69 protein-coding genes, 1 pseudogene and 1 riboswitch are annotated in these 99,484 nt (G+C 73.7%); of the genes and pseudogenes, 27 read left to right on the top strand and 43 right to left on the bottom strand.

Annotated features, from left to right (window positions below; all coding sequences use genetic code 11):
• The first annotated feature begins 412 nt into the window (after positions 1 to 412).
• The gene (locus tag ABZ172_RS13485; protein WP_356883441.1) at positions 413 to 970 is read left to right on the top strand and encodes an SMI1/KNR4 family protein; all 558 of its coding nucleotides are present in this window, start codon (positions 413 to 415) and stop codon (positions 968 to 970) included.
• A gap of 272 nt (positions 971 to 1,242) precedes the next feature.
• Positions 1,243 to 1,668: a BrxA/BrxB family bacilliredoxin gene (locus ABZ172_RS13480; protein WP_356883435.1), complete on the top strand. Its 426-nt coding sequence runs from the start codon at positions 1,243 to 1,245 to the stop codon at positions 1,666 to 1,668.
• A gap of 968 nt (positions 1,669 to 2,636) precedes the next feature.
• On the opposite strand, the gene ABZ172_RS13475 is transcribed toward ABZ172_RS13480, so the two are convergent.
• The 3 genes and pseudogenes from ABZ172_RS13475 to ABZ172_RS13465 all read right to left on the bottom strand — a co-directional run.
• Complete coding sequence (locus tag ABZ172_RS13475) at positions 2,637 to 3,011, bottom strand: hypothetical protein (protein ID WP_356883445.1); 375 nt, start codon at positions 3,009 to 3,011, stop codon at positions 2,637 to 2,639.
• Between the two features lie 8 nt (positions 3,012 to 3,019).
• Positions 3,020 to 3,265 carry a hypothetical protein gene (locus ABZ172_RS13470; protein ID WP_356883443.1) on the bottom strand — a complete coding sequence of 82 codons (246 nt, stop codon included), beginning with the start codon at positions 3,263 to 3,265 and terminating at the stop codon, positions 3,020 to 3,022.
• A 61-nt stretch (positions 3,266 to 3,326) separates the two neighbouring features.
• A pseudogene (locus ABZ172_RS13465) lies at positions 3,327 to 3,572 on the bottom strand (DUF2690 domain-containing protein); the annotation flags it as partial.
• 475 nt (positions 3,573 to 4,047) lie between these two features.
• On the opposite strand from ABZ172_RS13465, the gene ABZ172_RS13460 reads away from it, so the two are divergent.
• From ABZ172_RS13460 to ABZ172_RS13405, 12 genes are all read left to right on the top strand, one after another.
• Positions 4,048 to 5,250, top strand: a complete 1,203-nt coding sequence (locus ABZ172_RS13460; protein WP_356883439.1) for a LacI family DNA-binding transcriptional regulator — start codon at positions 4,048 to 4,050, stop codon at positions 5,248 to 5,250.
• Complete coding sequence (locus ABZ172_RS13455; RefSeq protein WP_356883433.1) at positions 5,247 to 6,857, top strand: FAD-dependent oxidoreductase; 1,611 nt, start codon at positions 5,247 to 5,249, stop codon at positions 6,855 to 6,857. The genes ABZ172_RS13460 and ABZ172_RS13455 overlap by 4 nt, the downstream gene beginning before the upstream one ends.
• Positions 6,858 to 6,996: 139 nt before the next feature.
• On the top strand, positions 6,997 to 9,126 hold the full coding sequence (locus tag ABZ172_RS13450; protein ID WP_356883431.1) for a hydantoinase/oxoprolinase family protein: 2,130 nt from the start codon (positions 6,997 to 6,999) through the stop codon (positions 9,124 to 9,126).
• Positions 9,123 to 9,797, top strand: a complete 675-nt coding sequence (locus tag ABZ172_RS13445; RefSeq protein WP_356883429.1) for a hypothetical protein — start codon at positions 9,123 to 9,125, stop codon at positions 9,795 to 9,797. Before ABZ172_RS13450 ends, ABZ172_RS13445 begins: the two co-directional genes overlap by 4 nt.
• A 4-nt stretch (positions 9,798 to 9,801) precedes the next feature.
• Positions 9,802 to 11,082: a TRAP transporter large permease subunit gene (locus tag ABZ172_RS13440; RefSeq protein WP_356883427.1), complete on the top strand. Its 1,281-nt coding sequence runs from the start codon at positions 9,802 to 9,804 to the stop codon at positions 11,080 to 11,082.
• A 28-nt stretch (positions 11,083 to 11,110) separates the two neighbouring features.
• Positions 11,111 to 12,142 carry a hypothetical protein gene (locus tag ABZ172_RS13435; RefSeq protein ID WP_356883425.1) on the top strand — a complete coding sequence of 344 codons (1,032 nt, stop codon included), beginning with the start codon at positions 11,111 to 11,113 and terminating at the stop codon, positions 12,140 to 12,142.
• A 713-nt stretch (positions 12,143 to 12,855) separates the two neighbouring features.
• On the top strand, positions 12,856 to 15,399 hold the full coding sequence (locus ABZ172_RS13430; protein WP_356883423.1) for a nitrate- and nitrite sensing domain-containing protein: 2,544 nt from the start codon (positions 12,856 to 12,858) through the stop codon (positions 15,397 to 15,399).
• Entirely contained in the window at positions 15,396 to 15,800 is a 405-nt protein-coding gene (locus tag ABZ172_RS13425; RefSeq protein ID WP_356883421.1) for a roadblock/LC7 domain-containing protein, read from the top strand. Before ABZ172_RS13430 ends, ABZ172_RS13425 begins: the two co-directional genes overlap by 4 nt.
• A 68-nt stretch (positions 15,801 to 15,868) precedes the next feature.
• The gene (locus ABZ172_RS13420) at positions 15,869 to 17,071 is read left to right on the top strand and encodes an ABC transporter substrate-binding protein (RefSeq protein WP_356883419.1); all 1,203 of its coding nucleotides are present in this window, start codon (positions 15,869 to 15,871) and stop codon (positions 17,069 to 17,071) included.
• A 1-nt stretch (position 17,072) separates the two neighbouring features.
• Positions 17,073 to 19,112: an ABC transporter permease gene (locus ABZ172_RS13415; protein WP_356883417.1), complete on the top strand. Its 2,040-nt coding sequence runs from the start codon at positions 17,073 to 17,075 to the stop codon at positions 19,110 to 19,112.
• Positions 19,109 to 19,912 (top strand): ABC transporter ATP-binding protein, encoded by an 804-nt coding sequence (locus tag ABZ172_RS13410; protein ID WP_356883415.1) that lies wholly within the window; start codon positions 19,109 to 19,111, stop codon positions 19,910 to 19,912. Before ABZ172_RS13415 ends, ABZ172_RS13410 begins: the two co-directional genes overlap by 4 nt.
• Before the next feature lie 10 nt (positions 19,913 to 19,922).
• Positions 19,923 to 20,651 carry an ABC transporter ATP-binding protein gene (locus ABZ172_RS13405; RefSeq protein WP_356883413.1) on the top strand — a complete coding sequence of 243 codons (729 nt, stop codon included), beginning with the start codon at positions 19,923 to 19,925 and terminating at the stop codon, positions 20,649 to 20,651.
• Positions 20,652 to 20,749: 98 nt separating this feature from the next.
• Here the strand turns inward: ABZ172_RS13405 and ABZ172_RS13400 are convergent, their stop codons facing one another.
• From ABZ172_RS13400 to ABZ172_RS13350, 11 genes are all read right to left on the bottom strand, one after another.
• A complete protein-coding gene (locus ABZ172_RS13400) occupies positions 20,750 to 21,967 on the bottom strand; it encodes an FAD-dependent monooxygenase (protein WP_356883411.1) in 1,218 nt (405 codons plus the stop codon).
• 244 nt (positions 21,968 to 22,211) lie between these two features.
• Positions 22,212 to 22,673 carry a GNAT family N-acetyltransferase gene (locus ABZ172_RS13395; protein WP_356883409.1) on the bottom strand — a complete coding sequence of 154 codons (462 nt, stop codon included), beginning with the start codon at positions 22,671 to 22,673 and terminating at the stop codon, positions 22,212 to 22,214.
• A 57-nt stretch (positions 22,674 to 22,730) separates the two neighbouring features.
• Positions 22,731 to 30,311 (bottom strand): amino acid adenylation domain-containing protein, encoded by a 7,581-nt coding sequence (locus ABZ172_RS13390; protein WP_356883407.1) that lies wholly within the window; start codon positions 30,309 to 30,311, stop codon positions 22,731 to 22,733.
• Complete coding sequence (locus ABZ172_RS13385) at positions 30,308 to 44,743, bottom strand: amino acid adenylation domain-containing protein (protein ID WP_356883405.1); 14,436 nt, start codon at positions 44,741 to 44,743, stop codon at positions 30,308 to 30,310. Before ABZ172_RS13385 ends, ABZ172_RS13390 begins: the two co-directional genes overlap by 4 nt.
• Positions 44,744 to 45,134: 391 nt before the next feature.
• On the bottom strand, positions 45,135 to 45,353 hold the full coding sequence (locus ABZ172_RS13380; protein WP_356883403.1) for an MbtH family protein: 219 nt from the start codon (positions 45,351 to 45,353) through the stop codon (positions 45,135 to 45,137).
• 958 nt (positions 45,354 to 46,311) lie between these two features.
• Positions 46,312 to 49,107, bottom strand: coding sequence for a hypothetical protein (locus tag ABZ172_RS13375; RefSeq protein ID WP_356883401.1), 2,796 nt, complete (start codon positions 49,105 to 49,107; stop codon positions 46,312 to 46,314).
• Positions 49,104 to 50,216 (bottom strand): AAA family ATPase, encoded by a 1,113-nt coding sequence (locus tag ABZ172_RS13370; RefSeq protein ID WP_356883399.1) that lies wholly within the window; start codon positions 50,214 to 50,216, stop codon positions 49,104 to 49,106. Before ABZ172_RS13370 ends, ABZ172_RS13375 begins: the two co-directional genes overlap by 4 nt.
• A 169-nt stretch (positions 50,217 to 50,385) precedes the next feature.
• A complete protein-coding gene (locus tag ABZ172_RS13365; RefSeq protein WP_356883397.1) occupies positions 50,386 to 51,828 on the bottom strand; it encodes a VWA domain-containing protein in 1,443 nt (480 codons plus the stop codon).
• Positions 51,825 to 53,213 carry a hypothetical protein gene (locus tag ABZ172_RS13360; RefSeq protein ID WP_356883395.1) on the bottom strand — a complete coding sequence of 463 codons (1,389 nt, stop codon included), beginning with the start codon at positions 53,211 to 53,213 and terminating at the stop codon, positions 51,825 to 51,827. Before ABZ172_RS13360 ends, ABZ172_RS13365 begins: the two co-directional genes overlap by 4 nt.
• Positions 53,213 to 53,731, bottom strand: a complete 519-nt coding sequence (locus tag ABZ172_RS13355; protein ID WP_356883393.1) for a hypothetical protein — start codon at positions 53,729 to 53,731, stop codon at positions 53,213 to 53,215. The genes ABZ172_RS13360 and ABZ172_RS13355 overlap by 1 nt, the downstream gene beginning before the upstream one ends.
• 300 nt (positions 53,732 to 54,031) lie before the next feature.
• Positions 54,032 to 54,541 carry a methylated-DNA--[protein]-cysteine S-methyltransferase gene (locus ABZ172_RS13350; protein ID WP_356883391.1) on the bottom strand — a complete coding sequence of 170 codons (510 nt, stop codon included), beginning with the start codon at positions 54,539 to 54,541 and terminating at the stop codon, positions 54,032 to 54,034.
• A gap of 166 nt (positions 54,542 to 54,707) precedes the next feature.
• Here ABZ172_RS13350 and ABZ172_RS13345 point away from each other — a divergent pair, with 166 nt between their 5' ends.
• Entirely contained in the window at positions 54,708 to 55,187 is a 480-nt protein-coding gene (locus ABZ172_RS13345) for a Fur family transcriptional regulator (protein ID WP_356883389.1), read from the top strand.
• 13 nt (positions 55,188 to 55,200) lie between these two features.
• The gene (locus tag ABZ172_RS13340; protein WP_356883387.1) at positions 55,201 to 56,646 is read left to right on the top strand and encodes a catalase; all 1,446 of its coding nucleotides are present in this window, start codon (positions 55,201 to 55,203) and stop codon (positions 56,644 to 56,646) included.
• Between the two features lie 154 nt (positions 56,647 to 56,800).
• On the opposite strand, the gene ABZ172_RS13335 is transcribed toward ABZ172_RS13340, so the two are convergent.
• On the bottom strand, positions 56,801 to 57,178 hold the full coding sequence (locus tag ABZ172_RS13335) for an ankyrin repeat domain-containing protein (RefSeq protein ID WP_356883385.1): 378 nt from the start codon (positions 57,176 to 57,178) through the stop codon (positions 56,801 to 56,803).
• Positions 57,179 to 57,426: 248 nt separating this feature from the next.
• Here ABZ172_RS13335 and ABZ172_RS13330 point away from each other — a divergent pair, with 248 nt between their 5' ends.
• Positions 57,427 to 58,962, top strand: coding sequence for a sugar transferase (locus ABZ172_RS13330; RefSeq protein ID WP_356883383.1), 1,536 nt, complete (start codon positions 57,427 to 57,429; stop codon positions 58,960 to 58,962).
• A 72-nt stretch (positions 58,963 to 59,034) separates the two neighbouring features.
• On the opposite strand, the gene ABZ172_RS13325 is transcribed toward ABZ172_RS13330, so the two are convergent.
• Positions 59,035 to 60,018 carry a GDP-L-fucose synthase gene (locus tag ABZ172_RS13325; protein WP_356883381.1) on the bottom strand — a complete coding sequence of 328 codons (984 nt, stop codon included), beginning with the start codon at positions 60,016 to 60,018 and terminating at the stop codon, positions 59,035 to 59,037.
• A gap of 114 nt (positions 60,019 to 60,132) precedes the next feature.
• On the opposite strand from ABZ172_RS13325, the gene gmd reads away from it, so the two are divergent.
• The 4 genes from gmd (at position 60,133) to ABZ172_RS13305 (ending at position 65,162) form a co-directional block, all read left to right on the top strand.
• Positions 60,133 to 61,146, top strand: coding sequence for a GDP-mannose 4,6-dehydratase (gene gmd / locus ABZ172_RS13320; RefSeq protein ID WP_356883379.1), 1,014 nt, complete (start codon positions 60,133 to 60,135; stop codon positions 61,144 to 61,146).
• Positions 61,147 to 61,390: 244 nt separating this feature from the next.
• Positions 61,391 to 63,646 (top strand): LamG domain-containing protein, encoded by a 2,256-nt coding sequence (locus tag ABZ172_RS13315; RefSeq protein ID WP_356883377.1) that lies wholly within the window; start codon positions 61,391 to 61,393, stop codon positions 63,644 to 63,646.
• Positions 63,643 to 64,338, top strand: coding sequence for a hypothetical protein (locus ABZ172_RS13310; RefSeq protein ID WP_356883375.1), 696 nt, complete (start codon positions 63,643 to 63,645; stop codon positions 64,336 to 64,338). Before ABZ172_RS13315 ends, ABZ172_RS13310 begins: the two co-directional genes overlap by 4 nt.
• Positions 64,335 to 65,162, top strand: coding sequence for a glycosyltransferase family 2 protein (locus tag ABZ172_RS13305; protein ID WP_356883373.1), 828 nt, complete (start codon positions 64,335 to 64,337; stop codon positions 65,160 to 65,162). The genes ABZ172_RS13310 and ABZ172_RS13305 overlap by 4 nt, the downstream gene beginning before the upstream one ends.
• A 12-nt stretch (positions 65,163 to 65,174) precedes the next feature.
• On the opposite strand, the gene ABZ172_RS13300 is transcribed toward ABZ172_RS13305, so the two are convergent.
• A complete protein-coding gene (locus ABZ172_RS13300) occupies positions 65,175 to 66,338 on the bottom strand; it encodes a glycosyltransferase (protein ID WP_356883371.1) in 1,164 nt (387 codons plus the stop codon).
• Between the two features lie 108 nt (positions 66,339 to 66,446).
• On the opposite strand from ABZ172_RS13300, the gene ABZ172_RS13295 reads away from it, so the two are divergent.
• Positions 66,447 to 67,982, top strand: a complete 1,536-nt coding sequence (locus tag ABZ172_RS13295) for a hypothetical protein (protein WP_356883369.1) — start codon at positions 66,447 to 66,449, stop codon at positions 67,980 to 67,982.
• Here ABZ172_RS13295 and ABZ172_RS13290 read toward each other — a convergent pair.
• Genes ABZ172_RS13290 through ABZ172_RS13280 form a run of 3 tightly spaced genes read right to left on the bottom strand, consistent with a single transcriptional unit; the run spans position 67,951 to position 72,241 of the window.
• Positions 67,951 to 69,192, bottom strand: a complete 1,242-nt coding sequence (locus tag ABZ172_RS13290; protein WP_356883367.1) for a hypothetical protein — start codon at positions 69,190 to 69,192, stop codon at positions 67,951 to 67,953. The two genes, ABZ172_RS13295 and ABZ172_RS13290, sit on opposite strands and share 32 nt — an antisense overlap.
• Positions 69,189 to 70,871, bottom strand: coding sequence for a lipopolysaccharide biosynthesis protein (locus ABZ172_RS13285; protein ID WP_356883365.1), 1,683 nt, complete (start codon positions 70,869 to 70,871; stop codon positions 69,189 to 69,191). The genes ABZ172_RS13290 and ABZ172_RS13285 overlap by 4 nt, the downstream gene beginning before the upstream one ends.
• Positions 70,868 to 72,241: a glycosyltransferase gene (locus tag ABZ172_RS13280; RefSeq protein ID WP_356883363.1), complete on the bottom strand. Its 1,374-nt coding sequence runs from the start codon at positions 72,239 to 72,241 to the stop codon at positions 70,868 to 70,870. The genes ABZ172_RS13285 and ABZ172_RS13280 overlap by 4 nt, the downstream gene beginning before the upstream one ends.
• A gap of 118 nt (positions 72,242 to 72,359) precedes the next feature.
• On the opposite strand from ABZ172_RS13280, the gene ABZ172_RS13275 reads away from it, so the two are divergent.
• The gene (locus tag ABZ172_RS13275) at positions 72,360 to 72,809 is read left to right on the top strand and encodes an adenylyltransferase/cytidyltransferase family protein (protein WP_356883361.1); all 450 of its coding nucleotides are present in this window, start codon (positions 72,360 to 72,362) and stop codon (positions 72,807 to 72,809) included.
• Here the strand turns inward: ABZ172_RS13275 and ABZ172_RS13270 are convergent.
• The 8 genes from ABZ172_RS13270 to ABZ172_RS13235 form a co-directional block, all read right to left on the bottom strand.
• Positions 72,778 to 73,509, bottom strand: a complete 732-nt coding sequence (locus ABZ172_RS13270) for a CDP-alcohol phosphatidyltransferase family protein (protein ID WP_356883359.1) — start codon at positions 73,507 to 73,509, stop codon at positions 72,778 to 72,780. The genes ABZ172_RS13275 and ABZ172_RS13270 overlap by 32 nt on opposite strands.
• A gap of 167 nt (positions 73,510 to 73,676) precedes the next feature.
• The gene (gene mnhG, locus ABZ172_RS13265; RefSeq protein ID WP_356883357.1) at positions 73,677 to 74,078 is read right to left on the bottom strand and encodes a monovalent cation/H(+) antiporter subunit G; all 402 of its coding nucleotides are present in this window, start codon (positions 74,076 to 74,078) and stop codon (positions 73,677 to 73,679) included.
• Positions 74,075 to 74,398 (bottom strand): monovalent cation/H+ antiporter complex subunit F, encoded by a 324-nt coding sequence (locus ABZ172_RS13260; protein ID WP_356883355.1) that lies wholly within the window; start codon positions 74,396 to 74,398, stop codon positions 74,075 to 74,077. The genes mnhG and ABZ172_RS13260 overlap by 4 nt, the downstream gene beginning before the upstream one ends.
• The gene (locus ABZ172_RS13255) at positions 74,395 to 75,027 is read right to left on the bottom strand and encodes a Na+/H+ antiporter subunit E (RefSeq protein WP_356883353.1); all 633 of its coding nucleotides are present in this window, start codon (positions 75,025 to 75,027) and stop codon (positions 74,395 to 74,397) included. The genes ABZ172_RS13260 and ABZ172_RS13255 overlap by 4 nt, the downstream gene beginning before the upstream one ends.
• Entirely contained in the window at positions 75,024 to 76,673 is a 1,650-nt protein-coding gene (locus ABZ172_RS13250) for a Na+/H+ antiporter subunit D (RefSeq protein ID WP_356883351.1), read from the bottom strand. The genes ABZ172_RS13255 and ABZ172_RS13250 overlap by 4 nt, the downstream gene beginning before the upstream one ends.
• Positions 76,670 to 77,263, bottom strand: a complete 594-nt coding sequence (locus ABZ172_RS13245) for a Na(+)/H(+) antiporter subunit C (RefSeq protein ID WP_356883349.1) — start codon at positions 77,261 to 77,263, stop codon at positions 76,670 to 76,672. Before ABZ172_RS13245 ends, ABZ172_RS13250 begins: the two co-directional genes overlap by 4 nt.
• Positions 77,260 to 80,163, bottom strand: a complete 2,904-nt coding sequence (locus tag ABZ172_RS13240; RefSeq protein WP_356883347.1) for a Na+/H+ antiporter subunit A — start codon at positions 80,161 to 80,163, stop codon at positions 77,260 to 77,262. Before ABZ172_RS13240 ends, ABZ172_RS13245 begins: the two co-directional genes overlap by 4 nt.
• Before the next feature lie 242 nt (positions 80,164 to 80,405).
• Complete coding sequence (locus ABZ172_RS13235) at positions 80,406 to 80,645, bottom strand: hypothetical protein (RefSeq protein WP_356883345.1); 240 nt, start codon at positions 80,643 to 80,645, stop codon at positions 80,406 to 80,408.
• 357 nt (positions 80,646 to 81,002) lie between these two features.
• Here ABZ172_RS13235 and ABZ172_RS13230 point away from each other — a divergent pair, with 357 nt between their 5' ends.
• Together ABZ172_RS13230 and ABZ172_RS13225 are read left to right on the top strand one after the other, a co-directional pair.
• Positions 81,003 to 81,824, top strand: coding sequence for a GNAT family N-acetyltransferase (locus ABZ172_RS13230; RefSeq protein WP_356883343.1), 822 nt, complete (start codon positions 81,003 to 81,005; stop codon positions 81,822 to 81,824).
• 243 nt (positions 81,825 to 82,067) lie between these two features.
• Complete coding sequence (locus tag ABZ172_RS13225; protein ID WP_356883341.1) at positions 82,068 to 82,517, top strand: ATP-binding protein; 450 nt, start codon at positions 82,068 to 82,070, stop codon at positions 82,515 to 82,517.
• Here the strand turns inward: ABZ172_RS13225 and ABZ172_RS13220 are convergent.
• The 9 genes from ABZ172_RS13220 to ABZ172_RS13180 all read right to left on the bottom strand — a co-directional run bounded on the left by ABZ172_RS13220 (position 82,468) and on the right by ABZ172_RS13180 (position 91,781).
• On the bottom strand, positions 82,468 to 83,943 hold the full coding sequence (locus ABZ172_RS13220; RefSeq protein WP_356883339.1) for an amino acid permease: 1,476 nt from the start codon (positions 83,941 to 83,943) through the stop codon (positions 82,468 to 82,470). The genes ABZ172_RS13225 and ABZ172_RS13220 overlap by 50 nt on opposite strands.
• Before the next feature lie 197 nt (positions 83,944 to 84,140).
• The gene (gene argF / locus ABZ172_RS13215) at positions 84,141 to 85,157 is read right to left on the bottom strand and encodes an ornithine carbamoyltransferase (protein ID WP_356883337.1); all 1,017 of its coding nucleotides are present in this window, start codon (positions 85,155 to 85,157) and stop codon (positions 84,141 to 84,143) included.
• Positions 85,158 to 85,326: 169 nt separating this feature from the next.
• Positions 85,327 to 86,559 (bottom strand): arginine deiminase, encoded by a 1,233-nt coding sequence (locus tag ABZ172_RS13210; RefSeq protein WP_356883335.1) that lies wholly within the window; start codon positions 86,557 to 86,559, stop codon positions 85,327 to 85,329.
• Between the two features lie 222 nt (positions 86,560 to 86,781).
• Positions 86,782 to 87,717, bottom strand: a complete 936-nt coding sequence (gene mmuM / locus ABZ172_RS13205) for a homocysteine S-methyltransferase (protein WP_356883333.1) — start codon at positions 87,715 to 87,717, stop codon at positions 86,782 to 86,784.
• A gap of 276 nt (positions 87,718 to 87,993) precedes the next feature.
• Positions 87,994 to 88,917 carry an LLM class F420-dependent oxidoreductase gene (locus tag ABZ172_RS13200; protein ID WP_356883331.1) on the bottom strand — a complete coding sequence of 308 codons (924 nt, stop codon included), beginning with the start codon at positions 88,915 to 88,917 and terminating at the stop codon, positions 87,994 to 87,996.
• Positions 88,918 to 89,122: 205 nt separating this feature from the next.
• Positions 89,123 to 89,653, bottom strand: a complete 531-nt coding sequence (locus ABZ172_RS13195; RefSeq protein WP_356883329.1) for a DUF6099 family protein — start codon at positions 89,651 to 89,653, stop codon at positions 89,123 to 89,125.
• 136 nt (positions 89,654 to 89,789) lie between these two features.
• A complete protein-coding gene (locus tag ABZ172_RS13190) occupies positions 89,790 to 90,149 on the bottom strand; it encodes a nucleotide pyrophosphohydrolase (RefSeq protein WP_356883327.1) in 360 nt (119 codons plus the stop codon).
• Entirely contained in the window at positions 90,146 to 91,318 is a 1,173-nt protein-coding gene (locus tag ABZ172_RS13185; RefSeq protein WP_356883325.1) for an ATP-binding protein, read from the bottom strand. Before ABZ172_RS13185 ends, ABZ172_RS13190 begins: the two co-directional genes overlap by 4 nt.
• A gap of 55 nt (positions 91,319 to 91,373) precedes the next feature.
• A complete protein-coding gene (locus ABZ172_RS13180) occupies positions 91,374 to 91,781 on the bottom strand; it encodes a cell division protein SepF (RefSeq protein ID WP_356883323.1) in 408 nt (135 codons plus the stop codon).
• Positions 91,782 to 92,191: 410 nt separating this feature from the next.
• On the opposite strand from ABZ172_RS13180, the gene ABZ172_RS13175 reads away from it, so the two are divergent.
• A complete protein-coding gene (locus ABZ172_RS13175; RefSeq protein WP_356883321.1) occupies positions 92,192 to 93,085 on the top strand; it encodes a sugar isomerase in 894 nt (297 codons plus the stop codon).
• A 65-nt stretch (positions 93,086 to 93,150) separates the two neighbouring features.
• Here ABZ172_RS13175 and ABZ172_RS13170 read toward each other — a convergent pair whose 3' ends face one another.
• Together ABZ172_RS13170 and ABZ172_RS13165 are read right to left on the bottom strand one after the other, a co-directional pair.
• A complete protein-coding gene (locus ABZ172_RS13170) occupies positions 93,151 to 93,729 on the bottom strand; it encodes a hypothetical protein (RefSeq protein ID WP_356883319.1) in 579 nt (192 codons plus the stop codon).
• Positions 93,730 to 93,976: 247 nt separating this feature from the next.
• Complete coding sequence (locus tag ABZ172_RS13165; protein WP_356883317.1) at positions 93,977 to 94,816, bottom strand: transglycosylase SLT domain-containing protein; 840 nt, start codon at positions 94,814 to 94,816, stop codon at positions 93,977 to 93,979.
• A 4-nt stretch (positions 94,817 to 94,820) separates the two neighbouring features.
• Positions 94,821 to 95,006, bottom strand: a riboswitch (cyclic di-AMP (ydaO/yuaA leader).
• Positions 95,007 to 95,362: 356 nt separating this feature from the next.
• Here ABZ172_RS13165 and ABZ172_RS13160 point away from each other — a divergent pair.
• Complete coding sequence (locus ABZ172_RS13160; RefSeq protein ID WP_356883315.1) at positions 95,363 to 95,593, top strand: hypothetical protein; 231 nt, start codon at positions 95,363 to 95,365, stop codon at positions 95,591 to 95,593.
• A 185-nt stretch (positions 95,594 to 95,778) separates the two neighbouring features.
• Here the strand turns inward: ABZ172_RS13160 and ABZ172_RS13155 are convergent, their stop codons facing one another.
• The 4 genes from ABZ172_RS13155 to ABZ172_RS13140 form a co-directional block, all read right to left on the bottom strand.
• Positions 95,779 to 95,970: a ferredoxin gene (locus tag ABZ172_RS13155; protein ID WP_356883313.1), complete on the bottom strand. Its 192-nt coding sequence runs from the start codon at positions 95,968 to 95,970 to the stop codon at positions 95,779 to 95,781.
• A 49-nt stretch (positions 95,971 to 96,019) separates the two neighbouring features.
• The gene (locus ABZ172_RS13150; RefSeq protein ID WP_356883311.1) at positions 96,020 to 97,243 is read right to left on the bottom strand and encodes a cytochrome P450; all 1,224 of its coding nucleotides are present in this window, start codon (positions 97,241 to 97,243) and stop codon (positions 96,020 to 96,022) included.
• Positions 97,244 to 97,292: 49 nt separating this feature from the next.
• On the bottom strand, positions 97,293 to 98,480 hold the full coding sequence (locus tag ABZ172_RS13145) for an FAD-dependent oxidoreductase (protein ID WP_356883309.1): 1,188 nt from the start codon (positions 98,478 to 98,480) through the stop codon (positions 97,293 to 97,295).
• Positions 98,481 to 98,575: 95 nt separating this feature from the next.
• Complete coding sequence (locus tag ABZ172_RS13140) at positions 98,576 to 99,223, bottom strand: helix-turn-helix domain-containing protein (RefSeq protein WP_356883307.1); 648 nt, start codon at positions 99,221 to 99,223, stop codon at positions 98,576 to 98,578.
• Positions 99,224 to 99,484: the final 261 nt, after the last annotated feature.

The raw sequence follows: 99,484 nt of genomic DNA, 5'->3' as shown, positions 1-99,484 counted from the left end.
GGCCGGACGGGCCACCCGCAGCAACATGGGCTTCGACTACGTCCACTCCGCCGTCGACGACCACTCACGCCTCGCCTGCAGCGAGATCCACCCCGGTCGATGGCGACCTGCCGGCCGGGCGCGGGCCCGTCGACGTGCGCGCGGCGCGCGTGGTGCTGCGCCGCGAGCCGGTGAGCCCGCCGAGCTTCGTCGTCCACACGACCGCCCCGTTCCACCTGCAGGGGCCACACGCACAGGTCCGTCAACTGCTTCGAACGCGAGCTGCGTACGGCGAGCCGGAGCAGATGATGCGCGCATACCTGGGGCAGTTGGTGGGAGGCCAGGCCCGCGCAGAGCCAGCGCAGCGCTTCGACTGTCAGTGGTGCGTGTGAGGCTGTTCGCCACGCACCGTACTCATCATCGGAGTTCCGGAATGACGACCCCCTCACCCCTGACGGTCACGGAATGGCACACGTTCCTCAGCGACTTCAACGCCCGGCACATCGACTCGGACGAGGTCCGTGAGGCCGTCGAGGACCGACGCCAGGTCATCAGCAAGGAGCGGCTGGAGGCCGGGTGGGCCGGCGCCGAACCGGCGAGTGAGGAGGCGATCGCGGTTGCCGAGGAGCGACTCGGGGTGACGCTCCCCCGCTCGTACCGAAACTTCCTCCAAGTCAGTGATGGCTGGGAGGACATCGGGTCCGTCGACCTGTTCCGGGTCGGGGAGATCGGCTGGTTCGCCGAGCTGGACCCCGAGCTCGTCGAGGCGTGGTCGGACGGCGACTTCTTCGTGGACCAGCTCGCCGTGCTCAAGCGGTGTCTGCTGATCGGCGACGACAACGGCGGCAGCGGGTGCTACTGGCTGCTGCACGTCGACGGCATCGCGGACAACGGCGAGTGGACCGCGTACGTGTGGTGGCCCGGCGACGGTGAAGACCCCGAGCCTCACCACGACTTCGCCGCCATGGTGCGGGACGCAGTCGACTCCTAGGCCCGGTTCGGCCGAGCACGGTCGGAGCCAGGAGCGGATCGTCGCAAGGCCGGCCCTCCCCCTGGAGGCCATGGAAAATGCCTCCGGGGTCGGGGGGCCGCCCGCTCGGGCCGGTGAGCGTGAATCACCGGCACCCGCACCGCCGTTGCCCTCGCACGCCGAAGCGCGAGGGGGGCGGGCTTGCCCGTCACCAAGATCGGACTTGCGGCTCCCGCACACCCCTCGTTCGCTACGATGGGCTACGAACTGGTCACCTTGCGTAAGGAGCTGGAATGCGGTACTCACCCCTGCTGGTCAGGCCGATGAAGGAAGAGCTGACCGAGATCGGGTTCACGGATCTGCTGACCACCGAAGAGGTGGACGGCGCGATGAAGGACATCGGGAAGGGCCTGACCCTGGTGGCCGTCAATTCCGTGAGCGGCGTCGCCGCCGCGACGGCACGGCCCGGTGTCCGCAGGGCGCTGGAGGACTGTTCCTCCCGTCCCGACCGGCTGCTGACCGTCCTCGCCGAGCAGGAAACGGACGCCACCGCGCGGATGCGCAGCTACTTCGCGGACATCCCCCCGTCCGAACCGTCGTTCGCCCTGTTCAAGGACGGTGAGCTCGTCCACTTCCTCCCGCGTCATCGCATCGAGGAGCGGAACGCCGACACGGTGGCCGCGGATCTCCGTTCCGCGTTCGAGGAGTTCAGCCGGTAGCACCTTCGGCCACGGGCGCTGCGAGGGCTCTCGGATGGCGACGAGCCCGCCCGCCGAACGGAGTGACGGTGCACCCCGGGGCGTTGCCCTCGCGGAGGCTTCTCCCCGGGCTCCACCCTCCCGGGGGCACCCCACCGAGGGGCGCCCTTCCCGGACAGACGGACATCCGGAGACCCGCCTTTCCATGATTGGCGCGTACATGCAGCAGCATGCGTCTCCGGAACCCGTCTGAAGAGAGCACCGTGAAGAAAGCGCGCATATGTCTCGCCGTGGCCTGCGTTCTCCTGGCCCGGATCCCGAGAGGCACTCGGAGAAGACCGAGTTGGCCACCAGGTGGCCGTGGCGGGAGATCCCGGCCACCCGGCCGTCGACCGCGAACGCGGAGAGTCCCGGTGCCTTGGCGGTGTCGATGTCCGCGACGTCTCCGACGACCGCGGCGCCCCCCGCGACGGGCAGCAGCTTGACGTCGCCCTTCGGGGCGCGGCCCAGCTCGGTGAAGCGTGTGCCGTCGAAGCGCGAGATGACGCTCTTCCCGCCGTCCACCGTGCCGACGTCCACCGCGCCGTTCCCGGAGGCGGTGAGCGCGAACATCGGGCCGGGCACGGCGGCCAGCTTGCGGGCGGACAGCTTCTTGCCGGCGCCCTTCAGGTCCACGAGGTCGCCGTCGAGCACGCCGACGGTGCCCTGTCCGGTGGGCGTGACGTGGGTGAGGTAGCCGCCGACCGTGCGGCGGGAGGTGACCGTTCCGGTGGCGGCGTCCACCTGGGTCACCGTCGTGGAGCCGGCCGACCTGTCGGTGGCCGAGCTGGAGGTGAAGGCCACCTCGTCGCCGGTGCCGCATCCCGGGGTGAAGTACGCGAGCTGGACCCGGTCGGGGATCTCGGTGACCTTGCCGTCGGAGAGGCGGACGACCGCGGCGAAGGCGCCGTTCTCGTACGCGCCGGGCTGGTTGGACCACGCGGAGGGGCTTACACCGCCGCCGCGTAGTCGCCGGACCCGGTGGTGCAGACGTAGCCCGTCCACGGGCCGGTGTCGGAGAGCTCCCGGCGGTTCAGCCGGGCGACCTCGTAGAAGGAGAAGCCGTCGCTCTCCTTCGCCGCGAGGATGTGCAGACCTTCGGCGTCGCCGGTGGCCTGCACGATCGCGTCCGCCGAGGAGGCGTAGCCCGATCCCAGGTCCTTGCTGGGCGTGGCGAACAGACGGGCCGTCGTGCCGTCGTCGGCGGTGGGGGCCACCGTGCTGTCCGTGTTCGCCAGCGGGATGAGGGCGGCGGACGCCGCGACCACGCTCATGGCGACGAGCGGGTTCATGGTCAGGTGTCTGATGAGTCGTCTCGTACGCATGCTCTTCCTCACAGCCAATCCGTGCAGAGGCCGTGTGTGGCCGGGAGGCTGGCGTCGACCGGTTTGTCCCCGGTGGAGTTGGGGTCGTCGATGACGTACCGCACCGGCTGGGGGTCGTACTGGGCGTGGACGTCGTTCCAGCAGGCCTTGGCCGTGCTGTCCTTCCAGTTCTGCATCACGGTGTAGGCGCCCGCCACCCCGTCGGCGAGGACACCCGGTGTTGTCGTAGTCCTCGATGCCGCCGTAGGGCTCACGGGTCGTCCACAGCGTCAGGTACACGTAGTCGGGCGAGGTGTCGAGATCGCGCGAGATCTTGGCCCACACCCCCTGGCACAGCGGGGACCACATCAGCCGTACGACGACCGACTCGTCGGGTTCGGTGACCTGCTGGAGGATCTGCGCGTCGTCGTCGCACCCCATGGCGACCGGGCTCTTGCCCGCGCAGCTCGCGCGGAAGCAGCCGACCGCCGCCTCCGCCGGGGGTGCCTGAACTCCTGTGAAAATTCCCGCCAGCAGCGTCAGGGCAGCCGCTGCAGGCCCCCATCTCCGTATGCCGTGCATCCACATCACCTCGGACATTCTTGTTCGTGTCATGTCAAAATTGACAGAGATCATCGCGTTCGTCCCCCGCCTCCCGCGCTCTGCCCGAGGGGCCGGAGGACCCGCGAATCCTACGTGAACACACGTGCGAGTCCAGTGAGTTGTTTCGCCCTTTACCTGCACGGATGCAGAAGACGGACGTGTGCTGGCAGCCCGCCCCATAGGGCGCGCGCGGCCATAGAACGGGCCGCGCCAGGCACGGTCGCACGGTCGGTAGAGCAGCCCGTGCGACCGCCCCCGCAGCCCCGGGTCCGCGCTCCCCCGGGCGGCGGTCCGCCGCGTCCCGGCACCCGCCGCGGCGGCCCGGCGGAGCGGGTCCGCGGAGCCGGAGGCGGCGAGGAAAGTTCGGTCCGGCCTCTTGACCGACGGTTCCGGCGCGCGCACAGTACTCGTCAATGCGCATCAGTAATACGCATTAACAGCTGGAGGGAACGTGGTGGAGGAACCCGCGAAGCGCGTCAGACGGGGCCGGGCGCCCGCACCGGCCGGGCGCACCGGCCGTCCGCGCCAGGCGGAGGTCGCCCGGCTCGCGGGCGTCTCGCAGGCCACGGTCTCCCTGGTGCTGGCGGGGAAGAAGCAGGGCCCGGCCATCTCGCAGGAGACCCGGCAGAACGTGCTCGACGCGGCCCGCACCCTGGGGTACGTGCCGGACCCCGCGGCGCGCCGGCTGGCCGCCGCGCGGAACGACCTCCTCGGGGTGTTCAGCTTCACGGCCACCTTCCCCACCGATGTGCAGCACTCGTACTACCCCTTCCTGGTCGGTGTGGAGCAGGAGGCCGCCGCGCGCGGCTACGACCTGGTGCTCTTCACCGGGTCCAGCTCCGGCGGCGCCGGGGCCGACGGTCCGCACGCCCTCAACCGGGCCCGGCTCGCGGACGGTTGCCTGCTGCTGGGGCGCCATGCGCCGGTGGACGACCTGCGCAGGCTCGTGGACGACGGGTTCCCCGTCGTCCACCTGGGCCGCCGCGACGAACCGGAGGGCCTGGCCTGGGTCGGCGCCGACTACGTCAGTGCCAGCCGCGAGGTCGTGCAGCGGCTCGCCGCGCTCGGGCACCGCCGGGTCGTCCTGATCCGCGAGGACGACGAGGCGCCCGCGTCGGGCGACCGCGAACAGGGCTTCCTGGAAGGGCTGCGGGCCTCGGGGCTGCCCGACGGGCCCGGAGCCGTGTTCCGCAGCGCCGATCCCGCCCACGCACTGACCCCGGAGCGTCTGCGGCAGTGGCTGGCCGAGGGCGTCACCGCGTTCGTGGCCGAGGAGACCGACAGCGGAGCGGCCTGGCGTGCGCTGACCGCGGCGGTCCGCGCGGCCGGCCTGGACTGCCCCGGCGACCTCTCGCTGGCGCTCCTCGGCAGTCCGCCGCCGGACCTCGCCGGCGCGCCCGAGCCCACCGGATTCGACATCCCCCGCGCCCGGCTGGGCGCGGAGGCCGTACTCCTGCTCGCCACGCTGGTCGCCGGGGAGGACGTCCCCGAACGGCTGGTGACCCTGGTGGCCTGCGCCTACCGGGCCGGCGCCACCACCGGACCGCCGCCCGGCGGACGGCCGGATCCGGACCGGCACCCACCGCGTCCGGCCGGCGCGGAGGACGCCCCCGCACCACCGCACAGCACGACCCGTACCGCACAAGGAGAAACGTGATCCCCGAACCGGACATCATCGTCGTCGGCGCCGGACTGGGCGGCGTGGCCGCCGCGCTGGCCGCCTGCCGGGCCGGCCGGACCGTCGTCCTCACCGAGGAGACCGACTGGATAGGCGGTCAGCTCACCTCCCAGGCCGTGCCGCCGGACGAGCACCCGTGGGTGGAGCAGTTCGGCACGACCGCCACCTACCGCGCCCTGCGCGAGGGCATCCGGGACTACTACCGCCGGTGGTACCCGATGCGTTCGGAGGCGCTCGCACTGACCGGCCTCAACCCGGGGGCCGGGCGGGTCAGCAAGCTCTGCCACGAGCCGCGCGTGGCCCTCGCCGTCCTGGAGGGCATGATCGCCCCGCACCGGGCCTCGGGCCGGCTGACGCTGCTGACCGAGCACCGGGCGGTGGCCGCCGAGGCCGACAACGATGTCATCAGTGCGGTCACCCTGGAGTCCCTGCGCGACGGGACCCGGACCACGATCCGCGCACGGTACGTCGTCGACGCCACGGAGACCGGGGAACTCCTCGAACTCGGCGGTGTCGAGCACGCCGTGGGCGCCGAGTCGCGTGCCGAGTTCGGCGAGCCGCACGCGCCCGAGGAGGCACAGCCGCTCAACCAGCAGGGCATCACCGTGTGCTTCGCGCTCTCCCACCACGAGGGCGAGAACCACGTAGTCGACCGGCCCGCCGACTACGACTTCTGGCGTTCCTACCGGCCGGACTTCTGGCCGGGTCCGCTCCTCGGCTTCCTCGCCCCCGACCCGCGTTCGCTGGAGGCCGTCCCCCGGACGTTCGTGCCGAACCCGGAGGTCGACCCGCTCGCCGTCAACGCCGACCAGAGCGCCGACGCGGGCGACAAGGAGCTGTGGGGATTCCGCCGCATCCTGGCGCGCGGGCTGCACCGGCCCGGCGCCTTCGACTCCGACATCACCCTGGTCAACTGGCCACTCAACGACTACTGGCTGAAGCCCCTGATCGGCGGCGGCCCGGAGACCACGGCCCAGGCGCTGCGGGAGGCACGGCAGTTGTCGCTGTCGGTCCTCCACTGGCTCCAGACCGAGGCACCGCGCCAGGACGGCGGCACCGGCTTCCCCGGCCTGCGGCTGCGCCCCGACGTCACCGGCACGGCCGACGGCCTGGCCAAGGCCCCCTACGTCCGGGAGTCGCGTCGCATCAAGGCGGTCACCACCGTCACGGAGCAGGACGTCGCCATCGACGTGGTCGGCCCCTACGGGCGCACCGCGTACCGGGACTCGGTGGGTGTCGGCAACTACCGCATCGACCTGCACCCCTCCACCGGCGGCGACAACTACATCGACATCGGTTCGGTGCCGTTCGAGATCCCGCTCGGCGCCCTCGTGCCGCGGCGGGTCCGCAACCTCCTCCCGGCGGGCAAGAACATCGGCACCACGCACATCACCAACGGCTGCTACCGGCTCCACCCGGTGGAGTGGAACATCGGCGAGGTCGCCGGCGCGCTGGCCGCGCACTGTGTCGCCGAGGGGGTCGGACCCCACCAGGTCCAGGCCGACGACAAGCGGTTCGAGGAGTTCGCCCGGCTGCTGGACGCGGAGGGCGTGCAGCGCCACTGGCCCGACGTACGCGGCTACTGAGCACGGTCCACCGCGGGGCGACGACGCCCGCACGACCCGGCACGACGCCCCACCGGGCGGAAACGCCGGGCGGGACAGCTCCACCTGTCCCGCCCGGCCCGCCCCCGCACTGCCGACCCGCACAAGGAGGTGCCCAACCATGACCACACACCGCATCCGCGTCGGCATCGACGTGGGCGGAACCTTCACCGACGCCGTGGCCGTCGACGCCACGACGCTGGAACTCCTGGGACAGGTGAAGGTCCCCACCAGCCACCATCACGAAGACGGCGTCGCCCACGGCATCGTGGAAGCGCTCGCGCGTCTGCTGGAAGAGACCGGCCGCGCACCCGAGGACGTCGCTTTCCTCGCGCACGGCACCACCCAGGCTACCAACGCGCTGCTGGAGGGCGATGTCGCCACCGTGGGCCTGATCGGGATCGGAACCGGCCCGTCCGCCGTCCTGACCCGCCGGCTCGCGGGGCTCGGCAAGCTCGAACTCGCCCCGGGCCGGACCCTCCCGCTCGCCTACGCCCATGTCGGCGACCCCGACGACGCGGAGTCCGTGCGGCGCGCCGCCGAGTCCCTGGCCGGGCAGGGCGCCCAGGTCCTGGTGGCCTCCGAGCCGTTCAGCGTGGACCGGCCGGAGGGCGAGCGGGCCGTCGTGGAGGCCGCCCGCGCCACCGGGCTGCCGCTGACCGCCGCGCACGAGATCACCTCGCTGTACGGGCTGCACAAGCGGACCCGCACCGCCGTCGTGAACGCGGCGATCCTGCCGCGCATGCTCGCCACCGCCGACCTCGTGGACGCGTCCATCACCAAGGCCGGGGTGGGTGCGCCGCTGATGGTGATGCGGTGCGACGGCGGGGTGATGTCGCTGGACGAGATGCGGCGCAGGCCGCTGCTGACGGTCCTGTCGGGCCCGGCGGCCGGTGTCGCGGGGGCGCTGATGCAGGAGCGGATCAGCGAGGGCGTGTTCCTGGAGACGGGCGGCACCTCGACCGACGTCAGTGTCGTGCGGCGCGGCAAGGTGGCGGTGCGGCACGCCACCGTCCTCGGCAAGAAGTCCTACCTGAACGCCCTGGACGTGCGGACGGTCGGTGTGGGCGGCGGCTCCATGGTCCGGATCGCGGGCGGGCGGGTCACCGGGGTCGGGCCGCGGAGCGCACACATCGCCGGTCTGCCCTACGCGTGTTACGCCTCGGCGGAGGACCTGCGGGACGCGACGCTCACCACCGTCCGGCCGATGGGCGGCGACCCGGACGACTACGCGGTCATCGACGCGGCGGGCGGGCGCTTCGCCCTCACCATGACCTGCGCGGCCAACGCCCTGGGCCGGGTGCCGGAGGGCGACTTCGCGCGCAGCGACCAGGAGGTCGCGCGGGCGGCGCTGGCACCGCTGGCCGCGGCGCTCGGCACGGACGTGGCGACCGCCGCGGGGAGACTCCTCGACGCGGGGACGGCCCGGGTCAGGTCGGTCGTGGACACGATGATCCGGGACTACCGGCTGGACAAGGACACCGCACTGCTGGTCGGTGGCGGCGGCGGGGCCGCCTCCGTGACGCCGCATCTGGCCGCGGTCTGCGGCCTGGAGGGGCGCATCGCGCGGCACAGTGAGGTGATCAGCCCGATCGGGGTGGCGCTGGCCCTGGTGCGGGAGCAGGTGGAGCGGATCGTCCCGGGGGCGGGGCAGGAGCAGATCCTCGCCGTGCGCGCCGAGGCGGAGGCCGCGGTCGTCGCGCAGGGCGCCGCGGCCGACGGGGTCGAGGTCGAGGTCACCGTCGACCCGCAGACGAGCACCGTACGGGCGGTCGCCACGGGCGCCACCGAGCTGCGCACCCAGGACCGGGCGCACCGCGCGGACGAGGCGGAGCGGCTGCGGACGGCGGCGGCCAGTCTCCGGACGGACCCCTCGCGGGTCAGCGTGCTGGCCGGGACCCCCTCCCACACGGTGTACGGGACCGAGGTCAGGCGCGCCCTGCGCACGACCCGGCATCCGGTGCGGATCGTCGACGCGGACGGGGTGATCCGTCTGCACGTCTCCGACGCACGGGTGGAGACCACCAGGGTCGCGGAGGCGCCCGAGGTCCTGGCCCGGCTGGTGCGGGAGAGCACCTCGTACGGCGACGGCGGGGTGCGTGCCCCGGCCGTGCGGCTGCTGCTGGGCTCCCGGATCGCGGACCTGTCGGGGGTGCTGGACCCGCAGCCGCTGCTCGCGCTGGCCCGCAGCGAGCTGGGCTCCCGCGGCGCCGACGAACCGGTGGTCGCCGTGCTGGAGGTGCGGATATGAGCCGCGCCGCGAGGGCGGGCACGGGCCGCGCGAGGGCCGCGGGTGCGGGCCGGCCGGGCGGCGCGGATGCGGTGGCGCGCGCGGAGGGTGCGGGCCCGGTCGCCTCCGCGGCGGATCCGTGGGAGGGCGACGAGGACCTCGACCTCGCGGTCCGGCTGCTGGCCGCGACCCCCACCCACGAGAGCCGCGACCCGGAGCTGCTGCGCCACTGGGCGCGTACGGCCGAGGCCTTCGGTGCGGGGCTGGCCCCCGTGCCGTGCCGGGCCGCGGTCGTCGAGCGTTCCGACGGGCTGGAGCGGGGGCTGCTGGCCCGGTACGTCTCGCGACCCGTGCCCTCCGTGGAGCTCTACACCGACACGCTCGCCGCGGCCGAGGCGCTGATCGACGCGCGGGGCTGGCGCCACTGGTACCCGCGCGGCTCGGTGCGGGAGGCGGCGCTCGCCCACGAGGCGGTGCACGAACACCTCCACCACGGTCCGGCGAAGGCCGCGCTGAAACACGCCCTGGGCCATGTCGTGCTGCGCGCCGGCCGGTTCCGGATACACGGGCACGTGGCGGGCGCGGAGGAGATCGCCGCCCACGCCCACGCCCGTACCGTCTGCGGGCTCGGCCGCAGTCCCCTGCACCTCACGGCCGCGCTCGCGGACGCCGTGACCCAGAGAGAGAAGTAGCGCCATGGGCGTTGTCATCCTGATCGTCATGGCGGCCGGTGTGGCCGCGATGCTCACCCGCAAGCTGCCCACCGCCTTCGCCCTGGTCCTGCTCGGCGTCGTCATCGCGCTGGTGGCCGGAGCGCCGCTGACCGGCGAGGAGAGCGTCCTGGACACGGTCGTCCAGGAGGGGGCTCCGATGCTCGCCTCCACGATGATCGCGGTTCTGCTGGGCTCGTGGCTGGGCCGGCTCCTCGACGAGACCGGCATCGCCGGGACCATCGTCCGCAAGATCGTGGAGTTCGGCGGCGACCGGCCGACGGTCGTGGCGCTCGGTGTCCTCGCGGTGTCGGCGCTGATCGGCACGGTGACGGGCTCCGCCCCCGCCGCGATGCTCGCCGGCATCATCGGGATCCCGGCGATGGTCGCCGTGGGCATCCCGAAGGTCACGGCGGCGGGCACCATCCTCATGGGCATCGCCGTGGGCGTGCCGTTCGAACTGCCCATCTGGCAGTTCTTCTCGACCGCCCTGGACCTGCCGGTGCCGACGGTGCGCGGCTTCATGGTGAAGCTGTTCCCGCTGGCGCTGGTCGCGGCCGTGGCGTACGTGCTGATCGAGTCGCGGCGCCGGGGCGTCGAGCACACCTGGTCGCTGAAGTCGCCTGCCGCGAGGCCGCGTTCGCGCCGTGAGCGGCTGGGCGACGCGCCCTGGTACGCGCTGCTCACCCCGGTCGTGCCGCTGGTCCTGGCCCTCGGTCTCGAACTGGCCATCATCCCCTCGCTGCTGGCGGGCGTGCTGTACGCCCTGGTCACCACGACCCGGCCGCGCGAGATGAACAAGCGGCTGCTGCGCACCCTGTACGGCGGCTTCGAGGTCGCCGCGCCGCCGATCGCGCTGTTCATCGCCATCGGCATCCTGCTGGCCGCGGTGAAGCTGCCCGGCGCGATCGAGGCGCTGGAACCGCTGGTGAAGGCCGTCAGCCCGCAGAACCCGGTGCTGTTCGTGCTGGTCTTCACCGCACTGGTGCCGCTGTGCCTCTACCGGGGCCCGCTCAACGTCTACGGCCTCGGCGCGGGCATCGCCGGGGTCCTGATCGCGGCGGGCATCTACCCCGCCGTCGCCGTGCTCGGCCTGGCCGCGTCCTACAACCAGGTCTTCGGCGTCGCCGACCCCACCAGCACCCAGACCGTCTGGAGTGCCCAGTACGCGGGGGTCGGCCCCCAGCAGGTCATGGTCCGCACCCTGCCCTATGTGTGGGCCGTCGCCCTCGGCGGCTTCTGCGTGACCGCCGCCGCCCATCTCTGACCACCTTCTCCCGGGACGGAGTACCGCCATGAACGAGCCGCACGAGAACCCGAGTCAGATCCACCCGTCAGGCCTCTCGCGCCGTGTCCTCCTGCGCGGGGCGGCGGCCACCGGCACCGCGCTCGCGGTCGGCGCGGGGACGGCGGGTGCCGCCGCGGCGGCACCCGGCGGCTTCCCCGACTACAGCTACGTCAGGACGCTGCTGAAGCCGTCCGACCTGGCGTACAACCCGACCGGGGAGATCATCTTCCCGTGCGTCCGGGGCACCGTAGGCCGGCTGACCGGCGCCCTCGGCCGCTTCTACCTCTACTACGCGCCGCACGACGCCCCCGGCGGCATCTGCCTGGCCTACGGCGACTCCCTGGAGGGGCCGTTCACCGAGTACCCGCACAATCCGATCGTCTCGAACAACTGGCAGCCGCACTACAAGGTCAGCCACGTCTCCTCGCCCCACGTGCTGTGGAACGAGGAGGCGAAGGAGATGTGGCTGTACTTCCACGGCGAGAACAACACCACCCGCCTGGCGAGCTCCAAGGACGGCGTCACCTTCACGTACGACAAGGTGGTGCTCACCACCGCGATGCTGCCGGCGGGTACGACGGAGACGTCCTACGCCCGCGTCTTCCGGCACGACCTGCCCGCGCGCGGGGCGAAGTACGTGATGATGTTCATGCGGAACGACAAGAGCGACCACCGGGACATCGGCTGGGGCTGGTCGGCCGACGGGCGCACCTGGACCTTCGACCAGACGCCTCTGATCAGGCACTCGGACGTGGGCGCGGTCAACATCGGCGGACCGCACCTGCTCACGCGGGGCGGCAGCGCGTACGTCGTCTACAACAAGGACAAGAGCAGCGGCGGCGACATCATGATCACCGAGGTCGGCAAGGACTTCTCCCGCCGCAACCACCTGGGTGTGTTCCACGACTCGATGAACGGCGCCCCGGACAACGGCCGCACCGCCTCGCCGAGTTTCGGCACCGAGAACGGGGTGCCGTACATGATCTACGAGGCCGGTGAGCGGCTCCAGGGTGCGATCGCCCTGGCGCGGGGGAAGTGACGGCACCCGCGGGAGTGACGGCGCCGCGGGAGTGTCGGCGTCACGGACGTGACGGTGCCACGGGCGTGACGGCGCCGCAGGTGTGACGGCCGGGTCCCGTCCTGCCCCGTGGTCAGAACCAACCGGACGGTCGGCTCTGACCGGGGGGCGGGCGGGGCCCGGCTCCGCTCACCGGGACGCGATCCACGGCCCGTACCGGGGTGGCGCGTTCCGCGAACGGTGGCCGGATCTAACTTTTCCGCAACGACCTCGGGGCGCGCTCCGGGCGGGCCGGAGGGCGTGCGGGAGCCCGCGTGAGCTGCCCCGCAGGGGGAGCCGCGGCGTCGGCGGAGGCATCGGACCGCTGGTCAAGCGGGGTTCAAAAGTGCCGCTCCGGACCGTGGCGAGGTCTCAGAAACGGTCACCGTTCGAGCACTTACGATCGGTTCGGACTGTTCCTGTGCAACTGTCGCGCATTCTTTTTGGAGATATACCGGTCTGGAGTTCCGTACAACGGCATAAGATCATGCCGCGCCACGGGGTAGCGCGTGCCCCGTGATTCCCCCTGTCCCCCCACATGACCTCTTCCTCACTCGTGTCACTCGCGCTGTGCGTCCGCCCTCGACGGCCCCGGACGACGTGTCGTCGTCCCGGGCCGACACCCCCCACAACCCGTTAACAGGTATCTGCGTGTCACCGATTCTCAGCACCGGTTCCGGCGACGGAGCCGCGCAGTGAAGATCAACAGCCGTCTCGTCCTCCTCGTCACCGCGCCCCTGACCGTGGCCCTCACCTTCTCGGTACTGGCCCTCGCGCCCGCGACCGACCAGGCGCTCCAGGCCGACCGGCTGACCTCCATGGTCGACGCCGCCACCGTCTCGGGAGAACTGACCCACCAACTGCAGCGCGAGCGGGCCGCAGCGACCGCTCTGGTCTCGAAACAGGCGAGTTCGGAAGCGTTCCGTCTCTCCTCGGACGCGACCGACAGAAGCATCGCCCGGTTCCGCGACCGGACCCGGAGTCTGACCGGGGTCCCCGGGAACGCGCAGGACGCCCTGGACCGCGTCGACCGGTTCATCGAGGAGATACCCGCCCTGCGCGCCCAGGTGCGTTCGGGCAGCAGCACCATCTCGGCCCTCGCCTTCGGGTACCGCATCGTGATCGCCGATCTCAACGGCTACCGCGACGGCATCGCGCAGGCGGACGGGGTCGACGCCGACATCGCGGACCGGATCCGCGCCGCGGCCGCCCTGTCCGAGGCGGCCGAGCACACCGCCCAGCAGCAGGTGACCGTGATGAGGGCGCAGGCCGCGGGCGGTTTCACGACCGCGTCGCAGCGGACCTTCGACGCCGGCCGGCTGGGCTACACCGAGTCGCTCGGTGTCCTGTACGACCTCGGTCCGGCCGAGTGGCGGACCTGGCTGGAGCGCACACTCTCCGGGACGAAGGCGCTGGAGGCCCGGCGGCTCGAGGACGAGATCGGGCGCACGGGTGCGGGGAAGGACCTCACGGTCACGCCGAAGGAGTGGCAGAAGGCCTCCGCCGACCGCCAGGCGCTGCTGCGCTCGGTGGAACTGCGCATCGACGAGTCCGTCTTCACCCTGGTCTCCGAGACCCGCACCCGCCTCATGTGGACGGCGGGCGGCGAGATCGCACTGGTGGTGCTGACCCTGGTCGGTGCCGTCGTCGTCGCGGTCCGCCTGGGACGGGCCATGGTCCGGCGGTTGCGCGATCTGCGCAACGCCGCGCACGAGGTCGCCCACACCGGGCTGCCGTCCGTGATGAAGGAGCTGTCCCAGCCGGGCGCGCTGAGCGGCGCGACGCCCGAGCAGGTCGCCCTGCGGACGGGTGACCCGGTCACCACCACGGGCGAGGACGAGATCGGTGAGGTCGGCGAGGCGTTCAACGCCGTCCACCACGAGGCCGTCCGCCTGGCGGCCCAGCAGGCGCACATCCACGAGCAGTTCGCGGAGACCCTGGTGGGCGTCGCCCGCAGGGGTGCGCAGCTGACCGCCGTCATGGTGTCCGAGCTGGACACGGTGCAGCGCGACGAGGCCGACCCCGAGCGCATGAAGACCCTCTTCGCTCTCGACCACCTCGCGATCCGCATGGAGCGCAACACCAACAACCTCCTGGTCCTGGGCGGTTACGGGAACGCGCGGGTGCGGGCGGCCGACGTCGACTGCTCCACCGTCGTCGTGGCCGCCGCCCAGCAGATCGAGCGGTTCGACCGGGTGTCCCTGGGGGTCGTCGAGTCGGGCATCGGCATCACCGCGCGCGCCGTGCACGACGTGGCGCACATCCTGGCCGAACTCCTCGACAACGCGACCCGGTTCTCCCCTCCCGAGGCACAGGTCGGGGTCGCCGTGTGGCGGCTGTGGGACCGGGCCGTGGTGCAGATCGTCGACGAGGGGGTCGGGATGGCCGCGGAGCGCCGCGCGGTCCACAACGCCGCGCTGCGCGAACCGCAGGCGGGCATCGGCGACGTGCGGTCCATGGGCCTGCACGTGGTCGCGCGGCTCGCGGCCCGCCACGGCATCGTCGTCGAACTGCGCGACTCGTCGGGTCCCGGCACCATCGCCGAGGTCACGCTGCCCGCGAAGGTGCTGGCCGCGGTCCCGCAGGAGGGCGCGCCGGCACCGCAGGACGCGTCCCGGCCGGACCACGTCCGGGCTCCCGGCCACGACGTCAGCTACGAGACGCCCCGCGCCGTGGCACCCCCGGGACCGAACGGCCGCAGGCAGCCGGCCTGGGCCGACGCCCGGCCCGGCCACAACGGCGCACCGGCCGGCGCGGGTACCGGTGGGAACACCGCGCGGGACACCGGCGTCCCGGCGCCCGGCGGTCCCTCCCGCACACCGGACGAGAGCCGCGCCCCCGGGCGCGAGACGCCGGCCGGACGGGGGAATCCGTTCGGGCGGGAGACGCCGGCCGAGCGGGAGACTCCCTTCGGGCGGGAGACCGCGGCCGGGCGGGAGACGCCGGCCGGACGGGAGACCGCGGCCGGGCCCGGGGAAGAGCCCGCCTCGCGCATCGCCGGGGTCAGCTCCTCGGGGCTGCCGGTGCGGCAGCGCAGAGCGACACAGCAGTGGCCCAACTCGGGCAAGCGGGAGGGCGCCGGGCAGCGGTCCGGGGCGGCCGCTCCGAAGCAGCCCCGCCGCCGGGACTCCCGGCAGGTTTCCGACGTCCTGGCGGCCTACGCCCAGGGAATCAACAGGAGTACGAACCACCGGGGGCGTTCCGCCGCCGACGACGACACCGAACGGACGAAGAAATGACCACTTCAAGCGGCCTGAACTGGATCCTGAGCGACTTCGCCGGACGCATTCCGGAGGTCACCCAGGCGATAGCCGTGTCCGTGGACGGACTCGCGCTCGCCTACACGGGCGTGGAGCGCGACGACGCCGAGCGGCTGGCCGCCATCGCCTCCGGCGTCGTCAACCTGCTGTCCGCGGCGGCCCAGTTGACGAACACCGATCCCGTGGAGCACAGCCTCACCGCGATGGAGGGCGGCTACATGTTCTCGATGGCCGTGTCCAGCGGCGCCTCGCTGCTGGTGACCACGACCAGGGACGCGGACATCGGCGAGGTCAGCTACATGATGTCCGAGCTGATCAACCAGCTCGGTGACGCGCTGTCCCCCGAGGTCAGGGAGACCAGTCTGCCTCCCGTGCGCTGACCCGCGGGCCGGCCCGTACAGCACCGCCCCCTGTCCGTTCGTTTGCGACGACTCTGATGAGAGCCTTCATGTTCTTCGACATATCCAGCCCCCGCCCGCGTAGATTCAGGCCGGCCTGCGCCGCCGCCCTCGCCCTCGGCCTGGCCGCCGTCACCGGTTGCAGCGGTGACAGCGGTGCGGGCGACGAGACCGTGAAGGTGGGCCTGGTGGCCTCCCTGTCCGGCACCTACGAGCCGGTGGGCACCGAGCTGCGCGCCGGGTTCGAGCTGTACCTGGAGACCCACGACAACAAGCTGGGCGGCCGCAAGGCCGAACTGATCGTGGCGGACGAGGGCGACGGCCCGCCGACCGCCGTCCCCGCGACCACCAAGCTGGTCAAGAAGGACAAGGTCGACGTGCTGACGGGCTTCGTCAGCGGCGGGTCGTTCAACGCGGTGCTGCCGCTGGTCGACCAGGCCAAGATCCCCTTCCTGGGGTCGAACGCCCGGCCGCCCGTGAAGGACCTCGAATACGTCTGGACGACCAGCTTCCTGTCCGACGAGCCGGGCAAGGCCATCGCCCCCTACGTCAAGGAGAAGGTCGACGGACCGGTCTACGCGATCGGCCCCGACTACCAGGGCGGGTACGACGAACTACGCGGCTTCACCGACGAGTTCAAGCGGGTCAAGGGCAAGCTCGCCAACCCGGACGGCAAGACCACCTGGACGCCGTTCCCGAAGACCACGAACTTCATGCCGTACTTCGCCGAGATCGCCAAGACCGACGCCAAGGCGGTGTACTGCTTCTACGCCGGCAAGGCGGCCATCGACTTCGCCAAGCAGTACGCCCAGTCGGACATCGCCGATCTCCCGCTGTACACGGCCTTCGTCACCGAGGGCAGTGTGCTCCAGGCCCAGGGCGCCGCGGCCAAGGACATCTACTCGGTCCTGAACTACGCGGCCGACCTCGACAACGAGGCCAACCGCACGTTCGCCGCGGACTGGACCGCCAAGCACGACACCCAGCCCACCACCTACGCGATGGCGTCGTACGACGCGGCCGCCGTGCTGGACAAGGCGGTCGCCGACGCGGCGAAGAAGGGTGACGTGACGCCGCAGACCATCAACGAGGCCATCGCGGACCTGGGCCAGATCGACAGCCCGCGCGGCGCCTGGGAGTTCGGCGACAAGGCCCACTCGCCGGTGCAGACCTGGTACCTGCGCCAGGTGCGTCCGGACGGTGCCCAGATGGCCAACGTCATGGTCCAGGACCTGGCGACGCTCGGCAGCTGACATGGATCTCCTCGATGCCCACCTCGTGCCGGCGGTGGACGGCGTGGCCTACGGGCTGCTGCTGTTCGTGGTCGCCGCCGGCCTGAGCCTGGCCTTCGGCACCGCGGGCGTGCTGAACCTCTCGCACGGCACGCTGTACGCGATCGGCGCCTACACCGGGGCCGAGCTCAGTGACGGGACCTGGGGCGGTCTGGCCCTCGGGCTGGCCGCCGGGACCGCCGCCGCGTGCGCCGCGGGAGCGGGCCTGTCCGCGGCGACGGCCCCGCTCACCGGGCGCGGGCATCTCGCGCAGGCGCTGCTGACGTTCGGGCTGGCCCTCGTCGGCGGCGACCTGCTGGTCCAGATCTTCGGGGCGGACGAGCTTCCGGTACGGGTCCCCGGGGCGCTCGACACCTCGGTGACCCTGCTGGGCCACCGGTATCCGGCGTACCGCCTGTGCTTCATCGTGATGGCCGTGCTGCTCGCGGCCTTCGGCACCTGGGTGCTGACCCGGACCCGGATGGGTGCGGCGGTGCGTGCCGCCGCCGACGATCCGCAGATGCTCGCGACCACCGGGCACAGCCCCCGGGCCGTGCACACCGGCGTGCTCGCCGCGGCCGGTGCGCTGGCCGGGGCGGCGGGGGTGCTCGGGGCGCCGATCATCGGCCCCGGACCGGGTACGTCCGAGACGGTGCTGATGCTCTCCCTCGTGGTGGTCGTGCTCGGCGGGCTGCGTTCGCTGTGGGCGACGCTCCTCGCGGCGATCGCGGTCGGCGAGGTCCAGACGCTCGGGGTGTCCCTGGCGCCGGACCTCGCTCCCTATCTGCTCTTCGCCGCGATGGCGGCGGTGCTGGTGCTGCGTGCGCGCTTCGCGGAGCCGGCGGCCCCGCACGGTTCCCACGAGCCGTCGCCGGACCCGGTCGACCGGCTCCGCCGCAGGCTCGCCGCCCGGATGTCCCGCGTCAGGACCCCGGATCCCGCGGGCACGGGCGGGGGGACTCCGGTGAAGGCTCCCGCGGCCGCGGGGCCGGCCCGCCGGTCCGGGCTGCTCCCGGGCGGGACCGGGTGGCGGGGGGCCGCCCCGCTGCTGGTCCTGCTCGCGGTCCTGACGGTGCTGCCGTGGGTGCTCGACCCGTACAGCGTCTCGCTGGCCGGTTCCGCGCTGGCCCTGGGGCTCCTCGCGGTCAGCGTCACCGTCCTCACCGGCTACGCAGGGCTGCCCACGCTCGGGCAGACCGCTCCGTTCGCCGTGGGTGCCTACGCCACCGCGAACCTCGCGGACGCCGGATGGACCTCGGGCCCCGTCCAGATCGTCCTGGCCGCGCTCGCGGCGGGGGTCTTCTCCGCGGTGGTCGGGCCGGCGGTGATCCGGGCCCGCGGGACCACCGTGCTGATGATCACGCTCGCCGTCGGCGAGCTGACCGGCGCGGTCGTCAACCAGCTCAAGTCCGTCACCGGGGGCGCCGACGGTCTCGTCGGCTTCCCGGCGACACAGGCGCTGTGGGGCGGTGAGGGGATGACCGGGGAGAGCGAGCTCTACACCTATGCCCTGGTCGTCTCGGTCGTCGTCGTCACCGTCACGCTGCTCGTCCTGCGCTCGCCCGCCGGGAAGCTGCTGACCGGCACCCGGGGGGCCGAGGCCCGGATGCGCGCCTCGGGGCACCCCGTGGGCCGCTACCTGCTGGTGGCCCACATCTGCGCCGGCGCGCTGGCCGGTGTCGGCGGTTCGCTGATGGTCACGGTCCAGCAGTACCTCTCCCCCGCCGACGTCGGTTTCGAGATCGCGGCCTTCGCCCTGCTCGCGGCCGTCATCGGCGGTGCCTCGTCGGTGATCGGCGCCCTGATGGGGGCGGGGCTCATCGTCATCACCCGCGACTGGGTGGCCGGTTCGTGGCCCGGTCACGGTCCGCTGCTGCTCGGCACGCTGTTCGTCGCCGCCGTGTACCTGCTGCCCCGCGGTCTGGCCGGCCTGCGCGGCGGCCGGGACCCGGGCGGCCCCCCGTCCGGCGAAGGGGCGCGGACGGCCCCCGCGCCGGCCGCCCCCGGAAAGGTCTCGCCATGACGCCCGCACCCCACGCCGACCCGGGACCCCCGGTCCTGGACCTGTCCGGTCTCACCCGCCGGTACGGCAGCCTCACCGCGGTGGACGACGTCAGCCTCCGGCTCCCGGCGGGGGCCCGGCACGCGGTCATCGGCCCCAACGGCGCCGGCAAGACCACCCTGCTCAACCTCATCGCGGGCACCGACCGGCCCGACCGCGGCACGATCGCCCTGGACGGCGCCGACATCACCCGCACCGCCACCGCGCGGCGCAGCCGTCTCGGCATCGCGCGCAGCTTCCAGCAGCCCACGGTCATCGGTGATCTGACGGTCCTGGACAACGTCGTGCTGGCGGGCTGGCCGCACCACCCGGAGCGGCGCGGCGCGTGGCGCAGCCCCTCGCGCTACCGGCGGCACACCGAGTCCGCGCGGCGCCACCTGGAGACCGTCGGTCTCGCGGACCTCGCCGGCCGTCCGGCCTCCACGCTGTCCCACGGGCAGCGCCGCATGCTCGACCTCGCCGCGGCGCTGGCGGGGGAACCGCGGCTGCTGCTGCTGGACGAGCCCGCGGCCGGGCTGACGGACGGCGACATCGGCCGGGTCCTGGGGATCCTGGGCGCCCTGCCCGCGCAGGTGGCGGTCATTCTGGTCGAGCACCATGTGGAGGTGGTCGCCCAGCTCGCCACGACCGTCACCGTGCTGGCGGCGGGCCGGGTGCTCGTCACCGGCCCGGCCCGGGAGGCGCTCGCCCACCCGGAGGTCCGCGACGCCTACCACGGCACCGGTGCGGCGTCCGCCGCCGTCGCCGAAGCGAAAGGATGACCGTCCCCCGATGCTCGAACTCACCGGCCTGACCGCGGGTTACCACGGCGGCACCGTCCTGCACGGCCTCGACCTGTCCGTACCGGCGGGCACGGTGCACGCGGTCGTCGGCCACAACGGCGCGGGCAAGACCACCCTCGTCCACACCGTCGCCGGGCTGATGCGGCCGAGTGCCGGTTCCGTGCTGCTGGACGGCCTCGACGTGACGGGTCTGCCCGCGCACCGGATCGCGCGCGCCGGGATCGGCCTCGTGCCGCAGGGCCGCCGGGTGTTCGGGGGGCTCACGGTCGCCGAGCACCTGCGGCTGTCCTCCCGTCCGCCGCGCCGCGACGCCGCCGCGCGTCCCGTCGTGTGGACCCCGGCGCGTGTCCTGGAGCTGCTGCCCCGGCTGGGCGAACGCCTCGGCAACCGGGGCACGGACCTGTCCGGCGGTGAGCAGCAGATGCTGGCCCTGGCCCGCGCGCTGCTCGGCTCGCCGCGTGTCCTGCTGCTCGACGAGCCGACGGAGGGCCTCGCACCGGGGCTGGTCCGGCAGGTCCACTCGCTGGTGACCCGGCTGGCGGACGAGGGCCTCGCCGTGCTGCTGGTGTCGCCCAGCCCGGCCCAGGCCGCCGAGTGCGCCCACACCCTGACGGTCCTCACGTCGGGGCGGACGGCGCTGCGCACGGGCGGCGAGGAGGCCCGGGCCGACGGCTCCGCCCTGCAGGCCGCTCTCGAACTCGCCCCGCTCACGGCCTGAGCGGCGTGTGCCGCGGACGGCGGGGGCGGTGGCGGGCCACCGCCCCCGCGGCGCGTCCGGCGCCTCCCCGGTGGGGCGCGGCGGCCACGGGACGGTCCTCAGCCGGCCTTGATGCTGTGCCCGCCGAAACCGCTGCGCCGGTCGGATCCGCTGTTCTGGTCCTGCCACCACGCGTCGAACTCGGGCTGCCCCATGGCCTGCCAGTCGGGGGTGTTCTCGACCTGTGTGCTGCCCATCCTGCGGGCGAGTGCGACCATCGCCGCCCCGACCGGGCCGCGGCCGGCGTCGTAGGCCGTGAGGACCTCCTTCCAGCTGCCGCCGGCCGTCCAGGCGGCTTCCAGGGCCGCCGCGTCCTGGAGGGCCTTCACACTGCCGCCGCCGATGTGCGGCCGGGCCACGCTGGCGGCGTCGCCGAGGAGCAGCATCCGCCCGGAGGCGTAGTGCGGGACCTCCAGGTCGTAGATGGGCTGGATGAAGGTGGTCTCGGCGGGGGTGCGGAGCACCCGGGACGCCCAGTACGGCGGGAAGGTGTCGGCGACCAGGGCCCGCAGGTGCTCCGTGAGCCGGGAGTTGAGCCGGCCCGGGGGCAGGGAGGTCGGGATCCGCAGGTCGGGGTGGAGGCCGTCGGTGCGCGGAGGGGCCGTGTAGAGCACCCAGTTGAGCAGGTGGCCGCCGGTGCCGTCCGGTATCCGGTAGAGCATGCAGTGGCCGCCGGGGAAGACGATGTTGTGCGCGTCCTGGCCGTCCGAGGGGAGGCCCTCGACGTCCGAGGACGTGCCGCGCCAGCCTATGTATCCGGCGTACGTCGCGTCGGTGCCGGGGAACATGGCCTCCCGGACGACGGAACGGTATCCGTCCGCGCCGATCACGACGTCGAAGTGCTCCTCGTACCCGTCCGCGAGGCGCAGCGTGACCCCGTCCGCGTCGGGCTCCACCTGGCTGACGGCGGCGCCGGAACGGTAGGAGACCTCCTCGGGGACCCGGCGGCGCAGCTCGCTCCAGAGCGAGCCCCAGCTGTAGGCGCGGAAGGGGAAGGGCTGCCGGCCTATGGGGCGGCCGTGGTCCGCGTCGCCGTCGCGGACGCTCCACACGCGGCGGGTCAGGGGGGCCCAGGGCATCTCGGGGGCCACGTATCCGGCGTCCCTGAGCTCGTCGTAGCGGTCGCTGTGGAGGGCTATCCCCACCCCCCGGTCGCGGAGCCGGGCGTCGGCCCGCTCGAAGACGGTGATCCGCTCGGCCCCGCCGCGCGACGCGGCCAGGGCCGCGGCGCACCCCGCTATGCTGCCGCCGACCACGGCGATACTGCCTCCACGCATGACTGGCACTCCACTCACTCGGTGTTGCGGTCGCCGTCCCGGTGGTTCCCGCGGCGACGGCGCGCACGGCCGGACATCGCCCTCGGGGGGCGGTCGTCGACCCGGCCCCCCGGGGACGGGGCCGCGGCAGGATCCTATCGAGCGGGTCCGCCGGACGGACGGGCGCGTCGGGGCGGTGCGCGCGCGGCCGGACGGCGCCGGTGCCGGGGGCGCGGTCAGACGGCGACCCGTCGCTGATGGGCGGTCAGGCGTCGCCGTCCAGCACCAGCATGAGGTGTTCGTGCCCGCCGTGCAGCACCGTCCCGGTGTTCCGGAAGCCGTGCCTCTCCAGCAGCCGCACCGAGCCGGTGTTCTTCGCGAACGGGTCGGCGTACAGGGGCCGTGCGGTCTCCTTCTCCAGGAAGAGTCCCAGGGCCCGGGTGCCGATGCCCCGGCCCCAGTACTCCCGGCCGAGCCAGTACCCGATGAAGCGCCGGTCCCCGTCCCACCAGGCCACCAGGTTGCCCGCCGTCACTCCGTCGACGGTGACGGTCTGCACGAGGACGGACGGGTCACCGAGGACCGTCGTCGCCCAGTGGGTCAGGAAGGCCTCGCGCTCGCGGGGCGGGAAGTTCGACCGGCGGGCGGCCTCCGGGTCGTGTTCCTGCGCGAGGAACACCTCCAGATCGGCCTGGACGACGTCTCTGAGACACACCTGTTCGCTCATGCCGACAAAGTCTGCCACCCGCCACCGACAGTCCCGGGCGGCAGACTCCGGGAGCGGCTATCCGGCGGCCCGCACCTCCTGCGGCGACGGGAGGAAACCCGTGCCGTGGAAGTACGTCAGATAGCGGGTCAGCACCTCGTCGGTCAGCGGCGGCAGCGGGACGCCGAGGGCGGCGACGGCCGCGGCCGAACGGCTGGAGTCGAAGCCGCGGTGGCCGGTGACCGCGTGGCCGGCCCCTCCCGCCTCACCGAGGAAAAGCTGCGCCGCGTTGTCGTGCCGGGCGGCGACGCGGGCCTGCCACTGCGCCGCGGGGACGGTGTGCAGCTGGTGCCCGAGCCGGGCGGCGGTCGCGAAGACGCGGTCCAGGCCCGGCGCTTCGGGATGGGTGAAGTGATAGGTGTCCGCGTCCGCCCGGCCGGACGTGCAGAGCGCCACCACGGCCGCGCTGACGTAGTCCACGGGGACCCAGTCGGTCGACCCGTGCGGCAGGTCCGGGACCGCGCCCGCCTGGAGGCATCCCTTGATGAGCTGCCACAGGAGGTCGCGGTCCTGGCAGGCGCCGGTGGTGGTGTCGCCGCTGATGCGGCCGGGGCGGTGGACGGTGACCGGCAGGCCGCGTTCGCGGGCCTGGGCGACGAGCCGCTCGGCGGCCCACTTGCTCTGCGCGTACCCGTCGGGCAGGGCGGAGACCGGGCCCGGCGGGGTCGACTCGGTGATGGTGACGCGGTCGGGCCCGGAGGCCGGGGCGTGGACGCTCGTGGTCGAGACGTGGTGCATCCCGGGTGAGGCGGAGTCGGCGAGCAGCCGCAGCAGCTCCTCGGTCCCGGCCACGTTGGGGGCGCGCAGTTCGCCGTACCCGGCCGCGAAGTTGACGTGCGCGCCGTTGTGGACGACGGGGCCGAGGCGGCGGACCAGGGCCGCCCGGGCCTCGGGTGACAGGCCGAGGCCCGGGGCGGCGAGGTCACCGGGGACGGCGTGCACCAGGCCGGCGTACCGGGGGCGCCAGAGGCCGTAGTGCTCCAGGTTGGCCCGCAGGCGGTGCGCGCCGCGCTGCTCGTCACCGGCGCGTACGAGGCAGTCGACGGGCCCGCCGGTGGTCTCGATGAGGTCGCGCAGGAGGAAGGCGCCGAGGAATCCGGAGGCACCGGTCAGCAGGGGCCGGGGCGTGGGGCGGGCGGTCCTCCGGGCGGGGGCCGGCACCGGGGCGGTGTCCGGCCGGCCGGTGACGTCCGCCCGGCCGGTGATGTCCGCCGCGAGCCGCACCTCGGCCGGGAGGGAGTGCGGTCCGGCCGGGGCGCCGGCCTCGTCTCCCGCCCCGCCGTCCAGGAGCCGGGCCAGGCCGCCGACCGTGGGCGCCGCGAACACGGTGCGCAGGGAGGGGCGCCGGCCGCACCGCTCCTCGATCCGCTGGGCGAGGGTGACGGCGAGCAGCGAGTGGCCGCCGAGGGCGAAGAAGTCGTCGGTGACGCCCACTTCGGGCACCCCGAGCGTCTCCGCGAACACCTCGCACAGCATCCGCTCGCGGGCCGTGCGCGGAGCCCCGCCCTCCGCCGGTGCGGTCCGGCCGGGTGCGGGCAGGGCCCGCCGGTCGGTCTTGCCGTTGGGGGTGAGGGGCAGCGCGTCGAGCCGGACGAGGGCGGCGGGGACCATGTGGTCGGGCAGGGTGGCGGCGAGGTGGGCGCGCAGCTCTCCCTCGTCCGGGCCGTCGGCGCCGGCGGCGGACACCGTGTAGGCGACCAGGCGCCGGTCGCCGGGCCGGTCCTCGCGGACGACGGCGCAGGCCGCGGCGACTCCGGGCAGGGCGGTGAGCGCGGCCTCGATCTCACCGGGTTCGATGCGGAAGCCGCGGAGTTTGACCTGCTCGTCGACGCGCGAGACGTAGACGAGCTGTCCGTCGGACGTCCAGCGCGCCAGGTCTCCGGTGCGGTACATGCGGTCGCCGCCGGAGGGCGCGAAGGGGTCGGCCACGAAGCGGGACGCGGTCAGGGCGGGCCGGCCGTGGTAGCCGCGGGCCACTCCCCCGCCGGCGACGTAGAGCTCGCCGGTGACGCCCGGGGGCACGCGCCGCAGCCGGTCGTCCAGGACGTGGACGCGGGTGCCGTCGACGGGGACGCCGATGGGCACGGTGCGGTCGGGGGCGAGCGGGCCGTCCGCGTGCTGGAAGGCGCTCATCGTGGCGCAGACGGTGGTCTCGGTCGGGCCGTAGGCGTTGACCAGGCGGCGGTCCGCCGCCCAGGCGCGGACCAGGGCCGGGGTGCACGCCTCACCGGCGAGGACCAGCGTGGTGCCGGCGGGCAGCGAGCCCGGCGGCATCACGGCGAGCGCGGCCGGCGGCAGGGTGAGGTGGGTGACGCCCCGCTCGCGGACCAGGGCGGCGAGGGCGGGGCCGGGCAGCAGGGCCTCCCGGGCGTCGATCTCCAGGCAGGCTCCGGAGAGCAGCCCCATGCACAGCTCCCAGAAGGCGGCGTCGAAGCTGACGGACGCCATGTGCAGCACCCGGTCGGCCGGGGTGACGCCCAGCCGTTCGCGCTGGGCCCTGGCCATGGCCCCGGCGCCGCGGTGGGTGACCACCACGCCCTTGGGGCGGCCGGTGGAGCCCGAGGTGTAGATGACGTACGCGGGGTGCGCGGGCAGGAGTGCGGGACGGTGCGCCGGGGCGGCGGCGGGGCCGCGCGCGTCCGCGGTGTACAGGCAGGGCACCGGGCTCGCCGGGAGGCGGCCGTGGACCGCGGGGGTGGTCAGGAGCAGTCGCGGGCGGGAGTCGTCGAGCATGTGGGACAGGCGCCGGGCCGGGTAGTCCGGGTCGAGGGGCACGTACGCCGCACCGGCCTTGAGGATCCCGAGCAGGGCCACGACGAGCTCGGCGGTGCGGGGCAGGGCGACCGCCACCCGGTCCTCGGGGCCGATGCCGCGCGCCCGGAGGTGGCGGGCGAGGGTCTCCGCGCGGGCGTCGAGCTCGCGGTAGGTGAGGGTGGTCTCCGCGTCGCGGACGGCCGGGGCGTCCGGGGTGCGCCGGACCCACGGTGCGAAGAGCGCGGGGACGGTCGTCCCGGGCCCGTCGTCGGCGGGCCCGCTCCCCCAGGCGGCGAGACGGCCGTGTTCGGCGGCGGTGCACACCTCGTAGCTGCTCAGCGGCCGGCCGGGGTCGGCCGTCACGGCGGTGAGCAGGAGGACGAGCCGTCCGGCGAGGTCGCGGACGGTGGACGCGTCGAAGAGTTCCGTGGCGTAGTCGACGGCGGCCCGCATACCGGCGGGCACGCCGTCGTCGTCGTAGGTCTCGGTGAAGGTGAACGACAGGTCGAACTTGCTGACGCCGGCGTCGGCCGGGAGACCGCGGGCGGTGAGGCCGGGCAGGTCGACCGGGGCGGCGGGGGCGTGGTTCTGGAGGATGAGCATGGTCTGGAAGAGCGGGTGGTGGTTCTGCGAGCGCGCGGGGTTGAGCAGCTCCACCAGGCGCTCGAAGGGCACGTCCTGGTGCGCGTAGGCGGAGAGGTCGAACTCCTTCACCCGGTCGAGGAGTTCGAGGAACGTGGGGTCGCCGGTCAGGTCGGTGCGGAGCACGAGCGTGTTGACGAAGAAGCCGACGAGATCCGCGGCGGCCTCGTCGGTGCGTCCGGCGACGGCCGTGCCCAGGGGGATGTCCTCGCCCGCGCCGTGCCGGGAGAGGACGGCCGACAGCGCGGCCTGGAGCACCATGAAGACGCTGCACCCGGCGGACCGGGCCAGGGCGGCGGTCCGGCGGGCGGTGGCGGGGTCGAGGGTGAAGTCGTGGGTGGCGCCGGTGTGCCGGGGCACGGCGGGGCGCGGCCGGTCCCGGGGCAGCTCGATCATGTCCGGGAGCCCGTCCAGCGCCTGCTTCCAGTGCGCGAGTTGGGCCGAGACGAGGCTGTCGGGGTCGTGGTCGTCGCCGAGCAGGCGACGCTGCCAGAGGGTGTGGTCGGCGTAGTCGACGGGCAGGTCCGTCCAGTCCGGCGCCGCGGCGCGGACCCGGGCCCGGTAGGCGGCACCGAGGTCGCGGGCGAAGGGGGCCAGGGACGAACCGTCGGCCGCGATGTGGTGGATCACGAGGACCAGCACATGGGCGGTGTCGTGCAGGCGCAGCAGGGTGGCCCGGAGCGGCAGCCGGTGCTCGATGTCGATCGGGGCGGTCGCGGCGGCCCTGATGCGGGCGGGCAGGCGGTCCTCGTCGACGGTCTCGGTCGCGAGGGTGAGGCGGACCTCGTCCGGGGCGGTGATCCGCTGGTGCGGGCTGCCGTCGTGCTCGGGGAAGAGGGTGCGCAGGGCCGCGTGCCGGCCGACGACGTCGTGGAGGGCCCGGCGCAGGGCCTCCCGGTCGAGCGGTCCGTCCAGCCGCAGGGCGAAGGGGATGTGGTAGGTGGCGGAGGGGCCTTCGAGCCGGTGCAGGAACCAGAGGCGCTGCTGGGCGTGGGACAGCGGGATCAGGGCGGGGCGCTCCTGGGGGACGAGCGCGGGGCGGGCGGGCCGGTCCGCGTCCCGCAGCGCGCGGGCGAGGGTGGCGACGGTGGGGTTCTCGAAGAGGGTGCGGATCTCGGTCTCGGTGTCCAGGGCGGTGCGGACACGGCCCACGAGGCGGGTGGCCAGCAGGGAGTGGCCGCCCAGGGCGAAGAAGCTGTCGTCGACGCCGACCCGGGCGACGCCCAGGACGTCGGCGAACAGCCCGGCGAGGATCTCCTCGTGGGCGCTGCGCGGCGGGCGGTGCGCGGCGCCGGGCGCGGTGGCGGGCGCGGGCAGCGCCGCCCGGTCGAGCTTGCCGTTCACGGTCAGCGGCAGCGCGTCGAGGGACTGGACGGCGGCGGGCACCATGTAGGCGGGCAGCCTGCTGCCGACCAGCGCGGCGAGGTGCCCGGGGTCAGGGGTGCGCCCGGGGGCGGGGACGACGTACGCGGTCAGGGTGCGGTCGCCGGGCAGGTCCTCGCGGACCAGGACGCACGCGGCGCGCACCGAGTCGTCGCTGCGGAGCACGGCCTCGATCTCGGCCGGCTCGATGCGGTGGCCGCGGAGCTTGATCTGCCGGTCGGCGCGGGCGACGTAGTGCAGGGTGCCGTCGGGGTCCCGGCGCACGAGGTCGCCGGTGCGGTACATCCGCTCCCCGGTGCCGGTGAACGGGTCGGCGACGAAGCGGGTGGCGGTCGGGCCGGGGTGTCCCAGGTAGCCGCGGGCCACCCCGGCTCCCGCGAGGTACAGCTCGCCCTCGGCGCCGGTGGGCACGGGGCGCAGCGCCGCGTCCAGGACGTGGGCGCGCATGCCGTCCAGCGGCCGTCCGATCGCGGGCGCGCCGTCCGGAGCGCCGGGGCGCACCCGGTGGAGCGTGGCGAAGGTGGTGCTCTCGGTGGGCCCGTAGGCGTTGAGGAAGACGGTGCCGGGGTGTGCGTCGGCCAGGCTCTGGAGGACGCCGGGCGCCGCGGCCTCGCCGCCGGAGGCGGCCAGCCGGAGCAGGCCGAGCGCGCCGGGGTCGGTGTCGGCGATCACGTTGAAGAGGGCGGTCGTGAGGAACGCCGCCGTCACACCGTCGTGCGCGGCGCGTTCGCGCAGCGCGGCGGGCTGGAGGGCCCCGTCGGGTGCGACGACGATCCGTCCGCCGTTGAGGAGAGGGGCCCAGATCTCGAAGGTGGAGGCGTCGAAGACGTACGCCGAGTGCATCAGCACAGCGTCGGCGGCGCCGCCCTCCCAGGCGGAGTCGGCCGCCAGCGCGGCCACGTCGGCATGGCTGACACCCACCCCCTTGGGCAGACCCGTGGAACCGGAGGTGAACATCACGTAGGCGAGCCGGGGGCCGCCCGTGACGGCGGGGAGGGTGCCCGGGGCGGCCGGCCCGCCGTGCACGACGGCGCCCGCGGTGTCGACGGTCAGCAGGGGCACCTCGGGGCCGAGCCCGGCGGCCCACGGGTGCGCGCGGGTGGACTCGTCGACGATCAGGGCGCGCAGTCCCGCCACCTCGGCGACGCGGGCGAGCCGCTCGGCGGGCCAGCCCGGATCGAGCGGCACGTAGGCGGCGCCCGCGCGCAGGACGGCCAGGGACGCGGTGACCGTGGCGGCCGAGCGGCCCAGGAGGATGCCGACCCCGTCCTCGGCGCCGGTCCCGAGCCCGGTCAGGGCGCGGGCCGTGTCGTCCGCGAGGGCGCGGAGCGCGCCGTAGGTCAGCCGGGCACCCGCGCCGGTCACGGCCACCGCGTCCGGGTGCAGCGCGGCGTGCCGGGCGACGGCGTCCGGGAGGCTGGTGTCCGCGGTGGCGGCGGGGAGTCCGGCTCCGCAGCCCAGCGCGAGCAGGGCCTCGCTCTCCCCGTCCAGGAGCAGCGGAAGGGTGTCGGCGCGGCGGTCGAGTCCCTGGGCCATGGCGGTCAGCAGGCGCCGCATGCGGGCGACGACACGGGCCACCTCGTCCCGGTCGAGGGCGGCCGGCCGGTGACCGAAGGTGATCTTCAGGGTGTCACCGGGGGCGACGGTGAGGGTGAGCGGATAGTGCGCGGCGTCGCTGCCGCTGAAGCCGGTCACGGCGAGACCGGGCAGCGCCTGCTGCGCGGTGCGCAGGGCCTCGGCGTCCATCGGGTAGTTCTCGAACACGGCCAGGGTGTCGAAGAGTTCGGGCAGGTCCGTGACCCCGGCTATCTCGGTCAGACCGACGTACTGGCTGTCCAGGAGCCGGGCCTGTTCGTCCTGGAGCCGGGTCAGCAGCGCCGCCAGGCTCTCACCGGGGGCCGGGCGGAGCCGGACCGGGACGGTGTTGATGAAGAGGCCGACCATCGACTCGATGCCGGGGATCTCCGGCGGACGGCCGGAGACGGTGGTGCCGAACACGACGTCGGGGCGTCCGGTGAGGTGTCCGAGCAGCAGGCCCCAGGCGCCCTGGACCAGGGTGTTGAGGGTGAGCCGGTGGGCGCGGGCCGTCTCGCGCAGCCGGTGGGTCGTGGCCGCGTCCAGGTCGAGGACGAGCGTGCCGGGCAGGTCGCCGGAGGCCGGCAGGTCCGCCCCGGCACGTCCGGCGAGCAGGGTCGGTGCCTCGATCCCGGCCAGCACGGTGCGCCAGCGGTCCAGGGCCGCGGCCCGGTCCTGCCCGGCCAGCCAGGCGAGGTAGTTCCGGTAGGGGGTCACGCGCGGCAGGGCCCGGTCGTCGCCGTGGTGGGCGTACAGCGCGAAGAGTTCGCGCACCAGCAGGGGCATCGACCAGCCGTCGAGCAGGATGTGGTGGCTCGTCATGACCAGCCGGTGGCGTTCCGGCGCCGTGCGGACCAGGGTGAAGCGCATCAGCGGCGGTACGGCGAGGTCGAACCGGCGGGTGCGGTCGGCCGCCAGGAACGCGGTGAGCCGGTCGTCCGCGCTCCCCCGGGCGTCCGCACCCGTGAGGTCCAGCTCCTCCAGCGGCACCGGCACCTCGGCGGCCACGGCCTGCACGGGCTCGTCGAGGTCCTCGTGCAGGAACCCGACCCGCAGGTTGGCGTGCCGCCGCAGCAGCCCGCCGACGGCGGCGCGCAGGGCCGGCACCTCGACGGGGCCTTCGAGCGCGAAGACGAACTGTGCGGTGTAGACGTCCACGTCGCGGGAGTCGTACAGCGCGTGGAACAGCATGCCCGCCTGTAGCGGCGTCAGCGGCAGTACGTCTTCCAGTCGGAACCCGGTCACTTGCGTCCACCCCACCTGTTCTGCAGTCGGTCGATCTGGGCCTGGTCGAGCGAGACCAGGGGAAGGTCGGACGGCGTCCAGCCGCCCGCGTCGGGTCGTTCGGCGTGTTCGGCCGTGGCGCGCAGCGCCCGGGTGAACGCCTCGGCCAGGGCCTCCACGTCCTCCTCCTTGAGCAGGTCGCTGGGCCAGGTCCAGCGGATCACCAGCCGCGGGCCGTCCGGCAGGTCCTCGGTGTGCGCGTTGATGTCGAGGACGTGGTGGACGGGCATGTCGGGGTCCTGGGCGCGCGGGCCGCCGCCGTCGAGCACCACGTCCCAGTCGGCGCCCCCGCCCGCGGACTCCGTGGAGGCGTGGCGGCCCAGGTAGTTGAACCCGATCTGGGGGTCGGGCTCGGGGGCCAGCCGGGCGCGGGTGGCCGGGTTGAGCCGGCGCAGCATCCCGTAGCCGACACCGTGGTCCGGAACGGCGCGCAGCTGCTCCTTGACGCGCTTCAGGGCGTGTTCGACCCGTGCGGCGTCGAAGCGCGCGGGGTCGCGGGCGTCCACCGGGCCGGGGTCGAGCCTGACCGGGTAGAGGCTGGTGAACCAGCCGACCGTACGGGAGAGGTCGAGGTGGTCGGCGATCTGCTCGCGGCCGTGTCCCTCCAGGTCGAGCAGGACGGCGGTGTGGCCGGGCCGCGTCCCGCCGAGGAGGGCCGCGCGTTCCGCGCGCCAGGAGCAGACGGCGAGGGCCAGGCCGGTGAGCAGGACGTCCTCCACCCCGGCCCGGTAGGCGGCGGGGACGGTGGTGAGCAGCGGTTCCGTCCAGGTGGCGGGCAGCTGGGTGGTGAGGGTGCGGGTGCGGTCGGCGGTGTCCCGGCCGGGGTCGAGCGGCCGGTAGCCGAGCCGGGCGTCCGGGGTGCACAGCGCGCCCTGCCACAGGGGCAGTTCGGCCTCGCGGGCGGGCTCGCCGGCCTGCGCCGCGAGGAGCTGCGCCCACTGCCGGTAGGACGTGGTGGGCGCGGGCAGCGCGGTCCGTCCCGTGGCACCGGGGTCCTCGGTGACGGCCCGCCAGGCGGTGGCCACGTCGTCGGCGAGGATGCGCCAGGAGACCGCGTCGACGGCCAGGTGGTGCACGACCAGCAGCAGCCTCCCCCGGGCGCGGGGACCGGCGTCGCACCAGACGGCCTCGATCACCTCCCCGTGCCCGGGACGCAGCCGCCTGCGGGCCTGTTCGCCCGCCTCGGTGACGGCGGCCCGCACGGCGGTGTCGTCGAGTCCGGCGACGTCGACGCGGGTGAAGCGGTCCCGGGCGGACACCGAGCCGGAGGGCAGCGCTTCGAGGACGGGACTGCCGTCGGCCGAACGGGCGACCCGGAGCCGGAGCATGTCGTGGTGGTCGATGAGGAGTTGGAGGGTGGCGACGAGGGAGTCCTGGTCGGCGCCCGCGGGGGTGCGGAGCACTCCGGACTGGTTGTAGCCGTCCGTGGTGCCCGGCCGGTCGAGGAACCAGGCGGCGATGGGCGTCGGGGGCATCTGCCCGGTGCCCTGCCCGGCCGCGACCGCGGTGTCCCGGCCGAGCTCGGTGGCGGCGGCCGCGACGGCCTCGGGGGTGCGGTGGACGAACACGTCGCGCGGGGTGACGCCGAGGCCGGCCGCGCGGACCCGGCTGACCAGCTGGATGGACAGGATGCTGTCGCCGCCGAGCGCGAAGAAGTCGTCGTCGGTGCGGACCGCGGGGATGCGGAGCACGGAGGCGAACACCTCGCACAGGACGCGTTCGCGCGCGGTGCGCGGCTCACCGCCCGGCCGGTCCCCGGTGGGCCGTTCGGGGGCGGGCAGGGCGCGCCGGTCGACCTTGCCGCTGGGCAGCAGCGGCAGCGCGTCGAGGGGGACGTGGACGGCGGGCACCATGTACGGCGGCAGGACCGCCGTGAGCCGGGCGCGCAGCTCGCCGTCGCCGAGGGGCGGGGTCCCGTCGCGCGGGTCGGCGACGGTGTAGGCGACCAGCCGCCGCTCGCCGGGCCGGTCCTCCCGGACGAGGGCGCAGGCGGCGGCGACTCCGGGCAGGGCGGTGAGGGCGGCCTCGACCTCGCCCGGCTCGATGCGGAAGCCGTGCAGTTTGACCTGACCGTCGGCGCGCGCGACATAGCTGAGCAGTCCGTCGGCGTCCCGCCGGACGAGGTCGCCCGTCCGGTACATCCGGCTGCCGGCCGGGCCGTGCGGATCGGCGACGAACCGTGCGGCGGTCAGGCCGGGACGTTCCAGGTAGCCGCGTGCCAGGCCCTCGCCGGAGACGTACAGCTCGCCGGTGACGCCCGGCGGGACGGGCCGCAGCCCGGCGTCCAGGACGTGCGCGCGGGTGTTGTCGACGGGGCGGCCGAGCGGCACGGTCCCCTCCGCCGGGGTGTCCGCCTCCCCGGCGCGGTGGCGGTGGGCGGTGGCGTCGATGGTGGTCTCGGTGGGCCCGTAGAGATTGTGGACCTCGGTCTGCCAGGCCCGCCCGACACGCTCGGCGAGCGCCCGGGGCAGGGGTTCGCCGCCGCACAGCACGGCCCGCAGGGTCGCGGGCGCCTCGTCGGCCCCCGTCCCGGTGAGGACGGCCGCGAGGTGGGAGGGCACGAACTGGACGAGGGTGGTCCCCGCGTCGCGCATGCGGGCCAGCAGCCCCGCCGGGTCGTGGTTGAGGGCGGGCGGGACGAGGCAGGTGGAGCCGCCGTGCAGCAGCGGCAGCCAGGTCTCCCAGACGGAGGCGTCGAAGCTCGGTGACGTACGGGCGAGGACGCGGTCCTCGTCGGTGAGGCCGAGGTGGTCGGCCATCCAGGCCATGTGGTTGGTCAGCGCGCCGTGCGTGACGACGACGCCCTTGGGGCGGCCGGTGGAGCCCGAGGTGTAGATGACGTACGCGGCGTCCCGCGGGTCCGGCACCACGGCCGGCGGCGGGCTCCCGGTGGACCAGGCGGCCCGGTCGTCGACCGCGAGGCGGGGCACGGCCGTGCCGTGCGGCACGGGGCGTGCGGTGCCGTGGGTGAGGAGCAGCGCCGGGCGGGCGTCGTCGAGCATGTGGGCGATCCGCGCCGCGGGGTACTCCAGGTCCACCGGCAGGTAGGCGGCGCCGGCCTTGACGACGGCCAGCATCGCGACGACGTGGTCGGTGGTGCCCTCCAGGGCGAGGGCGACGAGGTCGCCGCGGCCGACGCCCCGGCTCCACAGGTGGTGGGCCAGGTCGTCGGAGAGGGCGTCGAGCTCACCGAAGGTGAGGCGGTGCGTGCCGTCCAGGACGGCGACCGCCGCCGGGGTCCGGGCGCACCGGGCGCGGAAGGCCTCGGGTGCCGTACCGGCCGCGGCCGCCCGGACCCGGCCGGCCGCGACGCGCTCCAGCTCCCGCCGCTCGGCCGGGTCCAGGACGTCCGTGGAGTGGACGCGCCGGCCGGGGTCGGCGGCGAGCGAGCCGAGCAGCCCGGTGAGCCGGCGGGCCAGGGTGTGCGCGGTGGCGTGGTCGAAGAGCTCGGTGGAGAACTCCAGCACGCCGTCGAGTCCGGCGGGCCGGCCCGTGCCGTCCTGCCTCTCGGTGAAGGTGAAGGTCAGGTCGAACTTGCTGATGCCGGTGCGGACGGGCTGCTCCGTGACCGTCAGCCCCGGCAGGTCGACCACCGCGTCCGCGTGGTTCTGGAGGACGAGCATGGTCTGGAACAGCGGGTGGTGGTTCTGGGCCCGGACCGGGTCGAGGGCGTCCACCAGCCGCTCGAACGGCACGTCCTGATGGGCGTACGCCGCCAGGTCGAACTCCCGCACCCGGTCCAGGACGTCGGTGAAGGACGGGTCCCCGCTCAGATCGGTGCGCAGCACCAGGGTGTTGACGAAGAAGCCCACCAGGTCGTCGAGCGCCTCGTCGGTGCGGCCCGCGACGGGCGTCCCGAGGGGGATGTCCTCACCGGCCCCGTGCCGTGACAGGAGGACCGACAGCGCGCCCTGGAGCACCATGAAGAGGCTGCACCCGCGGGCCCGGGCGAGGCCCGCCAGGGCCCCGTGGGTGGCGGCGTCGACGGGGAAGGCGAAGGCGTCGCCGCGGTGCGCCGTCACGGCGGGCCGGGGACGGTCGCAGGGCAGGTCGAGCAGGTCGGGGGCGCCCGCGAGCGCGGTGCGCCAGAAGTCCAGCTGGCGGGCCCCCTGCCCGTCCGGGTCGTCCTCGTCGCCGAGCAGCGCCCGCTGCCAGAGGGTGTAGTCGGCGTACTGGACGGCGAGTTCCGTCCAGGGGGGCTCCACCCCCTCGGTGCGTGCCCGGTACGCCGTGCCCAGGTCGCGGGCGAGCGGGGCGAGGGACCAGCCGTCGCCCGCGATGTGGTGCAGCACCAGGACCAGCACGTGGTCGCCGGGCGCGGTGCGCAGCAGCCGGGCCCGTACGGGGATGTCCGTGCCCACGTCGAAGGCGTGCGCCACCTCGGCGTCCAGGACCTCGTCGAGCAGGCCGGGCGGGACGGGACGGGGCGTCAGGTCGAGGTCGGCGCCGTCGGCGTCGAGGACGAGCTGGCGCGGCACTCCGTCGGTCTCCGGGAAGACGGTACGCAGGCTCTCGTGACGTGCGACGACGTCCGCGAGGGCGCTCTCCAGGGCGTCCGCATCGAGCGGGCCGTGCAGGCGGAGCACGAGCGGCACGTTGTAGGTGGCGCTCGGCCCCTCCAGCCGGTTGAGGAACCACAGGCGCTGCTGTGCGGCGGACAGCGGCATCGGGTCGGGGCGGTCCGTGGCCCGCCGCAGGGGGCTCCGGGCGGCTGCCGCCCCGTCGAGGGCGACGGCGAGCGCCGCCGGTGTGGGGTGTTCGAAGAGGGACTTGACCTGGACCTCGACCCCCAGCGCGGGGCGGATGCGGGCGACGAGCCGGGTGGCGAGCAGCGAGTGGCCGCCGAGGGCGAAGAAGTCGTCGTCGGCGCCCGCGGTGCCGAGGCCGAGCACGTCGGCGAAGAGGCCGCACAGGATCTCCTCGCGGAGGGTGCGGGCGGGGCGCCCGCCGGCCGGCGCGTGGTGCTCCGGTGCGGGCAGCGCCCGCCGGTCCACCTTGCCGTTGACGGTCAGCGGCAGCGCGTCCAGCAGGACGAAGGCGGAGGGCACCGTGTAGGCGGGCAGGGACCGGCCGACCGCACGGGCCAGGGCGCCCGGATCGGGCCGCGCCCCCTCGGCCGGCACCACGTACGCGACGAGCCGCCGGTCGCCCGGGGTGTCCTCCCGGACGACGGCGAAGGAGTCGGCGACGCCCTCGCAGCAGGCCAGCACGCCCTCGATCTCGCCGAGTTCGATGCGGTACCCGCGCAGCTTCACCTGCCCGTCGGCACGGCTGACGTAGGCGATCTGTCCGTCGCCGGTCCACCGCACGAGGTCGCCGGTGCGGTACATGCGTCCGCCCGCCGCGTCGAACGGGTCGGCCACGAAGCGGGCGGCGGTCAGCGCGGGGAGCCCGGTGTAGCCCCGGGTCACACCGCGTCCGGCGAGGTAGAGCTCCCCCACGACGCCCGGCGGGACCGGTCCGAGTGCGTCGTCGAGGACGTGGAGGCGCATGCCGTCCAGGGCGCGGCCGACGGGCGGCGGGCCGGAGGGCAGGCCGGCCGGCACGGGGAAGCGGGTGGCGAAGGTGGTGGTCTCGGTGGGCCCGTAGACGTGGAGGACCCGCACGCCCGGCACCGTGCCGGCGATCCGCTGCATGGCGTCCGGCGAGGCCAGTTCGCCTCCGGCGCAGACGAGCCGGAGGCCGGCGAAGGCGCCCGGGTCGGTCTCGGCGATCACGTTGAACAGCGCGGTCGTCAGGAAGACGGCGGACACCCCGTGCGCACGGACGGCGTCGCCGAGGACGCGGGCCTCCAGGACCCCGTCCGGTGCGACGACGATCCGTCCGCCGTTGAGCAGGGGGGCCCAGATCTCGAAGGTGGAGGCGTCGAAGACGTACGCCGAGTGCATCAGCACCGCGTCGGCGGCACCGCCCTCCCAGGCGGAGTCGGCCGCCAGCGCGGCCACGTCCGCATGGGTGACACCCACCCCCTTGGGCAGACCCGTGGAACCGGAGGTGAACATCACGTAGGCGAGCGCGCCGGGGCCCGGCACCGGGGCCGGGTGTCCGGGCCGTGCGGGCGCGCCCCGCAGGATCCGGCCGAGCCGGTCCACGACGAGGACCGGCGTCCGGCGGGCCGTCGCGGTCACCCAGGGCGAGGCCGCCGCCTCCTCGTCGACGACGAGGACCCGGACGGACGCCACCGCGGCGGCCCGGTCGAGCCGTTCCCCGGGCCAGCGCGCGTCGAGCGGGACGTAGGCGCCGGCCGCGCGGACCGTGCCCAGCGACACCGACACGACGGCCGGTGAGCGGCTGAGCAGCACGCCGACGCCGGACTCGGGCCCGACACCGAGACCGGCCAGGGCGCGGGCCAGGCCGTCGCTGATCGCGTCGAGTCCGGCGTAGCTGAGCTCGCCATCGTCGCCGGTGACGGCCACCGCGTCCGGTGTGCGGTGCGCCCGGGCGGCGAACAGGGCGGGCAGGGTGGCTGCCCCGGTGTCCGCGGGCAGCCGGCCGCCGGTGCCCCAGTGCGTGACCCGGGCGTGCTCGTCCGCCGCCATGAGGTCGTATCCCGTCAGGGGCAGACCGGGGTCGTCCGCCACCTGTTCCAGGAGGCGGACCAGGCGGGTGGCGAGGGTCTCGGCCGTGGTCCGGTCGAAGAGCGCGGTGGCGTACTCGATCCCGGCGGTGAGGCGGGTCCCGGACCCGTCGTCCCGGGGGTCCTCGCCCCGCTCCTGGGTGAAGGCGAAGGTGAGGTCGAACTTGCTGAGGCCGTTGTGGACGAGCCGGTCCTCGACGCGCAGGCCGGGCAGGTCGGGGCGGTGCGTCTCCTGGTTCTGGAGGACCAGCATGGTCTGGAACAGCGGGTGGTGGTCGCGTGCCCGGACGGGGTTGAGGCTCTCGACGAGCCGCTCGAAGGGCACGTCCTGGTGCGCATAGGCGGCGAGGTCGAACTCCCGCACCCGCGAGAGGAGTTCGCGGAAAGTCGGCCGGCCGCTCAGATCGTTGCGCAGCACGAGCGTGTTGACGAAGAAGCCGACCAGGTCCTCCAGCGCCTCGTCCGTGCGGCCGGCGACGGGTGAGCCGAGCGGGATGTCGTCGCCCGCGCCGTGCCGGTGCAGCAGGGCGGCCACGGCCGCCTGGAGCACCATGAACAGGCTGCTGCCCGACGTACGGGCCAGACGCAGCAGCCGGGTGTGCAGCGGGGCCGGCACCTCGAAGGTGTGGACGGCTCCGCGCGGGTCGACGGTCACCGGGCGCGGCCGGTCCAGCGGCAGGTCGATCAGGCCGGGCAGCCCGGCGAGCGCGGTGTGCCAGTGGTCGAGCTGCTGCCGCAGCGGGCTCTGCGGGGCGGTGCCGTCGCCCAGGGTCTCGTGCTGCCAGAGGGTGTAGTCGGCGTACTGGAGCGGCACGGCAGCGCTCTCGGGCTCGCGGCCCCCGACGCGGGCCCGGTAGGCGTCGCCGAGGTGGCGGGCGAGCGGGGCGAGGGACCAGCCGTCGCCCGCGATGTGGTGCAGCACCAGCACCAGGACGTGGTGGCCGGGCGCGGGGCGCAGCAGGAGGGCGCGCAGCGGCAGGTCCGTGACGACGTCGAACGGCTCGCGCACGGCGGCCAGTACCGCCGCCTCCAGGTCGCCGGGGGCGGTGGCCACCACCGGCAGCCGGGGCGCCGCCTCCGCGGCCGGCAGGACCAGCTGGTGCGGCACCCCGTCCTGTTCGGGGAACAGGGTCCGCAACGCCTCGTGGCGTCGTACGACGTCGCCCAGCGCGGCCCCCAGCGCGTCGGCGTCGAGGGCCCCGTCGAGTTCGAGCACGAGCGGGATGTTGTAGGCGGAGCTCGGCCCCTCCAGCCGGTTGAGGAACCACAGGCGCTGCTGTGCGGAGGACAGCGGCATCGGATCGGGCCGCCGCGCGGCCCGCACCACCGGCGGCCGGGACGGGCCGGGGGCGTGCAGGACCCGGGCGAGACCGGCGGCGGTGGGGTGCTCGAAGAGGGTGCGTACGGCGATCTCGGCGCCCAGGACGGCGCGGACCCGGCTGACCACCCGCATGGCGAGCAGCGAGTGGCCGCCGAGCTCGAAGAAGCTGTCGTGCGGTCCCACCAGGGGTCTGTCCAGGACGTCCGAGAAGATGCCGGCGAGCAGGTCCGCCTGGAAGGAGCGCGGACCGGCCGGGCCCGCCGGGTCACCGGCGCCCGGCCCGGGTGCGGGCAGGGCGCGCCGGTCCACCTTGCCGTTGGGCAGGAGGGGGAGTTCGTCCAGGAGGACGACGACGCCGGGCACCATGTGGTGCGGCAGGGTCTCGGCGAGGGCGTCCCGCAGGGCCTCGGGGCGCCGGCCGGGGTCCGCGGTGACGGCGTAGGCGACGAACCGCCGGTCGCCGGGGGTGTCCTCGCGGATCACCGCGCGGGCGGCGGTGACGCCGGGCAGGGCGGTGAGCGCGGCCTCGACCTCACCCGGCTCGATGCGGAAGCCGCGGAGTTTGACCTGGTCGTCGGCGCGGGCCAGGTAGTCGAGCAGACCTGCGGCGTTCCACCGCACGAGGTCGCCCGTCCGGTACATCCGGGCACCGGCGGCGCCGAACGGGTCGGCGACGAACCGGGCGGCGGTCAGGCCCGGCCGGTCGAGGTAGCCGCGGGCGAGGTTGGGTCCCGAGAGGTAGAGCTCACCCGTCACACCGGGCGGCACGGGACGCAGCCGGGCGTCGAGCACGTAGGCGCGCATGGTGTCGACGGGGAGGCCGATCGGCACGGTCTCGGACGGCGGGCGGGGAGCCGCCCCTCCGCCGGTCGGCGGGCCGGTCACCCGGTGGGCGGTCGCGTCGATGGTCGCCTCGGTCGGGCCGTACAGGTTGTGCACCTCGGCCCGCCACCGTGCGGCGATGTCGTCGGCGAGGGAGCGCGGCAGCGGCTCCCCGCCGCACAGCACGGCGCGCAGCCCGGGAAGCGGCGCGGCGTGCGCGGCCTCGGAGAGCACCAGGGCCAGGTGCGAGGGCACGAACTGGGCGACGGTGACGCCGAACCGGGCCATCCAGGAGACGAGGGCGCCGGGTTCGCGGTTGGCCCCGTGCGGCAGGACGCACACCTCGGCGCCGTGCGTCAGGGGGAGCCAGATCTCCCACACCGAGGCGTCGAAGCTGGTGGAGGTCCGGGCGAGCACCCGGTCGTCCGGGGTGAGGGCCAGATGGCGCCCCATCCACGCCATGTGGTTGGCCAGGGCGGAGTGCGGCACGACGACGCCCTTGGGGCGGCCGGTGGAGCCCGAGGTGTGGATGACGTAGGCGGGATCGGCGGGGCCGGCGGGAGGCAGTGCGGGTCCCGCCGGGAGGGCGGCGGGGTCGTCGAGGAGGAGCCGGGGCACCGCGGAGTCGGGCAGGGACGCCCGGACGGCCGCGGTGGTGAGCAGCAGGACCGGCCGGGCGTCGTCGAGCACCTGCCGGATGCGGGCGGGCGGGTACTCCGGGTCGACCGGGAGGTAGGCGGCGCCGGCCCGCAGGACGGCCAGCAGGGCGACGACGGTGTCCACGGACGGCGGCGCGGCGAGGGCCACCCGGTCCTCGCGGCCCGCACCGTGCGCGCGCAGGACGTGGGCGAGGGCGTCGGCGCGGGCGTCGAGCTCGGCGTAGCTGAGGCTGGTGTGCGCGTCGCGCACGGCGACGGCCCCGGGCGTGCGGGCGGCCCACTCCCGGACCGCCTCGGGGACGGTCCGGGCGGGCAGCGGGTGTTCCGCGCCGCGCCCCCGGCGCAGCACGAGGTCCCGCTCGTCCGGCGCGAGGGGGTCGAGGTCGCCGACGGTGCGGTCGGGGTCGGCGACCGCCAGGGTGAGGACGCGGGTGAAGCGGGCGGACAGCGCGCGGGCGGTGGCCGCGTCGAAGAGGTCGGTGGCGTACTCCAGATAGCCGCCGATGCCGCCCGGCGTGCCCGGGGCCGGAGCGCTGTGCTCGGTGAGGGAGAACGTCAGGTCGAACTTGCTCACCCCGGTGTGCCGCGACCGGTCGGTGACGGTGATCCCGGGAAGGTCGAGTCCGGCCCGCTCCTGGCTCTGGAGGACCAGCATGGTCTGGAAGAGCGGGTGGTGGTCACCGGACCGTTCGGGGTTGAGCGCCTCCACCACCCGCTCGAACGGGACATCGGCGTGGCCGAAGGCGGCGATGTCGAACTCCGCGACCCTCCGCAGGAGTTCGCGGAAGGTGGGGTCCCCGGACAGGTCGGCGCGCAGGACGACGGTGTTGACGAAGAACCCGACCAGGTCGTCGAGTGCCTCGTCGGTGCGCCCGGCCACCGCGGCACCCAGCGGGATGTCGGTGCCGGCGCCGTGCGCGTGCAGGGTCACGGCCAGCGCCGCCTGGAGCACCATGAAGGGGGTGCAGCCGGCGCTGCGGGCGAGCCCGGTGAGCGCGGCGTGCGCGGGGGCGGGCAGCTCGAAGGGGACCGCGTCGCCCCGGTGGCCCGCGACGGCCGTCCGGGGGCGGTCGAGCGGCAGGTCGAGCAGGTCGGGGGCGCCGCGCAGCGCCTCCTGCCAGAAGGCGAGCTGGCGTGCGGCCGGGGCCTCCGGATCGTCGTCGGCGCCGAGCAGCCGGCGCTGCCACAGGGTGTAGTCGGCGTACTGCACCCGCAGTTCGGGCCAGTCCGGGGTGCCAGTGCCCTCGGTCCTGGCGCGGTAGGCGGCGCCGAGGTCCCGGCTGAGCGGGGCGAGCGACCAGCCGTCGGCGACCACGTGGTGGAGGACGAGCAGCAGGATGTGGTGGTCGGGGCCCGGGCGCAGCAGATGGGCGCGCACGCCGATGTCGCCGCTGAGGTCGAAGGGTACGGCGACCAGCCGGCGCACCGTCTCCGCGGCCCAGATCTCGGCGCTCTCGTCGGCGGGGCGGGGCTCGACGACGAGGGGGACGAGCGCGGCGGCGACCGACGCGCCGAGGATCTCCTGCCGGGCGGTGCCGTCGTGTTCGGCGAAGACCGTGCGCAGGCTCTCGTGCCGTGCGACCACGTCGGCCAGGGCGCCGCGCAGCGCGTCCGTGTCCAGCGGGCCTTCGAGTTCGAGCACGAGCGGGACGGTGTACGTGTCGCTGGGCCCCTCGGCCCGGTTGAGGAACCATAGGCGCTGCTGGGCGAAGGACAGCGGGACCGTCCCGGGCCGCGGTTGCGGTGTGAGGGCGGGCCTGGCCGTCGCGCCGGTGTCGAGGGCGGCGGCCAGGGACGCGACGGTGGGGTGGCCGAAGAGGGTGCGCATGCCGAGTTCGGCGCCCAGGGTGCTGCGGACCCGGCCGGTCAGGCGGGTGGCGAGCAGGGAGTGGCCGCCGAGCGAGAAGAAGTTGTCGTCGATGCCGACGGACGGCACGCCGAGCACGTCGGCGAACAGACCGGTCAGGACCTCCTCGTAGGCGGTGCGCGGGACCCGTCCCGTGACGGCGGCGGCGTGCGGTGCGGGCAGCGCGCGGCGGTCGACCTTGCCGTTGGCGTTCAGCGGCAGCGCGTCGAGGAGCACGAACGCCGAGGGGACCATGTACGCGGGCAGGATGCGTCCCACCCGGCGGGCCAGGGCCGCTTCGTCCGGCCGGGTGCCGGGTGCCTGTGCGAGATAGGCGGTGAGCCGCCGGTCGCCGGGGGTGTCCTCGCGGACCAGGACGCAGGCGGCACGGACGTCCGGGTCGGCGAGGAGGACGTTCTCGATCTCGCCGGGTTCGATGCGGAAGCCGCGGAGTTTGACCTGGCCGTCGGCCCGTCCGACGTACTCGACGTCGCCGTGCGCGGTCCACCGCACGAGGTCACCCGTGCGGTACATGCGGGCGCCCGCGGGGTCGTACGGGTCGGCGACGAACCGGGTGGCGGTCAGCGCCGGGCGGTCCAGGTAGCCGCGGGCGACACCGCGTCCGCCCACGTACAGCTCTCCCACCACGCCGGGCGGCACCGCCGCGAGGGAGCCGTCGAGCACGTAGAGGCGGGTCCCGTCGAGGGCCCGGCCGACGGGCGGCACGCCGGGGGCGCCCGCGGCGACCCGGTGGCGGGTGGCGAAGGTCGTCGTCTCCGTGGGCCCGTAGACGTGCAGGACGCGGGTGCCGGGCGCGGCGGCCGCCACCTGCTGCATGAGGTCGGGGGTGGCGGCCTCGCCGCCCGCGGCGACGAGGCGCAGTCCGGCGAACGCCGCCGGGTCGGCCTCGGCCACCACGTTGAACAGGGCCGTCGTCAGGAACAGGGCGGTCACCCCGTGCCGCTCCACCACGTCCTCCAGGGCCGGCGCGTCCAGTCCGCCCGCGGGCGCGACGACGACCCGGCCGCCGTTCAGAAGCGGCGTCCAGATCTCGAACGTGGAGGCGTCGAAGACGTACGCCGAGTGGAGCAGCACGGCGTCGCACGCGCCGTCCGACCAGGCGGAGTCGGCGGTCAGGGCGAGCACGTCGGCGTGGGTCACCCCGACGCCCTTGGGCAGGCCGGTGGAACCGGAGGTGAACATGACGTAGGCGAGCCGGTCGCCGCGGGACACCGCGGGCAGCGGCCCGGGCGGCGGCGGGGCGTGTCCCACGACGGCGCCGAGGGCGTCGACGACGATCACCGGCAGGGTGGCGGCGGCTCTCTCGACCCAGGGCCGGGCTGCGGACGCCTCGTCGACGACCAGCGCCCGCACCCGGGCGACCCCGGCGACGCGGTCGAGCCGGTCCGCGGGCCAGTCCGGATCCATCGGGACGTACGCGGCCCCCGCGCCGACCACGCCGACCGTGGTGGACACCACGGCGGCCGAGCGGCCCACCAGGACACCGACGGCGTCCTCCTCGCCGACGCCCGAGTGGCCGAGGAGGGCGGCCAGTTCGTCCGCCGTCCGTGCCAGCTCCCGGTAGGTCAGGGTGGCGGCGCCGTCCACCACGGCGGGGGCGTCCGGGGTCAGCCGCGCCCGGGCCCCGAAGGCCTCCGGCAGACTCGCGGCAGCGGCCGGCAGGGGCGCGCCGCGCCCCTGGGCGAGCAGCGCCTCGGTGGCGGCGGCGTCGAGGAAGGGCAGGTCGCGCAGGGGCGTGCCGGCGTCCGCGTCGGCCAAGGTCGAGAGGAAGGAGACGACGGCCTGCTGGAGCAGCCGCACGTCCTGCGGGTCGTACAGCTCCGGGTCGGCGTCGAATCCGATCAACGGCCCCTTGCCCTCGGCCCGTTCGGACACGAAGAGGGACACGTCCCCGGCCGGGCCGACGGACAGCACGCGGGAGGGGGCGGGGCTGCCGGCGAAGTCGAGGTCGTAGTCGTAGCCCATGATGTTGACGACGACGTCGGTCAGATGTGAGGCGCCGTCGGTCATGTTCAGTTCGCGGGCGAGCTGTTCACGGGAGAAACGGCGGTGCCGCAGGGCGCCGCGCATCTCGTCGGCGGCGGCCCGCACCAGGGCGCCGACCGTCATGTCGGCGGTGACGGTCAGCCGCAGCGGCAGGATGTTGGAGGTCATGCCGACGACGTGCCGCAGGCCTCCGTGGCGGCCGTTCGAGGCGAGCCCCACGGTCACGTCCTGCGTCCCGCCGACCCGTCCGACGTAAGCGGCGACGGCCCCCACCAGGGCGGCGGTCCAGCTGGTGCGGTGGCCGGCCGCGAGCCTGCGCAGGGCGTCGAACACGGCCACGGGCAGGGTCTCGCCGGTGTGCATCCGGACGTCGGGCCCGGCGGGCGCGGCAGCGGCGGGAGCGTCGGTGCGGCGGCGGACGAGCGCGGTCCCGCCGCGTGCGGGGCCGTCGGCACCTGCTCCCGCACCCGGGGCGCCCGTGCGGTCCGCGGGTACGGGGCCCGCCAGATCCGCGAACCTGCCGGTCCAGTAGGCACGGTCGGCCTCGTGGCGGTCCGAGCCGAGGTAGGCGGTCTCGTCGGCCACGAGGTCGCGCAGGGGTGCGGCGGCGGGCGGTCCGGCCGCCGCGAGGTCCTCCCCGCGCACCGCGCGCCCGTACAGCTCGGCCACGGCCCGCCCGAAGACGGCACCGCCGAGGCCGTCGACGGCTATGTGGTGGAAGCGGACGTACCAGTAGTGCAGACGGGCACCGAGGCGCAGCAGGGCCAGATGGTGGCGCGGGGCGGTGAGCCGGTCGACGGTCGACATGTCGTCGGCCATGTAGCGCTCGGCCGCGGCTACGGGGTCGTCGGTGCCGGACAGGTCGACCAGGCGCAGCCGCCCGGGGTCGGTCGCGGGCCGGCGGACCACCCGCTGGCGCACCGTCTCGTCCTGGGTGACGAACTCCAGGTTGAGGCTGTCGCACAGGGCCACGACCCGGGCGAGTGCCGCGGTGAACAATTCCTCGTCGAGATCACCGCTGATCTCGAAGCATTCACCGATGTTGTATTTCGGACTCTCCGGATCGACGAGCTGGCCGTACCAGACACCCTGCTGCGCCGCGGTCAGTTCGAGGAGTTCTTCGGTGACCACGCCGGTCGAAATCGAACGGTTTTCGTGCATGCCGGTCCACACCTTTGGGGAGAGATTTCGGGGACGGTGAAGAAGGGCCGGGGAGAACCGGCCGCACCAGTGCACCGATCGTCGACGCCGGAGCCGGCGCAGGCGGAGAGGGGGCGTCGCCGCACCCGTGTCCCGGAGCGCGGCGGGAATCCCGCACAGGGGCGCGAAGGCCCCGGGGGATCACGTCGTCTTCATCCACCGAAGGCGCCCGTGAAGGGGCCTTCGGTGTTCCTTGAACGCCACAGGACGGCGACATGAGAACGCACGGGAGCGGCGCGACACTTATTCGATCAAGTCTGATCGATTTTGCCCGAGCGGGAGTGAAATCGATCGGATCGAAGCGTCGACGAGCTGCCCCACCTGGGGGTTCTCCTGAAGCCGGGCCGCCGGCCTACCCGGCGTCGGCGCCCGACGCCCGCACCAGTCCGGCGGGCCGCATATCGGTCCAGGCGCCCTCGATCACGTCGAGACATTCCTGACGCGTCCCTTCCGGACCCTCGGCTCGCCAGCCGCCCGGAACCTCGATGTGCGCGGGCCACAAGGAGTACTGGCCCTCGTCGTTCACGAGCGCCAGGAACCGGCCCGACTCGTCATCGAAAGGATTGGTCATGACTGTCCCCCCACTTGTTCGCACGCTCTCCATGATGTGTTCATCCGCTTTCTCCGGGCGCATCGCGGTGGCTTTTCACCACGACGCAGCACGGAGCCCCCACGCTCACGCGGCACGGTCCTGTCCACGCGGAACGGAGATACATGACGTCTCCACTCGCACCGTCGAACCTTTGACCGATGAACGGTCAACTTGGTGCCGCCCGTTCACTCGGATCACATTAGAGGATTCCGGGCCACGAACGGCGCGTATTCACTCGATTACTTACAAGCACGCATTCGGCCACAGGGAGGCGCACCGGCCGGGGGAATATGCCAACCGGCGGCGCCCGTGACATTCCGGCCACCGCGATGTCCGTATGGTCCGCTAGGAATTGATATGAGCCAGGTGTTTTCAGAAAGTGCCCCGGAGTGCGCCCGCGTGCTCGTTCTCCCCATGGGGATCCTGTCGAGCCCCCATGCGCCGGGTACGCGCCCCCGAAGGGCTGTCCCGTAATCACCGGCGGGCCGGCGCCGCGCACCCGGACGGGCCGGACCACGGCCCGTCCACGCGTCGGGTTCCACGGCCGGCTCCGGGCACCTCCGCCTCCCGCGCGCGGCCGGGATGCGGCGTGACCGCCGCACCGGCCGGCCTTCCGGCGGGCCCACATGCCGACAGCCCCCGGCGCCGGGCTCAAGGCCGGGGCGGGGGGCTGGGTTGGGGTGGGGCGGAGGCGGACGCGGGGGGAGAGAGAAGCGGGGCGGGACGCAGGGAGCGGGGAGCGAGGAGCGGGCCGGACGCGGGGAGCGGGGGGTCACGGGGGCGGGTGCCCGCCGCCGGGGGACGACCGCTCGTCCTGCCGCTCGCGCTGCCCCTCCCCCGTCGCCCCGTCGCCCCGTCGCCTCCCGTCGTCCCCTGCTGTCCCCTGCTGTCCCCTGCTGTCCTCGAACGGCTCCCGTTCGCCGCCGTTCGCCCTCGGTCAGCCTGCCGTCAGCAGCAGTTCCACCGCCGCGGCCGTCTCGGGGTGCCGGGTGAGGAGGACCGCGGCGGCGGGTTCCGGCGCTTCCGCCTCCCAGCCGGCCTCGCAGCCCAGCAGCTCCGCCACGCGGTCGCAGGTCTCCGGGTGGGCGGCGAGCAGGGCGGCCCGGCGGGTGGGTCCCTGGCCGGTGGCGACCGCGGCCGGTGCCTCGGCGGCGGCCTGCCACGGCGGGACCCAGGCGTCCAGCGCCGCGAGGCGCCCGGGGAAGACGCGGCCGGCCTCACGGATCAGCAGGGGGGCCAGTTCGGAGCCCTCGGACCGGAGCGTGATGATGAGCTTCGGCAGCCAGGGCAGCAGCACCGGGTCCGGCAGCCGGGCGAACGCCTGGGAGACCGCCTCCACGACGAAGTCCGCCAGCGCCGGCACCGGTTCCAGCGCGTGCAGGAAACCGCTGAGGTAGCGCGGATAGGCCGGCACCACCAGCGGGTCGGCCAGCAGCCGGCCGCACCGCTCCCTCAGCTCGGCCCGGGACAGCTGCCCCAGGTGCACCTGAGCCGACCAGAGCAGCGCCACTCGGGACGGCTCCCGCGGGTGCGACTGGGCGAAGGCCAGTTCCAGCTGGGTCCGGTCGCAGCCGAGCGACAGGGCCAGGCTCTCCATGCTGAAGAGGAACCCCAGCATCGCGGCGACCTGGCGCACGGTCGCGTCCTCGTCGGTGAACGCCGTCGGCAGCAGCGTGCAGTAGTGCGCGTACCCCGTCTTGGCGAAGGACTCGATCCAGGACGGCAGCACCGGCCGGCTGATCCGGTAGTGGGCGAGGAGCCGGCGCACCCTGCGCAGCACTTCCGGGGCCCCGTCGACGCTGCGCTCGGTGGCCAGCACCTCCAGGGCGCGGGTGCCCAGTTCGTCCGCGAGACGGCCGCTGCGCAGATGCAGCACGGCGTCCTCGACGGCCGCGAGGACCTGTGCCGTGGTGGCGTCCGGGGCGTACGCGGCCCGGCGCAGGCGCTGCTCCAGGACCTGCTCGATGCTGACACCCTCGTACCCGAGCTCGATGAGCGCCCGCTGGTGGGTGCCCAGGGCCAGGTCCCAGGACTCCTGGACGGACTCCTTGCCCAGCTCGCGCTCGCCCATGATCGGCCGTGCGGCGCCGTGCGGCATCAGGTGGCGCAGCATCCACAGCACGTCGGAGCACCGGCGCAGTTCCGGCTGCGCGGTCATGTCGAGCAGGGCGCGCTGCACACCGCGCTGCTGGAGCTTGAGGTTCAGCGGGGTGAGCCGGTCGTGCACGTCGCGGGCCAGCGGCGGCAGCGCGTCGTAGCCGACCTGCCCGATCCGGTCGCCGCCCATCAGGATCTCGACGAGACGGCGCACGTCGCGCCGGCCCGGCACGGTGTCCTTCTCGATGCAGGTGACCGCCGCGTCCTGGAAGTCGTACGGGGTGGGCCTGGCCCGGTCCCGCATGCCGGCCAGCAGGATCGACGTCTCGAACACGGCGATGGCGTCGGCGGTGGAGGCGAGGTAGCCGTTGCGCCGGGCGGAGCGCACGATCTCCACGGACCAGCCGAGGAGTTCGGCCTCGTCCAGCCGGTCGAGGGCCGGCGGGCTCTGGAGGAAACCGGAGAGCCTGTCGGTGAGTGCCTCCGGTGCCGCGGGGACGGCCGGCGTCGCGGTCCCCTTCGTCCTCGCGGCCTTCTTCGCCCCCGCCTGGCCCGCGAGCCGGAAGGGCCGGACACGGGTGCGTCGGAGGTTCTTCGCCCACTGGGTGGCCGCGATCGAGACGGAACCGGCGGCCAGCCCGAACTGGGCCTCGATCGCCGCGTGGCTGGACGGGATCAGACCGTGCTGCCAGGTGCTCCCGCCGGGCGGGGTGATCTCGAAGGTGTCGGTGCCGTGGACGCCGAACTCCCGCACCCGGCTGGACGCGTGGAACGCGCCGCAGACGTACAGGCAGTCCTCGGGGTTGGTCCCGGTCGCGGCGAGGTGCCGGCGCATCCGGGTCCACATATAGCGCTCGCGGTCCTCGTCCACCCGCACCCGGTCGGTGTCCCCGGGGGCCAGCCGGCGGAACAGGCTGCCGATCAGGAGCATGACCTGCCGGTAGGTGTCGTGGTCGCTGTCGCCGAGCGGCAGCTCGACGTACTGGTGCCACCACTCCGACCAGTGGCGCACCCGGCCGTGGTGCAGCAGGTGCTCCTCCAGCTCGGCGAACCGGGGCCGCAGGTCGCCGATCTCGACGCCGACGGCGTCGCCGTGCAGGGCGGCCTCCTCGTCCGCGGGCGGGGCGTCCGGTCCGGTGGCCTCCTGCCCGCCGGCCTGCCACTGGAACACGTGGTCCGACGAGCGGTCGACCAGGACCAGTTCGACGCCCGGGGTGTCCAGGGCGTAGGCGATGGCCTGGTACTCGGCCGACGCCTCGGTGATCGGGGCCACGACCGACAGGGGCGCCCATTCCGCGGGGAAGCCCTTCACCTCGCTCGCGAACGCCTGGACCGCCACCGGGAGCCGGCAGTTGCGGAGCTCCGGCAGGAGGGGGGCCATGTCCTCGCACAGCTCCAGGTACACCACCTTCGGCTGCTTCTCCCGCAGCCGGCGTGCCATCGCGACCGCCGACGCGGGCGAGTGGTGGCAGACGGGGAAGATCTCCAGCGGCTCGCGCACGGCACGGTCGACGTCGTCGACGATGCCCAGCAGGATCCCCTCCAGGGCGTCCGGACCGTCGGCGAACTCCGTCGCGGCGTCCGTGAGCTGCCCCCGCAGCGCCTCGAAGGGCGTGCCCTCGTCCAGGGCGCTCATGACAGGGTGGCGATCGCGTCGCGGCCGCCCTCCAGGAACTCCGGCCAGGAGCCGCCCTCCTCCTTGCCGCGCGGCTCGACGACACCGTGCAGGTACTTGTTGAGTATGGCCAGGTCCTCGGGTTGGCGCCGGGCCAGCGATCCGACGAGGGAGGAGGCCAGGGTGCGGGCGGTCAGGGTGCGTTCGCCGAAGAAGTTGCTGTGCAGGATCGCGTCCTCCAGCACGCCGATCTGCTCGGCGCTGGACAGCGCGGACTCCAGCTTCTCGTCGTCGCTGCCGGCCGCGGCGGCGGAGGCCCGCAGGTCGGCGAAGCTCTGCAGCAGCACGTCGAGCAGCGTCGGCGGCACGTCCAGCTCGATCCGGTGACGCTTCAGGAGCTCCTCGGTGCGGAAGCGGACGATCTCCGCCTCGCTCTTCTTGTTCGTCACCACGGGGATGCGCACGAAGTTGAAGCGCCGCTTCAGGGCGGAGGACAGGTCGTTGACGCCACGGTCGCGGCTGTTGGCGGTGGCGATGACGGAGAAGCCGGGCTTGGCGAAGACGATGTTGTCGCTGTCCATCTCCGGGACCGAGATGTACTTCTCCGACAGGATCGAGATCAGCGCGTCCTGGACGTCGCTCGTGGAGCGGGTCAGCTCCTCGAAGCGGCCGATCGCCCCGGTCTCCATCGCGGTCATGATCGGTGAGGGGATCATCGACTCCCGCGACTGCCCCTTGGAGATCACCATGGACACGTTCCAGGAGTACTTGATGTGGTCCTCGGTGGTACCGGCCGTCCCCTGCACCACGAGGGTGGAGTTGCGGGAGACGGCGGCGGCCAGCAGCTCCGCCAGCCAGCTCTTGCCGGTGCCCGGGTCGCCGATGAGCAGCAGCCCCCGGTCGGAGGCCAGGGTGACGATGGAGCGCTCGACGAAGCTGCGGTCGCCGTACCACTTCTGGGAGATCTCCCGGTCCAGGCCGTCGGCCCGCTCGGAGCCCAGGATGAAGAGGCGGACCATCTTGGGCGAGAGCCGCCAGGAGAACGGCTTGGGGCCGTCGTCGACGGACTCCAGCCAGTCGAGCTCCTCGGCGTACTTGATCTCGGCGGGGGCGCGCAACAGGTCGGACATGGCGGTGAGCCTTTCTGAGGGTTCGGGTGGGATCGCGGCGGCGGAGGCGGGAGGCCGCGGTGGCGTTCGGCCCCGGGCGCGGTCCCGGGTCTGCGGGCCCCGCGCGGCCGCTGGTCCCGGGCCGGTGAGGAGCGACCGGGCGGTCCGGGCGGGAGGGTGAACGCAGGGGCTAGGTGAGGAAGGTCTTCAGCTCGTGGACGAGCTTGCGGATGTGGCCGGAGAGGACCGGCGTGCCCTGGTCCTTGAAGCGCTCCCGGAACCAGGGGTTGACGCTGGCGCGCCCCGAGCTGGTGACGGAGCCGACCGGGATGAACTTGGCGCCGGAGCGGTGGATGGCGGCCATGCTCTCGAACAGCGGCTCGGTCTGCCATTCGTAGAAGTCCGAGATCCACACCACGACCGTGTTGCGGGGCTCGGCGATCTTCGGCTGGGCCAGGGCCATGGCGACCGTGCCGTCGGTTCCGCCCCCGAGGTTGGTGCGCAGCAGGGTCTCGAACGGGTCGTGCACCCACGGGGTGAGGTCGAGCGCCTGGGTGTCGTACGCGATGAGGTGGACGTCCACCTTGGGCAGCCCGGCGAAGACGGAGGCGAGAATGGTGCAGTTGACCATCGAGTCCACCATCGAGCCCGACTGGTCGACGACCACGATCAGCCGCTGGGGCGTCGTCTTCCGCGCGGTGTGGCGGTAGAAGAGGCGGTCGACGTAGAGGCGTTCCTCCTCGGGGCTCCAGTTGACGAGGTTCTTCCAGATGGTGCGGTCGAGGTCCAGGTTCCGGAAGACCCGCTTGGGCGGGACCGAGCGGTCCAGGGCGCCGACGGTCGACTTCTCCACCTGCGTGCGCAGCACCTCCGCGACCTCGTCGACGAAGCGGCGGATCAGTGCCTTGGCGTTGGCGAGGGCGACCCCGGAGAGGTTGTCCTTGTCGCGCAGCAGCTGCTCGATCAGGGACATGCTCGGCGTCAGCCGTCCGGCCAGCCGGGGGTCGGCGAGCACCTCGCGCAGCCGCATCCGCTTGACCAGCCCGGCCTCGATCGAGCCGAGCTCGGGGCCTATCTCCGGGACGAGCCGGCCGAGATCGGGTGTCCGGCCCCCGCCGCCCGTGCCGACCGGGCTGACTCCCGGCCCTCCGGCACGTCCGCCGCGCAGCTCCCCGGGCCCGCAGCCGAGCGCGCGCTCCAGCCAGCCCGCGTCGGACTGCCACCGGGACAGCCGGTCCGCGGTGACGGTGGCGGGCGGCGCCTGGAAGACGTTCAGCAGGACCTTCGACACGAGTGCGGCGCGGCGCACCTCGGCGGCACGGTCGCGGGTGTCGTCGTCCGCCGCCTCCGCGTCCGGGCCGTCGGCGGTCCCGGTGTCCCCGTCCGGCAGCATGAGCCCGTCGAACTCGGCGGCGAGCCCGGGATGGCGCTGCACCACGGAGTCGACGGAGGCCTGCGGATCGAGCAGCTGCGGCGGCAGGCCGATGTCCTCCAGCACGGCGAGGCTCGCCGATTCCAGGGCGGCCTGCTCCTCCGGGTCGAAGAGCCGGGCGAGCAGGCGCCAGTAGACGACCTGGCGGCGGTTGTCGTGCGAGGGGTCCCCGGCCGTCCCGGGGCTGTGCTGTCCGGTCATTTCCGCAGCAGCCTTCCCGCGCGCTCGCCCAGCACCTTCGCGGCGTCGGTCGCGGCCTTCTCCGCCCTGGCCCCGGCCTTGTCCGTCGTCCCTCCGGCCCAGGCACCGGCGTGCACCGCGGTCACCTTCCTGCGCACCGTCGTCTCGACGGCGAGGGGCTGGAGACGGAACTCCCCGGCGTCCCAGCGGACGAGCGCGATGCAGGCACCGGACGTGGCGACGGCCTCGGGGGTGAGCGGCCCGGCGGCCGGGATCCGGTCGGTGTCGACGGCCAGGGCCGTTCCGGCGACGGTGAAGGTCAGGACGCCGTCGTCGTCCGTCCCGGCGGTGTACCCCTCCAGGAACACCGGGACGGCGAGGCGGGCCGGGTGCCGGTCCAGCGGGGCGGTCGGCGCGGCGGTCGCGGTGGGCAGCGCCACACGGGCGGTGGCGAACGCCTCGGCCGGTTCGCCCGCACGGGCGTGGGCGTCGCTCCAGACGAGGTCGCCCTCGGCGGTGACCGGCATCCCGGTGAGGTCCATGGAGCGGCCCTCGCCGGCTGCCGCGAGCAGCGACATGTGCGGGCGGAGCAGCTGCCAGATCCCGGCCCCGACCACCGTGTCGGGCTTCGGGACCGACACGGCGGCGCGCACGAGCCGTGGCGCGGAGCCGTCGGCGGGCTCGAACACCGCGTGCACCTGCGCCTGCGCGGCGGTCGCGTGCTCGGTGACGTCGACGCCGAGGGGCAGCAGTCGGCCGTCGGCGGTCCCCGTGACGGGCGCACCGGAGGCTCCGGGCACCGTCAGCAGCATCCCGCGCGACCAGAGGTCGGCCCAGCGGCGCTCCGGGAAGCGTTCCGCGGACGCGCCGGGGCAGGACGCGGCGAGTTCGGCGGCGAATCCGTCGAGGAGCGTCGCGAGGCGGCGCAGGGACGGGGCGGGAAGCATCGCGGACACGACCTCACCGGCCCCGGACACCACCTCGTGGTCGAGGCCGCGCCATCCGCAGCGCGCCAGATCGGAGAGCCAGGCGCGGGCGGCGACCAGGACGTTCTCCGCCGGCGGCGCACCGGGCGCCGGTGCGGTCCCCGTGCCGCCCCGACGGCCGGCGGCCTCCTCCGCCCGGGCCAGCAGGGCGTCGTGGACCGAGCCGAGCAGGGCGGTGCGGGCACCCGCCAGGGCCAGGAAGTGGTCCTCCCCGGCCGCTCCGGCGGCGGCCTTCCCGGCGGCCTCGGCGACCCGGGCGGCCAGCGGCGTCCCCGTGACGGCGTCGGCGAGCCGCGTCGGGCCGGGGTCCGCGGCCAGGGGGCGGAGGAGGCCGGTGACGAGGGCGCGGTCGAAGGCGTCCACGGCCTCCAGGGCCTCGTCCAGGCCGTCGACGGGCCCGGCGAGCAGATCGGCGCGCATCAGGCCGCCGCCCTGGTCGGCGGGAAGAACTGCATCTCGGGCAACGGCAGCGTGGCCGGGGCGTGTTCGAGATAGGCGAGGTGGCGCAGGAAGCGGCTGAAGACGGACGCTGCCGCTCCGGCGGTGTCCGCCTCGGGGCGGGTCCCGCGCATCGCGGCGGCGAGGACCGTCCCGTCCACGTCGCCCTCCGGGACCTCTGCCTTCAGATACCGGACGACGCGCTCGGCGCCGTACTGCAGGACCGCCTCGTTGACGAGTGCGCCGATGTGGTTGCAGAACGATCCGCGCGCACCGCCGCAGGGCCGGTTGTTGTTGGTGCTGCAGGCGAACGCGAAGGACCCCGTCGCGACGGACGAGACGTAGACCCGCCCGATGTCCGATCCGCTGGACACCACACCCTGCAACCGCCCGTCGGCCAGCTCGACGAACGGAACCTTGGCGAGCTTGCGCGGCCGTGCGGGTGGTATCACCCGTGCCGTGCTCGACCTCTCCCAATCGGACAACGCGCCATCTCCCATGCACACCTGAGGGGTCGTTCCGGCCGGACCGGCGGGAACACGACTGAACCTACTGGGGCCCACTGACAACGCCGCGGCCACCGGGGCGGACGCGCGCCCCGGAGCCGGGACCGGCGGGACGCGCACGTACGCCCCCTGCGCCGTCCGCCGTCCGCCGGACGGAAACACCGCCGTCGGGCGGACCGAGAGCCAGGAGGTTCCCGGCGCGGGTGCGAAGACGAGCCGCGCCGGCCTCCCCGCGGCCGCCCGGCCCGCCGCCCCACGGCAGCCCGGCCCCGTCCCACGGCCGCCCGGCCCCGCTCAGACCGCCCGGTGGCGGCTCTCCAGGTCGAGGAGCAGCCGCTTGCGCTCCAGGCCGCCCGCGTAGCCGGTGAGGGCGCCGCTCGCGCCGATCACACGGTGGCAGGGGCGCACCACGAGCAGCGGATTGGCGCCGATCGCGGTGCCGACGGCGCGGACGGCCGCGCGCGGGGCCCCGATCCGGGCGGCGATCTCACCGTAGGTGAGCGTGGTGCCGTACGGAACGGAGTCCAGGGCCTGCCACACCCGCCGCTGGAAGTCGGTGCCGCGGCCGACGGCGCACTCGACGCCGAAGCCGGTCCGGCCGCCCCCGAAGTACCCGCGCAGTTCCTCGGTGATCGCGGCGAAGGCCGCGTCGTCCCGCGTCCAGCCGTCCCGGACCGTCGCGCCGCCCTTCTGGCCGGGCACGGACAGCGAGGCGAGCGCGGTGCCGCCCGGGGCGGTGGCCGACTCCTCGCCCACCAGCAGCAGCTCGCCGAGCGGGCTGTCCGTCGTGGTGTACAGCGTCATGGTCGTGGTCCTCCCGGGGCGGTCGTCGTACGCCTCCAGGGTGCGGCATCGCGCGCGGCGGTGGTGACGGCGGGTGTCGGACCGGCGCTTCCGGGAATTCGATTGATCACAGTTTTCTTACGTGTCTTTGATTGGAATCATTCCAGAAAAGTGGTTCACTGCGTACGTGATCGAGACCGAGGCCAGGACGCTCCTGCGCGGGGCGTCGTTACGGGTGACCCGCCCCAGGGTCGCCGTGCTCTCGGCGGTCCACGAGGCCCCGCACTCCGATGTCAGTACCCTCCTCGGCCTGGTACGCACACGCATCGGCGCGGTCTCGACCCAGACCGTCTACGACGTGCTCAGGACACTCGTCGGCGCCGGGCTGGCACGGCGGATCGACCTGCCGCATTCCGCGGCACGGTACGAAGGGCGGTCCCGGGACGGCCACCAGCACGTGGTCTGCCGCTCGTGCGGCACGATCGCCGACGTCGACGCCCCGCCGGACGCCCCGCACCCCGGGGCGTCCCGGGATCACGGGTTCACCGTCGACCACGTAGAGGTGACGTACTGGGGCCTCTGCCCCGGGTGCCGGACCGATCGGGGTCAGCGGGACCCGGAGTCGGTGCATGGAAGTCTTCACACGGAGGAGCAGGACAATTACTGACAACACGAAGCCGATGACCACGGCCGCCGGCGCGCCGGTCCCGAACAACGAGAACGCGGTCACCGCCGGGCCGCGCGGCCCGATGCTGCTCCAGGACGTCTGGTTCCTGGAGAAGCTGGCCCACTTCAGCCGTGAGGTCATCCCGGAGCGTCGTATGCACGCCAAGGGATCCGGTGCCTTCGGCACCTTCACGGTGACGCAGGACATCACCCGCTACTCCCGGGCGGCGCTGTTCTCCGAGGTCGGCAAGCAGACGGAGCTCTTCGCCCGGTTCTCGACCGTGGCCGGTGAGCGCGGCGCCGCCGACGCCGAGCGCGACATCCGCGGCTTCGCGCTGCGCTTCTACACGGAGGAGGGCAACTGGGACGTCGTCGGCAACAACACCCCGGTCTTCTTCCACCGCGACCCCCACCACTTCCCCGACCTGAACCGCGCCGTGAAGCGCGACCCGCGCACCAACCTGCGCTCGGCGGAGAACAACTGGGACTTCTGGACCAACCTCCCCGAGGCGCTGCACCAGATCACCATCGTGATGTCGGACCGCGGCATCCCCGACGGCTACCGCCACATGCACGGTTTCGGTTCGCACACCTACTCGTTCGTCAACGAGAGCAACGAGCGCTTCTGGGTCAAGTTCCACTTCCGCACCCAGCAGGGCATCAAGAACCTCACCGACGACGAGGCCGCCGCGGTGGTGGCCGCCGACCGGGAGTCCTCGCAGGCCGACCTGTTCGACGCCATCGAGCGCGGCGACCACCCGAAGTGGACCTTCTTCATCCAGGTCATGCCGGAGGCGGACGCCGCGACGTACCGCTACCACCCGTTCGACCTCACCAAGGTCTGGTCCAAGAAGGACTACCCGCTCATCGAGGTCGGCGAGTTCGAGCTCAACCGCAACCCGGAGAACTACTTCGCCGACGTGGAGCAGGCCGCCTTCACCCCGGCGAACCTCGTCCCCGGCGTGGGCGCCTCGCCCGACCGCATGCTGCAGGGCCGGCTGTTCTCGTACGGTGACGCCGCCCGCTACCGCGTCGGTGTCAACCACCACCAGATCCCGGTGAACCAGCCCCGCGGGGCGAAGAACGTCAACACCTACCACCGGGACGGCCAGCTGCGCGTGGACGGCAACCAGGGCGCCGTGCCCGGGTACACGCCCAACAGCTACGGCCGCTGGGCGGAGCAGCCCGAGTTCGCCGAGCCGGGTCTGGCGCTCGACGGCGCCGCGGCCGACCGGTTCGACTACCGCGAGGACGACGACAACTACTTCGAGCAGCCGGGGAACCTGTTCCGGCAGATGACGCCGGAGCAGCAGGACGCCCTGTTCGGCAACACCGCGCGGGCCATCGACGGCGCCTCGCCGGCGACCGTCGAGCGGCACATCGGCCACTGCACGCAGGCCGACCCGGCCTACGGCGAGGGTGTGCGCAAGGCGATCGAGGCCCACCAGGCGGCCAAGTAGGCGCCTGAGCGGGTGCGGTGCGCGAGGGGCCCCGGGCGGTACGCGTCCGCCCGGGGCCCCTCGTGCCGTCGGCACGCCCGGGCGACCGGCGCCGGGGCAGCGGGGCCCTCGGCCGTCCGCCGGCCCGTCAACCGCCCCGGTCGCCGTCCCGCGCTCAGCCGAGCAGTGCCGTCCTGCCGAACATCTCCGCCGTGGCCCGCGCGCTCGGCGTCCCGGCGTCGAGGTCGGCGCCCGCTCCCACCAGCGCCTCCACGATCGCGTCCTCCCCCTTGAACAGGGCCCCGGCGACGGGTGACTGGTCCCGGGCGTTCCGCAGGTCGACGTCGGCGCCCCGCCCGATCAGCGCGCGCACCGTCTCCGTGTGCCCGTGGTAGGCGGCGAGCATCAGCGGTGTGTTGCCCTCGCGGTCCTGCACGTCGGCCGGCATCCCGTGGTCGAGGAACTCCAGGAGCTCCGCGGTACGCCCCTGCCGGGCCAGGTCCGTCACGATCGTGACAAGCTGCTGGGTCTGTTCCTCGGAAAGCGGTTCCATACAGCCATATTAGAGTCCGGCCCGCCACCCCCCGGCGGGCGCGCGGCGAGAACGCTCCGGCGGACGCCACGGACCCGCCCGGCCGCGCCGCACGGATCACATCCCTTCCGTTCTGTCTGAACTTCACGGGAACTCCAGCGAAATGGCACGTGTGTGGATATCGTGCACCGAGCGAGGGCGCATCCGTCTGTCCATGGGATCGGCGGATGCGCCCCGTTTGTGGGGATGCGACTGTGGCTGGGGGGTTCATGGGGCATGTCGAATTACCTGAATCAGATATATCCGGGCCTGTCGGGCTGGCGGGGGCACGACGACCACGTGCCGCGGCCGCCCGGAACCGCGGGGCGCTTCCCGGACAGCTGTGGAGAGTGCCGGGGACCGTCGGACGGGACCACCCGGAGCGGCCGCGGGCGAGGAAGAAGCCCGATCCGCGGGTGCCCCTCCTCGTCCTGACCGACCTGGCGGGCCTGGGGGTGCCCGCCTGGCTGGTGCTGCGGGCGGGCGACCGGCCCGCGCCGCTCACGGCCGCGGCCGCGGCCGCGCTGGTGTGGGCCGCGGTGCGCGCGGCGCGCGGCCGGTACGCGCCGGCGGTCCCCGGCGGTCCCTCCGGTGGGTCCCGCGGACCCGTCGGCGACTGGCTCGCCCTCGTCGGGGTGCTGGCCGTGCTGCTGGCCGTGACGGGCGGCGGCCCCGACCCGGCCACCGCCGTCGCGGCGCTGGTGCCGGGTCTGGTCCTGGCCGTCCTGACCGGGGCGGCGGGACGGCTGCGGACCACCGGGCGCCGGGTCCTGGTCGTCGGCGAGGCGGCGGGCCTGGACCGGGCCGTGCGTCTGATCAACTCCCGCAGGGGCCGCCCGTACACGGCGGTCGCGGTGATCCCGGTGGGTCCTGCGGTGCCGGACTGCGGGACGCCCGCCCCCGGCCGGCTGGCGCCGGAGCCGGCCGACGACGACGTGTCCACGGTGCTGGGCGGCGCCTTCGCCCACGACGCGGACCTGGTGCTCGTCGCACCCGGGCCGCAGCTGGACGACGACCGGCTCCGCCGGCTGGCGTGGGGTCTGCACGACGGCGGCCTCGCCCTGTGCGTGCTCTCCGAGCTGTCGGGGGTCGCCGCGGCGCGGGTGCGCCCGGCCTCCGCGGGCGGACTGACGCTGCTGCACGTCGCGCCGCCGCTGCGGCGCGGCCCGCAGGCCGCCCTGAAGACCGTGGTGGACCGCACCGGCGCCGCTCTCGGCCTGCTGCTGCTCTCCCCGCTGCTCCTCGGGGTGGCCGTGGCGGTGCGACTCTCCTCCCCCGGCCCGGTGTTCCACCGCCAGACCCGCCACGGCCGCCACAACAGGCCGTTCACCATGTGGAAGTTCCGCACGATGGTGGCGGACGCGGAGGCCCGCAGGGAGCAGCTCTCGGCCGCGAACGAGAGCGAGGGGCCCATGTTCAAGATGCGCCGCGATCCGCGGGTGACCCGGATCGGGCACGCCCTGCGCCGGACCTCCGTGGACGAGCTCCCGCAGCTCCTCAACGTGCTACGAGGTGACATGTCCCTGGTAGGTCCGCGTCCGCCGCTGCCGGAGGAGGTGTCCCGCTACGACGAGCGCGAGCTGCGGCGACTGGCCGTGCGGCCGGGTCTGACCGGGCTGTGGCAGGTCAGCGGGCGGTCGGACCTGTCCTGGCAGGAGACGGTCTCGCTGGACCTCTGGTACGTCGACAACTGGTCGGTGGCGACGGACCTCGGGCTCCTCGCCCGGACCGTACGCGCCGTCACCGACGGCCGGGGAGCGTACTGAGACGTGAGGGGGGATCACGAGGGGCATCGCGTGCACGGCCCCGGTCCGGACCGCAGCCACCGGGCCGGACGGTCAGTTCCCGGGGGCGGGCTGTCCGAGCCACCAGGCGTAGGTGCGGGCGATGCCGTCCCGCAGCGGGATCCGCGGGGTGAATCCGAGGGCGGAGAGCCGGGACACGTCGAGGAGCTTGCGCGGGGTGCCGTCGGGCTTCGTGGTGTCCCAGACGATGCGGCCGCGGTACTCCGTCACCTCGCGCACGGTCTCGGCCAGGTCCCGGATGGCGAGGTCCTCGCCGCAGCCGACGTTGACCGGCTCGGCGCCGTCGTACACCTCCAGCAGCCGCACGCAGGCGGCGGCCAGGTCGTCGACGTGCAGGAACTCCCGCCGGGGGCTGCCGGAGCCCCACAGGGTGACCTCGGCCGCGCCGTCCCGCTTCGCCTCGTGGAAGCGGCGGATCAGGGCGGGCAGCACGTGCGAGGTCTCCAGGTCGAAGTTGTCCCCGGGGCCGTAGAGATTGGTGGGCATGGCGCTGATGTACGAGGCGCCGTACTGCCGGCGGTAGGACTGGATCTGCACGATTCCGGCGATCTTGGCCAGGGCGTACGCCTCGTTGGTCGGTTCGAGCGGTCCCGTGAGCAGGGCGTCCTCGGGGATCGGCTGGGGTGCGTGCTTGGGATAGATGCACGAGGAGCCGAGGAAGAGCAGCCGCCGGACCCCCGCCGCGTGGGCGCCGGCGATCACGGCCAGCTGGATCCGGAGGTTGTCCTCCAGGAACTGCACCGGCCGGGTGCTGTTGGCCAGGATCCCGCCCACCGTGGCGGCGGCCAGCACCACCGCGTCCGGGCGGGTCTCGCGCAGGAACGCCTCGGTCGGCGCCGCCTCGCGCAGGTCGAGCTCGTCCCGGCCGCGGGTGATCACCTGATGGCCGTCGGCGGTGAGGCGGCGCACCAGCGCCGACCCGACGAGCCCGCGGTGGCCCGCCACGAATATGCGGGCTCCGGGGTGCAGCAGGGGGCGGGCGGATTCCTGGGCCTGGCCCGGGTTTTCGGTCGTCATGGCACGGATTGTGCCAGCAGCGGGACAGACGGGTGACCCTTTGCCGCATTCCGCTCAGATCCAGATATTTCGGTGACGCAAACCGCCCCAAGGGCGATCACAGAAGGGGGAGTCATGGCGAGGACCGCACTCATCACCGGCGTGACCGGGCAGGACGGTTCGTACCTGTCGGAGCTGCTGCTCGACAAGGGCTACACGGTCCACGGCCTGATACGCCGTTCGTCGAGCTTCAACACCGAGCGGATCGACCACATCTATCAGGGCCCGGAGGAAGCGAATCGTTCCTTCGTGCTCCATCACGCCGATCTCTCCGACGGCGTCGCGCTGGTCAACCTGCTCCGGGACATCCAGCCCGACGAGGTCTACAACCTGGGCGCCCAGTCGCACGTACGGGTGTCCTTCGACGCGCCGCTGTACACGGGCGACGTCACCGGGCTGGGCACCGTGCGGCTGCTGGAGGCGGTCCGGGCGAGCGGGATCGAGACCCGGGTCTACCAGGCGTCGTCGTCCGAGATGTTCGGTGCGAGCCCGCCCCCGCAGAACGAGGGGACCCCCTTCCACCCGCGCAGCCCGTACAGCGTGGCCAAGGTCTACTCGTACTGGGCGACGGTCAACTACCGTGAGGCGTACGGGATGTTCGCCACGAACGGGATCCTGTTCAACCACGAGTCGCCGCGCCGCGGCGAGACCTTCGTGACCCGCAAGATCACCCGCGGGGTGGCCAGGATCAAGGCCGGCCTCCAGGACCGGCTGCACCTGGGCAACCTCGACGCCGTCCGCGACTGGGGGTACGCCCCCGAGTACGTGGAGGCGATGTGGCGGATGCTCCAGTGCGACACCCCGGACGACTACGTGGTGGCCACCGGCGAGGGGGTCAGTGTGCGGCAGTTCCTGGAGTACGCCTTCGAGCACGCGGGCCTCGACTGGGCCGAGCACGTGCGCTACGACCCCAAGTACGAGCGCCCCAGCGAGGTGGACGCGCTGATCGGTGACGCGTCCAAGGCGGAGGAACTGCTCGGCTGGAAGCCGGAGGTGAAGTCACGGGAGCTGGCGCAGATCATGGTGGACGCCGACATCCGGCTGCTGAGCGACCAGCTCGCCGGGTCCGCGGTCCGGGTGGACCGGTGAGCGGCACGGCGGTCACCCAGCACACCCGGCGGGCACTCCACCCGTCCTCGCCGGGGACGGTCACCGGCGCGCCCCCGCTCTCCACCGGCCTGCCGGTGGAGGCGGACGCGCCCGCAGCGGACGGGGCCCCCGGCTCCGTCCCCCCACTCGCCGGGGCCGGCAACGGGACGGACCGTCCCCGCGTCCGGCCGGGCGGGCCGACCGCGGCCCGCGGGCCGCAGCTCGTCCTCACCATCGGAGATGAATGATGAACGGAAGCACGGGGCGGAGACCCGGGAGGAGCGGCCGTGTGCGGGCCGCGTCCGCCGCGCTCTGCCTGTTCGCCGGAGCCCTCACCGCGACGGCGGCCGGGGCCTCCCCGGCGGCGGCGCTGACAGCGCCGGTGGCCCTCACGGCCGACGACCTCACCACCTGGCAGACCAACGGCATCGTCTGGTCCATGGCCGCGGCGGACGGGGTCGTCTACGCCGGCGGCACCTTCTCCACCGTCCGCCCGCCGGGCGCGGCGGCGGGCACCTCCGAGCGGCCCGCGGTCAACTTCGCGGCGTTCGACGCGGCGACCGGGACACCGACGGGGTGCAGCCTGTCCTTCACGCTGTCCTCCGGCACGGCGACCGTACGGGCCCTGGCCCTCTCCCCCGACGGCGGAACCCTGTACGCCGGCGGGCAGTTCGGCGCGGTGAACGGGACCGGCGTCAGCAACATCGCGGCCATCGACACCGCCACCTGCACGCCGCGGCAGAACTTCAAGATCGCGGTGTCGGCGACGGTGCGGGCGCTGGACGTCACCGCGGACACCGTCTACCTGGCCGGTGACTTCAACAGCGTCGGCGGCCAGACCCGGAACAAGTTCGCCGCGGTGTCCACGGGCGCCGCGCTGCTGCCGTGGACCTCCAACGCGGACGAGGTGGCCCGGGCGGTGCAGGTGACCCCCGACGGGAAGCAGGTGGCGCTCGGCGGTGACTTCTTCACCGTGAACGGCACCACCTCGCACGCCCTGGCCGTGGTCGACGCCACCACCGGCGCCGTCACCAAGAGCTATCCGGGCTTCATCCCCGCCACCTCGACGGTGCAGGACCTCACGGCGGACGCGACGGGCCTGTACACCGCCAACGAGGGCACCGGCGGCGGGGTGTTCGACGGCCGGATCGCCATCGACCTCGACGACTACCAGCAGCGCTGGCGGGACACCTGCCTGGGCGCGACCCAGGCCGTCCTGGTCCACTCCGGCGTGCTGTACAGCGGGAGCCACGCCCACGACTGCGCCAGCATGGGCGGGTTCCCCGACCAGCCGCGCAGGCACCTGCTGGCACAGTCCGTGGACGATCCGACGCTGCTGCCCTGGTTCCCGGACACGAACGACGGCATCGGCGAGCCGGTCGGGCCCCGGGTCATGACGCAGACCGACCGGGGCGGCCGGCACTACCTCTGGGTCGGCGGGGAGTTCACCACCGTCAACGGCAGCGGCCAGCAGGGGCTGACACGGTTCGCCGACGGCCCGGACACCGGGACGCCCTGGGTGCCCAACGTCAGCCTGTCCACGGTCGCCCCGGGGCGGATCGACGTCCAGTGGCAGACCAGCTTCGACACCGACGACGGTGAGCTGACCTACCGGATCTACAAGGACGGTGCGAGCACCCCCGTGCACACCGTGACGGGCTACTCGCTGTTCTGGAACCGTCCGCAGCTGAAGTGGACCGACACCGACGTGGCGGCGGGCGAGACGCACTCGTACCGCATCACCGCGAGCGACGGCACCAACACCAGCGCCAAGTCCCCCGCGCAGTCGGCGACCGTGGCGGGTGCCACCCAGCCGTATCCGGCCCGCGTGCTGTCCGACGGGGCTACGCTCTACTGGCGTTACGACGAGGGCTCCTCCACCTTCGCGGCGGACACCACCGGGCAGCTGAACAACGGCTTCCTGCGCAACGGGCCGTCCTACCGGCAGACCCCGGCGGCCGTCGCGGGCGGTTCGACGGCCATCGGGTTCGACGGCGTCTCCGAGTACGCCTACAGCAACAAGCTGCAGGCACAGCCCGCGCGCTTCTCCGTGGAGACCTGGATCAAGACCACCACGACCCGCGGCGGCAAGGTCATCGGCTTCGGCAACCTGACGATGCAGAACAGCACCCGCTACGACAAGCAGGTCTACATGGCCGACAACGGGCGCCTCGTCTTCGGCGTCTACAGCGGCGGCTACCGCACCGTCACCACGACCGGGTCCTACAACGACGGCGCCTGGCACCACGTCGTCGCCACCCAGGGCACCGGCGGCATGGCGCTGTACGTCGACGGGCGGCTGCGGGCCTCCAGCATCCTGTACACGGCCAACGAGAGCCATCCGGGGTACTGGCGGGTCGGCGGCGACAACCTGGCCAACTGGCCGAACCGCCCCACCAGCAACTTCTTCGCCGGTCAGATCGACGAGACGGCGGTGTACCCGACCGCACTGAGCGCCTCCCAGGTCAGCGCGCACTACGCCCTGAGGACGGCCCAGTGAGACGCGCGTTCCCGGCCGGTGCCGCCGTCGCCCTCGCGACGGCGGTGCTGGCCGCCTGCGGCTCGTCCGGCGGGTCCGGCGGCGGGGCCACCGGGGGCACGGAGGCGGCGGGCGGCACGCCGTCCGCGGCGGCCTCCGCCCCACCCTCCGTGGCCGGTCCGGCGGTCCCGGAGCCCGGGAGGTCCGGCGCCACACCGAAGGCGCCCGCCGGGGACATCACCCCGGCCACCGGCTCCTTCACCGGGAAGCAGAAGGAGTACCTGACCGGCCGCGTGCCCGCGGGGACGGACCCCGCCGCGGTGCTCCAGACCGGGCAGGCGACCTGCGACCGGCTCCGCTACCTGGTCAAGGCCGACCGGGACATCGCGGTGGGCGCGCTCGTGTCCGGCGAGATCCCGGACGCCGGGCCGGCCGTGGCCCACCTCTGCCCCGGGCACGGCGACCTCGTGGAGGAGGCCGCGCTCGGGTACGCCGACGGCACCCACACGGGGGCGAAGCTCAGACCGGGACGGTACACCGCCGTCTCGCCCACCGCCGCGTGCAGCTGGCGGCTGACCGGCGCCGGCGGCAGGGAGCTGGACGCGGGCTCCGCCGCCGCCGGGAAGCCGGTGGAGCTCACCGTCCCCGGTTCCGCCCGCACCTTCACCTCCACAGGCTGCTACGCCTGGCTGCCGCAAGGAGAGAACGGATGAGCAAGCTGCCCATCGCCGTCGCGATCCCCACGAAGAACGAGGGGCTGAACATCGCCGAGGCGGTGAGGTCGGTCCTGGACCACTTCGAGGCGGTCGTCGTGGTGGACTCCCACAGCACCGACGACACGGCGGAGATCGCGCGCGCGTGCGGGGCCGACGTGATCACGTACACCTGGGACGGCGGGCATCCCCGCAAGAAGCAGTGGTGCCTGGAGAACGTCCGGACCGACCTGGACTGGATCCTGCTGCTCGACGGCGACGAACGGCTCAGCCCCGGGCTGCTCGCCGAACTGCGGAGGATCTTCGCCGACCGGGACGCCCCGAAGCCGGCCGCCTACGACATACCGCTGGGCTACTGGTTCTCGGGGAAGCGGCTGCGGCACGGCTACACGATCCGCAAGCGGTCCCTGACCGACCGGACCCGGTGCCACTACCCGGAGGTCGGCGACCTCGCGGCGCCCGGCATCGGTGAGGTGGAGGGGCACTACCAGCCGGTCGCGGCGACGGCCGAGGCGCTGAGCTGCCCCATCGAGCACCAGGACCTCGATCCCGTCACCGCGTGGTTCGAGCGGCACAACCGCTACTCGGACTGGGAGGCCTGGCTGGAGCAGCACCCCGACGTCAAGGAACAGGTGCGGAGGGTGAAGTCCCGGCAGGGGCAGCTCTTCCACAAGGCGCCGTTCAAGCCGCTGGTGTCCTTCGCCTACATGTACGTCTACCGGCGGGGCTTCCTGGACGGCCGCGCGGGCCTGGACTTCGCCCTCGCGATGAGCTTCTACCGCTGGCAGATCGCTCTCAAGTCCCGCGAGAGGCCCGTGCACTGACGGCCCCGGCGGTCACCCCCGCCTCCGGCGGACCACGTCATCGTAGGTCCGCCGGAGGGTGGCGGTCACGGCCTCGATGGTGAACCGGTCGTTGACCAGCCGCCAGGCCGCCTCGCCCGCCCGCTCGGCGGCCTCCGGCTCCAGCAGTTCCAGGATCGCGTCGGCGACCTTGCGGGCGTTGGCCGCGTCCTCGCCCACCCGGCTGTCGACGACCCGGCCCGCACCGGCCCCCGACACATCGGGGGCCTGCCCGCAGGTGCGGGTGATGACGACCGGCGTGCCGACCGACATCGCCTCCAGGACCGAGACGGGGAACGGCTCCTCGATCGCCGGCAGTACGTACACATCGGCCTCGCGCCCGGCGGCGAGGACCGCGTCGTGCTCCAGCGGGCCGACATGGTCGAGGGAGTCCGTGACGCCCAGCCTCCGGGCGAGGGCGAGGGTCCCGGCCAGCGCACCGGTGTCCGGGCCGGCCAGCACGAAGCGGGCGTCCGGGTGGCGGGCGAGGACGTGCGGCATCGCGGCGACGAAGTCCTCGGGCCGCTTGCGCTCCTGGACGCGGGCGAGGTACAGCACGGTCGGCGGACGGCCGGGCTCGCGGGCGGGCTTGCGCTCCTGCGGGCGGACACCGTTGACCAGCCGCACGGTACGGGTGAGCGGCACGGGGGCGGCGACGGCGTTCACATCGGCCCGCTCCATCTCGGTGAGGTGCAGCACGGCGTCGGCCTCGCGCAGCACCCTGCGGACCCCGAGGACGTCGGTGAGCTGAGCGGCCTTCTTCTCGGTGGGGTCGATCATGCCGTGGGTCTGGACGACCAGCGGGGTACGGGTCGCGAGCGCGAGGAGCGCCGCGGGCAGGGTCACCAGGTCCCGCATCAGATGGACGTGCACGAGGTCGGCGCCGCGCATCATGCGGTACGCGGTGCGCAGCAGCGCGGCGGAGGTGATGCCGCTGACCTCGAACACCGGGAGCAGGTGCCGCGCCTGGAAGAGGTGGACGGGAACTCCCTCCACCTGACGGGGCAGTTCACCGTCGGGGAAGCCGTCGCCGAGGGCCATGACGCGCGCGTCGTCGCCGTTCGCCCGCAGGACCTTGGAGAGGTTGAAAGCCACCCGGGTCGGCCCGCCGAAGGCGTGGTCCGGGGTGTGGAGCGTGACGACGTGCAGAACTTTCACCAGAGTTCCCCTCAACTGTGGCCGATGATTCACAGGGTAGTCATCGCGCCCCCTCAAGTGGGCTGATTCGTTAGAGTGTTCAGCGGTTCACTGATCCCGGGGGGACGCATGACGTCGGTGCCTGCATCGGCGCGGGAACAGGCTCCCCGCGCGGTCGTGCCTCCGGAGGGGGCGGGGGCCGGTGCCCCGGAGCCGCAGGACCCGCCGATCGCCTGGTCGATGCTGTCGCGGGCCCTGTCCGTGCCGCTCGTCCTCGCCCTGGTGTGCTTCCTGCCCGCGGTGATCGCCGCCCAGCCGGGCAGCGGGGTCCGGGACACCGCGTACTGGCTCCAGCTGGTGCTGACCTGCTACGCGGGCGCCCGGCTCGCGACGATGATCCTCTCCACCCGGCGGCGCCTGCTCCAGGGCGTCTTCTGGATGTTCGTGTACATCGCGATGGGCGTGGCGCCGTTCGCCCAGGTGGTGATCGGGCAGACGCCGACGCCGATGGTCGGCCCGCGCCAGGACCTGATCACGGCCACGGCGATGGTCCTGGTGGGGTGTGCCGCCTACGACCTGGGGGCGCTGCTGGCCTCGCGCCGGCCGCTGCGGCGGCGTACGGCCCCGGCGCGGAGCACGGGCGGCGGACCGGCTGTGGCCCATCCGCTGAGGCTGCGGCTGCTGGTGCTGGTGGCGTTCGCGGCGAGCGCGTTCTACGTGGTGAAGCTGGGCGGGCCGGCTGTCTTCTTCTCCAGCCGGCAGGAGATCAACGAGACCGTGACGGCGAGCGGTGTCGCCGCGGAGGGCTCCCAGGTGGGCGCGGCGTTCCTCAAGGGCTTCGGCACCGTCCCCGCGCTGCTGGCGCTGCTCTTCTGCACCCGGCGTCTGGTGACCTCGCGCCGGGCGCGGCGCTCCCCGTCAACGGTCCTGGTGTGGCTGGGGCTCGCGGTGGTCAATCTGGTGGTCAACAACCCCATATCCAACGCCCGTTACTGGTTCCTGACGGTGCTGCTCGCGTTCGTGTTCACCGCGCTGCCGAGCAGTGCGGCGGTCTACCGCACGGTGCTGGCGACGGGGGTGGTGGGGGCGCTGGTGGTGTTCCCGTACGCGGACCGGTTCCGCTACGACGACGAAGCGCAGCGGTCCGCGCAGTCGGCCTCGGTCTTCGAGCCGCTGGTGACCAAGGACTACGACCAGATGGTGATGTTCGCCAACGCCATCTCCTGGGTCGACACCCGGGAGCACACCTACGGCCGTCAGCTCGCCGGGTCCGCCCTGTTCTTCGTGCCGCGCGCGGTGTGGAGCGGGAAGCCGGAGGACACCGGGGTGCGGGTGGGGCAGTGGATGGGGCTGCGGATGACCAACCTCTCGGCGCCGCTGTGGACGGAGTTCTGGGTCGACTTCGGCGCCACCGGGGCGATCGGCGGCATGGCCCTCATCGGGTACGCCGCGGCCCGCACCGACCGCAGGTACGCGCAGGCCGTGACCCGGGCGGGTCCGGGGCCGGGCAGTGTGCTGGCGATCGCGGCGCCGCTGATCGCCGGGTACACCTTCATCCTGTTGCGGGGCCCGCTGCTCCAGGCGGCGGGGAAGCTGGCGATCGGCGCCCTGTGCCTGCTGCTGGTCACGACGTTCAGGGAGCAGAGGGCAGCGCGTCGGCGCTGACGGTCTCCCCCGCCGGGACGCGGCGGCGCAGCCGGGCGACCCGGGTCCAGGTGGCCGCCGCCTTGCCGAGCGAGCCGAGGCACAGCCCCCAGGCCGCCCCGGGGACACCGCCGAGGGCGTATCCGCCGGCCGTCAGGGCCACCGCGGTGAGCGAGAAGACCACCTGGATGCTCAGCGTCGTACGCGGGTCGAGCATGCGCAGGGCGAGCAGTCCGCAGGTGCCGGCGGCCATCGCCGCGTACTGGCTGCCGGTCGCGGGGAGCAGGGCGGCGGCCGTCGGCCAGGTGTCGCCGAGCAGTGCCCGGCCCGCGCGCTCCGGGAGCAGGGCGAGCGCGGTGGCCCAGAGGGCCGCGGTGGCGGCGAGGACGGCGGCCAGTCCCGCGGTGGCGCGGACCCGGCGGCGCTCGTCGCCGATCCGGCCGAGCAGCGGCGGGCCGAACGACGTGGCGGAGGTGAACAGCACGTTGAGCGGCCCGAACAGGGTGGTGGCCCCGCGGAGCGCGCCGACCAGCAGCGGGTTCCCGACGGCTCCGAGGCCGAGCACGGAGAGCTGGCCGGTCGCGTTGCCCACGCCGAACTCCACCACGAAGCGGCGCCCGAGGTGGCCGCGCCCGAGCAGCGGGCGCAGCAGCAGCGGGGCCCCGGCCGTCGAGCGGTGCAGCAGCGCGGCGGCGAGCAGGAGGGCGGGCACGGCGGACAGCCCCCAGACCAGGATCAGCCGGGCCGGGGAGGCCCCGTACTCCTGCGCGGCCAGGGCCCCGAGCACGCAGACGAGCCTCAGCAGGTCGGCCGCCAGGGCGAGATGGGGCCGCTGGAGCGTGGAGAAGGCGTAGCGCAGGGCGTCCTGTCCGAGCACGACCGGCAGGACGACGCCCAGCACGACGAGGGCGCGCGCGGTGTCCCCCGGGACGCACAGGCAGACGGCGGCGAGCAGGGCGCCCAGGGCCGCCGAGGCCGCGACGGTGAGGACGAAGGCCGAGCGGCAGGCGCCCCGGGTGTCCTCCCCCGCCCCGCGCCGGAGGACCAGCGGCTGCCCCGTGTACGCGCCGGAGACACCCAGCAGCACGGTGAAGACGAGGTAGACGGCGGAGAAGCGGGCGAAGTCGGCCGCGGTGGAGAGCCGGGCCGCGGCCACGAGCACCAGGATGTTGGTGAGCGCCGCCACGCCCTGGTCCGCGACCGAGCAGAGGATCGCGGTGCGGGCTCTCACCGCCGCGCCCCCGGGAGGGTGAAGGAGCGCAGCCCCATGGTGTCGTCGGGGCTCCGGGTGATCTCCGGCGCGTCCGCCTCGAGGGCCGGTGGCCCGCCGCCCCCGCGCCGCCGTCCGGACCCGGGCCGGGCCTCGCCCCGCCGCAGCCTGCTCCGGCCGCCGTGCAGGAGGGCGCCGAGCACCGACCCGCCGGAGGCGCCGATGATCTCCCGGATGCGTTCCAGATCGCTGCGGTGGACCTCGCGGGGGTCGCAGACGATCATGACGCCCTCGACCCGGTCGACGAGTGCGACCGCGTCGGCGTACGAGAGCACCGGCGGGGCGAGGACGATGACCACGGCGCCGGGGCGGTCCGCCTCGGCGACGGTCCGCGCGACGGCCGGGGAGGTCAGGGTGCGCGGCACGTTGTCCGCGGTGGTCCCGGCCACCAGGGCGAAGGCGCCGGAGCCCGGCACGTCCACATTGCTCCGGCCGCCCGCCGGCCAGCCGCGGTCGCGCTCCTCAGCGGCCCAGCGGGGCGGCCGGACCTGGTGCGCGGCCGGCCCCAGGTCACGGGCCAGCGAGGGGGTGCGCAGGTCGGCCTCCACGAGCAGGACGTCGCGGCCCATCTCGGCGAAGGCGGCGGCCAGGTTGACCGCCGCGGCGGCCGCCTCGGCGTTGTCCCCGCGCGGGGCCGTCACCAGCAGCCGCCGCCGCTCCGCGAAGGACGGGTCGTAGGCGAGCCGGAAGGCCACCGCGCGGTACTCCTCGGCGAGCCGGGAACCGCTGCGCCCGATCGCGAGGAGGGTGCCCGCGGCCCCGCGCTCCCTCGGCAGGGTGCCGAGCAGCGGCGCCCCGAGGGAGCGGACGAGCTCCCGGGGGGAGCGGACGGCCGGGTCGAAGACGAGCCGCACCCAGGAGAGCAGCAGGCCGAGGGCGAGTCCGACGACCGCGCCGAGCCCGAGGAGCAGCGGCAGACCGGCGCCGGCGGGCTCGGTGGGGGCGACGGGCTTCTGGTTGAGGTAGCCGGGGGTGGTGTCGAGCGCCTTGAGCTCGGAGATCTTCCGGCTCAGCTCGGAGATGGAGACGATGATGTTGGCACGGGCGCTGCTGACGTCGTCCGCGGCGTCGACCCCGGTGCGCTCCTCCAGCAGGTCGCGCTTCTCCTCCAGCGGGTCGAGCTGGGCGCGGTAGCCGTCCGCCATGGTGTCGATGCTCTCCTCGGTACGCGCCTTGCGGTGCGCCAGGTACGCGTTGGCCAGGGCCTCGGCGCGGGCCCGTGCCTGCTCGGGGGTGGCACCGGTGTAGGAGAAGCGGAGGGTGAGGGTGTTGGGCGGGTTGGTGACCTGGAGCCCGGCGAGCAGCTTCCGGGCGGTGACGTCGTCGCCCTTCTTCAGCAGGGTCCCGGCGGCCAGTTCGCCCACGGTGTCGCTGACCGCGGTCTGCCGCTCCGAGCCGATGTTGATGCCCTTGTCCGCGGACGCTCCGGTGGCGAACGGGTCGGCGGTCGCGGAGCGCACCTGCACCTCGCCGGTGGAGGTGTACGTGTCGTCGCCGCTCAGGGCGAGGAAGCCGCCGCCGAGCAGACCGGCGACGACGCCCCCGGCGAGCAGCGCACGGTAGCGCAGCAGCTGGCGGAACTGGTCCCGCAGCAGGGCCGGTTCGTCCTGGTCGTCCAGGGGACGGATCTGGTGGCTCATCGGCTTGCTCCCCCTCGTGATTCCCCGGTCCGCTCCGCCCCGGTGGTCCCGGCGCCGGCCCGGGCGGATCCGGCCGGCCCGGCCCCGCCCCGCGCGGATCCGGTTCCGCTCCGGGCGTTCCCGGTCCGTGCGTCCGCGAGCGCCTCGGCGAGCAGGGCGTCGAAGCGGGCGAGCCCCGCCTCCCTGCCCAGGTGCTCCGCGACGTACCGCGGCCCGTGCGCCCCCAGCGCCTCGGCCGCCGCGGGGTCGGCCCCCAGCCGGCGCACGGCGGCGAGGAGCGCGGCCGGGTCCTCGGGCTCCACCAGGACCCCGGCGCCCGACCTGCGCACCTCGTCGGCGGTACCCCCCTGGCCGGCCACGGAGGCGACGACCGGGCGGCCGGAGACGAAGTACGAGGTCAGCTTGGACGGCACGCTCATGTCGAGCACGGAGGCCCGCTGGGTCACCGCGAGGACGTCGGCGGCGGCGAGCACGTCGGTGAAGTCGTCCGCCCCTGCGGGCGGCAGGAAGTCGAGGTTGGGCAGGCCCGCGGCCCGCTCGCGCAGTCCGTCGCGCTGGTTGCCGTCGCCCATCAGGACGACCCGGACGTCCGGGGCCAGCCGGGCCAGAGCGACCAGGACGTCGAGCCCCTGCTTGAGGCCCATGTTCCCGGAGTGCAGCAGCACGGGTGTGCCCTCGGCCCATCCGAGCCGGGCCCGGGTGGCGGCACGGTCGGCCGAAGGGGGCTGCACATGAGTCCAGTTGGGGACGATCCGGATGCGTCCGGGGTCCACGCCGAGAGCGGTGACGCCCTCCACGAAGCTCTCGTGGATGACGCCGACGAGGGCGGCGCCGCGCAAAGCGTGGCGCTCGGCCCGCGCGGCGACCGCCGCCGCCCTGCCACCGCCGCGGATACCGCTCTGCGCGGCGGCGGCGCCCATCAGGTCCTGCACCACGGGTATGTGGGGGACGCGGTGGCGGCGCGCGAGCCGGGCCCCGATCACCCCTCCGGCGAGGCTGGGCATCTGGGAGATCACCGCGTCGGGCCGTCCGGGCGGGGGCGCGAGGAGGCCGTGGACCAGCACGGACGCCTCGAACGCGGCTCTGCGCACAGCGGTCTGTCGGGCCGGCACGTAGTGCCGTCTGCGGTGCACGCGGACCCCCTCGCGGGTCTCCTCCCCGCGCCACATCCCCCGGTAGCGCTCGTCCACGCGCCAGGCGGGGTAGTGCGGCACACCGGTCAGCACCCGGGTCGTCGCCCCGGACGCCGCCCAGTGCTCGGCGAGCTGGGTGGCGTACGGGCCTATGCCGGTCAGCTCGGGGGCGTAGTTGGTGGAGACCACGAGGAGTCTGCGGTTCTCGAACGGCCTCTGATGCTCAGCAGCGGACAACGGATGATCGCCTTCCCCCCGGAACAGCCTGTTGTCCGAGCTTATCCGTTCACGGGATGCGCAAGTGTTCTTCACAGTAAGGTCGTTGGACCAGTTCCACCGTGGGGGGAGAGAACGGATGGCGCAGCACAGGGTCGGGTACGCGCCGGGGGTGTACGACCTGTTCCACGTCGGCCACCTCAACATCCTGCGGCACGCCCGCAGTCAGTGCGACTACCTGGTGGCCGGAGTGGTGTCCGACGAGATGGCCGCCCTGGCCAAGGGCCACACCCCGGTGATCCCGCTGGCCGAGCGGCTGGAGATCGTGCGCAGTGTGCGTCATGTGGACGCGGCGTTCGTGGAGACCGTGCCGGACAAGGTCGAGACCTGGCAGCAGGTCCGCTTCGACGTCCTGTTCAAGGGCGACGACTGGCGGGGCACCGAGAAGGGCGAGCGCCTGGAGCGGGACTTCGCCGCCGTCGGGGTGGAGGTCGTCTACTTCCCCTACACGGTGCACACGTCCAGCACCCAGCTGCGGCGGGCGCTGGACGTGCTCGTCAGCCGGCCCGGAGCGCTTTCAGCTCCCTGAACCACTTGACCAGGAACACCGCCAGGAACACGGCGTGCACGACCGCGAGTGCGGCGTATCCGGCCCGGAAGGCGCCGGGTGCGCCGAGCAGCAGGAAGACCAGGCAGAAGACGCCGTAGTCCGCGGGGAGCAGGGCCAGGGCCCGGAGGCGGGACGCCGGGGCCGCGGGCCCCGTGGCCGCCGGCCCGGTGCGGGCCGCCGCCCTGCCGAGCTGTTCGCGGAGCAGTCCCGCGCAGAAGGTGAGCACGGCGACGAACAGGAACCCGAGCGGCAGCAGGAGCCATCCCTCGCCGGGCAGCCGGCCGAAGCGGTGGAACGAGATCAGCACCGCACTGTGGACGAGGACCATCTTGGCGCAGTCCACGACGTGGTCGAGCCACTCGCCGTCCGGACCGCCCCGTCCGGTGAGCCGGGCGAGCTGCCCGTCGGCCGAGTCGAAGGCGAACCCGACAGCCAGGCCCGCCCAGACCGCCGCTCCCAGCCAGCGGGAGGGCTCGGCGAGCGCGACCGCGGCGAGGGAGGCGAAGGTGAACAGGGCGCTGACGAGCGTCACCTGGTTGGGCGTCAGTCCCACCCGGCAGGCGGCCGCGGCGAGCAGGCGCCCGGTCGGCCGGTTCACGTACCGCGAGTAGAGCGAGACACCCTTGGACGACTTCTGCGCACCGCGCAGTTCGCGCAGCACCGTACCCGTACTCGACATACGCCCCCCAGCGCCGTGGTCACCCGCCGCATCATCGCAGAAAGGATGTGCGAGGCGTGGGGATACCCGGACAGCGCCCGTCCGGGAGGTGCCGGGGACACCCGCGGGCCCGGCGGTGACCGCGGCGTGCCGGCCGGCCGCCGCGACCGCGGGACCGGCGGGCGCGGTCAGGTGCGGTCGGGGCCGCCGCCGGGTCCCGGGTCCTGACCGGGGGCCCGTCCGGGCCGGGTGAGCTGCGCGTCGAGGTCGTCGGCCAGCAGTTCGCAGCGCTCGATCTGGCCCGTCCGGTACGCCGAGCGGGCCACCAGGTGGGCCGCCACCGGGCCGGTCATCAGCTGGAAGAAGCCGATGAGCGCCAGCGTCGCCAGGTCCATGCCGCTGCGCAGCCGCAGCGCGACCCCGGCCAGGACCAGGAGCAGTCCGAGGGTCTGCGGTTTGGTCGCCGCATGGCTGCGCGACAGGACGTCGGGCAGCTTCAGCATGCCGACGACGCCGAGGAGGCAGACGGCGGCGCCGAGGAACACCAGCACCGCCCCGGCGGTGTCCGTGATCTGGAGCCAGACGCTCATGTCCGCTCTCCCCCGCCCGCAGCCCGGCGCCGCGACAGCGGTTTGTCGCGTACGGCGATGAACCGTGCGATGCCCACCGAGCCGGTGAAGCCGAGGAACGCGAGCACCAGCATGATCGGGAAGTAGAACGAGTCGCGGGCGAACGCCGACTTGGCGCCCAGGCCCGCGATGACCACGGCGGCGAACACGTCGAGGGCGATGGCCCGGTCCAGCATCGAGGGACCGCGGCTGATGCGGACGAGCAGCAGGGCGCCCGCCACGACCACGCACACGACGGCGGCGGTCATCAGCGCCCGGTCGACGGTCTCGGGACCACTCATGCCTCTTCCTCTCCTGAGCCGGACACGGGGACCGGCGGTGGGGGCCCGGACACCCGGGCGATCTCGTCCGACGTGCCGAAGGCCCGGACCGTCAGCTCCTCCAGCCGCCAGACGGAGCGCCGGGCGGCCTCCAGCTCCTCCGGCCGGTCGGCGTCCAGGACGTGCAGGAAGAGGGTGGCCGTGGCCCTGCGCACCTCGACGACGGAGCCGCCGGGCACGTTCGACACGGTGACCGCGGTCGCGGCGAGCATCAGATCGCCGCGGCAGCGCAGCGGGACGCCGATGACGGCGGGCCGGTGCGGGTGGTCGGCGAAGATCTGCCGGGTGACCTTCACTCCCGAGGTGTACATGTCGTAGAGCAGATAGCCGGCCAGCCGGAGGATGCCCCAGGGGTGCAGTCGCAGTCCGAGGTCGACCTGCGGCAGCGGGAAGGCCAGGCAGACGGCCACCGCGACGACCACACCGGTGACGACGTTGGCCCAGGTCAGGGTGGACCACAGCAGCACCCAGATGACGGTGAGCCAGGCGATCAGCGGGAGGTCCAGCACCCGGCGGCGGCGTCCCGCGAACCCGATGCTGTACGGGGGCAGACCGGGGTCGCTGCGGGACAGGGTGATCAGGCGTCTCACGGGCCGAGCACCTCCTCCACATAGGGCCGGCGGGCGATGAGTTCGGCCGCCGACCGGTCGGTGAAGGCCGTCAGCGGTCCTGCCAGCACGGTGAAGGCCAGTCCCAGCGCGACGGCCCCCGCGGTGGCGGCCGTCATGGCCCGGGGCGGTCGGACCGTGGTGATGACGGCCCGGCCCTGGAGGGTGGCGGCCACGGTCCGTCCGGCGGGCGGCGGCCCCACCCCCTCGTCGCCGGTGCCGGGGATACGGTCGGGCCCGGCGTCGGCGTCGTCGTCGTCGCTGTCGTCGGCGGTCTCCAGGACCGTGCCGTAGGCGGCCTGGCCCGGTGGTGCGGTGCGCCAGAAGGCGAGGTTCCAGATCTTGGCCATGACGTACAGGGTGAGGAGGCTCGTCACGGTCGCGCCGGTGACGAGGATCCAGGCCCAGACGCTGCCGTCCGCGACTCCGGCCCGCATGAGTCCGAGCTTCCCGATGAAGCCGGAGAGCGGCGGGATCCCCGCGAAGTTCATGGCGGGGACGAAGAAGAGGACCGCGAGCAGCGGGGCGGACCTGGCCAGTCCGCCGAGCCGGGTCAGCTCGTTGGTGCCGCCCCGGCGTTCGATGAGTCCCGCCACGAGGAAGAGGCTGGTCTGGACGGTGATGTGGTGGGCGACGTAGAAGATCGCGCCGCCGTACGCCTCGCGGGTGGCGAGGCCGATCCCGAAGACCATGTAGCCGATGTGGCTGATGAGGGTGAAGGAGAACAGCCGCTTCAGGTCGGTCTGGGCGACCGCCCCGAGGATGCCCACGATCATCGAGGCGAGGGCGACGGCCATGAGCAGGTCGCCGAGCCGGTTGCCGGGGAAGAGCAGGGTCTCGGTCCGCAGCATGCAGTAGATGCCGACCTTCGTCAGCAGGCCCGCGAACACGGCGGTGACGGGCGCGGGCGCGGTCGGGTAGGAGTCGGGGAGCCAGGCCGCCAGGGGGAAGACGGCGGCCTTGATCGCGAAGACGGTGAGCAGCATGGCCTGGACCAGGGTCTGCACACCGAGCGGCAGCTCGGGCAGCCGCAGCGCGAGCTGGGCGAAGTTGGCGGTGCCGGTGGCGGCGTAGGTCATCGCGATCGCCGTGAGGAACAGCATCGAGGAGAACAGCGAGATGATCACGTACGTGGAACCCGCCCGGATCCGTGGTCCGGTCCCGCCGAGCGTCAGCAGGACGAAGCTGGCGACCAGCATGATCTCGAAGCCGACGTAGAGGTTGACGAGGTCACCGGCGACGAAGGTGAGGGAGACCCCGGCGACCAGGATCAGGTAGGCGGGGTGGAAGACGGCGACGGGCGTCTCCTTGTCCCGGTCTGCCATGCCCTGGCCGAGCGAGTAGACGAGGACGGAGAGGGTGACGGCGGAGGAGACCGTCAGCATCAGCCCGGACAGCCGGTCGGCGACCAGGGTGATGCCGAGGGGCGGGGCGAAGTCCCCCAGGTGGACGGACAGGGGGCCCTGCCGGTCCGCGGCGATCGTCAGGGTCACCGAGAGCGCGAGGACGGCGGTCAGCACGGCGACGCTGATGAAGCGCTGGAAGCGCGCGAGCCGGGTACCGAAGGCGAGGCTGACCCCGGTGGCGCAGAGCGGCAGCAGGACCGGCAGCGGGACGAGGGCGTTCATCCGGCGGCTCCCCGGTCGTCGAGCGTGTCGTTCACGTAGTCCTCCGGGTCGGCGCCCAGCACGTCGTGCCACAGGTCGCCGCCGGCGTCCCGGCCCCGGGCCTGCAGCGCGCGGTCGGCGCGCAGCCGGGCGTGCAGGCGGTGGCGTTCCTGGCGGTAGCGTGCGCGGTCCTTCCGGGTGCGTCCGGGCTCGGACCGGTACTCCTCGCGGAGTTCGGCCCGCTCCCCCAGCACCTCGGCGCGCAGGAAGATGCGCCGGTCCTCCAGGTCGTCGTGGACCTCGTCCGTCCCGGTGAGCTGGTAGCTGCGGTAGGCCATCGCGAGCAGGAAGGCCGTGGTGGCGAGCGTGATGACGATGGCGGTGAGGGCGATGGCCTGGGGCAGCGGGTCGGTGACCCGGCGCAGCGGCACCCCGTAGAGCAGCGGCGCGGCGCCCGCCGACCCGGTCGAGGAGAGGACGAGCAGGTTGATGCCGTTGCCCGCGATGACCGCGCCGAGCAGGATGCGGGTGAGCGGCCGGGTGAGCATGAGGATGCCGCCGACCGCGCAGAGGACGACGGCGGTGGCGAGGAGCGAGACGCTCATGGTCATCGGGGCGGCTCCCCCGTCCCGGGGCCCGTCGCCGGGGCGAGGACGCCCGCCGCCCGCTCGATCTGCCGGTCGACCTTGGCGCCCAGGGCCCGCACGATGTCGAGCACCACACCGAGGACCAGAAGGTAGACGCCGAAGTCGAAGAGGACCGAGGTGCTCAGGTGGTAGTCGCCGAACACGGGCAGATGGCCGTGGTAGGTCCAGGCGTGCAGCACGGTGCCCTCGGCGAGGCCGCCCAGGGCGACCGCGGTGGACACGAACAGTCCGAGTCCGGTGAACAGGCCGGGTTGCAGCGGAGCGGCCTCCGCGAGCTCGAACCGTCCGCCCGCGAGGTAGCGGGTGATCAGGGCGAGTCCGGCCACCAGTCCGGCGACGAATCCGCCGCCCGGCATGTTCTCCGCGCAGAACAGCAGGTAGAGCGAGAGCACCAGGACCGGGGGGAAGAGGAGCCGGCCGACCACCTCGAAGACGACGGACCGGTGCTCGGGTGCGAGGGTGGCGCCGGCGGCCAGCCAGCTGCGTTCGGGCGCCGTGTCGTCGCCCTGCGGCAGACCGGTGAGCCGCCGGCCGGACAGCGTCCACGCGGTCTCCCCCCGCAGTTCCTCCGCGTTCATGGACGCCTCGCTGCGGCGGTGCAGATAGATGAGGCTGGTGACACCGATGGCGGCCGCGGCGAGGACGGCCGACTCCCCCATCGTGTCCCAGGCCCGCAGGTCGACGAGGATGGTGGCCACCACGTCCTTGAGCCCGTGGTGGGCGACCTCCTCGACCATCGCGGCTCCGGCGGGTTCGGCGACGCGCGCGGCGCCCGCCGCCCAGACGGCCACCCCGACCGTCGCCGCGGCGCCCAGCGCCACCGGGATGCGCAGCGCCCGGCGCCAGTTCCCGATGGACTCCTCGAAGCGCACCGGCAGCCGGCGCAGGACCAGGACGAACACGATCATCGACACCGTCTCGACGCAGAACTGGGTGAGTGCCAGGTCGGGGGCGCCCTGGACGACGAAGAGCAGCGCGGCCCCGTACCCGGTGAGCCCGGCCAGGACGACGGCCTTCATCCGGCGGCTGACGGTAAGACAGGAGAGGGCGGCCGCGCAGGTCAGCAGGGCCACCGCGCCCTGGAGGGGGACGTCCCACACCCGGGGGGCGACCGCTCCCCGCCAGGGGTGGTCCGTGACCAGCACCGCCAGCTGGCCCGCCAGCATCACCGTCAGGGTGATGGCCAGGTAGCCGGAGAGGGAGCCGCGCTGGACGAAGCCGGTGAGCTGGAGGGCGAGGCGTTCCAGGCCGAGCAGGAGGTGTCCGAACACGCTGTCCGCGGTGGGCCAGGCGACGCGGCGGGAGAGCCGGGTGACCGTCCCGCGCGCCGCGAAGAGCACGGCCCCGCCCGCCCACGTCACGGCCGAGAGCAGCAGGGCCGTCCCGAAGCCGTGCCAGAGCGCCAGGTGATAGGGGTGGGCGGGGGCCGGGAAGACGTCGGCATACGCGGCGAACAGGCGCTCCGTCCAGCCGACTCCGGGGCCCAGGACCAGCCCGGCGAGGGCGAGGACCGCGGGCGGGGCCAGGAGTGCGGCGCCGGTGCGGTGGACGGGGGTGTCGGCGACACCGGGCTTCCGGGCGAACGCCCCCCACACGAAGCGCAGGGTGTAGGCGACCGTCAGCACCGAACCGAGGACGACGACGGCGAGCGTCCAGCGGTCGGCGGTGCCTCCGTGCAGCAGCGCGTCGAGGGCGGCCTCCTTCGCGGCGAACCCGAGGAACGGCGGCAGTGCGGCCATGGAGGCGGCGGCGAGCACACCGACCGCGCACACGTGCGGCAGGCTGCGGCCGAGGCCGGAGAGGACGCGCAGGTCACGACTGCCGGCCGCGTGGTCCACGATGCCGGTGACGAGGAACAGCGCGGCCTTGAACAGGGCGTGCGCGAGGATCATCGCGACCGCGGCGAGTGCCGCGTTCCGGTTGCCCGCGCCGGCGAGCACGAGGAGGAAGCCGAGCTGGCTGACGGTGCCGTAGGCGAGGACGAGCTTCAGGTCGTGCAGACGCAACGCGCGCCAGCCGCCGAGGAGCATGGTGGCGCCGCCCAGCACGAGGACGACCGGCCGCCAGAGCGGGACGTCGGCGAAGGCCGGGGCGAGCCGTGCGACGAGGTAGACGCCGGCCTTGACCATGGCGGCGGCGTGCAGGTAGGCGCTGACGGGGGTGGGCGCGGCCATGGCGTTCGGCAGCCAGAGGCTGAACGGCCAGATCGCCGACTTGGACAGGGCCCCGCAGAGCACGAGGGCGACCGCCGTGGACACGGCGAGGGTCGGCTCCGGGGGGTCGGCCACGATCGCGGAGATCCGGTAGGTGCCCGCGGCCTGACCGAGGATCAGGAAGCCGACCAGCATGGCGAGTCCGCCCAGCGTGGTGACCGTCAGGGCCTGGAGGGCGGAGCGGCGGTTCTTCTTCTGCTCGCTGCCGTGGCCGATGAGCAGGTAGGAGAAGACGGTGGTCAGTTCCCAGAACACGTAGAGGGAGATCAGGTCGTCCGCGAGGACGAGGGCGAGCATGGCGCCCGTGAAGGCGAGCAGGTTTCCCGCGAAGGGGCCAAGCCGGGGTGAGCCGTCGGTGAAGTAGGACGCGCAGTACAGCAGGACGAGCGTGCCCACACCGGCCGCCAGCAGCACCATCAGCTCGGCGAGCGCGTCCAGGCGCAGGGCGAGCCACACGTCGTAGGTCCCGATCCACTCCCACGACCAGCCGACCGATCCGCCGGCCGCCGCGGTGCCCCACTCGGTGAACGCCCACACCGTGGTGGCGGCGGGCGGCAGCGCGAGGACGATGAAGGCGAGTCGGCCGAGCCGGCGCACCAGCGGTGCCGCGCATGCCGCGAGGACGAAATGGCAGAGGATGAGTACGGTCACGACGGGTGTTCCGGAACAAAGGGCACCGAATACAGATATATCGCCCGGGCCGGTTCACCCGTACGGCGCGCCGCGCGGCCGCCGGGCCACTGCTTCCGGGCCGTCGGTTCAGGGGCGTCGGTTCCGGGCCGCTGCTTCCGCGCCGTCGGTTCGAGGCCGTCGCTTCGGGGCCGTCGGTTCCGGCTCGCGCCGGGCGGGCCGGTGCCCTGGCCTCTGAGGGGGTGCGGAGGTGCCGGCTCCGCTCACCTGTGGCGGGACGGCATGACGTGGGGCCGCTCCCGCGCGGGGGCTGCGGCGTCTCCGCCCGTACGGAACACCTGGTCGGCGTTCAGGGACAGGTGGAGCGGTTCGTCGGGAGCCTCGTCCGGCAGGCCCCGGACGGCGCGGGCGGCGCGCAGGCGGCAGTGTGCGGCCTCCCGCACGGTGATGCCGTCACCCTCGGGCGACCGGCTCACCGCGCACGGGGCCGGTGCTGTGGTCACCGCCGTCGCCTCCCTGCGCGTCGGCACGGCTGCGTACGCCTTCAGCCTCGCTCCGGAGCACCCCTGCCGCCACCGGGGCCCACCACACTCCGCCGACACTTCGGCGCGGGAGACGTGCGCGCCTCCCGTGCGCTCGCCGCCGCGCCGTCCGGCTCTTGGCCGCCGCCCGCCTCCATCCCGCGCGCCGCCCCCATCCGCGCGACTCCTCGCCCCTCGCCGCACCTTCGCCCGGCGCCCCGGCACCCCGTCGCTCTTCGCCCGTCCCGTCGGCACGTGGTCCCGGACCGGCGCGGCGGCGTCGCCGGCCCTGGACCCGGGGCGTACCGCGGAGGGCGGGCGGCCGGGCAGGATGGGGACATGTCCTGGACCTTCACCGATGACATCGACGCCTTCCTGGAGACGGCCGGGCCGTTCCTGGCCGCACGGCCCGCCGAGAACACCCTGCTGCTGACCGTCACCGCCACCCTGCGGGACGGCGGACCGCACGCCTACGGCGCGGGGGTTCCGGTGCTGGGCTGGTGGCGCGGGGCGGACGGGGACGTGGCCGGGGCGCTGGTGACGACACCGCCCTACCCGCCCGTGCTGGGCTCGGCCGCCCCGGAGGCGGTGGCCGCGCTCGCGGACGAGCCGTGGCTGTCCGGGGTCAACGCGGAGCGTGAGGCGGCTGTCGCGCTGGCCGCACGCTGGCCGCGCCACCGCGTCGACGAGGAGCTGCGGCTCTACCGGCTCGGCACCGCCGTGCCGCCCTCCCCGGCGCCGGCCGGCCGGCCCAGGGCCGCGACCGCCGCGGACCGGTCCCTGCTCGTCACCTGGGTCCGGGCGTTCGCCGCGGAGACCGGGCAGCCGGCCGACCGTGCGGAGCGGATCGTGGACGAGCGCACCGCGCACGGCGGGCTGACCCTCTGGGAGCACGACGGGGTGCCGGTCTCGATGGCGGGCGTCTCACGGAGGATCGCGGGCACGGTGCGGGTGACGACGGTCTACACACCCCCGGAACACCGGGGCCTGGGGTACGCGGCAGGGGTGACGGCGGAGGCCGGACGGCTGGCGCGGGAGAGCGGGGCCGCGGAGGTGCTGCTCTTCACCGACCTCGCCAACCCGACGAGCAACGGCCTGTACCTCCGCATCGGCTACGAGGCGGTCTCCGACCGTCTGCTGATCACCGCGGAGCCCGGATGAGCGCACCGCCCTTCCGTGACCGCCGTCACGGGCGGAGGGCAGGGCGCGCGCACCACTGTGGCGAAGGTCCCTTGTGCACCGGCCGACAGCCTCTATGTCCGGGGCGTCTCGCTTCGTATGGTTGAGCGCAGGAAGTCCTGGTACGGAACCGCGCCCTCCGGTGCGGTTCCGTCCCGGGACGCAGCCGGTCCGGGCACGCATGCGCCCCTCCGGTTGTCCCGCCGCCGAACGGAAGCCCCCACCGTGCCGCCCGACGTCCCCACACCCCCGTCCTGGCGCATCACCCTGCCGCACTCCACGGCGGCGGTGCCGATCGCCCGTGCGCTGATCCGCACGGCGCTGGCGGACCTCGACGCGCCCGCGTACAGCGACACGGCCGAGCTGCTGACGGCCGAGCTGGTCGCGAACGCCGTCGAGCACACCGACGGCTCCGGTCCCATCGAGCTGGTGGTGGAGCTCCTGGCGTCCGGTTGCCAGGTCGAGGTGCACGACCGCGACCCCGGGTCGCCCGGCGACCTGTCCAGCCTGCTCCCGGACAGCACCCAGGACCCCTGGCAGGAGCACGGCAGGGGGCTCCTGCTGATCCGCGCCCTCAGCTCCGCCTGCGGCCACCGCCCCACCGAGCACGGCAAGGCGGTCTGGTTCACGCTCCCGTCGCGCCCGGTGCCGCCGTCCGGTCCCGCGGTTCCCTGACGAGCCGGGAACGGCTGCGGCCGTACCCCGCGTACACCAGGGCGCCCACGGCCAGGAAGACCAGGAACTGCACCCAGGTCGTCCAGCCCGTCCCGTACATCAGGTACAGGCAGAATCCGACGCCCAGGACCGGGCTGACCGGATAGAACGGCACGCGGAAGGACCGCTTCAGCTCCGGGTCGCGGCGGCGCAGGGCGAGGACGGCGATGTTGACCACCGCCATGATGGCGAGCGTGCCGATGGTCGTCAGGTTGACCACGACACCGAGGGACGAGAACGCCGCGGGGACCGCGAAGAGGACGGCCACGATCCAGGTGTTGGCGACCGGGGTGCGGGTCCTCGGTGACACCCGCTCGAAGACCCGGGGGACCAGTCCGTCGCGGGACATCGACATCAGGATCCGGGTCTGGCCGTACATCACCGCCAGGACGACCGAGGCGATGGCGACCACCGCCCCGAAGGCGACGATCCCGCCGCCGACGCTCGACCCGGTCACCCCGTCGACGACCAGGGAGAGCGCGGCCGGCCGGTCGGCCACCGCGTCCGCCCCCAGCGCCCCGATCGCCCCGAGGGCGACCGCGCAGTAGAGCAGGGTGACCACGCCGATGCAGATCAGGATCGCGAGGGGGATGTTCCGGCGGGGGTTCTTGACCTCCTCGCCCGCGGTGGTGATCGCGTCGAAGCCGATGTACGAGAAGAACGCCACCGAGGCGCCGGCGGTGATCCCGGCCGCGCCCTGCGAGGCGAAGGGCGAGAGGTGGCCGTCCTCGAACGCGGTGAACGCGATCACGCAGAACGCGACGAGGACGACGATCTTCAGCACCGCCATCGCCGCCGTGGCCCTGGCGCTCTCCCTGACCCCGCGCACCAGGAGCGTGGCCGCCATCATGACCACCACGACCGCCGGCAGGTTGATCACCCCGCCGTCGCCCGGCCCGGTGGAGAGTGCCGCCGGAAGGCTCCGGCCGACGACGCTGTTCAGCAGCTCGTTGACGTACTGGCTCCAGCCGACCGCGACCGCGGAGACCGAGACGCCGTACTCCAGCAGCAGGCACCAGCCGACGAGGAAGGCGGTCCGCTCCCCGAGCGTGGCGTAGGCGAAGGAGTAGCTGCTCCCGGAGACCGGGATGGCGCCGCCGAGTTCGGCGAACGAGAAGGCGGTGACGATGCAGGTGACCGCGGCGAGGACGAACGAGACCACCACGGCGGGGCCCGCCTCGGCGACGCTGTCGGACAGGCCGACGAAGATCCCGGTGCCGACGATCGCGCCGACACCGAAGCAGACGAGCTGGAACAGGCCCATGGTGCGCCGCAGACCGTGCCCCTCCAGGTCGGCTCCGGACTCGGCGAGCAGCAGGGCGGGGCTCTTGACGCGCGCCCCGGTGCTGCGCGGAGGGCGTGACGGGGTGGAGGAGGCGGCGCTCATGGGGGGACGGAGTCTCTTCTCTGGCGGTACGGGGGAACGGAGCCGGTGGGGGGCTCTCACCTGGGGATCGGCCGCGGACGGGGCACAGCACGCTCCGGACCGGGCACAGGAAAGGGGTTCGGGCGTGCGAGCCCAAACCCCACCAAGTGCCACCATCGTAGCCAATCACCCGCATGTTCACCCCATCGGGTGCATGTTCATGCGAACCGGGCATCTCCCGCCAGCGTCGCGACCAGCACCGCCTTGATGGTGTGCATCCGGTTCTCCGCCTCGTCGAAGACGACCGAGTGCGCGGACTCGAAGACCTCGTCGGTGACCTCAAGCTCGGACAGCCCGTGCCGCTCATGGATCTCCCGGCCCACCTTCGTCCCGAGGTCGTGGAAGGCCGGGAGACAGTGCAGGAACTTCACGTCGTCGTTGCCGGTGGCGCGCAGCACGTCCATGGTCACGGCGTACGGGGCGAGGGCGGCGATGCGCTCGTCCCACACCTCCTTGGGCTCCCCCATCGAGACCCAGACGTCGGTGACGACGAAGTCGGCGCCCCGCACGCCTTCGGCGATGTCCTCGGTGAGGGTCAGGCGGGCGCCGCTGGACGCGGCCAGCTCGCGCGCCCGGTCCACGACGCCCTGGGCCGGCCGGTAGGCGGCGGGCGCGACGATCCTGACGTCCATGCCCAGCAGCGCGCCGGTGACCAGGTAGGAGTTGCCCATGTTGAATCGGGCGTCGCCGAGGTAGGCGAAGGTGATCTCCTCCAGCGGCTTCGCGCTGTGCTCGGTCATCGTGAGGACGTCGGCGAGCATCTGGGTGGGGTGCCAGTCGTCGGTGAGCCCGTTGTAGACCGGCACACCGCCGTACGCCGCCAGCTCCTCGACGGCCTGCTGGCTGTCCCCGCGGTACTCGATCGCGTCGAACATCCGGCCGAGCACCCGGGCGGTGTCCTTGACCGACTCCTTGTGCCCCATCTGGGAGCCGGAGGGGTCGAGGTACGTCGTGGAGGCACCCTGGTCCGCGGCCGCCACCTCGAAGGCGCAGCGGGTGCGGGTCGAGGTCTTCTCGAAGATCAGCGCGATGTTCCTGCCGCACAGCCGGCGCTCCTCCGCCCCCGCCTTCTTGGCCGCCTTGAGCTCGGCGGACAGGGCGACCAGGCCGCGGAACTCCTCGGCCGTGAAGTCCAGCTCCTTGAGGAAAGGGCGGCCTGTGAGGTCTATGGCCATGGTGACTGCTCCCGGGTCGGACTACGGGCGTACGGATAATTGCTCTGGAAGTCTATACGAGGCATCGCATTGCTATACAGAGGCGTCGGCGTCCTGCCGGGAGACGACGGCGCGGGCCGGTGGTCCGGGGCCCGTGCGCACCGCCTCCCGGCCGCCGTCACCGCCCGTGTCACACCGCGTCGCGCACCACGGGGCAGCTCATGCAGCGCGGGCCGCCCCGGCCCCGACCCAGCTCGCTGCCGCGGATCTCGATGACCTCGATGCCCTCCTTGCGCAGATAGGTGTTGGTGGTGGCGTTGCGCTCGTACGCGACGACGACACCGGGCTCCACGGCCAGCACGTTGCAGCCGTCGTCCCACTGCTCCCGCTCGGCCGCGTGCACGTCCTGGGTGGCGGTCAGCACCCGGATCCGGTCCAGCCCGAGGGCGGCGGCGATGGCCCGGTGCATGTGCTCGGGCGGGTGGTCGGTCACCTTCAGCTCACGGGGACCGGAGCCGGGCTCGATCGTGTAGGAGCGGAGCATGCCGAGCCCGGCGTACTGCGTGAACGTGTCTCCGTCGATCATCGTCATCACCGTGTCGAGGTGCATGAACGCCCTGCGCTTGGGCATGTCGAGCGCCACGATGGTCCGGGCCGATCCGGCGTCGAAGAGCCCTCGGGCCAGCATCTCCACGGCCTGCGGCGTCGTGCGTTCGCTCATGCCGATCAGGACGGCGCCCCGGCCGATGACGAGGACGTCGCCGCCCTCGATGGTGGACGGGTAGTCGTCCTGGCCCTCCGACCAGTGGTGGAAGACCCCCGCCTCGGACCCGGTGAAGAGGGGGTGGTGCCGGTAGATCGCCTCGAAGTGGACGGTCTCGCGCTGCCGGGCGGGCCAGCGCATCGCGTTGATGGACACACCGTCGTAGATCCAGGCGGAGGTGTCCCGGGTGAAGAGGTGGTTGGGCAGCGGGCTCAGCAGAAAGTCGTCCAGATCCATGACGTGGAAGCGGACGGAGGTCGGCTCGGGGTGCCGCTCCAGGAACTCCCGCTTCGTCATCCCGCCCACCAGGGCCTCGGTCAGCTCGGCGGCGGACAGCTCCTCGAAGGCGGCGCGCAGGTGCTCGGTGGCGAGGGGGCCGTACTCCTTCTCCGCGAAGACCCGGTCGAGGACGAGCCGCCGCGCCACCGGGACGTCGAGGGACTCCCGCAGCAGGTCGCCGAAGAGATGCACCTCCACACCCCGGTCGCGCAGCACGTCGGCGAAGCCGTCGTGCTCCTCCCTGGCACGGCGCACCCAGAGCACGTCGTCGAACAGCAACGCGTCCTTGTTGCTGGGGGTGAGCCGCTTCAGCTCCAGATCGGGGCGGTGCAGGATGACGCGGCGCAGCCGCCCGGCCTCGGAATCGACATGGAATCCCATGCCTTCATCCTCACCGCGGGAGGCGCCGTTCACCCTGCGAACCACCGCCCGATTCCTGCCGGGCCGCCCTGCGACCGGTGGCGACGGGATCCGTCACCGCGGCCGGCCCCCGGGAGGGGGCGGGCCGAAGAGCGGGACGAGGGGTGGGACACCGCGCGGGTGCGGCTCCACGCCGCACCGATGCCCCGGCCCTTCCGGGCCCGGGACGGCTGCGCCCGGTCCTCATGCGCCCGGCGACTCCAGCCGGGCGGCCAGGGCCCGGATCCCTGACGGGCCGACCCGGCAGCATCCGCCGACCAGCCGGGCGCCCGCCTCCTGCCAGGCCCGCACCCGCCCCGCTTCGAACGTGCCCCTGCCGGTCCAGCCCCGGCCGTCCGCGTCCCACTCCTCCCCGCTGTTCGGGTAGACGACGACCGGCTTGCCGGTGGCCGCGGCGGCCACCTCCACCGCGCGGTCCGCGTCGGCGGGGTCGCAGCAGTTGACGCCGACCGCGAGGACCTGGTCGACCCCGGCGGCGAGCCCGAACGCCTCCGCCAGGGGCTGCCCCGCCCTGGTCCGGTCCCCCTCGATGCTGTACGACAGCCAGACCGGCACCTCCAGGTCCTGGACCACCCGCAGCAGGGCCTCGGCCTCATCGGTGTCCGGCACCGTCTCCAGAGCCAGCACATCGGGGCCCGCCGCGGCCAGCGTCTCCGCCCGGGGCCGGTGGAAGCGCATCAGCTCGCGGACCGTCAGCCCGTACCGGCCGCGGTACTCGCTGCCGTCCGCGAGCATCGCGCCGTACGGGCCGACCGAGGCGGCCACCCAGTACTCCCGGCCCGACGCCGCACCCGCCCGGCGTGCGCACTCCACGCTGCCCGCCATCAGCTCCGCCGCGCGGGCCCGGCCGGTCCCGCGACGCGCGAACCCCTCGAAGGTGGCCTGATAGCTGGCGGTGATGAGCACCTGCGCACCCGCCTGCGCATAGGCCCGGTGGGCGGCCTCGATCTGCCGAGGCTCGTCGCCGAGCAGCCGGGCCGACCACAGGGCGTCGGACAGATCGCATCCCTGCGCCTCCAACTGGTTGGAGAGACCCCCGTCCAGCAGCACGGTCCCCTCGGCGAGCGCGTCGCCGAGCGTCCGGCCGGACCGGACCTCCGGTGTCCTGTCGGTGTGCACCACTGCTCCTCACTGTCGGCCGTCCGCAGCCCGGCCCGGAGTCCCCCGGACCCGCCCTGTCAGCCGGTCCCCCGCCTGTCGGCCCCCGTCAGCCGGTCCCCGCCTGTCGGCCCCTGTCAGCCGGTCCCTGCCCGTCGGTCCCCCGGCATCTGCTCCCTGCCGCATCCCGCCGCCCGCCCCGCGGCCACGGGCCGTTCGGTCACCCGGGCCGTACGTGCCTCCGGCCGCCCGGGGACCGCGGCACGCGGGGACCGGCGGGCGAGCGGGGATGTCCCGTCAGCCCAACTGCGACTGGACCCGCGACGAGATCAGTTCCAGATGCTCCAGGTCGTCGAGATCCAGGACCTGGAGGTAGATCCGCGAGGATCCGATGGCGGCGTAGCGGCCGATCTTGTCGACCACCTCGTCGGGCGAGCCCGCCAGTCCGTTCGCCTTGATCTCCTCGACCTCCCGCCCGATGGCGGAGGCGCGCCGCGCGACCTCCGAGTCGTCCTTACCGACGCACACCACCAGGGCGTTGGAGTACACCAGGTCGTCCGGTGCGCGGCCGGCCGCCACGGCGGCGTCCCTGACCCGGCCGAACTGCTTCTCGCTGTCGTCGAGGGAGGCGAAGGGGATGTTGAACTCGTCCGCGTACCGGGCGGCGAGGCGCGGGGTACGGACCGCCCCGTGGCCGCCGATCAGGATCGGCACCTTGGCCTGGGCCGGCTTCGGCAGCGCCGGCGAATCCGTGAGCTGGTAGTACGTCCCGTCATAGCTGAAGGTCTTGCCCGTCTCGGTCTCCCACAGGCCCGTGACGATCGCCAGCTGCTCCTCCAGGCGGCCGAACTTCTCCTTCGGGAAGGGGATGCCGTACGCCTTGTGCTCCTCCTCGAACCAGCCCGCACCGAGGCCGAGCTCCACCCGGCCACCGGACATCTGGTCGACCTGGGCGACCTGGATGGCCAGCACCCCCGGCAGACGGAAGGTGCCCGCCGTCATCAGGGTGCCGAGGCGGATCCGCTTGGTCTCGCGGGCCAGCCCGGCCAGGGTGATCCACGCGTCGGTCGGGCCGGGCAGGCCGTCGCCGGAGCCCATGCGCAGATAGTGGTCCGAACGGTAGAAGGCGTCGAAACCGAGGTCCTCCGCGGCCTTGGCCACGGTGAGGAGGGTGTCGTAGCTCGCCCCTTGCTGGGGCTCGGTGAAGATTCGAAGATCCATGTCTCCATCCTGCACCTTCGCAACGGCCGTGCCCCGCCGCCGTCCCCTTTCCCCGGCTTTCCCCGGCTTTCCCCGGCTTTCCCCGGCGGAGAGCCCCCGCTCCCCCGGCGGAAGGCCCCGACCGGCCCGTTCACCACCGGCCGGCGCCCGGCGGGCCCGCTCCCGGCCGCCCGGGCCCCGACCGTCCCTGGCCCGGCCGGGCCGCTCATGGCTGGCCCGCGACGAAGCCCGCCGGCCCGTGGACCACTCCGAACGGCCCGTCCCCCTCCTGCTCCGGCCCTCGCTCACGCTCGCGCTCCTGCTCGGCGAGCCGCCGCAGCATGCCCTGGACCCGGTCCACCGATTCGTCGACCGCGTCTATCGCCTCGATGCACTGCCAGTACAGCCCCTCCTCCTCCGTCCCGCAGGCGACGCCCACCAGCGCGATGCCCGCCTCACCGAGCAGCAGGGCGAGAGCGGCCAAGGCACGGGCCACCTGCGTGACTTCGGTGAGCTGCGAGGCACGCACCCCGCCGGCCGGGACCATCGGATGGTCGAGCACCGCGCTGCCCAGGGCGCAGGTCTCGCTCAGTCCGCGCGCCTCCGTCCGTAACTCGGCCGGCCCGTAACGCGCCAACTGCCCGCCGACCGCCCGGGCGAGCGCCTGGGCCTGCCAGGCCTCCGCCATGACGGCCGGCACTCCCCGGCTCTCCGCCAGCGCACTGCGGCCCGCCGCGATCAGTCGCTCCGCTTCCATGCGATTCCCCCGTCACCGAGACGATCCGTAGAAAGAACCCGCTCACCTCTTCATTACCCACAGTGAAGGGCATGGCACACGAACGCCAGAGGAAAACGGAAATCTGTGGACAGGAAGCCGATTGTGTATAAGTCGATCACTCCGAAGAGTGACGATCGGTCGGATCGGCGCCACCGGGCACCGGAAAGCGCTCCTCGTTCCGCTCGATCTTCGCCGCGAGCGCCGCCAACACGTCGATGCCCAACACCTCGCAGAACTGGAGCAGATAGGCCAGCACGTCCGCGACCTCGTCCGTGACGCGGAACGCGGGACCGGCGTCCTCCATCACCCGCGCAGACTGCTCCGGTGTCAGCCACTGGAAGATCTCCAGCAGTTCGGACGCCTCCACGCTCAGCGCCGCGCACAGGTTCTTGGGGGTGTGGTAGGGCTCCCAGGCCCGGGACGCCGCGAAGTCGGCCAGCCGCCGCTGCAGTTGCGCAATATCCAGATCCGTCACGGCGTCAGGTCTACCACCGTCGCCCCGGCCGTCACGCGGGCCACCGCCGCAGCCGCCCCACCGACCGTGCCCAGCAGGCGCAGACGGCCCTCCGCGCAGACCGACGCCGCGAGTGCCAGCAGCGCCCCGGCCTGCCGCAGGTCCAGGCTCCGGTCGAAGCCGTCGGCCAGGACCGTGACGACCCGCAGGGCGTCCGGCACCTCCGCCGCCGGGTCCGCGGCCAGGGCGTGCGGGCCCGCCAGCAGCACCAGCGCCAGGGCGAGACAGCGGAGTTCGCCGTCCCCCAGGCGCCCGAGGGGCGTTCCGGGGGCAGCACCGCGGCCGACCAGGGCGTGCACCGTGCCGTCCCCGAGACGTTCGGCGGTCAGCGAGGTCACCGGCCCCGCACATCCCGCGGCGGCCGTGGCGACCAGCCGGGCGTGCCACTGCGCGCACTGCTCGCGGGTGCGGTGCAGGACGTCCGCGAAGTTGCCGCAGCACCGGGTCGGCCGCCCGTCCCCGGCCGGCACCGCCGTGCGCATCCGGTGCGGCTGCGGGTCGCAGAGGAAGGCGGAGCGCAGGGCCACCACCACCTGCTCGGCGGCGGCCAGGACCCTCAACTGGCCGTCGGTGGTCCCCGCGACGCGCAGCGGCAGCAGCGCCGTACCGAGCCGGTCGTCGGGGAAGGGGGCCCGCGTCACCGGCACCGCACCCGCGGTGTGCCAGGCGGCCTGGACGCGGGGGCTCCGGGGGTCCCGCAGTGCGGTGGTGAAGAGGGTCCGCCCGCCGCCCGTCAGCCGCTCGCCGACGATGCGCAGCGCGGGCTCGGCCTGCACGGCGAGATCCAGCCTCGTCGGGCCGGCCGGGCCCTCCACCGTGCAGCCGAGTCTGAATCCGCGCCGCCCCTGCGCGTCGGCCTCCGCCCGTTCCGGCACCCAGGCCGCCGGGTCGGGGAAGACGTCCTCCAGCGGATCGCCGGCGGCCAGCCGTGCCAGGGCCTCGTACCCGCGCAGGGCGGTCGACTTCCCGCTGCCGCTGTCCCCGGCGAGCAGCGTGAACGGCCCGAGCGGGATGACGGTGCGGCGGTGCGAGGCGAAGGCGTCCAGCCGGAGTTCGCCGACCAGGGGACGCGTGGGGCGGGCCGTGCCCGACGGCGACGGAACCGCCGGCCCGGAGGAGATCACAGTCATGAGCGGACCGTACGCACGCCGGTGAGCGGCGAACCGTTCCGCCCGCGGGACCTTCCTACGATTGGGGTACGCCGGCCGCGGCGACCCCCTCGACCTCCATGCCGACCGGTGCGAGCAGGAAGACGTTGCGGTCGACCCGGTGCATCCCGCTGCCCAGCCCGAAGACCACGCCACTGCTGAAGTCGAGGATCCGCTTGGCCACGTCGGTCTCCGCGCCGGTCAGGTCGAGCAGGACCGGGATCTGTGCCACCAGGTACTCGGCCACCTCGCGCGCGTCCGCGAAGACCTGGACCCGCAGGACGACCAGGCGCCGCTGCTCGGCCGCCACCCGCTGCTCGGGGACCGCCCGGTGGTCGACCCGCGAGGGCCATTCGTTGCGGCCCCTCAGCGGCACGACCTGGGCGAGCCCTTCCCACTGTTCGTCGGTGGGGTCGTACCTGTCGTATCTGTCGTACCTGCTCACAGGGCCGTCCCGTCCGTGTGCCGGCCGGCTGTGCGCCGGCTGCGCTCGCTGTTCATCGGGCAATTCTCTCGCCCCTCACCCGTTCGGCGTACCACCGACACGGGTCGGAACAGGACCAACGAGCCGCACGACGGCCGGAGGCGCCGGTTCCGGTGCTGTGCCGAGGAGGGTGGATGCGGAGCGGGAGGGGGTCCGGTGCACGGTGGAGAGGCCCCGGCCGCCGCACTCGGATCGAGCCGCTCACTCGCCAAGCATGACCGAAAACAGCCATTCGATCGATCATGAGTACGCGAAAATTATGCTTGTTCTTGCTCGAACAGAGCATCTAGCATGCAGAATCGAACACGCAAGGTCGAACTCACCCAGCTCACCCCACCAGGGGCGCGCGGCAGCGGAAGCGGAGTGCGGACATGTGGCATGTCGAGACCGAGACGGCCGGACAGCCGGAGGCCTGGCGCCGCGCGGCAGAGGTGGCCGCCGGCCGGAAGGCCGTCCTGCCCGTCGCCGGTGAGCGCATCGCCGTCGTCGGCTGCGGCACCTCCTATTACATGGCCCAGGCCTGTGCCGCGCTCCGCGAGGCCTCCGGGCAGGGCGAGTCGGACGCCTACGCCGCCTCGGAGTTCCCCTTCGGGCGTGCGTACGACCGGGTCGTCGCGCTGACGCGCTCGGGGACCACGACCGAGGTCCTCGAACTGCTGACCCGGCTGCGGGGCGGTACGCGGACCGTGGCCGTGACCGCCGATCCGCGGACGCCGGTGACGGACGCCGCCGACGAGCTGGTCGTCCTCGACTTCGCCGACGAACGGTCCGTGGTCCAGACGCGTTTCGCGACCACCGCGCTGACCCTGTTCCGCGCGCATCTGGGACTCCACACCGACCAGGTGGTCCGGGACGCGGAGACCGCTCTGGCGGAGCCGCTGCCCGAAGGGCTGCTGGAGTGCGGCCAGTTCAGCTTCCTGGGGCGCGGCTGGACGGTGGGGCTCGCCAACGAGGCGGCCCTCAAGATGAAGGAGGCGTCGCTGTCCTGGACGGAGGCGTACCCGGCGATGGAGTACCGCCACGGCCCCATCAGCATCGCCACGGCCGGAACGGCGACCTGGATGTTCGGCGAGGCCCCGGAAGGTCTCCGGGAGCAGGTGCGGGCGACCGGGGCCCGCTGGGTGGAGAGCGGTCTGGATCCGCTGGCCGATCTGGTCAGGGTCCAGCGGCTGGCGGTCGCGCGCGCGGCGGCCCGCGGCCTCGATCCCGACCTGCCGCGGCATCTGACCCGGTCGGTGGTGCTCGACGACGCGGCCGGGGCCTGAGGCCTCGCACGGCATGCCGCGCACCGGGCCGGCGCGGGCCCGGTGCGCGGCCGTGACCGTGGAGGTCAGGCCTCTTCGAAGTAGGCGTCCAGCGCCTCGTCGAGTTCCGCGGTCCACCGCTTGAGGTCGCCGCGGGCCCCGGCCTCGACCTCGGCGTTGAACCACCGGCGGCTGGACAGGTGGACGGTCACGGTGAACCGGCGTCCGAAGCGGCCGGTCCTGACCTCGACCGCCCCGATCTCGGACCAGTCGAACTCGGCCTCCTGGTCGTCGAGCCGGAAGCGGACACCGTCGGCGTCCACCCGGATGGATCCGCGCCGGTCGCTGACCTCGAAGACGGGACCCTCCCCGTCGTCGGCCTCCCTCTTCCGGCTCCCCGCCCCGGACGCCGCCCCGGCGTCCTCGGGGGCCGCGCCACCGTCCGGGGCGTCGCCGTCACCGGGGGCCGCGGCGTCCGCGGGCCCCTCCACGGACTCGTCGGCCGCCTCCTCGGCGGGCGCTTCGGCGTCCCGGATCCTCGCGGGCTCCGCCTTCTCCGTCTCCTCCGTCCGCGCGGGGGCAGGGGCCGTCAGGCCGGGGATGTACGCCGGGTCTGTCCCCGCGGCGAACTCGGGCTTCGTGTTCGAATCTATGCGCTGCTCCACGGCGGGCAGTATGGACGACGAAGCTGTACGAGGACCAGTCGCCCGGGCCGTGCCGGGCCCGCCCCAGGGCGTGTCGTGGCATCTGTCGCCCGCATGGTCGGCCCTGACGGGCCGCGGGGGCCTCCGGACACGAACGGCTCCGGACAACGCGAAGCGGGTGGTGCGGGTTCCGCCGAACCCGCACCACCCGTCAGTACCGCTGCTCCGTCAGACACCCGTGCGACGGAGGTTTCGCCTGCGCGAGGACTCAGTAGGCCCCGAAGACGTTGTCGATCGAACCGTACTTGTCCGCGGCGTAGTTGCACGCGGCCGTGATGTTGGCGACCGGGTCGTAGCTGTCCATCGAGGTGCCGGGCACGTGGTAGGCCTGGAAGGTCGGGTCGATGACCTGGAGCAGCCCCTTGGACGGGATGCCCGCAGCGGCGTTCGAGTCCCAGTTGTTGATGGCCTGGGGGTTGCCCGCGGACTCGCGGATGATGTTGCGGTGGATGCCCTCGTAGGTGCCGGGGATGCCGTGCTGCGCCATGACGGCGAGCGACTCCTTGATCCAGCCGTCGAGGTCGTTGGTGTAGGCGGTCGGAGCGGCCTCGGGGGCGGGTGCGCTCTCCGCGGCGAGCGCGGTCGTGCGCTCCGAGCGGTCGGCGCGGTCGGCGCTCTTCTCACGGTCGGACGAGGTGGAGGCCTTGGATTCGGCCTTGTCCGCCTTCTTGCCGTCGGCCTTGGCGCCGATCGTCAGCTTCAGGCCGGGGTGAATCAGGTCCGGATTTCCGCCGACAGCCTTCTGGTTGTCCTCGTACAGGGCCTTCCAGCCACCGCTGACGGAATGCTCACGAGCGATCTTGGCGAGGGTGTCACCCAAGATCACAGAATAGGTGGTGGGCTCGGACTTTTGCGCGGCAATTCCCTTGCCGGTCGCGGGAGTCGACGTCGCCGCCTTTTCGACGGCGGTCGGCTGGGCCGGGGCCGCGAAGGCGCCGGTGGCACCGATCACGGGGAGGGCCAGGGCGGCTCCGCCCGTGCTCACGGCGATGATGCCGCGGGTGAGCGAACTGGTGCTGAAACGACGGTGCTTACCGTTTTCGGGCATGCTGAATTCCTCTCCGTCGCCTGCGAAGTGAGCTGTCGGGTTCGGGCTGGAGATGCCCGGCCGCACAGGAATGCGACTTCACCCCGAGCCGTTCCGGAAACCGGATCGGCACTTACTTGGGTCCCCCGCTCCTGCCGTACGAGAAGTGGTCGGGTAATCGGGCGGCGGCAGGATTCGGCGTTCCGCCCGGAGTGATGGTGACCGTAGGCGAGAAACAGGGAAAGGAACAAGCCTGGTTCGGTGATCACAATTCATTCGCAAGATCATTGCGCCGGAATTCATGTAATCCACCCCACATCGCGCCGCCCGCTTCTCTTGGCACAGAAGGGAACCGGCGGCCCTGCCGCTGCGTCAGGAGCGCAGGAGGTGACCCTGGTCACGGAGTCCGATTCGGGCGTTTTGCTCCAGCGCGAAGGGGCTCAGGTCACACGAAATGGCCTTTTATGGATTACCGGATCAAATTCTAAAAACGTACTAAAACGGGCATAAGGCTCATGGGTGAGGCGGTCACGCATACCCGGAAGGCGGGCGTGGAACCGATCCGCCATGACTCAGAACCCGCACGCCCCGGCCCCTCGGATCACCGTCCTGCCCGTCCAGCCCGGGGATCCGCCCTTCCGCCTCGTGGAGATCGACGGAGAGGTCGTCGGGAGTGCGACCGCGATGACGGACGTGCTGATCCTCGCGGCGACGGTCGGCATCCCGGTGGAGGACCTCGACGACCCGGCCACCGTCCGGTGGGTGGGAGGGGACAAGCTCAGCTGGAAGCCGCACTGAGCGGACCGGTCCGCCGGGACACGCCCCGGGCCGCGAGGCGCGGACCCCGCTGCTGCGGAGCTCACCGCCACGGCCGGGGCGGGAGGCGACACCGCGGACGGCCGGGGCGGGAAAAGGCCGGACAGGGACCGGACAGGCGTGAGCCGGGGCCGGGCGGTGCCCGGCCCCGGCTGTGGTCCCCGGTGTCAGCCCTCGATACGGATGGCGAGGGCGGGGCAGACCGCCGCGGCCTGCTGGACGTCGTCGGCCCGCGACTCCGCCGGCGCGGGGTCGAGCAGGACGGCGATGCCGTCGTCGTCCTGGTCGAACACGTCGTCAGCGGCGACCACGCACTGGCCGGACGCCACGCACTTGTCCTGGTCGAGGATCACTTTCATGGGTACTCCTTGGTCGGTGTCTCTGCGGGGAGGGTGCGGGGCGGTGAGGTCACCAGGCCACCGGCAGTTCGTACACGCCGTAGACGGCCCCGTCGTGCTTGAACGACAGCTCGTCGAGGGCGGCGTCCAGCCGGAGGGTGGGGATGCGCCGGTAGAGGGTGCTGTAGACGACCTGGAGCTCCATGCGGGCCAGCGGCTGGCCGAGGCACTGGTGCACGCCGAACCCGAAGGCCACGTGGCGCCGCGCGTCCCGGTGCAGATCGAGCCGGTCGGGGTCGTCGAAGACCTCGGGGTCGCGGTTGCCGATGTCGTTGGGCACGATGATCCCCTCACCGGCCCTGATCACCTCGCCGCCGATCTCGATGTCCTCCAGGGCCGCGCGCCTGCGTCCGCCGTGGGTGATGTTGAGGTAGCGCAGCAGCTCCTCCACCGCGCCCGCGACGACCTTGGGGTCGTCGGTCCCGCGCAGCCGGTCGAGCTGGTCGGGGTGCTGGAGCAGGGCGAGCGTGCCGAGGGCGATCATGTTGGCGGTGGTCTCGTGTCCGGCGATCAGCAGGAGCACACCCGTCTCGGCCGCGTCCCGGCGGGTCAGCTCGCCCGCCCGGACGCGGGTGCCGAGGCCTGACAGGAGGTCGTCGGCGGGCTGGGCGATCTTGTGGCCCATCAGCTCGTCCAGGTACTCGATCAGGTTGTTGTAGGCCGTGGTGCGGCCCTCGGGGGGCCCGGTGCGGCTGATCAGGACCTTGCTGTTCTCCTGGAAGAAGTCGTGGTCGGTGTAGGGCACCCCGAGGAGTTCGCAGATCACGAGCGAGGGGACGGGGAGGGCGAAGGCCTGCACGAGGTCGGCCTTCGGGGGCCCCGCCAGCATGGCGTCGATCAGGTCGTCCACGATCTTCTGGACGGCCGGACGCATCGCCTCGACCCTCTTGATCGTGAAGGGGGCGGTGACCATGCGCCGCTGACGGGCGTGTTCCGGGTCGTCCATGAGGATGAAGCTGAAGCTCGTCCCCTGGAGCGGAGCCGAGCTCGGATACCCGGGGCGGGTGATGTCGGCGCTGACCCTCGGGTCGGCGAGAAGGGTGCGCTGGTCGGCATAGCGGGTCACCAGCCAGGGGGTCGTCCCGTCCCACAGCCGGACCTTCCTGAGCGGCCCGGCCTCCTGTTCGGCCTTGAGCGCGGGCGGCGGGTCGAAGGGGCAGCCCGCCGCCCGCTCCATCGGGTAGTCGGGGGCCGAGGGCGCGTGCGGCCCTTCCGTGTGCACGGTGCTGGTCATCGCTTTCCTCACTTCTGCGTACGGGTGGCTGACGTGCCGTCGGCCGCGGTCACGGCGTGGACGGTTCGAGGGACGGGACGGGGCCGCCGATCTCCTGGCGGCGCAGCCGCGCCTGCTTGGGCATGCTCCAGCCGAGGACGCCGGTGACCCGGCCGTCGCGCTCGTAGCGGGCGACGAAGCGTCCGGTCTCCGGGCTGCCGTCCACGACGGTCACCCGGGCGTCCGGGGCGAGCAGGCCGTGGGCCTGGATGCGGGCGTCGAACTGGTCGGTCCAGAAGTAGGGCACGGGGACGTAGGGCAGGTCGGCTCCGAGGATGTTGCCGGCGACGGCGAGGGCCTGCTCGGTGGCGTTCGTGCGGTTCTCCAGGCGCACGGTGGCGCCGAGGAGTTCGTGGTGCCAGGCGGCCACGTCCCCGACGGCGTAGATCCCGTCGGCCGCCCGGCAGCGGGAGTCGCAGACCAGTCCGTCACCGATGCGCAGCCCGCTGCCGGCCAGCCAGTCGGTGGCGGGCTCTCCCCCGACGGCGACGGCCACCACGTCGGCGGGCAGCACCTCGTCGGTCTCCAGGCGCACCCCGGTCACCCGGTCCTGCTCGGTGGTGAGCCCGGTGACGGCGCGGCCCAGCCGCAGGCGCACGCCCTGCCCGGTGTGCAGGGCGCCGAGCAGGTCGGACACCACGGGGCCGAACTGGGCGAGCATCGGGCCCGGGCGGGGGCCGGCCAGGGTGACGTCCAGGCCCAGGGAGCGCGCGGTGGCGGCGATCTCGCAGCCGAGCACGCCCTCTCCGACGACGACGAGCCGCCGTGCGGCCAGCAGATCGGTCCGCAGTGCGAGGGCGTCGTCGAGCGTCCTCAGCACGTGGACCCCCTGCGGTCCGGTCAGGCCGGGCAGGGTCCTGGCCCGCAGTCCGGTGGCGACGACGACGGCGTCGGCGCCCAGTTCGCGGCCCGACGCGGTCCGCACCGTGCGGCCGGCGGCGTCGAGCCCGACGGCCGGATCGCCGAGGAGGAGCTCGGCGTCCAGCGCCGCCAGCGCTTCGGGGGTCCGCAGCCGGGTCGTCCCGGGTTCCTTGGCGCCGGCCAGGACCTGCTTGGACAGGGGCGGGCGGTCGTACGGCAGGTGCGGTTCGCCGCCGAGCAGCGTCAGCGTGCCGTCGTAGCCCTTGCGGCGCAGCGCCTCGGCTGTGGCCAGTCCGGCGGCGGACGCGCCGACGACGAGAACGCGGGAGGGGGTCATGGAGCCTCTGTTCTCGGCTCGGGGCAGCACGGGGCGGCCGCCTGAGCACGGGTGGGTGGCGGGGGCGGGAGACGGGCGGGTGGAGCGGGGTGCGGTCAGCGGCGGGGGGTGACGGGCGCAGCCCAGAGCCCGACGACGGCGTCGATCAGTCCGGTGGCGGTGTCGTGCCAGTTCGCGCGGGGCGTGGGGGTGTTCCCTGCGAGCGCGCGTTCACGCTCCGCGCAGGTGTGGATGATCAGGTTGCGGGACATGGCGGCCCGCTCGACGTGGACCTCCGCGGGCAGGTCGGGCAGGCACCGGTTGAGTCCTTCGAGTGCCTGCAGCGTCGGTGGGCAGGCGAGCGACTCCTCGGTCATGATGTCCTGCAGCGCCGGGTCGGTCGTGACCTGGGCGCAGAACCGTGCGAACCAGGTGGGGCTGCCCAGGGTGGCCAGGTGCTCGGTGGTGGGCCGCACCAGGCAGGCCACCCACTCGCCGATGTCCGAGGGGTCCTGGATGCGGGCCAGTCGGCGTTCGCGGGCATCCTCGATCTGCCGGCTGTGCTTCCTGGCGATCGCCCGCACCAGGTCGGCCTTGGTCCCGAAGTGGTAGCCGACCGCGGCGTTGTTGCCCTGCTGCGCGGCCTCGCTGACCCGGCGGTTGGACACCGCGTAGACCCCGTGTTCCGCGAACAGCCGCTCGGCGGCGCTCAGGATCCGTTCCCTGGTTCCGCTGACCTGTTCGGCCCGCACCGTGCGTTCCATCGGCCCGCTCCTCGGTCGGCGTCTCGGAGGTCCAGGCAATCCGGCGATGATCTCTCAGTCAAGCGATTGATTTAAGGATGGCCGAGATGGACACCCGGCCGCCGCCCCGGAGCTCCGCGGGTCCACGGGATCCGCGGCACCGTCCACGAACAACGTGTATACGGCATCGGCCCCGCTCCCGGCGGGTCGTCGCACGTGGTCGGCGGGGGCCGGACGGGGGTGTCCCACGGTCCGGGCGGGCGGGAGGAGTTGGCGCAAAGC

Origin of the sequence: Streptomyces sp. NPDC006296 (genome assembly GCF_040613235.1) — a bacterium.
Taxonomy (GTDB): Bacteria; Actinomycetota; Actinomycetes; order Streptomycetales; family Streptomycetaceae; genus Streptomyces.
Note: the sequence above shows the minus strand (reverse complement) of the source record. Positions and strands in the feature narration are given on the sequence as shown.

Excerpts from the sequence above, each read along its gene's own strand:
- ABZ172_RS13305 (WP_356883373.1), top strand. The coding sequence starts at position 64,335 with ATGAGCAAGCTGCCCATCGCCGTCGCGATCCCCACGAAGAACGAGGGG.
- mnhG (WP_356883357.1), bottom strand. The coding sequence starts at position 74,078 with ATGAGCGTCTGGCTCCAGATCACGGACACCGCCGGGGCGGTGCTGGTG.
- ABZ172_RS13405 (WP_356883413.1), top strand. The coding sequence starts at position 19,923 with ATGCTCGAACTCACCGGCCTGACCGCGGGTTACCACGGCGGCACCGTC.
- ABZ172_RS13415 (WP_356883417.1), top strand. The coding sequence starts at position 17,073 with ATGGATCTCCTCGATGCCCACCTCGTGCCGGCGGTGGACGGCGTGGCC.
- ABZ172_RS13365 (WP_356883397.1), bottom strand. The coding sequence starts at position 51,828 with ATGACCGGACAGCACAGCCCCGGGACGGCCGGGGACCCCTCGCACGAC.
- ABZ172_RS13435 (WP_356883425.1), top strand. The coding sequence starts at position 11,111 with ATGAACGAGCCGCACGAGAACCCGAGTCAGATCCACCCGTCAGGCCTC.
- ABZ172_RS13350 (WP_356883391.1), bottom strand. The coding sequence starts at position 54,541 with ATGACGCTGTACACCACGACGGACAGCCCGCTCGGCGAGCTGCTGCTG.
- ABZ172_RS13175 (WP_356883321.1), top strand. The coding sequence starts at position 92,192 with ATGTGGCATGTCGAGACCGAGACGGCCGGACAGCCGGAGGCCTGGCGC.
- ABZ172_RS13185 (WP_356883325.1), bottom strand. The coding sequence starts at position 91,318 with ATGACTGTGATCTCCTCCGGGCCGGCGGTTCCGTCGCCGTCGGGCACG.
- ABZ172_RS13140 (WP_356883307.1), bottom strand. The coding sequence starts at position 99,223 with ATGGAACGCACGGTGCGGGCCGAACAGGTCAGCGGAACCAGGGAACGG.
- ABZ172_RS13425 (WP_356883421.1), top strand. The coding sequence starts at position 15,396 with ATGACCACTTCAAGCGGCCTGAACTGGATCCTGAGCGACTTCGCCGGA.
- ABZ172_RS13475 (WP_356883445.1), bottom strand. The coding sequence starts at position 3,011 with ATGCGTACGAGACGACTCATCAGACACCTGACCATGAACCCGCTCGTC.
- ABZ172_RS13270 (WP_356883359.1), bottom strand. The coding sequence starts at position 73,509 with ATGTCGAGTACGGGTACGGTGCTGCGCGAACTGCGCGGTGCGCAGAAG.
- ABZ172_RS13160 (WP_356883315.1), top strand. The coding sequence starts at position 95,363 with ATGACTCAGAACCCGCACGCCCCGGCCCCTCGGATCACCGTCCTGCCC.
- ABZ172_RS13440 (WP_356883427.1), top strand. The coding sequence starts at position 9,802 with ATGGGCGTTGTCATCCTGATCGTCATGGCGGCCGGTGTGGCCGCGATG.
- ABZ172_RS13340 (WP_356883387.1), top strand. The coding sequence starts at position 55,201 with ATGACCACGGCCGCCGGCGCGCCGGTCCCGAACAACGAGAACGCGGTC.
- ABZ172_RS13375 (WP_356883401.1), bottom strand. The coding sequence starts at position 49,107 with ATGAGCGCCCTGGACGAGGGCACGCCCTTCGAGGCGCTGCGGGGGCAG.
- ABZ172_RS13355 (WP_356883393.1), bottom strand. The coding sequence starts at position 53,731 with ATGGGAGATGGCGCGTTGTCCGATTGGGAGAGGTCGAGCACGGCACGG.
- ABZ172_RS13295 (WP_356883369.1), top strand. The coding sequence starts at position 66,447 with ATGACGTCGGTGCCTGCATCGGCGCGGGAACAGGCTCCCCGCGCGGTC.
- ABZ172_RS13395 (WP_356883409.1), bottom strand. The coding sequence starts at position 22,673 with ATGAGCGAACAGGTGTGTCTCAGAGACGTCGTCCAGGCCGATCTGGAG.
- ABZ172_RS13335 (WP_356883385.1), bottom strand. The coding sequence starts at position 57,178 with ATGGAACCGCTTTCCGAGGAACAGACCCAGCAGCTTGTCACGATCGTG.
- ABZ172_RS13230 (WP_356883343.1), top strand. The coding sequence starts at position 81,003 with ATGTCCTGGACCTTCACCGATGACATCGACGCCTTCCTGGAGACGGCC.
- ABZ172_RS13210 (WP_356883335.1), bottom strand. The coding sequence starts at position 86,559 with ATGGGATTCCATGTCGATTCCGAGGCCGGGCGGCTGCGCCGCGTCATC.
- ABZ172_RS13325 (WP_356883381.1), bottom strand. The coding sequence starts at position 60,018 with ATGACGACCGAAAACCCGGGCCAGGCCCAGGAATCCGCCCGCCCCCTG.
- ABZ172_RS13380 (WP_356883403.1), bottom strand. The coding sequence starts at position 45,353 with ATGACCAATCCTTTCGATGACGAGTCGGGCCGGTTCCTGGCGCTCGTG.
- gmd (WP_356883379.1), top strand. The coding sequence starts at position 60,133 with ATGGCGAGGACCGCACTCATCACCGGCGTGACCGGGCAGGACGGTTCG.
- ABZ172_RS13315 (WP_356883377.1), top strand. The coding sequence starts at position 61,391 with ATGATGAACGGAAGCACGGGGCGGAGACCCGGGAGGAGCGGCCGTGTG.
- ABZ172_RS13275 (WP_356883361.1), top strand. The coding sequence starts at position 72,360 with ATGGCGCAGCACAGGGTCGGGTACGCGCCGGGGGTGTACGACCTGTTC.
- ABZ172_RS13285 (WP_356883365.1), bottom strand. The coding sequence starts at position 70,871 with ATGAGCCACCAGATCCGTCCCCTGGACGACCAGGACGAACCGGCCCTG.
- ABZ172_RS13400 (WP_356883411.1), bottom strand. The coding sequence starts at position 21,967 with ATGCGTGGAGGCAGTATCGCCGTGGTCGGCGGCAGCATAGCGGGGTGC.
- argF (WP_356883337.1), bottom strand. The coding sequence starts at position 85,157 with ATGGCCATAGACCTCACAGGCCGCCCTTTCCTCAAGGAGCTGGACTTC.
- ABZ172_RS13150 (WP_356883311.1), bottom strand. The coding sequence starts at position 97,243 with ATGACCAGCACCGTGCACACGGAAGGGCCGCACGCGCCCTCGGCCCCC.
- ABZ172_RS13145 (WP_356883309.1), bottom strand. The coding sequence starts at position 98,480 with ATGACCCCCTCCCGCGTTCTCGTCGTCGGCGCGTCCGCCGCCGGACTG.
- ABZ172_RS13250 (WP_356883351.1), bottom strand. The coding sequence starts at position 76,673 with ATGAACGCCCTCGTCCCGCTGCCGGTCCTGCTGCCGCTCTGCGCCACC.
- ABZ172_RS13445 (WP_356883429.1), top strand. The coding sequence starts at position 9,123 with ATGAGCCGCGCCGCGAGGGCGGGCACGGGCCGCGCGAGGGCCGCGGGT.
- ABZ172_RS13220 (WP_356883339.1), bottom strand. The coding sequence starts at position 83,943 with ATGAGCGCCGCCTCCTCCACCCCGTCACGCCCTCCGCGCAGCACCGGG.
- ABZ172_RS13200 (WP_356883331.1), bottom strand. The coding sequence starts at position 88,917 with ATGGATCTTCGAATCTTCACCGAGCCCCAGCAAGGGGCGAGCTACGAC.
- ABZ172_RS13385 (WP_356883405.1), bottom strand. The coding sequence starts at position 44,743 with ATGCACGAAAACCGTTCGATTTCGACCGGCGTGGTCACCGAAGAACTC.
- ABZ172_RS13195 (WP_356883329.1), bottom strand. The coding sequence starts at position 89,653 with ATGGAAGCGGAGCGACTGATCGCGGCGGGCCGCAGTGCGCTGGCGGAG.
- ABZ172_RS13480 (WP_356883435.1), top strand. The coding sequence starts at position 1,243 with ATGCGGTACTCACCCCTGCTGGTCAGGCCGATGAAGGAAGAGCTGACC.
- ABZ172_RS13245 (WP_356883349.1), bottom strand. The coding sequence starts at position 77,263 with ATGACCATGAGCGTCTCGCTCCTCGCCACCGCCGTCGTCCTCTGCGCG.
- ABZ172_RS13360 (WP_356883395.1), bottom strand. The coding sequence starts at position 53,213 with ATGCGCGCCGATCTGCTCGCCGGGCCCGTCGACGGCCTGGACGAGGCC.
- ABZ172_RS13165 (WP_356883317.1), bottom strand. The coding sequence starts at position 94,816 with ATGCCCGAAAACGGTAAGCACCGTCGTTTCAGCACCAGTTCGCTCACC.
- ABZ172_RS13450 (WP_356883431.1), top strand. The coding sequence starts at position 6,997 with ATGACCACACACCGCATCCGCGTCGGCATCGACGTGGGCGGAACCTTC.
- ABZ172_RS13485 (WP_356883441.1), top strand. The coding sequence starts at position 413 with ATGACGACCCCCTCACCCCTGACGGTCACGGAATGGCACACGTTCCTC.
- ABZ172_RS13330 (WP_356883383.1), top strand. The coding sequence starts at position 57,427 with ATGGGGCATGTCGAATTACCTGAATCAGATATATCCGGGCCTGTCGGG.
- ABZ172_RS13420 (WP_356883419.1), top strand. The coding sequence starts at position 15,869 with ATGTTCTTCGACATATCCAGCCCCCGCCCGCGTAGATTCAGGCCGGCC.
- ABZ172_RS13155 (WP_356883313.1), bottom strand. The coding sequence starts at position 95,970 with ATGAAAGTGATCCTCGACCAGGACAAGTGCGTGGCGTCCGGCCAGTGC.
- ABZ172_RS13370 (WP_356883399.1), bottom strand. The coding sequence starts at position 50,216 with ATGTCCGACCTGTTGCGCGCCCCCGCCGAGATCAAGTACGCCGAGGAG.
- ABZ172_RS13410 (WP_356883415.1), top strand. The coding sequence starts at position 19,109 with ATGACGCCCGCACCCCACGCCGACCCGGGACCCCCGGTCCTGGACCTG.
- ABZ172_RS13260 (WP_356883355.1), bottom strand. The coding sequence starts at position 74,398 with ATGAGTGGTCCCGAGACCGTCGACCGGGCGCTGATGACCGCCGCCGTC.